This is a genomic window from Opitutus sp. sgz309028 (assembly GCF_059821195.1).
Map to the genome: position 1 here is coordinate 221,140 of NZ_JCAMRR010000004.1, position 113,243 is coordinate 334,382.

The following is a 113,243-nucleotide window of genomic DNA, read 5'->3' on the forward strand; positions in this document are numbered from 1 at the left end:
GCTGGCTCCGCGAGAATCATGGCGACACCTTCGGCTCCGGCTCCGCCACGCCCTCTCTCAACACTCAACCCTCAACTCTCAACTCCAGCCACGTCCTGCTCTCGCCGGGCCGCTCCATCGGCCTGCGCCTCGTGCCCGCCGTGCGCGATCTGCAGTTTGCCTGGGAAGAAACCGCGCAACAGAAGCTCGACGAACAAAAGGAAAAGATGCGCGAGAGCATCCGGGCCGCGCTCGCGAACTGGGCCCGCACCGTCGGTGAGGGCGCCGATTACACGGACAATCTGCCCGAGCAATGCCTGCATCCCGTTGGTCACTGGTTCGAGATTCCGAACCTGCTGAAAAACGGCACGCTCGCACGCCTGCTCGCCGCGCAGCCGCAGCTCCGCACGCTCGTCGCGCATAACATCGACACCCTCGGCGCTTCGCCCGATCCGCTGCTCCTCGGCTGGTTCCAGTCCACCGGCGCCGCGCTCGGCTGGGAAGTCATTCCGAAACGCATCGAGGACCATGGTGGCGGTCTCGCGCGCGTCGATGGACGCCTCCGCATCGTCGAGGGCCTCGCGCTCCCGCGCGAAGAGGACGAGTTCAACCTCAGCTACTACAACAGCAATACCTGCTGGATCGACATCGACCGGCTCCTGGCGGTCTTCGGACTCACGCGCGCCGATCTCAACGACGCGGAGAAAACCGCGACCGCCGTGCGCACGCTCGCCGCGCGGCTGCCGACGTATGTCACGTTGAAGGACGTGAAGAAGCGCTGGGGCCACGGCCAGGAGGACGTTTTCCCGGTCGCGCAATTTGAGAAACTCTGGGGCGACATGACCGCGCTTCCGGAATGCCCGAGCGTCTTCGCTGTCGTGCCGCGCCAACGCGGCCAGCAGTTGAAAGACCAGGCCCAGCTCGACGCCTGGCAACGCGACGGCTCCGCCGCCCACGTGGAGGCGATCGGTAGCTGGTGAGGATCGTCGTCCGTATTCCGGTAGGGACGCCTCTCCGAGGCGTCCGCGACGAGTGCGTTGGTTTATCGAAGCGGCCGGCTCGGAGAGCCGTCCCTACGCCGCAACGCACCAGCCGAAGGCTTTCACTCGCATTCGTCCGCTGCTCGCTCACCGTCTCCTTCCATGCCGCTCCCCGAGCGCAAATGGCTGCACCACACGCCACCCAGCTGGGCGGAAGACTCCACCTATTTCGTCACCGTCTGTTGCCAGGTGCGCGGCACGAATCAGCTCTGCCTCCCAGAGACGTCGCCCGCGCTGCTGGACGCCGCTCGTCATTACCACACACAGCTTCGCTGGCATGTGACGCTATGGCTCCTGATGCCTGACCATCTTCACGCGGTGGTTTCGTGCCCACGGGAGGAAGCACTCGAAAAAATTGTCGCCGCTTGGAAGCGTTTCACGAGCCGTTCCGCTGGCATCGTGTGGCAGAAAGGTTTCTTCGATCACCGGCTCCGCCACGACGAGAGCTTCGCAGAAAAGACACACTACATTCGCATGAACCCCGTGCGTAAAGGACTCATCGCCCACCCTGACGATTGGCCTCACATTTGGTCCCCCCGGTAGGGACGCCTCTCCGAGGCGTCCGCGACGGATACGTCTGGTTTTTCGAAGCGGACGGCTCGGAGAGCCGTCCCTACCGGCCCGCCTTTTTCCGACCCGCGCTTGTCCATCGCCCCTCGCGCTTAACGCATCCGCGCGATTTTTTGTTTGGCCCCGCGCCCGCTCGGGTCTTCAAAACCGCAAACATGGGCATGCGGTTTTGCATTCTCGGCAGCGGCAGTTCCGGCAATGCCGCGCTCCTCGTCACAGACGAAACGCGGGTGCTCGTCGACGCGGGTTTTTCCGCGCGTAAACTCAACACGCTCCTCGCCGCCGTCGGCGAATCGCTCGACCGGATCGACGCCGTGTTCCTCACCCACGAGCACAGCGATCACTCCGCCGGCATCGAGGGTTTGAAGAAATTTCCGCACATCCGCCTGTTCGCCAACGCCGCCACCGCCGCCGCCATCCAGCGCGGACTCGAGCACCGGCCGGACTGGCAGCTCTTCCAGACGGGCACGACGTTTCGCTTTCGCGATCTCGAGGTGCGCAGTTTCGCCGTGCCGCACGATGCGCAGGAACCGGTGGGCTTTCGTTTCAGCAGCGGCCACGAGGGCGATCTGTTCACGCCGCGCCGCGCGCTCACGTATCTGACCGATCTCGGTCACGCGCCGATGCACATCCGCGAACACATCCGCGGCTGCGGGGTCCTCGTCGTCGAGGCCAACCACTGTTCCGAATTGCTGAAGAACGACCCGAAACGTCCGTGGGCGCTCAAACAGCGCATCAGCGGCCGCCACGGCCACCTTTCCAACGCCGCCGCCTGCGCGCTCCTCGCCGAGGTCGCGTGCCCCGAATGGCGTCGCATTTACCTCACGCACCTGTCGCGCGACTGCAATTCACGCACCGCCGTCGAGAGCGCGTTCGCGCCGCTGCGCACGACGCTCGCACGCTGCGAGTTCGCGATCGTCGAGCAGGGCCAGAGCACGCCGCTTTACGAGATGCTCTGAACGCGGCGGGCAGGGACGCGTTTCACGCGTGGCCGTTCTTCAGACTGCGACGGTGCGCGATCGAATACATCAGGATCGCGCCGATGATTCCGAACGGAATCATGTAGTAGAAATAGTAGCCCCAGCCGTGCCGATCGAGCACGTAGCCGAGCACCTTCATGCCGAGCGCCGCGCCAAAATACTGAAACGCATCGATGCAACCCGACGCGAACGCCGCCATCTTGCGGCCGCCGATGTCCATCGCCGCCGCCGGACCGAGCAGCGAATGCGTCGAGTTCACCGTGAACGAAATCATCACGAAAAACGCGATGCCCCAGTTCACCGTCGTCACCTGCGTCGCCGCCAAAATCACAAGCAACTCGATCGCGTAGATGCCGCACGCCACCGGCGCCCGCCGCGAATGAAAGAAGCGGTCCGAGATCCAGCCGGACAAAAATGACCCGCACGACGCGACCAGCGGAATCATGTAACCGAGCCACTGAAACTTCGCTCCGGTCATCTCCAGATGATGCACCTCCTGGAAATAAACCGGAAACCACTGGTCGACCGCCTGCCGCACCGCGCCCGTGCACGCATACGCCGCCGCGATGATCCACACGACGGGGTTGGTGACGATCTGCTTGAACACGATCGCGATCTCGCCGCGCACATCGATCTCCGCGTGGTCCGCCTCGCCTTCGAACAGTTTCAAATAACCCGCCTCCTCCGGCGTGTCCTTCACCACCAGCGCAAACCCCACCGCCACCAGCGCCGCGATGATCGCCGGCACCCAGAACAGCCAGCGCCAGTGCTGCGGCGGGATGTGGATCAACCCGAAGATCGCGAAGCCCGCCAGCAGCAGCGGCAGCAGCTTGTTGGCCGCGAGCCGGCCGAGGTTGATCATGAAACCGAAGATGCCCGCAAACGTCCCGCGCTGTTTCTCGCTGAACCAGGCGCTGTTGATCTTGATGAAACCCGGAGCGCCAAACGACTGGATGTATCCATTAATCCCCCACAACAGCGTGAACAGCGACAGCATGCCCCAGAACGACGCCACGCCGAACAGCAGGTTGACAGCGATCGTGCCTGTCGCGCCGATCAGCATCGCTTTCTTCCCGCCGATCCGGTCCGTCAGCAAACCGTTGAGGATCTGCCCGCAGCCGTAGGCGACGAACTGCATCGACAGGATCGTGCTCATGTCCGACTTCGTGAAGCCGAACTCGTCCGCGATCGCCTTGTTCGCATAAGCGAAATTATATCGGCAGAAGTAGTAGCTCGTATACATGAGCCCGACGGTCGCCCAATTGATCCCGCGACGGCGCCGGAATCCCGGTGGATAACTCGAGACACTGCCGCCGGTCGGGCCGGCAACGTGGGCATTCATGGGCCGCGTGTTGTAGCCGAAACCGGCGACGCTGCACGGAAAAACCGGCCCGCCCATGCGACGGGACAGTTTTCCCGCGCTTGCCGGCCGGGCCGGTTTGCGGCACCACCGCCGTTCGCATGAACGTTGTTCAATCCTTCCGCCGCACGAAAATCGTCTTCACGCTCGGGCCGGCCACCGAGAGCGAGACCATGCTCGAACAGCTGATCCGCGGCGGCGCCGACATCGTCCGCCTCAACATGGCGCACGCGACGCACGACTGGACCCGCCAGACGGTCCGCCGCATCCGCGAGGTCAGCGCCCGGCTCGGCCGCGAAGTGGGCATCATGATGGACATCAAGGGCCCCGAGATCCGCACCGGCGACCTGGCCAACCCGATCCAGCTCAAGCCCGGCGAGATCTTCGACTTCACCGTCCAGCCCGGCACCGCCCGCGACTCCGCGCACGAGGTCCGCTCCGTCGACGTCAACTACCGCGACCTCGTCAACGATATCCAGATTGGCGATACCGTGCTGGTGGACAACGGCCTGATCCGCCTCGAGGTCCTCGAAAAGGACGCCGCCCACATCCGCTGCCGCGTCCTCATCCCCGGCCAGCTCAGCTCGCGCCGCCACATCAACCTGCCGGGCGTCCGCGTCAACCTGCCGTCGTTCACCGAGAAGGATCGCGCCGACACGCTCGTCGGCATCGAGGCGGGCATCGATTTCGTCGCGCTGTCGTTCGTCCGCGAGGCCCGCGACATCGCCGCGCTCCGTGGCTTCCTCCACGAGCACAATTCCAACGCCCGCATCATCGCCAAGATCGAGGACCAGTCCGCGATCACCAATCTCAACGACATCGTCGCCGCCGCCGACGCCCTCATGATCGCCCGCGGAGACCTCGGCATCGAATGCCCGTTCGAGGAACTGCCGGTCATCCAACGCCGCGCCGTCCGCGCCTGCATCGCCCAGGGCCGCCCCGTCATCGTCGCGACCCACATGCTCGAGTCCATGATCTCGCAGCCCGTGCCCACGCGCGCCGAGATCACCGATGTCGCCAACGCCGTCTACGAACGCGCCGACTGCGTGATGCTCTCCGGCGAGACCACCGTCGGCAAATACCCGCTCGAATGCGTCCAGATGCTCGACAAGATCTCGCGCCGCGTCGAAGCCGAGCAGGATCCCAACCGCATGGAGTCCGCCACGTTCGCGACCGAGAAGATGAAGCTGCTCAACTCGGCCGTCGTGCTCGCGAACCAGATCCCGCACTCCAAGATCGTCACTTTCACCCGTCACGGTTTCATGGCCACCGGCCTCGCCGCGCTCCGCCCCGACGCCGCGCCGATCTTCGCGTTCACCCCCTACACGGAACTCCTCCGTCAGCTGCGGATTCTCCGCGGCGTCGAACCGTTCCGTCTCGAGTTCGCCGAGGAGCCCAATCTCACGATCGAGAACGCCATCGCCCTGCTTCGTAGCGGCGGCTGGATCCAGCCCGGCGACAGACTCATCGTCGCCACCGATATCCTCGCGCAGGATCGTCTGATCGACGCCGTGCAGCTCCGCACCGTCCGCTGAGCCACGCGTCGCCGGCAACACCTTCTCCAGTAGCAGGACAGCGACGCAACAGCAGCGTCGCTGCTGCCTGCGTCCGGCCGGCCCGGCGCGCATAAATTGCTTTGAAACGGCGGCCAACCCGCATTTTTTGCCCCACATCATGCGCCGTCGTCTGCCCCTGCTCCTGACGCTGACCGCGTGGCTCCTCGCCACCGGCAGCCACTGGGACCTGGTGCAAACCTTCGGTTGGGGCCGCATGATCGCGACCTATTCGAAGACGATGCCGCTCGCGGAGGCGGTGCGACTCACCTTCACGCCGGAAAACATGTGCGGCGTCTGCTCCGCAGTCGCGACAGCGAAACAGCAGCAGTCCGACGCCACCGCCATTCCCGGCGGCAAGCTCGATGGGAAGGTCATCCTCGTTTTTGCACGCACGCCGGAAACCGTCGTGCCCGTCCCCAATCTGCTTTCGTGGTCGCTGAGCGACCTTCCGACCCCCGCTGCCTGGCGCGCCGCGCCGCCGGTGCCGCCGCCGCGCCCGCTCGCGGTCTGATCTGCCCCTGCTGCCGGCGAAGGTCGTTTGACCCGCCGTCCCTGTCCGCGCCCTGCGGCGCTCCCGCGCGTTCGCGCGTCTGCCACGCCGCCGCGTTTCCTCCCTTTTCCCTTCCGGCGCCTCGGGCGCCGCCCGTGCCCACTCGCACATGAACACCGTTTTTTCCCGTTCCTTCCTCCTTTCCACCGCCCTCGCGATCGCGCCGGCCGCGTTAGCCAGCGACGATCCCCTTCAACTCTCGCCGCTCGACGTCACCGCCGCGCGCGCCCAAAGCCTCACCGTCGCCACCGCGACGCAAGCGGCCGCCGAGCTCCGGTTGACGCCCGGAGCCGTCGAACTGGTCGACGCCGCACGCTTTCTGCGCGGCCGCGCCTCGACGCTCGCGGATACGTTTTTTCTTTCGCCCGGCGTCATCGCGCAGTCGCGGTTCGGTTCCGACGAGGCGCGGCTCTCGATTCGCGGCTCCGGACTCCAGCGCACGTTTCACGGCCGCGGCCTCCGCGTCCTGCAGGATGGCGTTCCCATCAACCTCGCCGACGGTTCCTTCGACATGCAGGCGATCGAGCCGCTCGCCGCGGCCCACGTCGGCGTCTGGCGCGGCGCCAACGCCCTCACATTCGGCGCGTCCACGCTCGGCGGCGCCATCGACTACGTGTCGCGCACCGGGCGGCTCGATCCGCCGTATTTCGCGCGCCTCGAACTCGGCGCATGGAACTACCTTCGCACCGGACTCGCGATCGGTGGTGTGCGCGGGGACCTCGACGCCTACGTGTCCTTCACGCGCGCGTCGCAGGACAGCTTCCGCGACCACGCCGAACAGGAAAACCAGCGGCTCTTCGCCAATTTCGGTCTCCGCCATGCCGCCACCGCGGAGACGCGTGTTTATCTGACTGCGGTCCGCACCGATTCCGAATTGCCGGGCAATCTCACGCGCGCGCAGCTGCGCACAGACCCCTCGCAAGCGAACCCCGCCAATCTCACGCTTAACCAGAAACGCAATTTCGACCTGCTCCGCCTCGCCACCAAAGCCACGGTGCGGACCGGCGACACGCGCTGGGATTTCTCCACGGCCTGGTCCTACAAGGACCTCGATCACCCGATCTTTCAGGTTGTCGATCAGCTCTCGAACGACCTTCTCCTCGGCGCCACCGCCATCCACGAAGGCGATTTCGGCGGTCGCGCGCATCGCCTGCGCGGTGGACTTTGGCTCAACCGCGGCCAGACCAACGCCGCGAATTTCGTGAACATCGCCGGACGCCGCGGCGCGCTGGTCACCGCCGCGACCCAAACCGCGACGAATCTCGAGGCATTCGTCGAAGATCAGATTTCGCTGGGCCGCGGCTTCACGCTCGTGCTCGGCGCCAGCGCCGCCGCCAATCGTCGCGCCAACGACCAGACCGTCGGCGCCACGCCGGACTACGCGCTCGATTACGAGCGTTTCATGCCGAAGCTCGGCCTGCGCTGGGACGCGCGCGAAGTGCAGGTTTACGCGAACGTTTCCGGCAGCTACGAGCCGCCGTCTTTCAGCGAGACACTCACGCTCAACACCGCGCGCGACGCGCAGACCGCGACCACGTTTGAACTCGGCACCCGCGGCACCCGCGGCCCGCTCCGCTGGGATCTTTCGCTCTACCGCGCCGCGCTCGAAAAGGAGTTGCTCACGATCGACGACGACAACAACCCGGCCACCGCCGCCGCGACGGTCAACGCCAACGACACGATTCACGAGGGCATCGAGCTCGCCGCAGCACTCGACCTGCTCGGCTCGGCGTGGACCAACGCGCATCCCGCGCACCGCCTGGTGCTCCGCGCCGCCTGGACCTATGGCCGCTTCCGGTTCGACGACGATCCGCGCTACGGCAACAACACGCTCGCGGGGCTTCCGCCGCACCTCGTCCGCGGCGAGCTTACCTGGGAGTTCTCCGACTGGTATGCCGGTCCAACGGTCGAGTGGTCTCCAGAAAAAACCTACATCGACTTCCGCAACACCTTCGCGGCCGATCCCTACGCGATCGCCGGTTTTCGTTTCGGCTACCGTCCGTCGCCCGGCTTCGCGTGGTTTGTCGAAGCGCGCAATCTCTTCGACCGCCGTTACGCCGCGACGACCGGCGTGATCGAAAACGCCGCCGGCACCGACCAGGCGCAATTCCTCCCCGGCGATGGCCGCGCCGTTTACGCCGGGATCGAGCTCCGCTGGTGATTCGCAGGCTTTCGCTCCGCCTCATTCTCGATTACGTTCCAAGCCATGAAACGGAAACTGCTGTCCCTGATCTCCGCGCTGAGCCTCCTGCCGCTCGCGCTCGTCGCCGGCGAAAACGCGAAGAACTGCGGCTGCGACTGCTGCAAGGGCAAGGACGTCTGCTGCTGCCACGCAGCGGACGCCGCCGACAAGGCCGAGCGGCATCCGCTGAAAGGCGTGATCGTCGACGTTCGTCCCGCGCAATCCGCCTTGCTGGTGAAACACGAGGACATCCCCGGCGTGATGCGGGCGATGACGATGCTCTTCAAAGTCGACGCCGCCACGCTCGCCGACGCGAAAAAAGGCCAGGCGATCACCGGCCAGCTCGTGCAACGTGACGACGAGTTCTGGCTGGAGGATGTGAAGCCCGCGAAGTGATCGCGCGCCGGGCGCGACGAAGCTCCGCCCGGCCTATAATCGTTTCGCGAGCATCGTCCGCAGCTTTTCCCGCGCGCGATAAAGCCGCGCCTCGACCGCTTTCGGCGTGCAGCCGAGCGTCGCTCCGATTTCGGCGTGGGAGAGCTGCTCATACTCAAAGAGCACGATCGCCTCGCGCAACTCCACCGGCAGCGCCGCGATCGCCTCGCGAACGGCCGCCCCGCGTTCGGCGCGCTCCACCGCCCGGCTTCCGATCTCCGCTCTGCGATCTTCCATCTCCGACGTTTCGCTCCACTCCTGCAGCGAGACTTCCGGCCGGCGGCGCCACCAGCGCAGCCGGTTGCGCGCGAGATTGACCGCGATCGCAAACAGCCACGGCCGGAACTCCGCGCCGTCCCGAAATTTTTCCCGCTGCTGCCAGACACGCACGAACGTCTCCTGCGCCAGCTCCTCCGACTCGCGCGTATTCAGGACGATGCGCGCGATGAGGCTTTTCACCGGCAGTTCCCAACGCTCCATCAGCGCGCTCAGCGCCGTGTCGTCCCCGGCCTGGACCCGCCGCATCCACGCGCGGTCCTCCGCGCCTTCGATGCTCCGCCGCGAAGAATCGTCTGCCGGCGAAGTCACGGATTTACCTGCACCGTCGGCGCCCCTTCGTGCGTGTAGTCCTTGATGCGCGGCAGCACGAGCGCGAGATAGCGCTGGCCCTGTTGCGGCGCCATGAGATGGGCCACTTTTTGAAAGTGCTCCGACATGGAGCCGACGCACACGGCTTCGAGCTCCGCGATTTCGTTCGCCGGCGCGTTCGTCCGCCGGGCCTTCATGATCGCGGCGCAGTGGCGGGCGCATTGCACGCCGTAGTTGTCATGCAGTTCCTTGATCTTGGCGAACTGCACGTCGGTCAGTTGAAATTCCGTCCGCAGCCACGCCATCGCATCGTGTTCGCGGGCCGCACGCCGCAGCGCGGGGTCGTCGTTCAGGCGATAGAACGCCGCATACGACGCGCCTGCCACGCCCAACACCACGAGAACGGTGATCCACAGGTTCTTCATCGCGTCACGGCATCGACATCTCGCGCGCATCCAGGCTCTGCACATACAGATCCGCGATCTCCGCCCGCTCCGCCGCCACCTGCGAGCGCGCCTGCTCACGTCCCGCCCAGCCTCCGAGCGCCAGCGCGACCAGCAACGCGCCGGTCACCATGGCGGCATGGCGCCGTGCATAATCCGTCCAGCTCGCGGGCACGCCAGCCGCTTCAATTCGTGCCCACACCGCCGCGCGAAACCCGGGGTTCCGCGCCGGCTGCACCCGCCAGTCGGCCAGCGCGCGCGACAGCGGTTCGTTCGATTCAGGCGATTTCATGGTTCTTCCTTTTCCGCTTATAACCCGAACGGCGCCCAAACCCGCGATAATTTTTACGCCGCACGATTTTGTCGATTTGCCGAGGGTCCGACCCCGCGCGCGGTGTAGTTTGAATAACTTCCCATGACTAGACTCCTTTTTGTTTTCGCGCTGCTGGCCGCGCCGGTCCTGGCGGCCGACTCCGCGCCAGTCCACGGCTTAGGCCAGGAGAAAGCCGCGTCCGTCTACCAATGCCCCATGCACCCCTGGATCAAATCCGACCATCCCGGCAAATGCACGGTGTGCGGTATGGACCTCGTCGCCGCGTCGACCCTCGCAACTCAACCGTCCGACACCGATGCGAGCACGATCTCGCTCAGCAGCTCCAGCGTCTCCGTCATCGGCGTGAAAACCTCCGTCGTCGCGCGCCAGCCGCTCAGCCGCTCGCTCCGCGTTTCCGGCCGTATCGAGGACGACGATACCCGACACCGCATCCTGTCCGCCCGCGTGCCGGGCCGCATCGAAAAACTCTTCATCAACTTCGTCGGCGCGCCCGTGGTCGCTGGGGCGCCGCTCGCGACCTTGTGGAGTCCCGACCTGCTCACCGCGCAGCGTGTGTTTGTGGAACGCGTCCGCGGCGGCGACATCGCCTTCAGCGCCTCCGAACAAGCCGCCGCCCGCGAACAACTGCAACAACTCGGGCTCACCGGCAGCGACATCGCCGAGTTGGAAAAAACGCTCCGGCCGTCGGCCACCTTCACCCTGCGCGCGCCCGTCGATGGTGTCGTCGTCGCGAAATCCGTTTACGAGGGCCAATACGTGCAGGTCAGCGATCGCTTGTTCGAGTTGGCGGACTTTTCGCAGATGTGGTTCGTGTTCGACGCTTATCCGCAAGACCTGCCATGGCTGCTCGTCGGACAGGCGGTGGAGCTCACCACCCGCGCCGTGCCGGGCGAAGTGATTTCGTCCACGATCGAGTTCATCGATCCGAATCTCGACGACCTGAAACAGACCGCGCGCGTGCGCGCCGTGCTGCCGAACCCGCATTACAGCGTCGCCGGCGAAGCGCATTTTCTCCCGCACCGCGTGCTCGCCGAAGGCCGGGTGTTGATCGAGACGCCCGCCGTCCTCGCCGCCCCACGCTCCGCCGTGCTCGACCCCGGTTCCGGCCCGGTCGCATATGTCGAAGTCGGCGAGGGCCGCTACGAACAGCGCCAGCTGAAACTCGGACGTCACGGCGACGCCCTCGTCGAGGTCCTTTCCGGTCTCCACGAAGGCGAGCGCGTGGTCACCGAAGGCAATCTGCTGATCGACGCCCAGGCGCAGTTGAACCGCGAGGCCGCCGGTCACGCGCACGCGATGTCCGCCGCGCCGGCGCACGCGGCTCCGGTCGCCGCCGCGGCGAGCAGCACGAGCGAGGATTCGATGGACGCGTTCACCCGGCTCGCCAACGTGGCGATCGATGCCGCCGACGCGCTCGCGAGCGACGACTATGCGCGCTACCAAAAAATCTTCCCCGAGCTCACCGGCGCCGCACAGGGCCTCGACCTCCCGAAACTCGAGCTCGGCTCGAGCCTGAAAACTGCGCGGCGCTCGTTCGAGCCGTGGAGCACCGCGGTCGCGGATTTGCTCAAGCCGCATCGCAGTCACCTCGGGTTGAAGATCTTTCAATGCCCGATGACGCCCGTCCTCGGCAAGGGCCGCTGGGTGCAGCGCAATTTGCCGCTCAAGAATCCGTTCTTCGGCTCCGCGATGCCCGATTGCGGCGACGAGATTCGCTAGCTGCGCCGCACCTCCTTCGCTCCCATGATTTCCGCGCTCATCCGCTGGTCGCTCGCCAACCGGTTTCTCGTCCTCTGCGGCACGGTGCTGCTGCTGGGCTGGGGCCTCGTCGCGCTGCGCCGCGTGCCCATCGACGCCATCCCCGACCTCAGCGAAAACCAAGTCATCGTCTTCGCCGACTGGGAAGGTCGCAGCCCGCAGGAAGTCGAGGACCAGGTCACGTATCCGCTCTCGGTGAACTTGCAGGGACTGGCCGGCGTCCGCACCGTGCGCGCAACGTCGATGTTCGGCTTTTCGCTGATCACGGTCATTTTCGACGACAGCATCGACAACTATTTCGCGCGCACGCGCGTGCTCGAACGGCTCAATTACCTGGGCAACGTGCTCCCGGCCGGCGTCACGCCACGGCTCGGCCCCGACGCCACCGGACTCGGCTGGGTTTACCAATACTACCTGAAGGACTCGTCCGGAAAACAGGATCTCGGCGCGCTGCGGGCGCTACAGGATTATTTCGTGCGCTATCAGCTCGCAGCCGTTCCGGGCGTCGCGGAGGTGGCGAGCATCGGCGGTTTCGTGCGCCAGTGGCAGGTCGAGGTCTCCTCGCTGCGCATGCGCACGCTCGGGGTGACGCTGCAGCAGGTCATGGACGCGATCGCGGCCAACAACCTGAACGTCGGCGGTCGCACCATCGAGGAGAACGGCCAGGAGTTCATCGTGCGCGGTCGCGGCCTCGTGCAATCCGCGGCGGATCTCGAGGCGATTGCGCTCACCGTGCGCGAGGGCACGCCGCTCTATCTGCGTGATGTTGCGCGGGTCCAGATCGGCGGCGAGTTTCGCCGCGGCGCGCTCGACGTCGACGGTCACGAGGTCGTGGGCGGCACGGTGGTGATGCGCTCCGGCGAAAACGCGTATCAGGTGATCAAGGACGTGAAGGCCAAGATCGCGCAGATCGCCGCTGGCCTGCCGCCGGGCGTGACGATCGAGCCGTTCTACGATCGGAGCGGACTGATCGATCGCGCCATCGACACGCTCAAGCACACGCTCTGGGAAGCGGTGATTCTCGTGACGATCATGCACGTGATCTTCCTGTTTCACTTTCGGAGCATCCTGATCGTCACGATCCCGCTGCCCGCTTCGATTCTGATCTCCTTCATCCTGATGAAGGAGTTCGGGATCCAGTCGCACATCATGTCGCTCACCGGCATCGCCATCGCGATCGGCGTGCTGGTCGACGCCGCAATCGTGATGACCGAAAACGTGATCCGCCATTGCGAGCTCGCGGAGAAAGCCGCCGGCGGCTCGCGGCTCACCAAGCAGGATTATTTCCGGATCACGCTCGAAGCCTCGCTGCAAGTCGGACGGCCGATCTTTTTCGCGATGGGGATCATCATCCTCGCCTTCGTGCCGATCTTCACGCTCACGGGTCAGGAGGGGAAATTGTTTCACCCGCTCGCCTGGACGAAGACCTTTGCGATGGCCGGCGCGACCCTGCTCGCGGTCACGCTCGTGCCGGTGCTCTGCACGTATCTCGTGCGCGGACCGTTTCACGCCGAGGACCGCAACCTCGTCATGCGCTTCCTCCTGCGGCTCTACGATCCCGTGCTCGACTGGGCGCTCGGCCATCGGAAAACCGTCCTCGCGCTCGCCGCCGCGCTGCTGGCGTTCTGCTCCCTCATCGCCTTCGGTTTGCCCGCGCGGCTCGTCTCTCAACTCTCAACCCTCAGCCCTCAACTCGCGGCGCATGCGCCGCGGGGCTTCGGCTCCGAGTTCATGCCCACGCTGCAGGAGGGTTCGCTGCTGTTCATGCCCGTGCTGCTGCCTAGCACGTCGCTGACGGAGATCAAGCGCATCATGGCGTGGCAGGATCAGGTGATGAAAGAGACGCCCGAGGTCGCCAGCGTCGCCGGCAAGCTCGGACGTTTCGACACCGCCACGGATCCCGCGCCGGTGGAGATGATCGAGACCACGATCATGTTGAAGCCGCCATCCGAATGGCGCGCCGGCATGACGAAGGAAAAACTCATCGCCGAGCTCACGATGAAGCTCACGCAAGTCCCCGGTTATGTCCCGGGTTTTCTCCAGCCGATCGAGAACCGGATTCTCATGCTGTCGACCGGCATCCGCGCGCAGCTCGGCGTGAAAATTTTCGGCGACAACCTCGACGCGCTCCAACGCAAGGCGCTCGAAATCGATCAGGTGGTCAACAAGATCCCGGGCGCGACCGGCGTCGCGCCGTCCCGCGTGCAGGGCAAACCCTACCTCGAAATCACCGTCGATCGCGCCGCGATGGCGCGCTACGGACTCAGCGCCGCCGATGTCCTCGCGGTCGCCGAAACCGGACTCGGCGGGAAGACCGTCACCACCTCAATTCAGGGCCGCGAACGCTGGCCCGTGCAGGTGCGGCTCGAACGCGCCGACCGCGAGGACCTCGAACGGCTCTCCGCGATTCCGGTGGCGACGCCGTACGGCACTTACATTCCGCTCGGCCAGGTGGCGACGATCTCGCGCGTGCTCGGGCCCAACGAAATCGCGTCGGAAAACGGGCGTCTTCGCGCCTTCGTGCAGGCCAACGTCACCGGCCGCGACCTCGGGTCGTTTGTCGACGACGTGCGCGAGCAGATCGAGCGTCAGGTCACGTTGGATCCTGGCATGACCATCGAGTATTCCGGCCAATACGAAAACCAGCTGCGCGCGCGCCAGACCCTGCAGCTGATCGTGCCGGCGGTGATCGCGATCATCTTTGTGATTCTCACGCTGACGTTCCGGTCCGCGGGCGAGGCGGCGCACGTGATCCTCGCGGTGCCGTTCGCGCTGACGGGCGGCGTGCTCTTGCAGTGGATCATGGGCTTCAATTTCAGCGTCGCCGTCTGGGTCGGCTACATCGCGCTGTTTGGCACCGCGATTCAGACCGGCGTCGTGATGGTCGTATATCTCGAGGAAGCGGTGAAAAAGGCGCTCGACGCGAAGCGTCGGAGGGCGGGATCTCCCGACCTCGCCATTGCCGCAGACACTGCATCGACCGAAGACAAAATCGATTCGATCCCGGCGGGGTCGGGAGACTCCGCCCTAGAACCGCTCCTCACGCGCGTGGAGTTGCTGGCAGCCGTGAAGGAAGGCGCGCGACTGCGGCTGCGGCCGAAAGTCATGACGGTCGCGACGACGGTCGCGGGCTTGCTGCCGATTTTCTGGAGCACACGGACAGGCACCGAGATCATGCAACCGCTCGCCGCGCCGGTCGTCGGCGGCATGCTTTCCTCGCTCGTGCACATCCTGATCGTCACGCCCGTGATCTTCGCCTGGCTGCGCGAACGGCATCTGGCGAAAGCGTGAGATGAGCCGGGTCCGTTGAATCCCGACGCAGGTGGAGCCCGACGGGACATCGGGCTTCACCTATTGCTGGAAGGCCTGCGTCTCAACCCAACGGACGGCGTGGCGGACGAGCGCCGTCGTGTCGGTGAGCTCCAGCTTCTCCTTGATGTGCCCGCGGTGCACGTCGACGGTCTTGGAGCTGAGGTTGAGCTGCTTCGCGATGTCGCGCGTGCTCTTGCCCTGACCGATGAGTTGAAACACCTCGAATTCGCGATCGGTCAGTTTCTCGATCGGCGAATTCGAGCCGCGCGGTTTTCGCCCCGAAAGGCTGTCGAGGATACGCGCGGACATCCGCGGACTCACATACACCTGGCCGTCGAGCACCTGCCTCAGTGCCACCAGCATCGCCTCGCCGCCGGCCTCTTTCATGATGTAGCCGCGCGCGCCGGCGCGGAGCACGCGTTCGGCGTAGATCATCTCGTCGTGCATCGAGACCACGAGAATCGGCAGCCCCGGATGCGAGGCTTGCAGGTCCTTGATGAATTCGATTCCGCTCCGGCCCGGCATGGTGATGTCAGTCAGCACCAGATCGACCGGGCCTTTCGCCAACTCCCGCAGCGCCGACGCCGGATCGCCCGCTTCGCCGCTTACCGTCAAGCCGGGCTGTTTGTCGATCAGGTGGGCGAGACCGGCGCGCATGAACGGATGATCGTCCACGATCAAGATGCGGCGACGGGCCGGAGGCGTCGGGGCGGCGACAGATTTCGAGTCCGCTGTTTTCGGGCGTTTCATGACTGGACAGGATCAGCGCGTGGCGGCGGGGTTCGCCTGCCGGATTTCCCGCGCGCCATCCTTCACGACGCAGCGCACGGTGACACCTTTTCCTGCTTTCGATTCCACGGCGAGTTCGCCGCCGATCATGGCCGCGCGATGTTGCATGACCTGCAAACCGAGGCCGCGGTTTTCCCCGTCGGCAAGGCCGCGGCCGTTATCGGCGATCGACAACTCGAGCGCGCCCCGGCGCCGGCCGAGGCGGATCACGATTTCCTTCGCGTCGCTGTGCTTCAGGGCATTGTTCACCGCCTCCTGCGCGATGCGGTAAAGATGTCCGGCAGTGACGGCGTCGTTGACCATGACCGGATCCGGCGCGTCGACGCGGCAGGTCAGTCGGCCGACGGCCGTGGTCCGCTCCGCGAGATCGAACAAGCTCGCCCACAGCGCCTCCGGCGCATCCTTCACCGGCACGAGTCCGCGCGCCATCGAACGCGTCTGCGCGATCGCCTCGCGCAGCAGTCCGCCGATCCGCTCGACCTGTTGTTTCAAATCCGGCTGACGCTCGGCGATGTCGGCCTTGAGCGACGCGCACATCATCTCGATCGCGGTCAATTGCTGGCCGAGCCCGTCGTGCAGGTCCTGCCCGATCCGGTGCTGCTCCCGCTCGCTGACTTCCAGGATTTCCTGCTGCAGCCGCTGGCGCGTGCGCTCGGCCTCCGCGAGCGCGCGGTCGCGCTCGATCGCGGTCAGCGCGCGTTTCACGACCGCCGGCAGCAGATCGAGCAGCGCGGTGTCTTTCATCACGTAGTCGAGCGCGCCCTCTTTCATCACCTCGACGGCGACTTTCTCGTCGCCCTGGCCGGTCACGACGATGAACGCCACCTTGAGGTGGTCCTTGCGCAGGCGTTTCAACAACTCCGGTCCGCCGACGTCGCTCAGTTTCAGATCGAGCAGCATCAGGTCCGGCGTCTCGCGCGCGAGTGTCTCCAGCGCCGCTGCCCCCGAGTTGGCGGTCGACACTGTGTAGCCTTCGCCCCGCAGCGTCTCCGCCATGAGGATCAACAGGCCCTCGTCGTCGTCGACGACGAGGATCTTCGCACCAGGGGTCGCTTTCGTCATGCGCGGACGTGGGACTGCGCTCGGGCCCGGTTCACGCGCTCTTCACCGGCGGGACCAGCAGGAGCGTCACGAACAATCCCAGCCGGCGGATCGCCTCCGCGAACTTGTCGTAATCGACGGGTTTTTGAATGTAGACGTTGCACCCGAGCTCGTGACAGCGCTCCACCTCGCGGACGTCGTCGGTGGTCGTGAGCATGATGACGGGAAGCCGGTGCAGCTCGGGGTCGCTTTTCAGCCGGCGCAGCACCTCGATGCCGTCCACCTTCGGCATGCGGATGTCCAATAAAACCAGATACGTCTGATTCGGCTGCGCGGCGCGTTCAGCGTTCGGCTTGAAGAAAAAATCGAGGACTGCCTGGCCGTCCCGGAAATGCTCGATGCGGTTGTCCAGTCCGGCGATCTCCAGATTGTGACGGATCAGGATCGCGTGTCCCTCGTCGTCTTCGACGATCAGAATAACAAGTTCGTTCTTCGTGGCCATGGTCAGCTGAGAATCAGCGCGGCGCCGGCGGCGGGCCGCGGGAAAGGTGTGCTCATGCAATGTTCCGTCCGGAAGCGGTTCAGCAACCGAATTCCGTGCGCCGGCTCAACTTGCCGGAAGGGTGACGTGGAAGGTCGAGCCGACGGCCTCCTCGCTCTCCACCCAGATGCGCCCGCGCTGCCGTTCCAGCACCCGCTGCGCGATGGTGAGCCCCAATCCTTCGCCCGCCGTCGCCTCCGGATTCAGTCTATGGAAAATCTCGAAGATCTTCGGCTGGTGGGCCGCCGGGATGCCGATGCCATTGTCGCGCACCGAATAATAGGCGGTCTGCCCCTTCACCTCGCCGGCGATCGTCACCTGCAGGCGCCGGTCGGACGCACGATACTTGAGCGCGTTGTCGAGCAGGTTGGCGAACACCTGGCTGATCTGGTCGTGATCGCCCACGCACGGCGGCAGGGCGGCGACGCGCACCTCGGCCTTCGCTTCGTTGAGCTGAAACTTCATCGCGGCAATGATTGCCGCCACCATCGCGTTCATGTCGACCGGCGCGATGTTGAGCGTCACGCGCCCGAGCCGCGAATAGCGCAGCAGCCCGGCGAGCAGCATCTCCATCTTCTGCACGCCGGCGTTGATGAAACGCAGCGATTGCGGGATCGTTTCCTCCATCGGCTGCTTCAGCGCCGCCACCGGCACGACGCCGTCCTCCGCCGCGGCCATCGTCACCTGCATCTTCTCGCAGGCGCGCTGCAACATGCGACCGAACCCCTGCACGTTGACCAGCGGCGACCGGAGATCGTGCGAGACGGTATAGACGATCGCCTCGAGCTCCTTGTTCTTCTCCGCCAGATCGCTGGCGAAACGCTCCAGCTCCGCCTCGTCGGCCTTGCGCTGGGTGATGTCCGTGCGGATCGCAACGTATTGCACCGGCCGCCCCTGATCGTCGAGGAACGGATAAATCGTCGTGTCGACCCAGTAATAGCTGCCGTCCTTCGCGCGATTCTTGATCTCGCCCTGCCACACGCGGCCGTGCGCGATCGTGCTCCAGAGGTCGCGGAAAAAGTCCTTGGAGTGATATCGCGAATTGATGACCCGGTGGTCCTGGCCCAGCAGTTCCTCGCGCGCGTATTTGGAAATCGCGCAGAACTTGTCGTTCACATACGTGATGCGCCCGCGCGCGTCGGTGATCGCCACGATCGAGTGCTCGTCGAGTGCCGCCTTCACGTCGCGCAGCTCCTTCAACGCCTTCAACAACTCCTCCTGCGAACCGGCCTGTTCGCGCTCGAACGACTTCAGGCGCGCAATCAGTTCTTCCTTCGAAAGGGCATCGTAGTCGACCGGGTTCACGCCGCGCGAATGTGCCGCGCCGCCCCGCCCGCGCAAGGCCGGAGCGGGGGCGCGTCGGCAGGAAAAGCGCAGGAATCGCCAAGATGCGCGGCGCGCGTCTCGCGCCATTATGATTTATTGTCAGCTGATCGCGTCGCGGAACTAAGAAAAATCCCTAGTGGGATACAGCCTCGGCTCCAATTACCGAAAAACCCGCCGTGCCGTAGAGTGGTTCCGTGCAAGCGACCACCCTTCCCTCCCCCGAGACCCTCCCGGCTCCGAGCGCCGCCCCCGGCGAAAACGAGCGCAGCGTGATTACCCACCTCCAGAAATCCGAACTGTTCCGCGACTACGTCAAAGCCTACGAGGCCACCACGGGATTGCCGCTGGCCCTTCGTCCCGCCGGCACCTTCAAGTCGCCCCTCCACGATTCCAAGCAGGTCAACCCGTTCTGCGCGTTGATGGCCGCCAACAGCGCCTCGTGCGCGGCATGCCTCCGCCTGCAACAGCGCATCGAGACGGACGCCGCCGCCGACACCGCCACCTTCCAGTGCTTCGCCGGCCTCGCCGAGTCCGCCTCGCCGATTCGCGTCGGCGAACAGGTCATCGGTCACCTGCAGACCGGCCAGGTCCTCTTCAGCCGGCCGACGCCGTCCGGCTTCAAGAAAATCACCCGCCAGCTCCAGGAGTGGGGCGCCACCGGCGTCGACCTGCGCAAGCTCGAGGCCGCCTACTTCGCCAGCCGCGTCGTCGCCCGCAAGCAATACGACTCGATGGTCCGCCTCCTCAGCGTCTTCGCCCAGCACCTCGCCACGCTCAGCAACCAGGTCATGGTCCAGGAGGCCGCCGCCGAGCTGCCCGCGATCACGCGCGCCCGCGCCTACATGGCCGAGCACCTGACTGAGGAGATCTCGCTCGGCGACGTCGCCCGCGCGGCCAACATGAGCGGTTTCTACTTCTGCAAGGTCTTCAAACGCGCCACCGGGCTGACGTTCACCGATTACCTCGCCCGCCTCCGCGTCGAAACGGTCAAGCAACGCCTGCTCAATCCGCACGTGCGGATCAGCGAGGCCGCCTACGAAGCCGGTTTCAACTCCCTCTCGCAATTCAACCGCGTGTTCCGGCGCATCGCCGGCGAAGCGCCGACCGCCTACCGGGACCGCCTCCACGGTCCGGCGACCGCGCGCAGCCAGAATCACCACGCCCTGGCGCACGCCGCCTGAGTCGATCTCCGCGCGCCGGCGAGCCGATCGCCGGCGCTTCTTTACGCCCGATCGAATCCGGGCATAGTGGCGCGCCATGCCGTCCTCCGCGCCATCTCCGCTCGCCGACTCCCTCCTCGCGCAGCGGCGCGCGTTTCACGCCTTCCTCACCGCCCGCCTGGGCGATCCGGTGGAGGCCGAGGACCTGCTCCAGACGAGCCTCGCTCGCGCTATCCAAACCTCGGATACGCTGCAGGACGAGGCAAAGGCCACCGCGTGGTTTTACCGCATCCTGCGACACACGCTGATCGACCACGTCCGCGGCCGCGATGCGGCCCGGCGCCGCGAGACCGCGTGGGCAAGCGAATCCGCCGCCCTCGCCGACGATGCCGCCGACACCGAGCGCCAGATCTGCCGCTGTTTCGAAGCGTTGTTGCCGACCTTGAAGCCGCGCCAAGCCGAGCTGCTCCGCGCCGTCGAGCTCGAGGGCCGGGGCGTTTCCGCCGTCGCCGCGTTGCTCGGCCTTTCCGCCAATCACGCCAGCGTCGAGCTTCACCGCGCCCGCGCGCAACTGCGGCAAAAGCTCGTGGCGTTCTGCGGCCCCTGCGCGGGCGAAGCCTGCCTTGACTGCGAGTGCGCCCCGCGTGAATCGGGCGCGTGACATGCCCTCCGCTGCTGCCGAGTTCCGGCCCAATGGTGCCGCAAAGGCGCGACAGCAGCCGTCAAGTTGTGTCCCGAGGACTTAGCGACTGGCAGTGGCACCCGCCATTTCCCGGCACGCTTCAGCACAGCGACGGCAGGCCTCTGCGCACCGCCGGCAATGATCGACCTCGTGCTTCGCGCATTCGGCGCCGCAGGTTTCGCAAATCTCGGCGCAAAGCGCGCACACGCGCTCCGCAAATTCGGAACCCCGCGCCATCTCGCGTTCGGCCAGCGCGCAAGCGTCTGCGCAGCTGCGATCGAGCAGGATGCAACGCGTCATCATCTTCACATTATCTTCGTGCAGGCACGCGGTCGCGCAGTGTTCGCACGCTTCCATGCACTCGTGGCAAGCTTTGATACAATCCTGGTAGCGTTCGTGGCTCATGACTCTTCCTTTTGTTAATGGCTTTCAGTGAACTTCTGCTCCTTTACGGATGGCAGAGTCTCGCACCGTAAACCGGGAGGTCCTCCCGGCGCCACGGGGCCGCCGGCCGAGGCGCGGATGGGGCGGGTGTCTCGGGGTTATTTCACCTCGGAGCGCATCAAACCCTTTCGCTGGCGTCGCTTTGGCTGTAAGGTCCGCACAACGTCTCCGTCAGCAGGGTTATGAAAGCACCTCCTCCCACCGACCCGGCAGAACATTCGAAATCCGCCGCTTCCTGCCACGCTCCGGCCGGCCACCAGGATGGCGGCCACGGGCATCACGGACATGGCGCACGCGCGGCCAACGGCGTGCCGGCGCCAGACGAACCCGTTTACATGGGGCTACCGCACGAGCGTTATCTGCGGCCGCGCTTCTGGATCGCGCTGGCGTGCACCGTGCCCGTGCTGGTCCTCGCGATGGGCGAGATGATCGCGCCGGATTTCTTTCACCGGTTCGACGCGCTCACGCTCGCCTGGACGCAGCTCGTGCTGACGACGCCGGTATTTTTCTGGGCCGGCGCGCCGCTCAACCGCCGCTGGTGGCGCTCGATCGTCACGCGCGACACCAACATGTTCACGCTGATCGTCACCGGCACCGGCGCGGCGTATTTCTTCAGCGTGCTCGCCGTGCTGCTCGGCGATCGCCTGCCGCCCGCGTTGCGCACCGATCACGGCGTGCCACTCTACTTCGAAGCGACCGCGTTCATCACCACCGTCGTGCTGCTCGGCCAGATTTTGGAACAACGCGCGCACGCCCGCACCGATGCCGCGATTCGTTCGCTCATGAATCTCGCGCCGAAGATCGCTCACCGCATCGTGGATGGCCGCGAGGAAGACGTGCCGCTCGAGGCCGTGGTCGTCGGCGACCGGCTCCGCGTTCGGCCCGGCGAAAACATTCCCGTCGACGGCACCATCGATGACGGCGCCAGCGAGGTGAACGAATCGATGCTCACCGGCGAGCCACTTCCCGTTTCCAAGCAAACCGGCGATCCCGTGAGCGCCGGCACCCTCAACACCAACGGCACGTTCATCCTGCGCGCCGAGCGCATCGGCCGCGACACGCTGCTCGCCCAAATCGTCCGGCTGGTCGAAGAAGCGCAGGAGAGCGAGGCGCCGATCGCGCGGCTCGCCGACCGCGTGTCCGCGTGGTTCACGCCCGCGGTGCTCGTGATCTCGGCGGTGACCTTTGCGCTGTGGTTTTTCGTCGGCCCCGAACCGCGCTTCCTCCACGCGCTGCTTAACGCCGTGGCGGTTCTCATCATCGCCTGTCCGTGCGCGCTCGGCCTCGCCACTCCGGTCTCGCTTGTGACCGGCATCGGTCGCGGCGCGCAAGCTGGCGTGCTGGTGAAGGACGCCGCCGCACTCGAGCGGCTCTCCGCCGCCAACACGCTCCTGATCGACAAGACCGGCACGCTCACCGAAGGAAAACCCGAAGTGGTCGAGGTTGTCCCGGCCGCAGGACTCGACGAAGCGCAACTTCTTGCCCTCGCCGCCGCCGCCGAGACGGCGAGCGAGCATCCGCTCGCGCGCGCCATCGTCGCCGCCGCTCACGCCCGCCAGCTGGAGATCCCGGGCGCCACCGGTTTTTCCGCCACGCCCGGCTTTGGCGTCCGGGCGACCGTCGGGAATCGCACGGTCGACGTCGGCCGCGCCGCGCCCGAAGCGCAGGCCCGGACCGCCGCGGCCGTCACTCTGGTGGCGATTAACCTCGATGGAAAACCGGCCGGCACGATCGCCCTGGCGGATCGCGTCAAAACCACGTCGCCCGCCGCGATCCGCGAACTCCAACGCCTCGGGTTGCACGTCGTGATGGTCACCGGCGATCGCGAGGAAACGGCGCGCGCGATCTCCACCGAACTGAAGCTCGACGGGTTTCACGCGTCCGTCACGCCGGCGCGCAAGCAGGAGCTGGTGCGCGAACACGCCGCCCGCGGCGAGCGGGTGGTCTTCGCCGGCGACGGCCTCAACGACGCGCCTGCGCTCGCCGCCGCCGACGTCGGCATTGCGATGGGCACGGGCACCGATGTGGCGATGCACAGTGCCGGCATCGTGCTGGTGAAGGGCGATCTCGGCGCGTTGGTGCGCGCTGTGCATCTCAGCCGGGCGACGCTGCGCAACATCCGCCAGAATCTTTTCTGGGCGTTTGCTTACAATTTCGCCGGTCTGCCGATCGCGGCCGGCGCGCTGTATCCATTTACTGGATGGCTGCTGAGCCCGATGCTCGCGAGCGCGGCGATGAGCCTCAGCTCGATCAGCGTCGTCACCAACGCGCTCCGGCTCCGCCGCGTGAAGCTGTAGCGAAGATCGCTAGGCGATCAGCGCGAGCCGGACTTCAAAGATCGCGCCACCGGCTGGCGCATTGCGCAAGGACACGCGGCCGCCGTGCGCCTCCACGATTGCGCGCACCACGCTCAGGCCGAGCCCCAGCCCGCGCTCGGAGCGGCTCCAGTCGCCGCGATAAAGCCGCTCCCACACCCGCGCCTGCTCCGGCTCCGGCACGCCCGGCCCGCTATCCTGCACGGTCAACACCGCTTCGGCGCCGTCCCGCGCGACACTCACGCCGACCCGGCCGCCCGTCGGCGTATATTTCACGGCATTGTCGATCAGGTTCGCGATCGCCTGCCGCAGGCGCGGCGCGTCCGCGTCGACCGGCACGGCGTCGCTCGTTTCGAGCGACAGTGCGATGCCCTTCGCTTCGGCCACGTCGGCGTAAAGCTCGACGGCATTCCGGGCGAGAACGGCCAGATCGTCGCGAGTTTTCGCCAGTTTCAGCATCCCTGCCTCGGCTTCCGAAATCTCCATCAACGCCCGCAGCAGCTGCAGCACGTCGTCCGCCTGCTCCACGCACTCCGCGAGAGCGTCCGCCTGCGGTCCCGCCCCGCCGGCGGTCTGCAGCGCCAGCTCCGCCGTGCCGCGCAACCGCGTGAGTGGCGTGCGCAGGTCGTGCGCGACATTGTCGAGCGCCTCGCGCATCGCTTTCAGCAGCGCCGCATTTTTATCGAGAACGGTATTGAAGGCGCGCACGAGCTCCGCGACGTCGTCGTGACGCCGCGGCGAGGGCACGCGCGCGTCGAGTTGTCCGGTCGCGATGATGCGCTGCGCCGTGGCGATCACATCACGCAACGGCCGCGTCGCCCGCCGTGCGGTCACCACGCCCGCCACAAAGCCCACGACCACGACGGCGCCACCGACCCATAGAAACGTTTTTCGCAGCGGCATGAGCAACACCGCGCGATTGTCGGTGCTGCGGCCGACCTGCAGCAGCCGTCCGTCCGGCAGCACGCGACCCGCGATCGTCAGATCCTGCTGTTCGTCGCGCGGCACGCGCACCGTGTAGGTCTGACGCTGCGTCCAGCCGCCCCAACCGTCGGGCACGGCGACCCGGCGGGCCTCGGCCTCGATCCAGTCGGGCGGGATCTTGCCCCAGATCGCATCGCCGCCGCGACCGACGAGCCGCATGAAAAGCGACCGCACATGCGGCGCCGCGCTGTCCTCGGCGACACGCTGCCGCAATCCATTCAGACCCGACGCCGCGTAGATGTCCGCGTATTGCTGCAACCGCAATTCGAGCGCTTCCGCCTCGCGCGTATCGAGCTGGCGCGCGAGCGTCCAATAAAGCAGCCCGAAAATCGCGCTAAACCCCGCGGTGAACAACAGCGCGAACCACACGCTCAGCCGCACCGCGAGCGAGCGTCGCCAGCGCTCGAGCGGTCCGATCATTCTCGTCGCGAAACGCGCTTCGCCGCGGCTCGTCTCGGGCCTGTTGTTCATCGCTCAGCCTTTCCGGAAAACATAACCGACGCCGCGGAGCGTCTCGATGCGGGTCTTGTCGGGATCGACCTTGCTGCGGAGCCGCGACATCAACACGTCGACGACATTGGTCTGCGGATCGAAACTGTAGTCCCAGACGTGCTCGAGAATCATCACCTTCGTCACCGGACGGCCGGCGTGGCGCAGCAGGTATTCGAGCAACGCGAACTCCCGCGGCTGCAGCTCGACCGATTGACCGCCGACGGTGACGGTGCGAGCGACCAGATCCATTGCCACATCGCGGGCCGAGAGCTTCGTGGCCTCCGGCGCACGCGTCGAACGCCGGATCAGCGCCTGCAAGCGCGCCGACAGTTCGGCAAACGCGAAGGGCTTCGTCAGGTAATCGTCGCCGCCCGCCTGCAAGCCTTTCACCCGATCCTCGACCGTCGCGCGGGCACTGAGAAACAACACGGGCACATCGCTGCGTTGGGATCGCAACCGGCGGACGAGGCTGAGTCCATCCAAGCCGGGCAGCATGATGTCGACGACGGCGGCGTCGTAAACGGTCGCGCTGGCGAGCGCGAGGCCGGTGTCGCCGTCGGCCGCGTGGTCCACGGCATAGCCTTCCTGCTTCAGGCCTTTCACCACGAAAGAGGCAATCTTGGCATCGTCTTCGACAACGAGGACTCGCATGAGAAAATCGGAAAAGAAACGGCGAACGCCAGGAAACGACGCGCCACCGGATCAAGCGTGCGGGGCGCGCTTCGTGCGTGCAAGCAGCTGAACACGCACCTACCGCGAAAACCAAAAGCTCCGGGCGACGGCCGCCCGGAGCTGTTACACACTACACACACAAGCACCCAGCTTGCGCTGGTAAGTCTAGTCTTTCGAGGCCGGCTCAGTTTTCGTCCGACGCCTCGGTTTCATCGACGATCACGTAGCGCGTGCCGCGCTGGCTCCACACGCGCAGGAGCGTCTTCTTGCTGTCAGGATTTTCCGTGAGCTTCACGGCGTCCTCGGCATTGCGGACCGGCTGCCGGTTGATCTCCTGGATCACGTCGCCGGGCTGCAGACCGGCCTGCGCGGAGGGCGAGTCGGGCTCGACTGCCGTGACGAGGGCGCCGCGCACCTTGGCCGGAATGTCGAACTCGCGCCGCGTTTGCGGATCGAGATCGGCCACGCCGACGCCGTTGAGCGTGCCGGTGTCTTCGTTGTCAGCTCCGCCAAAGTCGTCGTTGCCATCGTTGCGGGAGAGCCGGCGGTCGTTCGGCCGCGAGGCGATCGTGAGGTCGACCTTCTCCGACTTGCCGTCGCGAATCACCTCGGCAGCGACCTTCTCGCCCGGCGGCACGGTCGCGACGGTGAGCTTCAGATGACGCGCGTCGGTGACAGGTTTGCCGTTGAACGTCTTGATCACGTCGCCGCTTTTCAGGCCGGCCTTCTCAGCCGGGCTGCCGGGCACCACTTCGGCCACGAGCGCGCCCTTGCGATCCTTCAATTCGAAATGTTCCGCGAGCTCGGCGTTCACGTCCTGCACGCTCACGCCGAGGTAGCCGCGAACGACTTTACCCTTGGTCGCGAGCTGCTCCATGACGTTGCGCGCGAGGTTCGACGGCACGGCGAAACCGATGCCCTGGAATCCGCCGGAGCGGCTGAGGATCGCGGTATTGATGCCGATCAGGCGCCCTTCCGCGTCGACGAGCGCGCCACCGGAGTTGCCGGGATTGATGGCGGCATCCGTCTGGATGAAATCTTCGTAATCGAGGCCAAGCGTCGCGCGGCCCAGGCCGCTGACCATGCCGCTCGTCACCGTCTGGCCGATACCGAACGGATTGCCGACGGCGAGGACCTTGTCGCCGACTTCGACCTTCTCGCTGTCGGCGAACGTGATCGCGGGCAGTTCCTTCGCGTCGACCTTGATGACGGCGAGGTCCGTCTCCGGGTCGGTGCCCACAACCTTGGCGGTCAGTTCGCGGCCGTCGTTCAGCGTCACCTTGATGGTATCGGCACCGCGGACGACGTGGCTGTTGGTGAGAATAAACCCGTCGGCGCTCACGATCACGCCGGAGCCGAGCCCCTGCTGCGGCGGCTGGCGCATCGTGCCGCGATTGCCATACTGGCGGCCGAACTGGTCGCCGAAGAACTCACGAAACCCCGGCGCGTTGAAGAACGGCGGCAGTTCGTTGACCGGAACGGCCCGGGCCTTTTCGGACACGAGCACCTTCACCACGCTCGGCGAAACCTTCTTCACGATGGGCGCGTAACTCGCGCCGAGGGGCGAACTGGTGCTGGCGGAAATCGGCTTTTCGTCGACCTTGACGGACACGGACGGCTTGGCGTCGCCGGCCGAGGCCGACCAAGCGAGTCCGCCGGCGCCGAAAAGGGCGAGGGCGACCAAGGCCGCGCGACGGCGATTGTGCGGAGATTGAGCGTTCATAAGCAAAAATGGCGGTGAATGGGTTTCTGGAACGGCGCCACAATCGCACACGGTCCCTTCCGGGGACTTTCACGAACCTTACAAATTTGAAGGCTTTGCCGCGCGTGGAAGAGCTCAGGTTCCATGGGATGGATTCAACGTTCGGCTTTCCATCATTCCGATCCGCACTCGCCTCGGTTGGAAATTCACCCATGGTCATCGGGCATCCATGACGACCTTCCTCGGCATCGCCTTCGAAACCTTCGTCATCCTCGCCCTTGTGGCCGCCAACGGCTTTTTCGTCGCGGCCGAATTCGCCCTGGTGAAGGTCCGCACCAGCCAGCTCCGGCCCCTCGCGAAAACCGGCGGCATGCGCGTCAAGTTTGCGCTCCGGGCCACGCAGCACCTTGACGCCGCGCTTTCGGCGACGCAGCTGGGCATCACGCTCGCCAGCCTTGGGTTGGGCTGGGTCGGCGAGCCCTTTCTCGCCCACCGGCTCGAGCCACTGCTTTCGGACTACGGCGTAACGGATCCGACCGCCGTGAAATCGATTTCCTTCGCGGTCGCCTTCACGGTGATCACGTTTCTGCACATCATTTTCGGCGAGCTTGCCCCCAAGTCACTCGCCATTCAGCGCGCCAAGGACGTCTCGCTGTGGATCGCCGCGCCGTTGATGGGCTTCTACTATCTGTTTTTCCCGTTCATCTGGACGCTCAACGGCGCGGCCAACCAGTTCCTCCGCTGGGCGGGGCTCGGGCCTGCCGGCGAGGGCGAACATGCCTTCAGCGCCGACGAACTCGAATACGTTTTCAGCCACGCCCGCCACACGCATCCGGGCGACGCGCTCGTCAACAAGCTCATGGTGCAATCGCTGCGCGTTCGCGAAACCTTCGCGCAGCAGATCATGCTGCCGCGCGACCAGGTGACCGCACTCTGGCTCGATCGTCCGCTCAGCGAAAATCTCCGCATTGCGCAGACCAGCGGCTACAGCCGTTTCCCCGTTTGCCGCGGCACGCTCGACCACGTCGAAGGCCTGCTGCTCGTCCGCGAATGGCTCTGGCAAATCCAGGCGCTCGGCACCGACGCGCCGTTCGAGCCGCTGGTGCGCGACATCCTCACCTTCGAACTGAAGACGCCACTGCCGGTGATGCTGGAGCGTTTCCGGCTCGCTCGCAGCCATCTCGCCATCGTGGTCGACGCCGACAAGAAGCTCGCGGGCATCGTCACCTTCGAGGACGTGATCGAGGAAATCGTGGGCGACATTCGCGACGAGTTCGACATCGGCAGCGGTCCCGTTTTCGACCGTTCCGAACGCAGCATCGTCGTGAGCGGCGCGCTCACGCTGCGGGAGTTGCAGGCCGAAACCGGCTGGCCGCTCGAATGGCAGCCGCGCGAGACGGTCGCCCTCTGGTTCGTGCGCAGTCTCGGCCGCATGCCGCGGCGCAACGAAAACATCCTCGTCGGCGAATACCGTCTGACCGCGCTCGACGTCACCACCGAGCGCTTGCGCCGTGTGCGCGTCGATCGCGTCGAGGCGCCGGCCGCGGATTGAAGCGGCAAATGCGGGCGGGTCGACTACGCTGGCCGGCATGAACTGGCTCGCCTGGTCCCTCCTGTCCGCGTTTTTCGCGGCGCTGACCGCCATCCTCGCCAAGATTGGCGTCGCCGGCGTCGACTCGAACCTCGCCACCGCGATCCGCACGTCCGTGGTGCTGGTGTTCGCGTGGACGATTGTGCTGGTGACCAACGCCGGCGTCGGCCTCGGCACGTTGCCGGTGCGGACGTGGACGTTTCTCGGACTTTCCGGCCTCGCGACTGGGCTGTCGTGGCTGTGCTACTTCCGCGCGTTGCAGCTGGGCGATGCCTCGCAGGTTGCGCCCGTGGACAAGTTGAGCGTCGTTTTCGTCCTCGTGCTCGCGGCGCTTTTTCTGGGTGAAACGCTCACGCTGCGCACCGCGGTCGGCGGCCTGCTGATCGCCGCCGGTGCAGTCGTGCTCGCACTCAAGTGAGCCCCCGCGTCGGGCGGAGCATTTGCATTTCGCGCGCGCGTTCTCACGCTTCCTTTTCTCCGAACTTCAACGTCGCGAACTCGCTCCACGAAACATGATTCCCGTCACTGTCCTCACCGGCTTCCTCGGCGCCGGCAAGACCACGCTCCTCAATCGCATCCTCACCGAACAGCACGGCAAGAAGATCGCCGTCATCGAAAACGAGTTCGGTGAAGTCGGCGTGGACAACCAGCTCGTGATCTCCTCCGACGAGGAACTGTTCGAGATGAACAACGGCTGCATCTGCTGCACCGTGCGCGGCGACCTGATCCGGATCCTCGGCCGGCTGATGAAGCGCAAGGACCAGCTCGACGGCATTCTGATCGAGACCACCGGCATGGCCAATCCCGCGCCGGTCGCGCAGACGTTTTTCACCGACGACGAGATGCGCGCCAACTTCCGCCTCGACGCGATCGTCACCGTCGTCGACGCCAAGCACATCCTCCAGCACCTCGATGCCGAGGACGAAGCGAAGAAGCAGGTCGCGTTCGCCGACGTCATCCTGCTCAACAAGACCGACCTCGTCGCGCCGGCCGAACTCGACGCGCTCGAGCAGCGCATCCATCGCATCAACGCCGTCGCGAAAATCCACCGCACGACCAACTGCGATCTCCCGCTCGACCGCGTGCTCAACGTCGGCGGTTTTAACCTTTCGCGCGCCACCGAGCTCGATCCGCAATTCCTCGAAACAGAGTATCCCTTCGAGTGGGCCGGCGGCTACGAGCTGAAGGCCGGCACCTACGAACTGAGCATCGGGCATCACGATCATGACCACGGACACGATCACGACCACGAATGCGGGCCCGATTGCGGTCACGACCACAACGAGCTCGATGTCGTGGTGCTGCCGGTCAAGGCCCTCGCCGATCCCGATCTCAGCGCCGCGATCCACGCTGCGGTCGTCACCTTCTCCGACTGGGAAAAGATCACGCAGCCCGGCGGGGAGATCGTCCCCGGCGCCACCTTGCACCGGCTGAAACTCCACAACGAACACGGCGATTTCAAGATCACGATCCCCGCCGACGGTCGTTACCTGCTGTTCACCGGCCACGACGTGCCGACGCATCTGTATTCGCTTTCCGGCGACAAGAAGGACGGGCGCGAACTCGTGCGCTACGGCTGGGACCGCACCTTCCGCCACGAGCACTCGCACAACGAATCCGTCAGCTCCGTGGGCATCCGTTTCTCCGGCGATCTCGACGGCCAGAAGCTCAACGCCTGGATCGGCGAGCTCCTGCGCGTCAAAGGCGGCGACATCTACCGCTCGAAAGGCGTGCTCGCGGTCAAGGGCTCGAACAAGCGTCTCGTGTTTCAGGGCGTGCACATGCTCTTCGACGCGAAGTTCGATCGCGAATGGACGAAGGCGGAGCCGCGCCAGAACACCCTCGTGTTCATCGGCAAGAATCTCGATCGCAACGCACTCACCGAAGCGGCGAAGTTCTGCCTCGCTTAAGCCACTTCGGTTTTCGGAAGCGTTATTCGCGACCCTCGAGCCCGGCCGCCCGCCGGGCTTTTTGTTTTTGCGCTCGCTGCATTCGCGATTTGCCCCCGCGCGCTTCACCGGTATTTCGTGGCACGGTTATCGCCTTCGATCCCGCCCCATGATCGCACTCTCCCGATTTTTCTCCGCCGCGGCGCTCGCCGCGGTCCTGCTCAGTTTCCCCGCCGGCGTTTCCGCCGCTTCCTCTATGCACCGGATCATGCTCCTCACCGGACAGTCGAACCCCTTCCACGACTGGTCCAAAAGCGCCCCGCTCGTCAAAAAATACCTCGAGCAAACCGACCTGTTCTCGGTCGATGTCGTCACCACGCCGCCGCGCGGCGCGGACATGTCGGGCTTCAAGCCGGACTTCAAACCCTACGCCGCGGTCGTGGTCGTTTACGAAGGCGACGAATGGCCCGAGGAAACGAAGCAGGCATTCGTCGACTACATGAAAAACGGCGGCGGGCTCGTCAGCGTTCACGACGCCGACAACGCGTTTCCGTATTGGAAGGAATGGAACGAGATGATCGGCGTCGGCGGCTGGGGCTTCAAGAAGGACGGTCACATCGGCGCGCGCGACGCGTCCTGGGGACCGATGATCCGCTGGCGCGACGGCCAGGTGGTGCTCGACCGCACTACACCCGGAAATGCCGGCACCCATCCGCCCGCGCACGAGTTTCTCGTCACGGCCCGCGACGCCTCGCATCCGATTTTGCGCGACCTGCCCGCCCGGTGGCTGCAGGCAAAAGATGAAATTTACAGCATGCTCCGAGGACCGGCGCAAAACGTGACCGTGCTCGCGACCGCGTTTGCCGACCGGGCGAAATTTCCGAACGCCACCGGCGAACACGAGCCGATGCTGATGACGATCGCCTACGGGAAAGGCCGCGTGTTTCACACCACGCTCGGCCATGTGGGTCCGAACGACACCCCGCCGTATCCGTCGATCGGCAGCGTCGGCTTCATCGTCACGCTCCAGCGAGGCACCGAATGGGCCGCGACCGGCAAAGTCACGCTGCCGGTGCCGCCGGATTTTCCGACCGCGGAAAAGAGTTCGGTCCGCGACTAAGCCGCCGGTCTCGGCGCGCTCAATCCTCTTCCTGGTCGCCGGTCGGCCCGCCGTTGGCAGGCAGCGCCTCGGGCAGGAAGTAGAAATAAAGCATCAGCCACCAACTCCAGGTGCTGCGATAAAGCAGCGCCGGCAGCACCAGGCAGCCCGCGGCCGCGAGCACGATCGCGACGCTCCAGGGCACGACCTCGCTCACGGCCAGGATGATCGCCGGCAGCACAAAACCGAATACGCTCACGCCATAATTCAGCACCCACGGGCCGAGGAAAAAACCTTCCCCGCGGTCGAAACCCGTCCCGCAGACCGGACAACGCCGCCGGATCCGGAGCGATTTCGGCGGAAAGAGCGTGGGTTCGCCGCAGTTCGGACACCGATGCGAAAAACCGCGGGCAAGGATTTGCGCCTTCGTGACAGCCATGCGCCCACGTAATCGCCCCAGCGCGTCGCAGCAAGCCGGCTTCGGACTGGCCGATTACGGTTTCAGCTCGTCGCGCGCCGCTCAGAAGCTACGGTTAACGACTGCCTGACTGCGCGGCTCGCTGACTCCGAGCTTCGTGGACAGGCGTATCTCGTTTGTCCGGCGAACCGACTACATTCGCCAGACCGACCTACACCTACACACCATGTTAGCCGCCTGCATCGTCCTCCTCCTGCTCGTCGTGCTCGTCGCGACCGAATCCAACACCTCGCCGGGAAACCCGCACTGATCGGCGGCGTTTCCACGTTCGCGCCTTCCGAAACGAGCAGGGGCGCCCCCGCGTGCGGGGGCGCCCCTGGTGGTTTTCTAGCGATCGTCAGTTGGTGGCGAACTTCTCCGCTTCGTTGATCCGGACGGGCAGCACCACTTTCGTGGATACAGCCGTGCCGTTCTTCTCGGCGGGTTTGAAGCGCCACTTCTTGACCGCGTCCATGATCACGCGCGCCACCATGGCGTCCGGCGACGAGACGACGTGCATCTCGGTCGGTTTTCCGGTCGCATCCACGGTGAACGCGAGATTCACCTGCGAGCCGGCATATTCGGCACTGACGCTGGGCGTAACCACAGCGACGGGCACCGGCCCACCGGCGTTGCGGGCGGACGTCTCGAGGTAAGCCTGCTCCCCCGACTTGGCGGAAGCCGCCAGCGGCAGGAGCGCGCTCACGGAGATCAAGACGACGAGTTTGTTCACTGCATTCATGTTCATAAACTCCGCGGTAAGGCGGAGAGTTTGGTTTTCTCTCTGGTGGTTAAAACCCGCCGGTCGCGCTTCGAAAACGAAACGCCACCCGCGGGCCTTCTGCGCGCCGGCGCGAACCGGCGAGCAAAGCTGGGTTGGGATAACCGCCGTCGGCGCGCGACCCTCGTCCATCGCGACCGAAATCGGCACGCCCCGCCCTTCGTTCGGGTGCGGCGCGCGGAAATTCAAAGAACCTGGAGTTCTTCGAAAGCAAAGTGAGACCCATGCCTCACGCCGCCGAGTGAGCAGAAGCCATGCCGCCCCCGCAAGACCGGCACTGTGACAAATTGGCGAAGCGCCAGTAAGCGCTTCGCGGGCCGGCGCGTTAATGAAAAGCGCTCATGTTTCGTGCCCAAAATAAGCGCAGCCTCGGCTTGCACGCACCGGCGAACGCACTTTCGATTCCAGCGGTTTATCTGAAATTGTGACGAATCCCTCCTCTGCTACTGCCGCTCGCCCCGGCTTGATCAAACGTGCTGCGACCGCCTGCATGCAATGGTTCGACAGTGATTATACTCCCGGAGGTGCCGCCGCGATGCGCTCCGAAGAGGACAAGGTCGACTGGATCCGCTGCATTCCTTTCATCATTCTGCATCTCGGCTGCTTTGGCGTGATCTGGGTCGGCTGGAGCTGGTTCGCCGTCGGAGCCGCGGTCGCGCTTTATTTTCTGCGGATGTTCGCCGTGACCGGCATTTATCACCGCTACTTCTCGCACAAGACCTACAGCACCTCGCGTTTCGGCCAGCTCCTGCTCGCGATCTGGGGCGCCACGACGGTCCAGCGCGGCGGACTTTGGTGGGCTTATCATCACCGCCACCATCATCAGCACTCCGACGAACCGGAGGACGCGCATTCCCCGCACGTGCACGGCTTTCTGTGGTCGCACATCGGCTGGATCACGAGCCGCCGCAATTTTCCCACCGACTACTCGAAGGTGAAGGACCTCGCGAAATTCCCCGAGCTCGTCTGGCTGAACCGCTTCGACACCGTCGTGCCGATCCTCTTTGCGCTTGGGCTTTTCGGCATCGGCGCCCTCCTCGAGCGCTACGCCCCCGGCCTCGGCACCAGCGGCGCCCAGCTCCTCATCTGGGGCTTCTTCATCAGCACCACCGCGCTTTTCCACGGCACCGCCTGCATCAACTCGATGGCCCACCTCATGGGCAATCGCCGCTACAACACCAGCGACGATTCCCGCAACAGTTTCATTCTCGCGATCATCTGCCTCGGCGAGGGCTGGCACAACAACCACCACCGCTACCAGTCCTGCACGCGCAACGGCTTCTACTGGTGGGAAATCGATCCCACTTACTATGGCTTGAAGCTGCTGTCGTGGACGGGGCTGATCTGGGGTTTGAAAGCCGTGCCACAGTCGATTCTGGACGAGGGCATGCGCGCCGAACACGCCGCGTCGGTCGCGGCCGCACAGCGCGCCGCCACCGTGCACGATCATTCCGCGTTCAAGAAGGTCGTCCCCGCCGCCGCCGCCCTGGCGATGGCCACGGTCAATACCTCGAGCACCGTCGCGTCCCGCAAGGCCGAAGGCCCCGCAATTCGTCGCGACACCACCGAGCAGACCGCGCCCAATCCGTCGGCCAGCAACGATCAGCCGGCAGCCTGAGCCCGTCGCCCGCGCTTCGCTCTTTTCGGCGCCGTCCCGCAACGGCGCCTTTTTTGTGCCTGCGCGCGGCATTCCCGAGCTTTACCCGCGCGCTCCGTCGCGGAAACTGGACCCGTGTCCACCTCGATTCCTCCTTCGTCTTCGGAATCCGCTCCGGCCCCGCGCCGCACCTGGTCACGCCGCATTCGCGATCCGCTGGTCGCGCAGCTCACGCAGGGCATCACGCCCGAGAAACTCGCGCTCACCGTCGCCGTCGGCAGCGCGTTCGCGCTTTTTCCGATTCTCGGCACGACCACCCTGCTCTGCTTTTTGGTGGGTGTGCTGCTGCGTCTGAACCAACCGATCATCCAGTTGATCAACCAGGCGCTCTGGCCCGTGCACATTCCCGTGATCTATCTGTGCATCCGTTTCGGCGCGCGCCTGTTCAACGACACCAGCGTGCACCTGAGCCTTCGCGAAATGAACGCGCTGCTCTGGCACCAACCCACGCTCTTTTTCGAAAAGTTCGGCGGCGTGGCGCTTCACGCGATTGTGGCGTGGTCGCTGCTCGCACCGGTCTACATCGTGCTCATTTACCTGGGCGCGCTCCCGCTGATGCGCGGCATCGCGCGGCTGAAGGCGGAGGCCGCGGTCAAGGCCGCGCTGCCCAACCAGCACCCCGTTCCCTGACCCGTCCGCTCGCGCTCAGTAGTTTTGCCAAATCCCCGGGGTGATGAGTTCGACGAGAACTCCTTCCGGATCGCGAAAATACAGACTTCGTCCGCCGCGCTCCCACTCGGTCTCGCTTTCGATTTCGACCCCGCAGGCGCTCAGACGCGAGCGCCACGCCTCATAGGCGCCCGCGTCGATTCCAAAACCCACGTGCAGCGGCCCGGCGCCGTCGTGCGGAGGGATCAGGCCTTTCGGCGCCGGCATGGGCACCAGCGTCCCGCCGCGTTTGAACAACAACAGCACCTCGCCCGGACCGACATCGAAGGCCTGAAATCGCTCGCCGTCGCCTTTCATCGGCCGCAAGCCCAGGACGTCCCGATAGAACACGACCGCCCGCGGCAGGTCCTCCGCATACAACGCCGTCTCGACGATCCGGGTAATCCGTGGAACCGCGCCCGTTTTCATGCCACGCATTCAAGCACGCCTGACGCCCCTGCACCAGCCGCCGCCGATGATCTTCGCGACCCTGCTCCGCCTTCTCTCCCGTCTGTTCATTGCGTGCATCGTGTCCGTTTCCGGACTCGCGCGGGCCGCGAACGACTCGCCCCCGTCACTGCTCGCCGCGGCGCGGGTCGCGGAAAACCGCCTCGATCCCGCCGGCGCCCTCGATCTGCTGCTCGCCGCCGACCGCCTGCAGCCCGACAACGCCGCGATCCTGCAGCGGATCTCGCGACAGTATTCGGACCTCGTGATCGACGCTTCCGACGACATGGAGAAAAAACGCCTCGCGGCCCGCTCGCTCGATTACGCCCAACGCGCCGTCGCCCTGGCCCCCAACGATGCCGTCAACGTTCTCTCGCTCGCCATCGCCTACGGCAAACTGGGTCTGCTCTCGGACGTGCGCACGCGGATCGACTACTCGCGCCGAACGCACGACCTCGCCACGCGAGCGCTCGCCCTGGCGCCAAACTATGCCTACGCGCACCACGTGCTCGGCCACTGGCATTACGCGGTCGCAGCCCTCGGCCCCGGCCAGCGTTTCGTCGTCCGCGTCGTTTACGGCGGCCTGCCGCCCGCCTCGACGGCCGAAGCCGTCCGGCACCTGCGCCGCGCCACGGAACTCGAGCCCGGCGTGGCCGCGCATTTCGCCGAGCTTGGCTTCGCGCTCCAAGCTGACGGCCAGGCCGCCGCGGCGCGGACCGCCTGGGAACACGCTCTCACCCTCCCCGTTCGCGACAAATACGACCAGGACTGCCTCGCCCGCGTCCGCACGAGGCTCGACCGCCGGCCGTGAGCGCGTCAACGCGCGGCGGAATCGTTCGCTTGTGCGGCCCGCGCTGTCGCGATCATCTCCGCCTCCGCCCGGTGAAAACGCTCCAGGGCATCGGCCCGCCCCGCCTCCGCGTCGTCCGTCAACCGGCGGTAATTCGCGATTTTGGTCTCCACCAGGTTTAGCAGCACGTCGCGCCGGTGGGCGGTTTCCTTCCCGGCGGTCAGCGTCAACGCCCCCATTGCCCGCGCCCAATCCGTGTAGAAAGGGATCCCCGTTTCCTCGATCCAGCGGCGCACCGGCGCGGCGTCACCAGTTGCTCGATACGCTTCGAGCGTCGCGGTCTGCTCCTTCAGCATTTCGGTTTCGCGCGCCAGCGGGTCGTGAATCATGTCCTCCCACGCCAGCTCCTCCGTCACCACATAGTTGAACCGCGGCGCCGCCGCCACGCCGGACGCGATCAACACCGCCGCGACCGCCGCCCCGCCGAGGAATCGGCGCCCCGCCACCTGCGCCCGGCGCTCCCGGTCGACCGGCAACGCGAGACACGCGCCGAGCCCCACGCCCGTGACCAGGCCGCCGATGTGCGCCGCGTTGTCGATGCCCGGATGTGCGAGACCGAAGATCAAGTTGTATCCGGCAAACCACAACGTGCTTTTCAACAACGGCTGGAACACGCTGCGCGGCACCGCCCGCCGCTCGCGGAGGATGTAGCCGCCGAGCATGCCGTAGACGCCGAACACCGCCCCCGACGCGCCCGCGCTCCAGACCTTGTCGCCGTTCCAAAGAATCGTCGCCAGGCTGCCCGCGATGCCGCTGGCGAAATAAGCGAGCAGGAAACCCGCGCGCCCGAGCAGCTTCTCCACCAGCGCGCCGGATTGATAAAGCGCCCACATGTTGAACAACACGTGCAGCAGTCCGTAGTGCAGGAACATGCTCGTGACGAGCCGCCACCATTCGCCGTTGGTCGTCGCGGCACCCTGGTTCGCGCCGTAGCGCACGTAGAGGCGCATGTCCGCCGTCTCGAACCAACCTGCGCCCAGCCATCCCATCGCGACGAACACGATCAGGTTCACCGCGATGATCACGTGGGTCGGCGAATCGAGGAAGCCCGTTGCCGCCGGCACGCGGTTCAGTTTTTCCGCAAACGTCCGCTCGGCCACGAACTCCTCGTCATACCTCGCGGGCAGCCGGCCGGCGATCTCGCGCGCGGCCTCGGCGCTCGCCGCGAAAAACAAAAATGGCCGCCGCTTTCTGCCGGTCAGAATCTCGAACTGCACGGCGGGACCGGCGACGATCACGTTCGCCACCTGCTGGAGATCCACCGCGATCTCGACGGGACGCCCCAACATTCGCCGCTGCTTTCCGTGAAACACGAGGCGGCCCGCCGCCGGTTCGAGCACCAACGTGCCCGCGCCGCGCAGCTCCGCATTGTGCCGCGGACCCGCTTTCTCGTCGTAGTCGATTGGGTAGGTTTCGGACGACCCGGCCGGCGCTGCGTTCTCCATCGTCTCAGGACCGTGTCCGGACATTTCCCCATGGCAAGGGCGTCCCCGCCCGCGGAACGCCCCCCGGCCCGTTCGGTCTGTGACGCGCGGCGCAGGCATGCCGCTTTCGCCCTGAAAATCTGGAGGACTCGCCATGCTCAAATGGGCTATCATTTCCGCCATCATCGCTGTCGTCGCCGGCGCACTTGGTTTCGGCGCCGTCGCCGGCACCGCCGCCGCGATCGCGAAGTTCCTGTTCTTCCTCTTCCTCGTGCTGTTCGTCGTGTTCCTCATCTCGGCGATCTTCGTGGGGAAGAAGGTGAAATCCGCGCTCACGCCCGACTCGACGAAACGACCTTGAGCCGGCGATCGGGCTGGCCTTGCGCGAACGGGACGTGAAAGGGTGGACCGCAGTCCCCCTTTTCCACGACCCGTGCGCCTTTTTTGTTTTTCCGCCCTTCGACTCCTTTCGTTTGTTTTCGCGCTGACGTTCGCGTTTTCCGACCTGCCCGCCCGCACGCGCTACGACGCCGTGCGGATGTTCGGAGTCGATTATGTGGACGCGCGCGATGTCGCGCGGCGTTTCGGCATGACGCCGCGGTGGGTAAAAACCAACGAATCCCTGCGCCTCCAGAGCCAGTGGACGAAAATCGATTTTGCGAAGGACGCCGCCGACATCCGCATCAACGATCTCCGCATCTTCCTGAGCGAGCCCGTGGTCAGCGCGAACGGGACGCTGTATTTGTCGCGGCGTGACGCGCTGCAGGTGATCGAACCGATCCTCAGCCCGGCCAAGACCGGCGTGCCGCGGCTCAAGACCATTGTCATCGACGCCGGCCACGGAGGCTCCGATCCGGGCAACCAGAATCCGAAGCTGAAGCTCCAGGAGAAGCGGATGACCCTCGATGTCGCGCTGCGCCTCGAGCGGCTGCTGCGAGCGCGCGGCTATCGCGTCATCCAGACCCGCCAGAAGGACCGGTTCGTCGAATTCGACGATCGCACCCAGCTCATTCGCAAGACGGGCGCGGACCTTTTCATTAGCATTCATTTCAATGCCTTCCGGGACGCGGCGGTCGGCGGCACCGAAACCTACGTGATGACGCCACGCTACCAGCGCTCGAGTCCCCAGGCCGAGCAGTCGCGCTCGATGATGAACACGACGTATCAGGGAAATCGTTACGACGACTGGAACATCCTCCTGGGCTACCACCTGCACCGGGAGCTCGTGAACGAGCTCGAGCTGGCCGACCGTGGCCTGAAGCGTTTCCGCTACCGCGTGCTGCGCAACGCCACCTGTCCGGCCGTGCTCGTCGAGGCGGCGTTTTTGTCCAATCTGCAGGAGGGCCGGAAGGTGAGCACCGCGGCCTATCGGCAACGCATCGCCCAAGCCATCGCCGACGGTGTCATCGCCTACGCGCAGGCGTTGAAGCGTGCGAGTTCGTGAGCTCGCAGACTAGGCGCGCCGGGGCGCTTTCGCGGAAAACTTGCGCAGGTATTTCAGCGCGACTTCGAACTCGTGCGGCATCGGCGCGGTGAGCGTCACGGGCTCACGCGTCACCGGATGCTTCAGCGTCAGCTCGCTGGCGTGCAGCGCGAGGCGGCCGATCAGCGGCTTCTCCTCGGCACGGCCTTTGTAGCGCCGTTTCAAATCGGACAGCAGCAGCTTGATCTCTGGATCCCCGTAAAAGGGGTCGTTCAGGATCGGCGCGCCCGCGGCCGCGAGATGAACGCGGATCTGGTGGGTGCGCCCCGTCAGCGGCCGGCACTCGAGAAACACGAAGCGGCCGAACCGCTCGAGCACGCGAAACTCCGTCAGACAATCGCGCCCGCCGCGGCCCTTGAACACCCGCATGCGTCCGGGCTGCCGCTCGTCCTCGCCGAGCGCGACCTCGACCGCGAACGTGTCCGGCAGCGTGCCGTTGGCGTCGCGGATCGGCGCGAGCACCTTCATCGCTTTCTCCGCTGGCAGGACGACGGCGAAGGCGAGGTATTTCTTTTCGACGGTCTTGGATTGGAATTGCCCGCTGAGAAAATCCAGTGCCGGCTTCGTCTTCGCGCAAAGGATCAGGCCGCTGGTGTCGGCATCGAGCCGGTGCACGTTGGCTACGTGAGGGCCGAGTTTCGCATGCACGAGCCCCATCAGGTTTTCGCGCTGCTTGTCCCAGCGATCCGGCGCGACGAGCAAGCCGCTCGGCTTGTCGAAGGCGATCATCGCATCGTCTTGATAAAGGATCGGAGGCAGCGGCATGCCCGAACATGTCCGCCCCGCTCGCCGGCGCGCAACTTCGTTCCGCGTCCGAGGAAGCCTTGGCCCGCCGCCGGTCAAAACCGCGTAAGCTTCTCCGGGGCCGCAGGAATGCGCTTGCGGCCCACCCGGCACCCCGGCTCCTTTGGTTCATCCGCGCTCTCGCGATGCCGGTCCTGCCAAAATCCTTCATCGTCCTCGGAGCCGGTCTTCAAACCGCTCGCACCCGGCGACAACTGAGACGCCGACAGACGAGTGTGCCGGCGCAGTCGGCCGCGTTTCGTTCGCTCATCGCCCGGTTCGCCCGCACGGAATTCGGGCGCGATCACGGCCTCGAAGCGTCGCTCGATTACCCACGTTTTCGCGACCGCGTTCCCCTGCGCAGCTACGAGCAGTTTGCCCCGTATCTGGACCGCATGAAGCGCGGCGAGGCCGATGTCCTGTGGCCGGGACAGTGTTCGTTCTACGCGATCTCGTCGGGCACGACGGCGGAGCGCGCGAAGTGGCTGCCGATCACGGGCGAGATGCTCGCGCATTTCCGCGAGGCGGAACTCGCGTCGCTGTTTTTCTATACGGCGCGGGTCGGAAACGCGGGCGTGTTTCGCGGGCGGCATTTGTTTCTCGGCGGCGCCACGGCGTTGTCGCCCGTCCCGGCGGCCAAACCGTTTGCCGCCTTCAGCGGCGATCTCAGCGGGATCACCGCGCTCAGCCGGCCCGCGTGGGCCGAGCGCCATCTTTATGAGCCCGGTCCGGAGATCGCGCAGATGACCGACTGGACGCAAAAGATCCAGGCCATCGTCGATCGCACGCGTCGGCGCAACATCACGCTGCTCGCCGGCGTCCCGAGCTGGCTCCTGATGTTGGCCGACGCGCTTCGCGAGGCCGAGGCGAGGTCCGGACGCCGCATCGCTCACCTGCAAGAGCTGTGGCCGAATCTCGAATGCCTCGTCCACGGCGGCGTGCCGCTGGCCCCGTTTGCCGACGAGCTCCGCCGCGCGGTCGGACCCTCGGTGAATTTCCACGAGATTTTTCCGGCCGCGGCAGGCTTCATCGCCGCCCAGGATGCGGACGCCAGCGCGGGTTTGCGGCTGTTTGCCGACAAGGGGCTCTTCTTCGAGTTTCTGCCCTGCCGTGATTACGATCCGGCGCTACCGCCGAACCTGGGCGCGAAAGCGGTGCCGCTTGAACAGGTGCGCGTCGGCGAAGACTACGTTTTGTTGCTCACCACGCCGGCCGGTCTCTGCCGCTACGCGCTGGGTGATGTGGTTCGCTTCACGTCGGTCGAGCCGCCACGGCTGATCTACGTCGGGCGCACGAAGCTCCAGCTCAATGCCTTTGGCGAGCATGCGATCGAAAAGGAGCTCACCGACGCGCTCGTGGCCGTCTGCCAGCGGCATCACTGGACGATTACAAATTTCCACGTCGCCCCGCTGGCCGTGAACTCGCTCACCGGCCAGCAGCGTGGCCGGCACGAGTGGTGGATCGAACTCAAGCCCGGCACCGTCGAAACGCCCACCGGACCGCTGCTCGCGGGTCAGCTCGACACCGAGCTAATGGGCCGCAACGGCGACTACGCCACCAAGCGCAAAACCGGCGCGCTGGAAGCGCCGTTCGTGCGGCTCGTGATGCCCGGCTTCTTCGAGCACTGGCTGCGCCACCACGGCAAACTCGGCGGGCAGCACAAGATGCCGCGCTGCCGCAGCGATCGCGAAATCGCGGACGAGCTCAGCGCGATGGCGTGCTTCAACGCGGACTGATTCCGTCCGCCAGCCCGCGCCAGCCCGCGCGCTTACTCGAGGTATTTTTTCAACCGCTGCTCGAACTCGGCGGTTTCCTCGGCGCCGACTTTCCGATCGCGGATGACACCGTCGCGATCGATGATGAACGTGGTCGGGATCGCGTTGATGCCTTCGGCGCCGCCGAACGCGTCGACCACCGCGTCATCGGCCATGACGACCTGATAACCGACGGGAGTCTTCTGCATGAACTTCTTCACGACGCCCGGCCCGGCCTGGTCCACCGACATGCCGATGATCGCGAGTTTGTCGCCGTATTTCTTCTGCAGCTCGCCGTAGCCCGGAATCTCCATGCGGCACGGACCGCACCACGTCGCCCAGAAATCGACGACGACGACCTTGCCCTTGAACTGATCGGAGCTGACGACCTTGCCGTCGACATCCTTCAATTTCCACTCGGGCGCAGGCGTGCCGACGTTGGATGCGGCGCAGGCGGGCGCCACGAGCGCGGCGAGTACAGAGAAGAGGGCAAAGGTGCGACGGAGTGTTTTCATGAGATCGGATAAGTGGACGTAGGAGCGAGCCGCCGCGATTTTCTTCCCGGGATTCGACCGCGGTCCAACTTACGAGCTCGCGCTGTCCGGCAAATCGAGGCCCAGGATTTCGATGAACTTCTTCATCGCCGGCGTGAGCACGCGACCCTTGCGGTGGAGAATCGCGAGCGGGCGGGTGAAATCCTTCCCCTTGAAGTGAATCGCGGCGAGCGTGCCCTGCTGCACTTCCTGCAGCACGGTGGCCTGCGGCACGATCGCGACGCCGTGGTCGATCTCGACCGCGCGCTTCACCGTCTCGATGTTGTCGAACTCCATCACCGGCTCGATCTCGAGCTTGTTGTCGCGGAAGATCTGGTCGACGGCCTTGCGCGTCGGGATGTCGGGATCGAAACCGATGAAACGCTGCGTCGAGAGCTGCCTCAGCTCGAGCTCGCCGACTTTCGCGAGCGGGTGATTCGGATGCGCGATGAGCACCAAGTGGTCGTTGCGGAACGGCAACATCTCGATCTGGCGGTGCTTCACCGGAAAAGCGACGAGCCCGAAATCCACGGAGTTGTGGAGGATGTCCTCGTAGACGAGATTCGAGCGCCGATACTCGACGCGCACGTTGACCGACGGGAAATCGTGCAGGAATTTTTTGATATACGGCGGCAGCTCGTGGAGCCCGATCGAGTAGATCGTCGAGATGCGGATCGTGCCGCTGATCACCTTCTTCATCTCCTGCAACTCGCTCAGGAGCTTGTCGTAGGTGTGCAGGACTTCCTTGGCCGAATCGTAGACGCGCTGCCCCTCGCGCGTGAGCTGAAACTGCTTCTGGCTCCGATCGATCAGGAGCGTCTTGAAGTGCCGCTCCATCGCCCGCGCCTGCTGGCTCACCGCAGACTGAGTAATGCCATTGAGTTTGGCGGATTTCGAGAAACTCTTCGTCTCGACCAAGTCGGCGAAAATCTTGAAGTTTTCTATTTGCATGGTTCCAGGTGGCGCCCTGGCTCCATAAACATCGCTAATTTCGTCCTTCCAACAAGCATTTCTTCAATGCTGCTCTCCTATAACGATTTTTGTGCCCGCGCGCAGGCGGTGCTGAACGAGATCGCGGCGGCTTGCGTTTCCGCAGGACGAGACCCTGCCGAAGTCGAGTTGCTGGCCGTCACCAAAACGCATCCGGCCGAGGCCGCGGACTATGCGGCGCGTTTCGGGCTTCACGCCGTCGGTGAAAACCGCGTGCAGGAAGGCGTCGATAAGCGCGCGCAATGCCCGGCCGCCGGCCTCCGCTGGGAATTGATCGGCCATCTGCAATCCAACAAGGCCCGCCTGGCGGCGCAGCATTTCGATCGTATTCAGAGCGTCGATAGCGAGAAGCTGCTCAATCACCTCGACCGGGCTGCCGGCGAACTGGGGAAAACGCTGCCGATTCTTCTGCAGATCAACGCCGGCCGCGATCCCGCGAAGTTCGGCGCCGAGCTCGAGGAGGCGCCGCGCCTGGTCGAGCTCGCGCTCGCAAAACCGCACCTGCGCGTCGACGGATTCATGACCATCGCGCCGCTCTCGGACGATCCCGCCGTCGCGCAACGGACCTTCGCCGCCTTGCGCGAACTCCGCGACACGCTCGCGGCGAAAACCGGTGCGCCGTTGAAAGAACTGTCGATGGGAATGAGCGGAGATTTCGCTGCGGCGATCGCCGCCGGCAGCACGATCATTCGGGTCGGCACCGCCCTCTTCGGCAGCCGCGAAACGCCTCTCCAATAAGTTGCGAACTCCGGTTTCTCCCCTCGACGACGCAAACAATAAAATTGACGCGGACGGAAGTTTCCTGATTGCCGCATGGGGGATTCTTTTTAGCTCTCGGTGACGTGGAAACGGTCATTCTCAGTGAAGCTCGACGGGAGGCGCTTCTGAGTCTGCTCGACGATACGACGCCGCCGGTGCGCAAGGCCTTGTTGGCCCATTTCATCGATGTCGGCGCGCCCGCCGTGCAATTCTTGCAGGAAGTCTCTCACAGTTCGCATCGCGTGCTCGCCCGGCATGCCACCTGGTTCTTGGAAGAGATGCGGTTCAGCGACCCGGTCGCGGAGTTTCGCGGCTTCATCCGCTCGCTCAATTACGAGCTGGAGAGCGGCGCACTTCTCCTCAGCCGCACGGTTTCGCCCGCGCTCGACGTCGGCGCGTGCTGCGCGACGCTCGACGAGATCGCCCAGCGGTGCCGCGAGCTCATCACGCATCCCGCAACCGTCCGCGAACAGTGCCGCATCATCAATCGCGTGCTTTTCCACGAATGGGGCTTTCACGGCAACGTCGAGAACTACACCGATCCACTCAACAGCCTCATCGATCAGGTATTGACGCGTCGGAAGGGCATTCCGATTTCGCTCTGCACGGTGTATTTGCTGATCGCGGATCGTCTCGGGCTCGAGCTCGAGCCCGTCGGTCTGCCCGGCCACTTCATCGTCGGCTGCTACACCGAAGCGAAGCCATTCTTCATCGATCCTTTCGACCGCGGAATTTTCCTGGATACGGACGAAGTGTTCGCCCTGCTGCGCGCCAACAAGATCGTGCCGAAAACCACGGACCTGATGCCGACGCCCATCCGCGAGGTGCTGTGCCGCAGTTGCCGGAATCTGGTCAACCACTACAAGGCCGCCGGCGAAACCGAGCACGCGCGACTCTTCGCCAGTTTCGTCGAGGAGTTCGACTCCGCCTACGAGAAGAACGCCACGTGAGCCGGGTTTTCTGATTTCGGATTTTCGATTTTGCCCGGCGCGCCACGCGCCGCTTCACTCGAAAATCTGAAAGCGAAAACCGACAACTCCGGCGTCCTCACCCTGGCCGATCTCGAAACGTGGTCGTTCGACGGCACCCCGCTCGCCGTCCTCGGCCAGCCGATCAAGCACTCGATCAGCCCGGCGATGCACAACGCCGCGCTCGCCGCCATGGCGCAGCGCGACGCACGCTTCGCAACCTGGAAGTATTTTCGCTTCGAGATCGCCCCGACGGACCTTGGTCGCGCGCTGCCGCTCCTGCACGCGAAGCGTTTCCGCGGCATCAATCTCACCGTTCCTCACAAGGTCATCGCGGTCGACCACATCGCGGACATCTCGCCTGCAGCGAAACAGATCGGCGCGGTCAACACGCTGCTCTGGACCGAGGCCGGCTGGCAGGGCCACAACACCGACGGCTACGGTCTCGCCACCGGCACGCGTGAGGACCTGCACGTCGCGCTCTCGCGCACGCACATCGTCCTCCTCGGCGCCGGCGGGGCGGCCCGCGGTGCCGCGGTCGAATGTCTGCTCGCCGGCTGCGCGTCGCTCTCGATCGCCAACCGCACGCGCGAAAATCTCGACGCCCTGCTCGCGTCGCTGCGTCCGCTCGCCGGCACGATCCCGTTGCGGGGCTTCGCTCCCGGCGAACCACCACCGGACCTTCCCGCCGGCGCGCTGGTCGTGAATGCGACGAGTGCCGGCCTGCGCGACACGGATCCGGTACCCGTGAATTTGGACGCGCTGCCGACGCCCGCCGGCGTTTACGACATGATTTATAATCCGCCCGAAACGACGCTGCTGCGCGCCGCAAAAACGCTTGGGCTCCCCTGCGCCAACGGCCTTTCCATGCTCGTGCACCAAGGCGCGAAGGCCCTCGAGATCTGGAGCGGCACCCCCGCGGACGTGAACGCGCCGATCATGGCGGCCGCGGTGCGCACCGCGCTGGGACGCTGACCTGCGGTTTGCGACGGGTCGACTGCGCTCGGGGAGAAGCTTGCCAGCGCCGCGGCTCTCCGTGACCGTCGCCCCGCCGTCCGGCCAAACTCCCGCATGAGCGCCTTTCCCTTCGCCGAGCTGTCCGCCGCGCTGCCGTGGTTTTTCCCGACGATCGCGTTCGTCCTCGGCGCCTGCATCGGCAGTTTTCTCAACGTCGTGATTTATCGCGTGCCCGCGGGCCAGTCGATCGTGCGGCCCGGTTCGCATTGCGCCTGCGGCGCGCCCATCGCCTGGTCCGACAACATCCCGATCCTGAGCTGGTTTCTTCTGCGCGGACGGGCGCGCTGCTGCGGACGCCCGTATTCGTTCCGCTATCCGTTCGTCGAGCTGCTGACGGCGTTGCTGTTCCTCGCGTGCTGGCTGCTTTTCCCACCGGCGAAGGCGCTGTGCGGCATGGTGTTTCTCGGTATCCTGATTCCGGCTACGTTCATCGATCTCGACCATTTCATCATCCCCGACGCGTTCACGATCGGCGGCGCCGCGGCCGGCCTGCTGCTTTCGTTGCTGGTGCCGGCGCTGCATGACCAGCACAGCGGGATCTATCTGCTCGACAGTCTGCGCGCCGGCGTGATTTCGCTGCAGGGCGTGCTGGTAGGTTCGGGCCTCGTGCTCTGGATCGCGCTGCTTGCGGAGCTCCTACTGAAGAAGGAAGCGATGGGTTTCGGCGACGTGAAGTTCGTCGGCGCGATCGGGGCCTTCTGCGGCTGGCAGGGCGCTGTCTTCTCCGTTTTCGGCGGCGCGCTCGTCGGCACGCTCTGGTTCATCGTGGCGCTCCTGTGGCAGAAGATCGCTGGCTCGCCGGCGCCCGTCGCGCCCAAAGCCGAGACGCCCGAGGGCGAAGCCGCGCCGCTCGGTTTCGGGGTGCAGATGCCCTTCGGTCCGATGCTGGCGATCGCCGGGGCGATTCACTTTCTCTTTCTGCACGGATCGGTCGCCGCTTGGTTTGTGCAGTTTTCCGAGCTGCTCTAACGCCGCACTCTTGCAACGCGAGCTGCCCCGTCCAGCATCGTGGCGTGAACCCTATCAGCCGGCTCGTGGGTCTTCTGCTTCTCCTCGGCGGGCTGCCATCGCTGTTCGGACAGGTGGTCGTGATCACCGAATACAAAAAGAAGCCGCACATCGTGCGGCACGTGGTCCGCAACACGCCTTATATTGAGATCGACAAGAAGTTGATCGCCGCGCCGGCCAACCGCTTCGCCCTCCATGAAGTCCCGGAGTTCGTTCCGGTGCTGATCAGCGTGCGCAACCTCCGGGTCGGGACGCATGCGATCGAGCTCATGGAAACCGCGTCGCGCATCAACAACGAGTTCGAGCTCACCGCCGACTTCTCGTCCGCCTACGCTCTGAAACGGGTGTTTCTCGTGCTGGAGTTGCTCCTCGAGGACGGCACCAAGAGGCTTTTTCTCCAGGAAATCGGAACGCTCGGTCCGGATCGTCCGCGTTCCGTGCGCGTGCGTGCGCCGCTGAATTTCCCGCTGGGCGCGGGCGAGTATCGGCTGCACCTCTTCGTCAACGGCGGCGAGGCACTGCACTCGCAGCAGCCGTTCAATTACCGCGAAGCGATGCTCGACAAGATGATCGCCATGAGGATCAAGGACCGCGCCGACGGTCCGCCGGCACCTTTCATCGGCCCGCCTCCCGTTTATCCGAAATCCCTCGAGAAATCGAAGCCACACGGACGCACCGTCGTTCAGCTCCGCGTTCATGCGCGAGGAGCGGTGACGGACGCGCAAGTCATCGAAGCGTCGGATCCCGCGTTTGGCGAAGCCGCCGTCGAGGCGCTGCGCCAGTGGCGCTTTTACCCAAGGATCCAGGCGGGACGCGCGGTCGATGCGACCGTCAACGTCCCGCTCGATTTTGTGCCGCCGAGTTGAGCGGCGCGAATGCGACCGCTCGCGCCGGCTCCGTCGCTCAACCGATCAGCGCGGCGCCGTCGCCCGTCCGGGTGTGCAACACGTCGGGCTTTTCGCCGAAGCGTTTTTCATACGCGGACGCGACCCGGCGAGCTTGCGCCGCGTTGAACTTTTTCGAGGTCAACGCCATCACCGCGCCGCCGAAGCCGCCGCCGGTGAGACGCGCACCGTAGACATTCGGCGTCGCCACGAGCGTATCGACGAGGAAATCCAGCTCGGGCGTGCTGTTCTCGAAGAGCGATTGCGAACTGCGATGCGACGCCGTCAGCAGCTGGCCGACGGCCATCAGGTCGCCGCGTTTGAGGGCCTTGACCGTTTTGCCGACGCGCGCGATCTCCTCGATCACGTGACGCGCCCGCCGGTAAGCCTCGGGTTTCAGTTTCGCCTTCGCCGCTTCAAGTTGCTTCAGGGTTGCGTCCGCCAGCAACGGCACGCCGAGCGTCTTCGCCGCCGCCATGCACGCCTTGTGCCGCGCCGCATAAAGTCCGTCGACCAGCGCGTGCTTCGTGTGCGTGTTGAAAATCCAGAACTGTGCGCCGCCCGGTAGCGGCACGGTCGCGAACTTCGGTCCGCGGCAGTCGATCCACACCAGCCGGTCCTTCTTACCGAATCCGGATACGCCTTGGTCGAGGATGCCGCAGGGCACCCCGACGAAATGATTCTCCGCATATCGGCCGACCTTCACCACCGTCTCGCGCGGCGGCTGCTCGCCGGTGAGCGCGAGAAACGCGAGCGCTGACGCGAGTTCCAGGGCCGCGCTGCTGCTGAGGCCCGCGCCGAGCGGAAGGTCCGACGACACATAATAATCGAAACCCGCCGGGACCTTCAGCTGGAACCGCGGCAACGCCACGAGGACACCAAGCGGATAATTCAGCCAGCTGCGCGCGCCCGTCTGCCGCTTTGGCTTCTTCTCCACCGGCAGCGAGACGATCTTTCCGCCCAGCTGGCTGAAAAAGCGCCGCCGCTGGTCGGTTCGCGCGGCGATCGCGACGGTCACCGTCCGGTCGATTGCGGCGCCGAGCACCGTGCCGCCGTTGTAGTCGGTGTGATTGCCGATGAATTCGACGCGTCCGGGTGCACGCGCCACGAAATCGGGAGCCCGCCCGAAGACGGACGCGAACTCCCGGCGGATCTTGTTTGCTGGATTTGCCACAGAGAAATCACGCGGCGCCGCGCAGCGCCTGACCGGCTTTGAACCGAATCGTTTTCATTGCGCGGATCTTCATCGGCTGGCGGGTGTGCGGATTATAGCCGCGGCGCGCCGCGCGCGTGGTGACCGCAAACGCCCCGAAACCGACCAGCTGGACCTCCTTGTCGCGACGAAGTCCGCGTCCTACTCCCGCCAATACAGCGTCCACGGCCTTTTCCGCGGTCGCGAGCGATGTGCCTTCGCCCAGCAGCTTGCGCACTTCGACTACCAGCTCGGCTTTGTTCATGATCGCTTCGTCGTTGGGGAGGCTCGAACGAACGCCCGCTGTTCCCGGCGGTCAACCCGATTCAGGTCCGCGTCGAATCATCCCGGGCCGGGCCCGGCGTTTCGCCGTTGCGTCCTTTCACCACGATCTCGATCAGCTGCGCCAGCGCCGCCGTGCGCTCGATGTGGCGCTCCGCCGCGAGTTGATCGGCCCGCTTGAGCAGTTGCGCCGCCATGGTGCGCGCCTGCGCCGGCGGCGCACCGAGCCGTTCGCACAAGGTCGTGAGTTGATCGAGCTCGGTCATGGCCGATGTTCGGCGAGGATGACAGTCTCGGCGCCCGGCGCAAAACCCAGCGGTGCGTCGGCCGCGAGATTCAACAAGGTCATCAACGCGAGCCCGACAAACCCCTCCGCCGCGTCCACGGCGGAACGCAGCTCGCCGATCTTGCGTTCGCCTTGATACAGCGGGGCGGGTAACGCCGGAGCCGCTCCGCGACCTGTCACTCGCATCAGCCGTCGGCGAACCTGCCCCATCGATTTCAATCGCGCCATCACTTCCTGTCCGAGGTAACAGCCTTTTGTATACGAGATCGCGGCCGCCTCGAGACCACCCTCGTTCGGCAGATCGGCGGGACCGATGTCGCGCGGCACCGCCGGCACGCCCGCGTCGATCCGCCACCGTTCGAGTTCCGCAGCCGAGCACTCCGATGAGTCCGTCAAAAACGCAGCCAGCCGCTCCACCTCCGCCGCCGGAAAAACACACTCCCAGCTCTCGTCCTTCATGCGGCGCCCGCGAAACACGAATGCCCCCGCGAGACTTTCTTTCAAAACCGTCGCTCGCTCCCGCGCCTGCGGGCCGATGAGCGCGATCGCCGACCAAGCTTCCGTCTGATCCTCGATCACGACGTCGTCCGCGATCACATACGCTTCGAGCCGCTCGCGAATCACCAACGCTGACGATTCATAACTGCCGACCCAGAACTCCGAGTGGCCCGCGCCGCGCAGGATGAAGCTATCCGCCAAGACCCGCCCCTTGTGATTCAACCACAGCCCGTAAACGGCAGCGTCCGACTCCAGCCCACGCAAGTCGTTGCTAAACTGGCCTTGCAGAAAACTGTCCGCGTCTTCGCCTGAAATTCGCAGCCAAGCTGCCGGCTGCCAGCGCGAAAATGCCATCGTTTGCTGAAAAATCTGTTCACCTTTAATCATTCTGTATGGGCAATTTCCAAAAATGTCTGAAAGCTCGTGCGAGATTTATTTGACGGTGGGGCGTTAGCGGCTACTACTCAACTCATCAAATTTAACACTTCTCCCGCCTAGCGGGAGTTTTGGGGTAACTAAGAAAGCAAAGGCGGGCCGCTTAGGGGTAAGCGGCCCGCCACTTTTTTATCCGGATCCGAACGAACGGCCAGCGCTCGGCCTAGATTTTGCGAGAAACGAGTTCCTCGAGGACGTTTCGATCCGGCATCGAGTCGAATCGATTGCCTTGAAGCCAAGCTTGCAGGACGCACGCCGCGCCCGCCAAGCTGGCCGTTTTCATGCAGAGAACATCCGACATCAACGTCGTCGAGACCCGCGCCCTGCCGTCGCCCTCCGCCCTGCTGGCAGAACTGCCCAAAAGCGAAGCCCAGGCCGCTTTCATCGCCAAAGCCCGCAGCGAAATCCGCCGGCTGATTTTCACCGACGACAAACGTTTCCTGCTGATCGTTGGCCCTTGCTCGATCCACGATCTTGAGGCGGGCCGCGACTACGCTCGCCGACTCGCGGCCTTGGCCCGCGAGGTGTCCGACCGCATCATGGTCGTCATGCGCGTCTACTTCGAAAAGCCGCGCACCACCGTCGGCTGGAAGGGCCTCGTGATGGACCCGCACCTCGACGGCTCGCACGACATCGCCGCCGGCCTGCGGCTCGGCCGGAGCTTTCTGCGCGATGTCCTCGATCTCGGGCTTCCGACCGCGACGGAACTCCTCGACCCGATCACACCGCAATATGTCGCCGACCTGGTGTGCTGGGGCGCCATCGGCGCTCGCACGACGGAATCGCAAACTCACCGGCAAATGGCCTCCGGCCTCTCGATGCCACTCGGGTTCAAAAACGGCACCGACGGCTCGATCCAGACCGCCATCAACGCCATCAAGGCCGCCGGTCAGCCGCAGACGTTTCTCGGTATCAATGTCGACGGTGCGGCCTCCGCGATCGTCACACGGGGCAATCCCAACTGCCACGTTGTCCTCCGGGGCGGCACCGCCGGTCCCAACTACTCGCCCACGCACATCGCGCAGACCGAGGCGATTCTCGCCAAAGCCGGCCTGCCGAAGGCGATCCTCGTGGATTGCTCGCACGACAACTCGGCGAAAAAACCGGAGCTGCAGCCCGACGTCCTGCGCGCGCTGCTGGCCCAGATCACCGCCGGCAACACCTCCATCATGGGCGCCATGATCGAGAGCAATCTCGGCGTCGGCAACCAGCCGTTCCCCGTGCCCAAGGAACAGCTGCGCTACGGTGTCTCGATCACGGACGGCTGCATCGATTGGGCCACCACCGAGGCCCTGATTCGGGAGACCTACGCGTCGCTCGCGCCGCGATTTGCCTGATCGCGCGTCGTCGCCCTTATTCGACCTCGCAATTCGCCTAAATTGACGCGCGCCCCGCAGTTCCTGCGTGAATCGCCGCCGCCAACCATGGTTAACTGACCCGCTCTTATGAAAAATCCCATTCGCGTCGCTGTCACCGGAGCCGCCGGTCAAATCGGTTACTCCCTCCTCTTCCGTATCGCCTCCGGCGCAATGTTCGGTCCCGACCAGCCCGTCATTCTTCAGCTCATCGAAGCTCCTTTCGAGAAAGCCCTGAAGGCCCTCGAGGGCGTCGCGATGGAGCTCGACGATTGCGCATTTCCGCTCCTGCACGGCATCGTTCAGACGGACAAGCCCGAGATCGGCTTCAAGGACGCCAACTGGTGTCTCCTCATCGGCGCGAAGCCCCGCGGCCCGGGCATGGAGCGCGCCGATCTCCTGAAGGACAACGGCAAGATTTTCATCGGCCAGGGCCAGATCATCGATGCGGTCGCCGCGCCCGACGCGCGCGTGGCCGTCGTCGGCAATCCCGCCAACACCAATTGCATGATTGCCGCTTCGCAGGCCAAGCGCCTCCCGGCGGAAAACTTCACCGCGATGGTGCGCCTCGATCAAAACCGTGCGCAAACCCAGCTCGCGAAGAAGGCCGGCGTGCCGCTCACGGAAGTCCGCAACATTTTCATCTACGGCAATCACAGCCCGACGATGTTCCCCGCCTTCGCCCACGCGACGATCGGCGGCAAACCGGCGCCGCAGGTCATCAATGATCAAGCCTGGCTGCAGGGACCGTTCTGCGAAACGGTCGGCAAACGCGGCGCCGCCATCATCGCTGCGCGCGGTGCATCTTCCGCCGCCTCGGCCGCCAACGCCCTCGTCGATCACGTCCGCAGCCTCGTCACCCCGGGCGCCGTTCACTCGATCGCCGTGAAATCCAACGGCGCCTACGGCTTCGATCCCCATGTCTGGGCGGGCCTCCCCGTGCGCACCACCACGCCCGGCAGCTACGAGGTCATCACGTCCTACGAGATGGACGACTTCGCGAAATCGAAGATCGCGGCCACCAACAAGGAACTCGTCGACGAGCGCTCGTTCGTCGCCGACATGATCAAGTAACGGCCCGCAGCTCGACGACCGCTTTTTCTTTCGCGGCGCTCCACGGAGCGCCGCTTTTGTTTTATTCGATCAACCCCGCCAACTCCGGGCTGATCCCGAACGCGGCACGCACCTCGGCAAATGCCTCGATCAACTCGCCCGGCGCACCCGGTCGCGGGAAAACCATGTCGAGTGACATCCCGGTGCAGCGCACGTGCGCGTCGACGCCTTCGACGCGAATCTCGCACTCGCTGCAATCCGATGGGTAGTGCACGGACAGCCGCTGATCCTCTTCGAGCTCCTCGATCGCATCGATCACCGCCTCGACCTGGGCCCCGCGTTTCAACGCGAACGCGATCTCGGAAAAACGCGCCGCGAACACCGACGCCATCGCGTCCGAACGCGCGAGCCGCGCATCCCGCAACGCCCGCAAGGTCGTCGTAGTGGTGTAACGCTCCGGCGCCGCGACCTCGAGTTCGTAGGCGATCTCGACCGTGAAATCCTTGGCCGCGAGCACGGCGAGCGGACTGCCAAGCGAGAGCGAAAGGTTTTTTCGTTTGTAGCCGAAACCGGCGCGAACTGCCTGGAACAGCGTTTCCGCTTCGTCGGCAAGTTCAGCGGCGCAGATTTTTCCCAGAAACGCGTTCGTCACGTCATTGGCCGCGTCGGGGATCGTGTGGTGGCCCTTTTTGAAACCGGCGAGCGCCTTCACCAGCCCTCCGCCGCGTCCGACAAACGCAATTTCGCCGACGATCTTGGAAGGAATCTCATCCGCCATTCCGCCCCAGAAAACCGAGCCCCGCCTCCCGCGCGACTGTGAAATTCTCAGATCAGGAGGTCGCCAAAGATCGGAGCATAATAATTGCAATAAAATCGGGCCCTGCTCACCTGACGCCAAAGTAGCACTCTCGAATTCCATGCTCAACGCCCTCCGGCCGCTCACTTTGCTCCTGCTGTTATTCCTGACGCCGCCGCTCCATTCGCAATCAAGCTCGGGCGTCATTTCGTTGCCGGAGTTGTCCGTGCGATCCACGACCGGGTGGCAAATTGTGGAAGGCACGAACATGGATGCGCTGTGCGATCTGAAGACGGACGACGCGAACGCGTTCTTCGCCGATCTGGACGCCTTCATCGCCTTCGTGCGCGATTTCGCCCCCGAGGCCGCACTGCCGGTGGGCACCAAGGTGACCTTCTTTGTCACGAAGTCCGGTAAGGTAAAGAAGGCGTCCCTTGACCGCTCACTCCCGATCGTTGCGGCCACTGCCGAGCAACTTTGCATCATTCTGCAAACAGCCGAACTGGACTCCGATGTCCTGCATGCCTTGCGACGGGACGTCGTTCTCGCGTCGTTCGTGTTCCGGAGTCCGCGATGGCCGCTTTGGTTCGAAACCGGAATGGCTCAGACCTTGGCGATGGCCGAGATCACGTCCGACGAAACTCGGATCGGGAAGCCGCCAGATGCCCTGACCGCTCCTTACACGACACACGTCATCTCTTATGACGAGGTTCTCTCCACCACCGCTGAAAGTTCGTCCTGCAAAGACAGAGACTTCGTCAGCAAGCACAGCCGTCAATCCGCCGTGTTCATCCATCTCGCACTGTTCGGCAGACACGCGCCAGGCCGGGATGGGTTGTTGCATTTCCTTTCTCGGATCGCGGCGGGCGAATCTCACTCCGAGGCGCTGCGTGACGTCTTTGACATCAGTCCGGCCACACTCGAAGCCGCCTTTCGCGACGTGGTTCTCGCGGACTACCGACACGAGCGGCATACCTTTTTTCTGGGCAGAAGCTGGGGCGAATATCGCTCCAACCCTCAAATCGTGAGCCGACGCGCCCCATTCGGCATCCGTCCAATTCGACCAGCCAGATTGGAAGAGGTGCAACGTCGACTCGCTCTTTTGCGGCAAGCACAGCCCGCACCGCTTGCGTGCTTCGAGAGAAGATTCCCTGAGCCCGAGTAACGCGTCTCCCCCGAACGCCTGCCCTCACGCCCGCGCCAGGCGCCGGATCAGCACGACCAGCGCGACGAACGCGAGCACCGGCAGCCAGATCGGCGACAGGACCGCGAGGGCGACCAGCGCCGCCACCGCCAGAGCGGCTATCAGGCCCAAGCCCGCGCCTGCCAGGGCGACCACGCCCGCCAGCAGCACACCGCCCACCCACACCAGCAGAAACACCGGCACCAGCAGCACCGGGATGAATTTCACCACGAGCAGGCCGACGATCACCGCCAGCACGATTTTCCAGAAAGTGTTCATATCCCCAGAACCCTTCCGCGACGCAAAAGTTGCAGGCCACACCTGCACGCGCGCCGCACCCTCGCTCATAGGACCGCGTTCTGGCGGATGACGTTCGCATACCAGCGCGCACTCAACTTCGGCGTGCGCCGCTGCCGCGCGAAATCGTTGTGCACGATTCCAAAGCGCCGCCCGTAGCCGTCCTCCCACTCGTAATTGTCGATGAAGGACCACAGGAAATAGCCTTTCACCGGCGCGCCATCCGTCATCGCTTCGCGCAACGCCCGCAATCCCTGGCGAACGCATTCCAAGCGGTGCACATCCGGTAGTTCGCCGTCGCACTGCGCCGGCTCGTCATAGCCCGCGCCGTGCTCCGTCACGTAAATTGGGCGCGCCCCGTAACACTCGCAAAACAATCGCGGCCCCCAGTAAAGCACCTGCGGAATCAGATAATGCCAGTGACAATCCGTGCGCGGAAATCCGGCCGGAAACGCCACCTGCTCCGCCCGCCCGCGCCGGCCCGCGCTCACGTAATGACCCGTATAAAGATTCAAGCCCACGAAATCCGTGGGCGTCGAAATCAACGCGAGATCGCCGCGTTGCACCTTCGGCGCCGCCGCTCCCGCTGCGCGCAAATAGCTCGTCGCGTAGCGCCCGCGAAACACCGGTTCGAGCACCCGCGTGTTCTCAGTCACAAACGCCCGCTTCGCCGCGGCGATATTCTCCGGACGGCTGTCGATCGGCACGGTCACGATCGAGTTATCCGTCAACCCCACGCGCGCCCCGCGGCCGCCGTGTTCACGCACCGCGCGCACCGCGTGGCCATGACAGAGCAGCGCGTGATGATAGGTTTGATTCACGACGGCGTCGCCCTCGCGCGCGCCCGGTGCCTTCTGACCGTTGCCGTAGCCGAGCGTCGTGAAACAAAAGATCTCGTTCAACGTGATCCAGTTTTTCACCCGATCGCCAAACGCGCGCACGATCGTGTCCGCATACCGCGCAAACGCCTCCGCCACGCCACGCCCTCGCCAGCCGCCGGCCTCCTCGAGCGCCTGCGGCAAATCCCAGTGAAACATCGTCACCCACGGCGTGATCCCGTGCCGCTCGAGCGAATCGAACACCCGCCGGTAAAAATCCAAGCCCTTCTCGTTCACCGCACCCGTGCCGTCCGGCACGATCCGCGGCCACGCGAGCGAGAGCCGGTAATTTCGCAGCCCAAGTTCGCGCATCAGCGCGAAATCCTCGTCGAAGCGATGATAGTGATCGCAGCCGAGATCGAGCGTATCACCATTTCGGACACGCCCGGGCAAGCGGCTGAACATGTCCCACACCGACGCCCCTTTGCCGTCTTCGAATGCCGCCCCTTCAATTTGCGGCGCAGCGGCGGCGACACCCCAGACAAATTTTGATGGGAACCGAACGGGTTGCATGTGGAAAGAGCGCGCCACCGTGCGACGTGCTCGCGCCGAGACAACGACCGGCACACTCTATCGGTTGGGTGAGGCCCCCTGCGTCGCGAAGGCCCTGCCTCGGTCTCGCTCAAAACGCCTGCCGTCCGACAAACACCAACACCAGCACGCTGACGATCGCCACGAGCGCCGTCGCGATCAGCGCCCCACGGCCGTTGCGCCAGTAAACCGTGTCCTCGACCCGTACCGCCACTGTCGACGCTTCGCGGGCGTAGCGATAGGTCCGCTGCGCGAGGAACAGCTTCAACACCGCGCTCCCGAGCAGCAGGTAAAACTGCACGCGACCGCCGCCGGCCGCGCCGCCTTCGAGCGAACCCAGGATTTTCGCATCAATTAACAACACCGTGAGCACGCCGAGCATCGCGTAGATCGACGCCCGGCCGGCGAGCACCTGCACTTCGCGCGCCCCGGCGGTGAGCTCGGACGGATCGTCCGGCGTAATCGGCTCCGCGCGCTCGCCGGACGCGGTCGCCGGCGGCATCTTCAGGTTCTCCAGCGGAAAGGGCGCCTTCCACGCCGCCCACACCGACGGGACCGACGCGAACATCACGACGATGAAGAAGGTCGAAAACCCGAGCCACTCCGCGAGCGGGCCGGACGCCATCGTTGTCGGCACGAGCATGAAATTCATCAGCGCCGTCGCGAAGGCGTAGTGCGTCATCGTGCTCCGCCCGGGCGCGAGTTGTTGCATCATGTAAACCATGTTGCCGACAAATCCGAAACCGTAGCCGAACTTCTCGATGCTCACGAGCAGTGCGATGGTCGAGTAGTCGAGCCCGTGATGCGCCGCGCCGTAGTGGCTGAGATAAACGAAGGTGAAGTGCGGCACGTTGAGGCAGAGCCCGAGAAACGGCAGCGCGCGCTTCAGGCCGATCCGGCCGAGAAACATCCCGCCCAAAACGCCGCCGACGATGTTCGCGATCGTGCCCCACACCGCATCGATATTGGCCACCTGCCCCGCCGTAAGGCCGAGGCCTCCGGTCGCGACCGATGACTGCATGAAGAGCTTCCCCTCCACCAGCAGCAGCCCCTCGCCGAGCCGGTAGAGAAACACGAACGCGATCATCCCCCAGAACGCGCGCTTGTGGAAAAACGTCGTCGCGGTGCCGAGAAAATCCTGCACCACCTGGCGCGCGTTGTGCGGCCGGTGCGCGATCGTGCCGGTCGGCAGCGCCCACACGTGATACGCGGCGAAAAGCGCCATCGCGACCGCTGCCGTGATCCACACGCCCATCCACATCTTCACCGGCGTCCAACCCTGCGCGTTTGCGAGCGCCTCCATCCCGCTGATCAGCACGCCAGTCGCGAGCACCTTGCCGAGATTCCAGAACATGCTTTGGAAACCCGCGCTGTTGGCCTGCGCCTTCCGGTCGAGCGCCGTCAGATAAATGCCATCGCCGCAGATGTCCTGCGTCGACGACGCGAACGCCGCGACCCACAACAACGCGATCGTCACCTGAAAAAACGACGGCAGCGGCAGCGCCATCGCCACGCCGGCGAACAGCACCGCGATCAACGCCTCCATCGCCAGCACGAAGAATTTCTTCGTGCGATACATGTCGAGAAACGCCGCCCAGAGCGGCTTCAACGACCACGCCACGATGATGCTGCCGAGCGCCACCGTGTTCTGGCCGTCGCTCACGCCAAGCGATTTGAACATCGTCGAGGCGGTGCCGTTGACGACATTGAACGGGATGCCCATCGCGAGATACAGCGAAGGCACCCAGAAGACGGCGTGACGTGCGAACGAGCGGAGTTGAGTCATGGAGCGAAAAGGAAACGTGGCGTCCCCGCCCGGGCAGAGACAACAACTCCCGCCAGGCACTCACCTTCCGGCCGGCCTACCCCAGGACAACCTTGGCGGTGAGCCGCCTGACAGGAGAAAATGCCGCGCGCACCGCCGCTCATCGAGAGCGCGCGACGCGCGAAAACACCCGACAACGCTGCGGATGCGCGAATGACACACGAAGGGGCAAGGCCGCACACTGGGTCATCCCCGCTTTCGCGAGAATGACCCCGCAACTCCATCGTTAGAGTAGATGCCGCCGCCCCGCCGTCGCGGCCGGCGTTTTCCGGCGCGACGGCGGACGTGCGATCGACCCGCCGTGAATTCGGATTTTCCCTCGTAGCAGCAGCGTGCCTGGGCGGGTAAAACCCGATGAAGAGAGCCGGCAGAATCCGACTAAGTCGCGGCTTTACACTAAACGTTAGAGTGCGGCGCAATCTTGTGCGCACCGCAATTGAGCGGCGTTCTCTACCCACACGCCCTTCCCCCGCCAATGGAGTTCCCCACTTTTTGGAGCTTCCAACTTTCTGCCGTGGTCGACATCCGGTCGCGGGCGCAGCGCGGCCGGTTCGTCGGATGCCGCGCTCCGGTCCGGCCAGGGGCGGCGACTCGCGCCAGTCGCGGCCCGAGATCATGAATCGCTCACCCGAGCCAGCCGGTGCCCGCCGTCCGACGTTGAAAGATGTCGCCCGCGAATCCGGCTACCACATCACCACGATCTCGCTCGCGCTGCGCGATCACCCGAGCATTCCCGAAAACACCCGCGCGCGGATTCGCGCGATCGCCGATCGCATCGGTTATGAGCGCAACCCCGTGTTTCAAGCGCTCAGTCGTTTCCGGCAGCAAGGCACGGTCTGCGCGCCCGCGCCGCGGATCGGTTATCTGGAAAATTTCCGCTCCGGTTTCGCGCCGCCGCGGCCGCCCCATCTTGAAGCGATCTTTCAAGGCGCGCGCCGCCAGGCAGAGCTGCTCGGCTATCGCCTCGAGCCGCTCGCCGTCGGCGAGGACGATCACGATTCGCGCACGCTCACCAAATATCTCCGCGAAAACGAAATCACCGGACTCGTCATCGGCAGCTTCGTGCCGGGTTTCGCCGAGATCGCCCTCAACTGGGACGACTACGCTGTCGCCAAGATCCACTCGCGTCACACCGAGCCGGACGCGACGGTCATCGGCAACGACCAATTGCGGGAGGTGCGACTCGCGTTTCGCCGGCTCTCCGCGCTCGGCTACCAGCGGATCGGGCTCGCCGTCGGCCGCGCTGACGAGGATGCCTGCGGCCACCGCCACACCGCGGGCTATTTGATGGAGGAAGCATCGATCCCGCGCGACCGGCGCGTGCCGCCGCTGTTGTTTCCCTACAACGTCGACGAGCCCACGCTCGCCGGCATGATCGCCCGCTGGGTCCGCCGCAATCAGGTCGACGCCGTCCTTTGCAACTGGGCCACGCTCCTCACTCCGCTCGGCGCGGAAGGCCTCAAAATTCCCGACGACGTCGCCGTTGCCTGTCTCTGCGTCTGCGATTCCGACAGCCTTCTCGCCGGGATCCGGCCGCACCTGCACCTCGTGGGCGAACGCGCTGTATCCATTGTTGTGACACAGCTCAAATCGACCGAACGCGGACTGCCCGATTTCCCTTCGTCCATTTATGTCCAAAGCACCTGGCAAGACGGCCCCACTGCCCCCGACCGCCGCTAGCCCGACTGCCGAGCCGAAGCGCTACTACACGCTCGCCGACATCGCGGCGCAGGCCGGCGTGCATGTCACGACGGTGTCCCTCGCGTTGCGCGATCATCCCAGCATCCCGCCTGTCACGCGCGCACGAATCCGCGCCGTCGCGAAGGAGTTCGGCTATCAACGCGACCCGCTTCTCGACGCGTTGAACTTCCATCGCGCGCGGCGCACGCAGCAGACCCGATCGGTGAACTCCGCCTTCGTGGTGCACGCGGGCACGACGCGCCTGTTCGGCGGCAATCATTACCAGCCGCTCGTCTACGCGGGCGCCAAGGCTGCAGCCGAAGCTCACGGCCATGCGCTCGACATCTTTGTGGTCGGTCACGGCCATCTCGCGCCGGCGCGACTGAACACCATCCTCACCGCGCGCGGCGTCACGGGAGTGCTCTTGTCCACCTTTGAAATCGACATCGAACAACTCGACCTCGACTGGGCGCAGTTCTGCGCGGTGAAGATCGAGTGTCTGCACCTTACGCCGAATCTGGACGCGGTCTCCAACGACCAGCTGCAGGTGGCACGCCTCGCGATGCGCCGCCTGCGCAAACTCGGCTACCGGCGGATCGGTCTCGCCACCGCGCGGGAAGACCAGACGCGCCTCGGCGAATCCTTTGGCATGGGCGTGCTCATCGAGCAGGCGTCGCTGCCGGAAGCCGAGTGCGTGCCGCCGCTGATCTTCAGTCTCGCCGAGGTGCCGATGCTGCCGCGCCTGATTCCGGAATGGATGCACGAGCACAAGGTCGACGTCATCATTTCGAACTGGAACGAGCTGTTCGACGTGTTCGCGACCGCTGGTCTGCGGCTCCCGCAGGATGTCGCGTTCGCGTCGCTCGACGTCCCGCCCGGCCTGCCGCACGCCGCGGGAGTCGTGCAGAACCACCGCCTGGTCGGGCAGCGTGCGATGGAACAGCTCGCGATCATGACCGACGCCTATCAGCGCGGCGTGCCCGAGGCGCAGACGATCACTTACATTCCCGGGTACTGGCAGGATGGCACCACCGCTCCGCCGCGCGTCCGACGCGCCGGTGTGGAGTGGAACTGAGTGGCATCGGTAAAATCCCCGTATCCAAATTTCGGGTGCAATCCTTGTCTGGCGGGAGCCGTCGCGGCGCCGGCGCTCCCGCGGACCGTCATTAAACTCATAGAGTCGGCAACGCTTTGAGTTTCGCGCCCGGGCCGCGCTTAACCGAGACCCACCCCGCGGTCTCCTTCCCCGCGTCGCTCTGCCTCCCCTTTCGCATTCGCGTTCGACTTGCCTACCCCGAATGCCGGCTCGCGCCGGCGCACGCAGTAAAACGTCAGTCCTATGAACGATCCCACACAAAGACCTAACATCCATCGCCGCCCCGGACTTATTCGGGCCGGCTTTTTCCTGGCCCTCCCGGCGCTTGGCACCGCGGGATTTGCGCAGCAATCCGGCGCCGCCGCGCCGGCCGACGGCGAAGTCGTCACGCTCTCGCCGTTCAATGTCTCGACCGAGCGCGACTCCGGTTACCGGGCTTCGAACTCGATTGCGGGCACACGCACCAACACCCCGATCAAGGACATCCCGCTGAACATTCAGGTGTTCACGAAGGATTTCTACGACGATCTCCTGATCACCAACCAGGTCGACCTCGAGCGCTACAACGCCTCGCTCGTGAACGGCGGCGCGGACACCCGTTCGTCGAATCCGATTCAGCAGGCCTACAATGCGTTTCTGTTCCGCGGATTCGTCCAGAACTGGGGCTTGCGCGACGGCATCCGCCAATACGATCCCATCGACACGCAAGGCCTCGCGCGCGTCGAAGTCGTCAAGGGCCCCGCCGGTCCGCTCTATGGTTTGTCCTACGCCGGCGGCGTGATGAACAGCATCACCAAGCAGGTCGACTTCCGCGAAAACTTCACCTCGCTCCGCGCCTCCGTGCAGAACGAGGGCGAATACCGCGGCACGATTGACGCCAACTACACCGGCAACGTCGGCGGCGGAAAGTTCGGCGTGCGCTTCAACGGCGCCCATGCCGACACCAAGGACGAGCGCGCGCATTCCGACGGCACGGTACGCTACGCCCAGCTTAACCTCGAGTGGCAGCCGTTCCCCAATACGCAGCTGAAGTTCCTCATGGAGGACGGCTATCGCGAAAAGAACAACGGCCTCGGCTATTTCACGCGCGCCGAGCGCGATGCCGCCGGCAACGTCCTCGATAACGGCGCGTCCATCCCGCTGCAGATCGACCACCCGAACATTCCGTGGGAGTGGAATTGGTCCACCGGCACCAACCCGCGCTCGATCGATACGGAATTATATCGCGGCACGATCGATCACGCTTTCAACGATCAGCTGAGCGTCACCGCCTACTGGCAATACGGCAAGCGCCTCAACATCGACTCCAACGGCTGGGAAGCCAACGGTTCCGGCGGCGGCGCCGCCTGGGACACCAACGGCAACACCGGCTGGATCAATCCGGGCGCAGCCAACGAAATGATCCGCCTCGGTTATCACTACCGCGATTGGGGCAACCACATGCACGGCTACGGCGCCACCGGTATCTACAAGTTCGATATCGGCGAGATCCGCAACACCTTCACCATCGGCGGCGCGGCCTGGGGCGAGCGCTTCCTCACCCAGCGCTACGCGCAGCCCTCGACCACGACCAACGTTCTCATCTTCCCGGTCAGCGCCAACATCAACACCGAGAACGTCCCCACCATTCCGCCGAACGACTTCGTCGCCGACACCGGCAACGGCGGCTGGAATCGCGAGAACAACTCCAACGACTATTACTTCGCCGCCTGGCAGGGCTCGATGCTCCAAAACCGCCTCAAGCTCAACGCGGCGATCAATCACACGAACCTGAAGCTCGTCCAAACCTCCGGTGCCGGCGGTCCCGCCAACGTCACCGAGGTCTCGAAGAACTCGCCGATGGTCGGCGCGATGTTCGATGTCACCAAGGAGATTTCCATCTTCGCCGTGCACGCCACGTCGCTGTTCCCGTCCACCGACAAGAACAGTTTCAGCGTCCAGATGCCGCCCGAGATCGGCAAGAGTTACGAAGGCGGCGTCAAGGTCGAGCTCCTCGACGGCAAGATCAGCGGCACCATCAGCTATTACCAGATCCGCAAGGAGGGTGGCGGTCGCCAGATCTCGCCGGGCTTCAACCAGAACGTCCAGCGCTGGGACGCCATGTCGGACGCCGAGCGCGCCGCGAACTTCCCCGGCCAGACGCGCGAGACTCTCCTCGCGCAGGGCGACTTCTTCCCCGCCGGCGAGATTGAGTCCAAGGGCTACGAAGCCGACCTGATCTTCCAGCCCACCCGCGACTGGCAGATCATGCTCAGCTACGCCCACAACACCAACGAGGTCACCCAGTCCGCCGACGCTTCCCAGCTCGGCCGCGCCACGCAGGGCTCGATCAAGGACCAGGTCGCGCTGCTCACGAAGTATTCGTTTTCTCGCGACACCCTGAAGGGCGCCTACATCGGCACGGGTCTCCAATACGCCGGCAAGGCGCTGCAGGATTACAACGGCCCGGGCGGCGGCGCGCGCTACTACCCGAGCACGTTCTACGCGGAAATCTTCGCCGGCTACCGCTTCAAGTTCCTCGGCTACAGCTCGCTCATTCAGCTCAACGTGAAGAACCTCACCGAGCAGGAGCAGTTCGTCGGCTGGAAGGCCACCGGCTCCGCCAATGTCCGCTCCACGCAGCCCTACGAGGTGAAGACGCCGGTCATCTACAGCCTCACCGTCGGTCTCGATTTCTGAGTCGATCAGTCAGCAACGTTTCATCGGAGGGCGGGAGTACTCCCCGCCCTCCTTTTTTCTTTTGCGACGCCCCCTCGCACCGCCGCCTGCAGACGGACCTGCGTTTTTTGCTTCCGCCACCCTCTCGCTGCGCGAGACTCCGTCCACCCCCGCGACATGCCCCTGCCCTCCTCTCTTCGCGCGCGTCTTGAAGCCACCGTCGCCGGTGTCGTTTCGCTCTCGCTCTGGTTGTTGACCCGACATGTTTGGGCCGCGATTGCTGCGGCGGTCTTTTCGCTCCTGGCGATGCTTGCCTGGTTCCTCCCGCGCTGGCACGCCCCGGTGCATCGGCTGCTGCAACGCGGCGCGCGCGCCGTCGCGGTCGGTTTCTCCTGGTTCGTTCTCGCGCTCGTCTATTTCGGCGTGTTCACGCCGATTCGCTGCTGGCGCGCCCTCCGCGGTCACGCCGCGCTCGCGCTGGGACCCGACTCGACGCAGGCGACTTACCTCGCGGATCTCCCGCGCAGCGCGCCGCGTTTCGATCGTCAATTCTGACCGCCCACAATTCCGCCAGCCCGCCGATGCGCATCCTCGGTCTTAGCGCGTTCTATCACGACTCCGCGGCCGCGCTCGTCGAAGCGGGCCGCGTCGTCGCCGCCGCGCAGGAGGAGCGTTTCAGCCGCATCAAGCACGACGCGTCGTTCCCCCGCGGCGCGGCCGCTTTCTGTCTCGCGCAGGCCTCCGGCCCGATCGACGCGGTCGTTTATTACGAAAAGCCGCTCCTCAAGTTCGAGCGCATCCTCAGCACCGCCGCCGCGATGGCGCCGAGAGGCTTTCGCGCGTTTGCCGCGGCCATGCCAGACTGGCTGCAGCACAAGCTGTGGCTGCCGTCCGTGATCGCCGACGAACTTCGCGTCCTCGGCGCTCCGCCCACGCCGATCCATTTCGCCGGCCATCATCAATCGCACGCCGCCAGCGCCTTCTTCCCGTCGCCCTTCGACCGCGCCGCGATACTCACGCTCGACGGGGTCGGCGAGTGGACCACGACGGCGCTGGGCCGTGGCCACGGCGGCGGGATCGAACTTCTGCGCGAGCTGCGGTTTCCACACTCGCTGGGCCTGCTCTACTCCGCCTTCACGCACTACTGCGGTTTCCGCGTGAACTCCGGCGAATACAAGCTGATGGGCCTCGCGCCCTACGGCGAGCCGCGCTTCGTCCCGCTCATCCGCGAGCACCTGCTCGATCTGCGACCCGACGGGTCGTTTCGTCTCAACCTCGACTACTTCGGCTATTTGCGCGGCGACGCGATGACGGGGCCTCGTTTCGACGCGTTGTTCCGCCAGCCGCGCCGACCGCCGGAAGCGCCGCTGACCCAGCATTACTGCGACGTTGCGCGTTCAATTCAGGAGGTCGCCGAAGAAATCGTCCTGCGGCTGGCCCGCACGCTGCATGCCGACACGGGCGAGGAAAACCTCTGTCTGGCAGGCGGGGTGGCATTGAACTGCGTCGCCAACGCCCGGCTCGGACGCGAAGGGCCGTTCCGCCGGGTCTGGGTTCAGCCCGCCGCCGGAGACGCGGGCGGTGCGCTCGGGGCTGCCCTCGCGTATCATTTTTCTCAACACAACATCTCGCGTCCGGCGGATGGAATCCACGACGCGATGCACGGTGCGTTCCTCGGACCGGAGTTCTCTCCTGCAGAGATTTCCGCCACGCTCGCCGCGCGCGGACTGCCGGCAACCCCGCTCGCGGCGGAGACGCTCGTGGCACGGGTCGCCGAACGTCTCGCGGCCGGCGACGTAGTCGGCTTCTTTCACGGCCGGGCCGAGTTCGGCCCGCGGGCGCTCGGCGCGCGCTCGATCCTCGCCGATCCCCGTTCGGCGGACATGCAGCAAAGGCTTAATCTCAAGATCAAGTTCCGCGAATCGTTTCGCCCGTTCGCCCCGGTCGTGCTCGCGGAGCATGCCAGCGCGTGGTTCGACCTCGCCATCCCGTCGCCCTACATGCTTTTCACCGCTCCGGTCGCCGCCCCGCACCGAAAGACCAGCCACGCGCCAACCGATCGCACGGATCTCGCCGCCCGGTTGCGGGCGGAACGATCTTCGATCCCCGCCGTGACGCACGTCGACTCCTCCGCCCGGATTCAGACGGTCGACCGCGCCGAAAACCCCGCGCTGCATTCCGTCCTGAGTGCGTTTCATGCGCTCACAGGCTGCCCCGTGCTCGTCAACACCTCCTTCAACGTCCGTGGCGAACCGCCCGTGTGCCACCCCCGCGAGGCGCTGGAGGTTTTTTTCGCCACCGACATGGATGCGCTGGCGCTCGGCCCCTTTTTCCTCGAGAAACGCCTGCTCCCTTCCTCGGTGTTGCCCTCTTCCGGAGCTCGCGTGTTCGCGCCCGATTAACCTTCATCGCCGACCTTCGCATGCGCGCCTTTCGCAGCCTGCTCCGCCTCCTCCACGAGCTCTCCGAGTTCGCCCGGGAAAACAAGGCCTGGTGGATCGTCCCGACCGTCCTCCTGCTCCTGCTCGTGGGCTTGCTGGTCGTGTCCGTTTCGACGATCTCGCCCTTCATCTACTCGCTCTTCTAGACGTGGCCGCCCGCCCTCTCTCCCTGCCGCGCAAGCTCCTCTACGCCGCGATCCTCGCGCTGGCCGGCAGCCTGCTGGTCTTCGTCGTTCTCGAGGGCACGCTCCGCCTGATCGGCTATGGTTACTCGCCGCATTTCGCGCGGCGTGAAACGCTTCCGTCCGGCGAGACCCTCTGGCGCGACAACCGCTGGTGCACCGCGGCCTATTTTTCGCCGGCGCTCGTCCGCCGTCCACTGCCCTTTCGCCTCCCGGAAAAAAAAGCCGCCCGCAACTACCGCATTTTCGTGCTCGGCAGCTCCGCCGCGATGGGCGATCCGGAGCCGTCGTTCTCCTTTGGGCGCATCCTCGAGTCGATGCTCCAGGCGGCGTATCCGGAAATCCACTTCGAAGTTGTCAATGCCGCGATCACGGCGATCAATTCGCACGTGGTCCGCGACATCGCCGCCGACTGCGCGAAACTCGAACCCGATCTGTTCATCGTTTACGAGGGACACAACGAAGTCATCGGCCCGTTCGGTCCCGCCGGCGTCTTCGCCCCTTTTTTCCAAAGCGAGGTCGCGGTGCGAGCGCTCGCCGGCTTGAAGCGCACGCACACGGGCCAGCTGGTCGGCGAGCTCTCCCGCCGCGCGACCGGAAACGACAGCGCCGCACGGGAATGGGGCGGCATGCCGATGTTCCTCCGGCAACAGATCCCCGCCGACGACCCGCGGCTCGACGCGGTGCGCGAGCATTTCGCCGCCAATCTCCGCGCGATCGCCGAATCGGCCCGTGCCGCCGGCGCCCACACGCTGCTCTGCACCGTGCCGGTCAACCTGCGCGATTTCGCGCCATTCCTTTCACTCCACCGGCCGGATCTCACCGACGACGAGCGCGCACGCTGGGACGCACATTACGCCGCGGCGCAGGAGGCCGAACGCAATGGCGACCTCGCGGCCGCCGACGCTGACTATCGCGCGGCACTCGCCCTCGACGACGGCTACGCGGAGCTGCTGTTCCGCGCCGGCCGCCTCGCGCTCGCCCAGGGTCGCGATGACGATGCGCGCAGGTTGCTCTCGCGCGCGGTCGACCGCGACGCCTTGCGCTTCCGGACCGATTCGACCCTCAACGACACGATCCGCCACCTGCGGCGCACGCTGCCCGAGGGGACCGAGGTCATCGATCTCGTCGCCGCGCTCGAACGCGAAAGCCGCGCCGGCCTCGTCGGCGACGATCTTCTCTACGAGCATGTGCACCTCACCTTCCGGGGCGCCTACCAGGTCGCCCGCACACTCTTCACCCAGGTTTCGTCCGACCTCGCCCGGCGCCGGCTGATCGGCGACCGCATCCCCGAGCCGTTCGACTACGAGACCGCGCGTATTCGGCTCGCTTATACGGCCCACGAACAGGCGATGATCGCCCTCGAGCTCGTCAACCGCTTCCGCGTCGCGCCGTTCACCGGCCAGATCGACCACGCGATCAGGCTGGCCGCCTGGGAGCAGCGTGCCACGCGCGCGACCGACCTGCTCGGCCGAGCGGACGCGTTGCCGGCGCTGCGCGAGCTCTACCGTCGCGCCTTGGAGACCGCACCCGACGACTGGATCCTGGCGCGCAACGCCGGCGCGATGTTCGTCGCGCGACAGGCGCCGGCCGAGGCCGTGCCGCTGCTCGAGCGCGCGCGCGTGTGGATCGACGACGATGTCGACACCCTGGTGCCGCTGGGCTGGGCCTTGCGCGCGCTCGGTCGCACGGCGGAGGCCGACGCGGTTTTCGCGCGCGCCCGTGCACTCGAACCGCGCTACCCGAACCTGCCGCCGCAGTGACGCGATCGGCAGATCGGGAAAAACGAAATGGCTTTGGGGCCGGTAAGCCGGATTCTGTTCCACGCCTTGCGGCGCTTCGGTTGTCATTTCTCTCGGAGGCTCCTCGCGGAGACTCCGGCTCGCGACGATCGCTTTCGCGAGCGCCGCGCGCTGCAGCATACCCGTGACTATTGGACGGGCCGCCCAGTCACCTATTTTGCCTTGCACCGGATGGGGTTTTTCGTGCCGCCGGCATCGCTGCCGGCGCGGTGGGCTCTTACCCCACCTTTTCACCCTTACCCGTTCTGAAATCTCAAATTTGAAACCTGAAATCTCAAAGGGGCGGTTTGATTTTCTGTGACACTGTCCGTCACCGCGCTTTGAGACGCGGTGCCCGCACTTGCGGTGAAGCTCGTGCGGCATCCTGCCCTGTGGTGTCCGGACTTTCCTCTCCGAACTTTCTAAAACGGGCGCGGCGTTACCCGCGCCTTGGGATCAAAGAACTCGGAGCGACAACCAAGCCCCAATGCCAGGCCGCAAGTAAACGCCCCGCCTTCCGCTCCGCAAGCCTCGCGGTTCGCCGCGACTCGCGCTGTCCGGCGCCGTCCTACAAATCGCCGCGGTCGCGCAGCTTGCCCCGACGCCGCGGTCCGGGGTCCAGGCGCCGGTTTCAGGTAGCGGAAATAGCGCCGGGCAGCGACCTTGGGACACCGCTTCAACGTTCCGCAACCACACAACCCGGGCTCCGCCCTTCTCTCATGATTCGCTCACTCCTCCGGCTCCCTCGAGCTTTCGTCCTTCCCGTTGCGCTCGCGTCCCTGGTCCTGCCGACGCGCGCCCAGCTCATGATTCAAGGCAGCATCGAAGCGCGTTTTTCCGGCATCACGACGTCGGGCGGCGCGACCGCCACTCCGAAATACGCCGCCACTCCGCCAGGCTACGCGAGCGTCGGCGCCATCAATCAGAACGGCGCGAACGTGTTCTCGAGCGCGCTTTCCCTGAAGGCCGCGAAAAGCTCCGGCTCGGCCACGCTCGTCTACCGGCCTTCGAACGGCACGGCCAACCCGCTCAACGCGTTCTCCGGCATCCAGACCCTGGATACGTTCAGTCTGGGCAGCCTGCAGCTCGCCGGCAACTCGCTGCCGTCCAGCGGCACCGTGAGTTTCAATTTCACCCTGCAGTTTGCCTCGCTCCAGCTCTTCGACGGCGCCACGGCGCTGACCCCGGTGCTCAACGATGTCGCGATCCTCGATCTGCCGCTGAAGCTCTCGCTCCAATCCTCCGGCAGCGTGGCGAAGCTCGGCTTGGCGACGCCTTACGACGCGGCCACGATGTTCAACTCCAGCATCCTTCTCGGCAACGGCTACCGGCTCGATCTCGCTCCCGCGGCGACACTCGAGACGTTTTTCGACCGGCTCGCCGCGGGCACCTTCCGCACCACGCCCTCGGCGCCGTTTTCCTTCGGCACGATCGACGTCGTGCCCACCCTCATCAGTCCCGTGCCTGAACCGTCAACTTACGCCTGGGCCGGCACGGCCCTGCTCGCCGGCTCCATCGTAGTCGCCCGGCGTCGCCGGCGTCAAAATGCGGCGCCGGCTCCGCAACCGCCGGGCGCGCATTGACGAGGCGACCGCGCTGCGAAAGGGTTCAGCCCGACCCGCCGCGTGAACCCGCCTTCTCGTTTTCCCCGGGAAAATGTCCCGCCGCCCGCGGAGAATCCGCCGGGCGGAGCGACGGCGTTGCCGTGGGCCAGCGGAGCGAACCGCCGCAGTCGCCTCCGCTCCGCCGCGATTGTGGTTTCGCTCGTCGTCGCGATCGGCACGGTGGACTATCTCACGGGTTATTGGTTCTCGTTTCAATTGTTCTACCTGGTGCCGACGCTGCTCGCCGTCACCTGGTTCGGCTGGCAGGCGGGCGCCGCCGTCGCCGCGACCGCCGTGTCCGTCCGATTGGGCGGCGACATCGCCGCCGGGATCCTCACGCTGGTGCGGCCGCTGCCGGTGCTGTGGAACCGGCTCGCCGAACTCGTCGTGTTTCTCATCCTCATCTGGGCGTTTCACCGGCTGATCTCTCTTCAGCATACGCTCGAACGGCGGGTCCGGCAGCGCACGACCGCGTTGAACCAGGCGGTGGAGGCGCGCGACCAGCTGCAGAAGCAGATGATGGAAATCGGACGGCGGGAGCGCAGCGCCATCGGCCGGGACCTTCACGATGGGCTCGGCCAGCATCTCACCGCCACCGCCATGGCCGCGACAGTGCTCGAGCGGCGTCTGGCCACGGGCAATCACCCGCTCGCGCCGGATGCCCGCCGGGTCGTGCAACTCATCCAGGACAGCATCGCGCGCACCCGCGACATCGCCCGCGGGCTGCTGCTCGCTCGCGTCGAACCCCGCGATCTGGCCTTGGAGCTCGAGGAACTCGCAGCCCGCATCCGGCAGGAGCACCCGCTCGACTGCACCTTTTCCCAACGCGGCGACACCCCTCCCATCGACGTCGCGACCAGTTCCCACCTTTTCTATATCGCACAGGAGGCGGCGCGAAACACCGTGCGCCACGCACAGGCATCGCACCTGGCGATCTCCCTCGTCGCCGACGATACCCGCCTCGAACTCGCCATCGCGGACGATGGCGCCGGACTTCCGTCGGACCACAATCCCAGCGGCATGGGCTTGCGCATCATGAGCCACCGGAGCGAACTGATCGGCGCGGAATTTCAGCTGGTCACCGCTCCCGGGCGCGGCGTGTGCATCCGCTGTCTGCTGCCTCTCCCTTCCGCCTCCGTCTCTGCTCCATCGTGAACTTTCGCCGTTTCCGCGTCTTCATTGTCGACGATCATCCGCTCGTGCGCGAGTGGCTCGCGAACCTGTTGCGCGAGCAACCCGATTTCGAAATTGCGGGAGAGGCCGCCGACGCCCCCACCGGCCTCGCGGCCATCATCGCCAGCCGGCCGGACATCGCGATCGTCGATTTGTCGCTGAAGGACACCTCCGGCCTCGACCTCATCAAGGACATCGCCGCTCAACTCCCCGGCACGGCCATCATCGTGCTCTCGATGCACGAGGAGCTTTCCTATGCCGAACGGGCGCTGCGCGCGGGTGCGCGAGGCTACGTGACCAAGCGCGAATCGACCGACCGGATCGTCGAAGCCATCCGCGAGGTGCTGGCCGGCCGGATCTACGCCGCGCCGGAACTTCTCGCCAAAATCGCCGAGCGCTTCATCGGCACGCCGTCGCCGGTCACACGCAGCATCACGGAGATGTTGAGCGATCGGGAACTGGAGGTCTTTCGCCGGCTCGGCGAGGGTCTGCCCACGCGACGCATCGCGGAGGACATGCACGTCAGCATGAAAACCGTTCAAGCCTACTGCGCTCGCATCAAGGACAAGCTCCGTCTCGCCAACGGCGCCGAACTCGTGCGCGAGGCCGTGCGCTGGGCCGAGAAATACCACCGCGCCTGACCCTCGGCGACGGTGGGTTGCTTGCGGTTCTTCAACCGCGCCAGCGGGCGAGGCGACGCCGCCAGTCGACGCCGATCCGCTGCCAGGACCGATCGACGCGTTTGACGTCGATCAGCGTCACGTCGCCACACGCGGCCAGCGTATGGAAACCGTCGCGATGCGAGCTCGAAACCAGATCGCCGGTCAGCCGGAGCGGGCGGCGCGTCCACTGCACTTTTTTCGCTCCCAGCTCCTGAAACTCGAGCAACCGGATCGCGCCGCCATAGGTGCCGCCGCAGTCCTGCACCGGCAGGACGATGCGATCGTTTTCCACAAACGGCGTGCCGCCCGGCCGCGCGCCGCTGCGGTCGTCGATCACCGGATTCGCCGGATGCAGACGCCACGGACCGGTGAGCGTCTCCGCCCAAGCCAGATGCAACTCGCGTTGATCGCGCGCCGGTTTTCCGACCACGGTAAAAAACATCCACCAACGCCCTTCATGCCGCAGAACCGAGGCCTCCGCGGCCGGGATATCCCGGAGGAGCACCGTCTCCCGCTGCCAGCCGCGTGGAAATGCCGTGGCGCGATAAAGCGCGACCTCACCGGCCCGATGGCTCTCGGGAATCATGAACGTCTCGCCCCCGTCCTGGACGAGAAACGGATATGAGAGGTGAAACGGCTGCGCCAGCGCGGTGCCCGCGTCGCGCCAGCAGAGGTCGGCGGAGAACTCGTGGTGCTCGATCACCGCGTGCTTCGTGCGATAGTCGAACGCCTCGACGAACACGTGCAGCGCCTCATCCCGCCACACCGCAAACGGGTCCGCGAGATAACGCCAGCGGCCGGATTCCGGCAGCCAGACGATGCGCTCGCGCAGCGCTGCCAGTGCCGCCGGATCAGCCGCCTTCGCAATCGGCGCCGGCACGATGCCCACGTGCCAGAAATCCGAACTCGGCGCCCGTATCATGAGCCGACCGCCGCCAGCACCGGCATCGCTGCCGCCGGCGACATCGCCCGGCCGCTCACCTCGGAATAAAATTCCATCACTTCTCCCACGCGCCGGGAGGGATCGAACTCGCGCAAATCGTAATCGACCCGAGCGACGACCCCCGGTCGGTGCGCCTTCCACGCTGACGTGAGAGCGGCGGCGAGCGCCGGCACCGAGCCGGGCTCCACCTGCCGCACCGGATGTCTGCACAAAAATTCCGCCGGGCCTTCCGTCGCCGTGGCAATCATCGGCAGCCCCGCGCTCATCGCCTCGAGAATCGCCAGTCCGAACGACTCCTCGCGCGAGGGCGACACGAACAGATCCAGATCGCGGAGACACGCCGCGACGTCGCCGCGATGCCCCACCAACCAGACGCGTGGATCGTCTCCGACGAGACGCTGCAACGCGGCGCGTTGCGGACCTTCGCCGATAATCACCAGCGCCGCATCCGCGGGCGCCACGGCTTTGAACGCCGCGATCAGGACGTCCATGCCTTTGCTGCGATGCAGTCGTCCGACTGCGCCGACGAGCCAGCGGCTGGGTTTCAATCCCAGCTCCGCGCGCAAACCCGCGTGCGACGGCAGGTCGGTCGCGGCCGGAATCCAGTTGTAGATGACACGAACGCGGCCGGCATAACCGTCGAGCCCCTCCGTCTGGGCGCGGTTGACACAGATCACGCCATTGAGCCGCGCATGTTGGTGCGGTTTGTAGCCGACATGCAGCGTGGCCACGGTGCGGCGCTCACCGCCGAGCGAACCGAGCGCCTTGCAGGCCCCGCTCAGATGTCCGTGGCAAATGTCGGCGTCGAGACGATTGGCCAGCGTCCGGAGCCGTCGCGCGAGGAAGAACGGCGTGCGAAGTCCGTGAAACGTCACCGCCGGCCCCAGTGCCTGCCGCAGCGGCGAACCCGTCCGACCGGCCACGTGCACCTCATGGCCCAACGCGACCTGACGACGGGCAAGATCGATGCAGTAACGCTCGGCCCCGGCGATGCGGGACGAGAAGAGGACGTGGAGAATACGAGCGGGTGTCATGGCGCGCCGTCCGCGGCTCCCCGCGAGGGATTTGGCCGGGAATAGGCGCCGGCATGCTACCCGAGCCCGTCTCGCGCGTCTGTCGGACGCGGCCGATTTTTGCTGTCGGGCCAAGCCCGACACCTGAGACGGACGCCAGCCGTTTGCCCTGCGCTGACGCGTCGTTCGCTCCCCGAAAACCGGCGCAGCGGTCGGTTGGCTCCGTTCAGGCTTCGACGAATGCTGACGGGAGCCGCGCCGTTACGCGTCCCAGTAGACGATCCGCCCGCATTGGTCGCACGTGGCGAGTTGCAGGCCCGGCTCCGTGCTTTTGCCCCGGGCTTTCGATTCCACGTCGCTGGAGACCCGGAGGTGGCATCCGCCGCACTTGCCGCCGCGGATCGCCACCACGGCGGGCATGTTGCGTGACGCGATTCGATCGTAGATTCGCAGCGCCGGCTCGGCGACGGGCGTGCGCGCCTGCGTCAACTCCGCTTCGGCGCCCTTTAATTCCTCCGTGAGATTCGCGGTGCGCTCGCGCAGCACCTGGATGCGCGATTCGTGACCGGAAATGTTGGCTTTCAACACCGCCTCGGCTGCGGCGAATTTTTTCTTCGCCTCGTCGATCGCATACATCACCTCGAGCTCCTGCTCCTCGAGTTTCCCGATCGCGGTTTCCGTGTGCTCGATTTCCAGGCCGAGCGCCTGATACTCGTCGTTCTTCCGGACCTGCGACTGTTGCGTCTTGTATTTGGCCAGTTTCTCCTCGGCGGCCGCGATCTCGCCTTCGAGCCCCTTCTTCCGCGTCTCGAGGTTCTTCAACTCGGCCTTGGCCGTGTCGATGGCGGCTTTCTCGGCTCCGATTTTCTGCTCCACCAGCGCGACATCGCCCGGGACAGCCTTCAACTGCGCCTCCAGCGAACGCTTCCGGGTGTCCCGGTCCTGCAAAATCAACAGCTGTTCCAGCGTGGCGTTAAGCATCGTTGGGAGCCTGCCCCGCTGGGGGGACTGCGGTCAAACGAAACCTCCCGTTTAAAGCGAAAGAAAAGGGCAATTTACGTGAGTTTTTTTCCAAAAAAACCCTCGCGTCAAACGGCCCGGATCGGCAGGTTTTACCTTTCCCTTTTCCCTCTCAAAACACCCTTTCATGCCCGACGAATCCGTCTCCGAAAACACCGCCAAAAACCCGCAGATCGTCGAGAGTTACGACGCTTCGAAACTGAGCCAGCTCAAGGGTCTGGAGGCGGTTCGCAAGAAGCCCGGCATGTATATCGGCGGCACCGACGAGCGTGCGCTGCACCACTGCGTTTCCGAAGTGCTCGACAACTCCGTCGACGAGCATCTCGCCGGCCATTGCACCAAGATCGAGGTCGCCATCCACGTCGATGGCTCGATCAGCATCCGCGACAACGGCCGCGGCATCCCGGTCGACATCAACAAGGACTCCGGCCTGCCCGGCGTCGAGCTCGTGCTCACCACCCTCCACTCCGGCGGCAAATACGGCCAGGGCGGCTACAAGTTTTCCGGCGGCACCCACGGCGTCGGCGCGAAGTGCGTCAACGCCGTCTCCGAATGGTTCGAGGTCGAGGTCTCCCGCAACAGCCAGGTCCACCACATGAAGTTCGAGCGCGGCCAGACCGTGCGCAAACTCGAGGTCATCGGCAAAGCGAAGGGCACCGGCACGCTCATCACGTTCAAGCCCGACAAGGAGATCTTCCAGGAAACGACCGTCTTCAAATCCGACCGCATCGCCCAGCGCCTGCGCGAACTGGCCTTTCTTAACAGCGGCCTCGAGATCACGTTCATCGACGAGCGCCCCGCGACGCCGAAACCGGAAGTATTCTATTACAAGGACGGCATCGAGGAGTTCGTGAAACAGCTCAACCAGGGCAAAGAAACCCTGCACCCGAAGCCGATCGCGTTTCACAAGGAGACCACCCAGCAGCTCGAGGACAAATCCATCGAGGTGCACGTCGACGTCGTTCTCCAATACAACGACACCTACAACGACCAGGTCCTCTGCTACACCAACACGATTCACAATCCCGACGGCGGCACGCACTTGTCGGGTTTCCGCAGCGCCCTCACGCGCGCCATCAACCAGCACGCGAAGCAAAACAATCTCCTCAAGGACAAGGATCCGCAGATCACCGGCGATGATGTGCGCGAGGGTCTCGCCGCCGTCATCTCGATCAAGCACAGCGACCCGAAATTCGAGTCGCAGACCAAGGTGAAGCTGCTCTCGCCCGAAGTGGAGAGCATCGTCGGCTCCGTCGCCTACGAAGGCCTGATGTTCTACTTCAGCGCCAATCCGAACATCGCCAAGCGGATCATCGACAAATCCCTCAACGCCGCCCGCGCCCGCGAGGCCGCCCGCAAAGCCCGCGAAACCGTCCGCAAGGGCGCGCTCTCCGGCGGCGGCCTGCCCGGCAAGCTCGCCGACTGCTCCGAACGCGATCCTTCGCTCTGCGAGCTCTACATCGTCGAGGGCGACTCCGCCGGCGGCTCTGCCAAACAGGGCCGCGACCGTCGCTACCAGGCGATCCTTCCGCTTCGCGGCAAGGTCATCAACGTCGAGAAGGCCCGCATCGACAAGGTCCTCGCCAACGAGGAAATCCGCACCCTCATCACCGCCTTCGGCACCGGCATCGGCGACCACGAGGGCGAGGGCGCGTTCGACGCCGGCAAGGCTCGCTACCACAAGATCATCATCATGACGGACGCCGACGTCGACGGCTCCCACATCCGCACGCTGCTGCTGACGTTCCTTTACCGCCAGATGCGCGGCCTGCTCGAGCGCGGCTTCGTCTACATCGCCCAGCCGCCGCTGTATAAAATCAAGCGCAAGAAGCGCGAGCAATACGTCGACAACGACGAGCAGCTCAACCGCATCCTCCTCGAGCTCGGCTCCGAGGACGTGGTGCTCACGCGCCTCGCCGACAACCACGTCTTCGATCCCGCGCAAATCGACCGGATCGTCGAAAATCTCGCCGCGCTCGAAAAGCTCGGCAGCGGCGTCACCCGCTACGGCGCGGCGCTCGCCGAATACCTCGACGCCCACGATCCCGCAACGCACGCGCTGCCGCGCTACATCGCGCGCATCCGCGAAGGCAACAAGGAGAGCCACGAGTTCCTGCGCGACGAAGCCGCGCGCGCCGTCTTTGTCCAGGCCCACGGCCTCGACGCCGATGTTGCCGAGCAGACCGAACCCACCAACGGAGATGCCGGAGCGGCGAGTCCCAGCGAGCCGAAGGAGCCGAAAAAACCCGCCGGACCCGTCAAACGCATCACGCTGCACGAAATCTACGAGAGCACGGAAATGGCGAAGCTGTTGAAAGCGATCGCCGACACCGGCCTGGAGATCAATCGCTTCAGCGCCACCGAGGAGCCGCGTTACATCATCACCGAAAACCCCGGCCAGAAGAGCGAGAACAAGCTCGAGCTCCGCTCGCCGCTCGAAATCGTCACGCAGATTCGCGCCAACGGCCGCAAGGGCCTCTCGATCCAGCGCTACAAAGGTCTGGGCGAAATGAACCCGAAGCAGCTCTTCGAGACCACGATGGATCCGGAGAAGCGCCGTCTCCTCAAAGTCTCGATCAACGATGCCGCCAAGGCCGACGCGCTCTTCACGCTCCTGATGGGCGACGAAGTCCCGCCCCGCCGCCAGTTCATCGAAGACAACGCGCTCAACGTCCAGTATCTGGACGTTTGAGTCTTACTTAAGCGCGAAGACGCCAAGAGCCGCAAAGGTGCGCCAAGACATGGGCCGGGTTGTTGTTCCAGAACAGATCGAAAAGATCGCGCGCGACGCGATCGACGCTGCGCTCGCGGTTCACCGCGCGCTCGGCCCCGGTCTGCTCGAGAGCGCTTATCGCGAGTGCCTGAATCTCGAACTCACCGCTCGCGGTCATCACATCGAAAGCGAGCAACTCCTCCCCATCACTTATCGCGGACACGTTGTGTCCAACGCCTACCGTACCGACCTGCTCGTCGATCGACAGCTCCTCATTGAGCTGAAAGCCATCGAAGCGATCCAACCCGTGCACCGCGTTCAACTCACCACTTATCTTCGACTCAGCCGGCTGCCCCTCGGCCTGCTCATCAACTTCAACGTTCCTCTCCTGAAAGAGGGCCTGCATCGCGTTCTGAACCTCGATTTCCAAACCCCTCTTCGCGAATCTTCGCCCACTTCGCGTCTTCGCGCTTAATCCCCCATCGCGCTTAATCCCTCTCCATCTTCCGAAATGTACACAGCGAGCGAAAAACTCTCCACCGCCAACATCACCGACATCATGCAGACGGCCTACATCGATTACTCGATGTCGGTCATCATCAGTCGCGCGCTGCCCGATGCCCGCGACGGCCTGAAGCCGGTCCAGCGCCGCGTCCTCTACGCGATGTTGCGCGAAGGCCTGCTCCACAATCGCTCCTACGACAAATGCGCGGGCGTCGTCGGCGAAGTGCTCAAGAACTACCACCCGCACGGCGACTCCTCCGTTTACGACACGCTCGTCCGCATGGCCCAGAACTGGGTCATGCGTTACCCGCTCATCGATCCGCAGGGCAACTTCGGCTCCGTCGACGGCGATCCGCCCGCCGCGTATCGTTACACCGAGTGCCGTCTCAACGAGATCGCCGAGGACCTCCTCCAGGACATCGAAGAGGACACCGTCGACTTCGCGCCCAACTACAAGGAGTCGACCACCGAGCCGACCGTCCTGCCGTCCGCGCTGCCGAATCTGTTGATGAACGGCTCGACGGGTATCGCCGTCGGCATGACGACGAACATCCCGCCGCACAACCTCAGCGAGATCATCGACGCCACCTGTGTCATCATCGACCGGCCCAACGTCTCCGTCGACGAACTCTGCGGGATCATCCGGGGCCCCGATTTCCCCACCGGCGGCGTCATCGCCGGCCGCGAAGGCATCCTCAGCTACCTCAAAACCGGCAAGGGCATCGTCCGCACCCGCGGCAAGGCCCACACCGAGGAGCTGAAGAACGGCATGGAGCAGATCGTGATCACGGAGATTCCGTATAACGTGAACCGCGCCACGCTCGTCACGCGCATCGCCGATCTCGTTTCGCAAAAGGAAATCGACGGCATCCGCGACCTCCGCGACGAGTCCGACGAAAACACGCGCATCGTCGTCGAGTTGAAGCGCGGCGAGCAGGCGAAGGTCGTCATCAACCAGCTGTTCCAGAAGACCGCGCTCGAATCCTCCTTCGGCGTCACGCTCCTCGCGCTCGACAAGCGCCGGCCGAAGCAGATGAACATCAAGGAGCTCATCGAGTGCTACATCGAGCACCGCCGCGATGTCGTCACCCGCCGCACCAAATACCGCCTGCAACAGGCGCTCGACCGCGCGCACATCCTCGAGGGCTACATCATCGCCCTCGATAACCTCGACGACTTCGTCAAAATCATCCGCGCCTCGCAAAACCGCGAGGAAGCCAAGCAGCGGTTGATGGCCAAGTATCCGCTGACCGAGCGGCAGACCGACGCGATCCTCGAGCTGCGCCTCTACCAGCTCACCGGCCTCGAGCGCGACAAGATCGAAGCCGAATACCGCGAGCTCATGATCCTCATCGAGGAACTCCGCGGCATCCTCGAGTCCGAAGCGAAGCTCCTCGCGTTGATCAAGAAGGAGCTCGTGGAGATGAAGGAGAAATACGCCTCGCCGCGCCGCACCGAGATCGCCGCCGCCGCGGGCGAATTCCGCATGGAAGACGTGATCCCCAACGAAGGCTGCGTCATCACCGTCTCGCACCTCGGCTTCATCAAGCGCACGCCCGTCGCCGAATACCGCTCGCAGAAACGCGGCGGCAAGGGCGTCATCGGCGCCGAGACCTACGAGGAGGATTTCGTCGAGAACCTCTTCACCGCCTCGACGCACGACTACATTCTGTTCTTCACAAGCATCGGCCAGTGCCATGCGAAGAAGGTCTACGACGTCCCCGAGGGCACGCGCGCCTCGAAGGGCAAGTCCGTATCCTCTTTCCTGCGACTGGCCGACGGCGAGAAGATCGCGTCGATGCTGTGCGTGAAGGACTTCGCCGAGGATCGTTATCTCGTGATGGCGACGAAACGCGGCGTGATCAAAAAGAGCGCGCTCTCCGACTATGCCAACGCCACCCGCGAGGGCGGCCTCATCGGCATCAATCTCGCCGAGGGCGATTCCGTGATCGGCACCGTGCTGACCACCGGTGAAAACGAACTCATCCTCGTTTCACACCAAGGCCTCGCGGTGCGCTTCCGCGAACGCGACCCGGAAACCGGCCACGACCTCTTCCGCGCCACGGGGCGCGCGACTGCCGGCGTCACCGGCATGCGCTTCAAGCTCGAGAGCGACCACCTCGACGTGATCGAGGTCGTCGACCACGAAGCCAAGTTCCTGGTCGCGAGCGAAGCCGGTCTCGGCGTGCGCACGCGTTTCGAAGATTATCGCCTGATCAACCGCGGCGGCAGCGGCGTCTGGGCGATCGATCTCCCGGAAGACGGCTCCGTCAAACTCGCCGGCGCACTCAGCGTCCGCGACACCGACGAAGTGATGCTGCTCACGGCCAAGGGTCAGAGCATCCGCTGCCCGGTGAAAGACATCCGCGAAACCGGCCGCGGCGCGAAAGGCGTCCGCCTCGTCACGCTCGAGCCTGGCGACAAGCTCCTGAGCATCGCCCGGATCGTCGAGACCGAGGAGGAAACCGGCGGCGAAACGCCGCCCCCTTCCGCCTAACGGTGGAACCCGACGTCCTCGTCGGGTTGGTTCGAGGTTTCTGCTGTCGCCGTTCGTTCCGCGTTCAGCCCGATGAGAACATCGGGCACTACCTCGCCCATCAGCCTATTCGGCCCGCGCTTTCCGCGCGGGCCTTTTTTGTGTCCGGGCCGCATCCGGCTGCGATGCGTGTTTTCAGCCATCGTTGAATCCGGCGGAGGCGTTTGAACGTATCATCTATCGCCGGGAAATCCGGCCGCCTTCGATTTGTTGCCATGAAACGTCGCACCTTCCTCATTGCCTTCTGCTTTTCGCTCCTCGCCGCCGGGTCCGCTCTGTCCGCCGCCGGCCGCCCGGCCGAGTCGACTAACAACGCTCGCCGCACGCTCGTTGTCACGGTCGTCGAACCCGTCGACCGCCACCTCGGTAACGACGAGTTTTACCAGCGCGTGGACCGCGTCTTCACCGAAGTATTCGAAACGCGCCACTGGCCGGTCGCCATCCGAGTCGAACGCTTCGGCGCCAACCAGCCCGACTACGATCTCGAACTGCGCGTTTTTCTTCAGCCCATTCGCGAGGAAAGCCCCGGCGACCTTACCTTCCGTGCCTGGATGACCCTCCACGATCGCGGCACCAAACACGACCTCGGTGTCATCACTTATCGCCACTACCCTCGCCCCGGTCGTAACATGAGCGACGTGCTCGACGATGTCGTTCGGGGCGCAGCCGTCGAGGCGGCCAAAAAGATCGAAACGGCGATCTTCCCCGCCATCTCGAAATAATCGTCTCGCCCTCGTGTTTGCGCCGCCGACAACCCTCGATGTCCGCGCCGCCGAAGATGCCCGATTGATCGCCCGCGTCGCCGCGGGCGATCGGGCCGCCTTCCAGGAGCTCTACGCTCGCTACAGCAAACCGCTCTTCTCCATCGCGGTCCGGATGCTTCGCGACCCCGGCGCCGCGGAGGAGGCCTTGCAGGACGCCTTTCTCAAGCTCTGGCATCACGCCGGTTCTTTCGATCCGGACAAATCGCGGCCCTTCACCTGGGCCGTCACCGTCATCCGCCGCACCTGCATCGACCACCTGCGCAAAACCCGCCGGCTTCCCGTCGCCGAATCACTGTCCGAATCCGACACCGATCCCGATCTTCCCGCAGCCGAGAGCACCCGTAGCTCCGCCGAGCGCAACGACGACACCGCCCGGCTCCGCGACGCGCTCGCCACCCTCCCCGAACCTCAGCGCCGCGCACTCGACCTCGCCCTCTTCTCCGGCCTGACGCATCCACAGATCGCCGAGACCCTCCGCCAACCGCTCGGCACCGTGAAAACCTGGATCCGCCGCGGACTCCTCCAGCTTCGCGATACCTTCAACTCCACCGCGTCATGACTCCGCCCGTCGAAGAACTCGCTGCCCTCTATGTCCTCGACCAGCTCGAGCCGGCCGACCGCCAGGCCTTCGCCGCCCGCGTGGCCCGCGAACCCGGACTCGCCGCCCTCGTTCGCTCTCTCGAAATCACCCTGGAGCAGCGGATCCACGCTCTCCCGCAACACCCCCCGCCCGCGGCTCTCCTCTCCCGCATCGAATCCCGTCTTGACGCCCCTACTGAATGGAGTCGCCCGCCCCCACCGGCCGCCGCTGCCTTCCCGATCCGGCCCACCTTCACCCGCTGGGTTCTCCCCTCGGCGGCCGCCGTGGTCCTCGGCGCCGCGACTTTCTTTTTTCTCGACCGTCAGCGCCCCCCCTCTTCGTCCGTCGTCCTCATCGTCGGCCTCGATCCGCAACGAAACACAGTCACCAAAATTCCACTACAAAACCCCGCCCGCGACACCGACGCCCGCTTCGTCCAGCTCGCCTCGCTCGCCGAGCGCTTTTGGACCCGCCCCGACGATTTACCTCGAGTCCCGACTGCGCCGGCCGGCAGCCGTGCCTATGCGCTCTTCGATCCCACCACACACCAGGGGTTCATCGCCGTTCAACAGCTCCCCACCCAGCCGGCCGACAAACGCTACCATCTCTGGCTCGTCGACTCCGAGACCGGTCGCGCGATCGATGCCGGCAGCCTGCCCTCGGCCACAGCTCGCGGCCTCTATTTTTTCTCCCTCGACCCCGCCGGCGCTCCTGCTTCCGGGCCGGTCAACTTCCTTATCACCGCCGAAGACATCGCGTCGCCTCCACCCACCCGACCCCGCGGTGAACCCATCCTCGGCCGGAATCCGATCTGAAGCAGCGACCGGACGCCGCCGCGGCCCGAACACGATCTATTCTCCCAGGCGGGAGGCCCGGCGCCGCGCCTCCGCCGCAAGAGCGGCAGTTCGCTCATTCTAATGCGCGACCAATTCCTCTTCGTGCGGGTCCGCACTCCGCCCTTGCGCATCAAAGACCTCGGCGCATGTTCGGCACTCGCATGCCGCACACTTCCCCCTCGTCCCCCGACGTGGTGCACAGCGAATCGTTTTTGCATTCGCTCATGCGCCGGCAACTCCGCCTTTCGGTTGCCTGCGCCGCCGCGTTCCTGATCGCACTCCTCGGACTCCCGCTGCTGAACTATTTCGCGCCCGCATTGATGGCGACGCGCGTCGCCGGGTTTACGCTCACCTGGCTGATCGCGGGCGTGCTGTTCTTCCCGTTCGTCTGGATCATCTCGTATGTCTTCATCAAGCGCTCGATCGCGCTCGAGGAAGAGGAAGTGAAGTCCGCCCAACGCTAACCTCGCGCCCCCATGACTTCGCTTTCCGTCCTCGCTCAACTCTCAACCCTCAACCCTCAACTCTCCGCTCTGGGCTCTGGCCTTCCCCTCGCCTTCCTGAACGGCGTCGATCCGTGGATCTTCGCGTTTTCGTTCGTCACCGTCGTCGTGACGATCGGCATGGGTTTCTGGTCCGCCCGCAAGGCCAAGACCGCGAGCGACTTCTTCGTCGCCGGCCGCTCCGTCTCCGTCGGCTGGAACGCGTCCGCCATCTCCGGCGAGTATCTCTCCGCGGCTTCGTTCATGGGTATCGCCGGCATGGTGATGTCCTCCGGCTACGATGCGCTCTGGTATCCGGTGTGCTACGCGTGTGGATACCTGTTCCTGCTGCTGTTCATCGCGGGGCCGCTCCGTCGTTTCGGCGCCTACACGATTCCGGACTTCGCCGAAGGCCGCTACGATTCGCCGGTATTCCGCAAGATCGCCGTCTGCTTCGTCCTCTTCATCGGTTTCTTCTACACGATGCCACAGATGAAGGGCGCGGGCGTCACGCTCGCCTACATTTTCCCCGGCATGCCCTATTGGGGCGGCGTCGTGCTCGTCGGCGCGGTGATCACTTTCAACGTCGCGCTCGGCGGCATGAAGGGCATCACGCTGGTTCAGGCGTTCCAATATTGGATGAAGATGTTCGCCATCAGCGTGCCGGTCTTCGTGCTGATGTCGGTCTACGGTTTCTACAATCAGCAACTCAGCGCCAACGCCGCGGCCGGCGAAATTCCCGCCGCACAGGTGGCGCAGGCTGCGCCGAACGGAGTTTCCGGAGTCACGGCGGCCAACAGCCCGACGGGGACGTCGGACTCCATCATGCGGCAAGCACTTCCCGAGAAGGCTCCGGAGGACGAAAACTGGATCGCGCCCTTCGGCCCATTGACCACGAAGGCGGTCAACGCCGCCGCCACCGTGCTGCCAGTCGAGGAACGCGCCGCCTACATCGCCGAGCACCAGAAGCCGTATTCGCTGATTTACACGTATTCGCTGATCATCGCGCTCGTCTGCGGCACCGCCGGTCTGCCGCACATCCTCGTGCGCTTCTACACGAATCCCGACGGCGTGGCCGCAAAACGCACGACGATGTGGGTCATGATCCTCATCGGCGTGTTCTACGTTTTCCCGCCGATCTTCGGCGTGATCGGCCGCAACCTCCTGCCCGAACTCTACGCCGCCACCGGCGCCAAAGGCACCGACAAGGTCGTCCTCGAACTGCCGCGCATCATCAACGAGCGCTACGGCATCCTCGGCTCCATCCTCAGCGGCATCACCTGCGCCGGCGCCTTCGCCGCGTTCATGAGCACGTTTTCCGGCCTGCTCGTGTCGATGACCGGCGCGCTCGCTCACGACGTCTACGGCCGCATGCTCCGCCCGCACGCGCGGCCGGGTGAAAAGCTCCTCGCCTTCAAGTTCGCCGCCGTCCTCATCGGCGCCGTCGCGATCGTGCTCGGCTGCTTCGTCGAGTATCTGGAAATCAACTTCATGGTCGGCCAGGCCTTCGCGATCGCCGCCGCCAGCTATTTCCCGCTGTTGTTTATGAGTGTCTGGTGGCGGGGCATGACCATGAAAGGCGCCGCGACCGGCATGCTCACCGGCGGCCTCCTCGCCCTCGTCGCCGCGGCGCTGACGAACTTTTCCACGCTCGCGCTCGACAAGGGGCCGATGGGGAAAGTCTTCTCCGGCTTCGCCCCGCTCAACACCTTCTGGGCGCACCACCCGCTCCTGCGCATCCTCTGCGAGCAGCCCGCGATCTGGGCCGTGCCGCTCGCGATCACGTTGATGATCGTCGTCTCGAAGGCCACCGCGAAGGATGTGCCGGGAGACGTGCGCATGAAGATGCTCGTCCTGCACGCGCCGGAAAAACTCGGCCTGAAACAGGAATACATCGACGAACAGGCCGCCGCGACCGGCCATTGATCGACCGCCGAAGAGCGCGCCTGCTCACCGCGCGCTCATCGTCCGCCCGTCACTCGTTTTTCAACCCGCGCAGCATCAGGCTGCGCAGCGCTTCGGCGGGTTGTTTTCCTTCGAAAAGAATCGCGTGCGTTTCCGCGAGAATTGGCGCGTCGATGCCGCGCTGCAGACACAGTTCGTGAAACGACTGCGTGGTTTTATACCCTTCGACCACGCTCTTCCGGTCCTTCAGCAGCTCGCCGACCGCGCGTCCACGGCCGATCTGTTCGCCAAATTCGCGGTTCCGGCTCCACGCGCCGTGGCACGTGGCGACGAGATCGCCAAATCCGCTCAAGCCGTAAAACGTTTCCGCACGCGCGCCGAGTTTCACGCCCACGCGCACCATTTCCGCAAGCGCGCGCGTGAGCAGAGCCGCGCGGGTGTTGTCGCCCAGTTTCAGGCCGTCGGAACAACCCGCCGCGATCGCGTAAACATTCTTCAGGCAGCCCCCGAACTCCACGCCCGCGAGGTCGTCGCTTGTATAAACCCGCAACGTCGGCCCGCTGAGCGCCGCCTGCACTTCCTGCGCCGTCGAACCGACCTCCGCCACGGCCAGGACCATCGCCGCCGGCAGGCCGCGCGCAACCTCGGCCGCATTCGTGGGACCCGTGAGCGAGGCCGCGATTTCCGGCGAAAACGCTTCGGCGATCACCTGCGACGGACGCAGGTGCGTGCCGAGTTCGAGGCCTTTCGCGAGACTGATCACGAGGCGCGGCGCGGTCGCACCGAGCGCCTGTTTCACGCGCTGGCATGTTTCTCGCAACGCCTGCGACGGACACGCGAGCAGCACGACGTCGGCGCCCGCAAGCGCGGTCGCCAGATCGGACGCGATCGCGATTTTGTCGGCCAGCGGCAAGCCCGGCAGGTAATCGGCGTTCTCCCGCGCGGCGGCAATTTTCGCGGCCTGTTCGGAGCGTCGCGGCGCAAGCGTCACCGCATGCCCCAGCCGAGCCAGATGCACCGCAAACGCCGTCCCCCACGCGCCAGCTCCGACGACAACAAACGTCATGCGAGCGAGCTAACCACGAAACACACGAAATACACGAAAAAGTTCCTATCCCTGCCGGCCCTCAAAACGTGATCTGAAGTTCCGCGCATTCCGTGCTCCGCAGGCGGGTTCGAGTTTCGTGTCTTTCGTGTTTTTCGTGGTTCTGATTCCTACTTCAGAAACGCCGGGATCTTTTCGCCGGCGATCATCTGTTCGAAGGTTTCGCGGGCGTTGACCAGTTCGAAGCTGCTGCCGCGGACGAGCACTTCGGCCGCCATCGCGCGCGTGTTGTAGCGGTTCGCCATCGCAAAACCATACGCACCCGCGCTCATGAACGCGATCAGCTCGCCCTCGCCGACTTCCTGGAGCTGACGATCCTTGGCGAAACAATCGCCGCTCTCGCAGATCGGCCCGACCACGTCGGCCACCAGCGCGCGGCGTGACGAGTCGCGGTGCACCGGCACGATTTCGTGATAGCTCTCATACATCGCCGGTCGCACGAGATCGTTCATCGCCGCGTCGACGATGAGGAAGTTCTTGTTCGCTCCGCGCTTCAAATGTTCGACGCGGGACAACAGCACGCCGGCGTTGCCGACCATGAAACGGCCGTGCTCCAGCAGGATCTTCAGGCCGAGCGGCGCAAGCAGCGGCGTGAGCGCCTCGCCGTAAGTCTCCGGCGTGAGCGGACGCTGCTCCGGCGGCAGCGCGTCCCACCAGGCCTGCTGGCCGCTGGCGAGCGCATCCTTGTAAACGATGCCCATGCCGCCGCCGATCGAGTAGTAGCTGATCCCGTAGGTCGCCTTCAGCTCCGCCACGAACGGCACGAGCTTCTTCACCGCCTCGACGAACGGTCCGACCGAGGTGAGCTGCGAGCCGATGTGCATCTGCACGCCCTTGATCGCGATGTTCTTCAACTTCGACGCCGCCTCGTAGGCCGCCGCCGCGTGGCGCAGCGGAATGCCGAACTTGTTGTCGCTCTTGCCCGTCGTGATCTTCGCGTGCGTCTGCGCGTCGACATCCGGATTTACGCGGATCGCGATCGGCGCCTTCAGGCCGAGCGTGCCGGCGACGTGATTGATTCGCGCCAACTCGGGTTCGCTTTCCACGTGAAACGCGAAGATCTCGTTTTCGAGCGCCAGCTTGATCTCGGCCTCGGTCTTGCCGACGCCCGCGAAGACGCTGCTCCGCACATTACCGCCCGCGGCGATGACGCGCCGGATCTCGCCGCCGCTCACCAGATCGAAACCCGCGCCAAGGTTCGAGAACAGGCGCAGGAGCGCGAGATTCGAATTGGCCTTCATCGCAAAGCAGATCTGCACGTCCAGCCCCGAAAGACTTTGCTGCAGCCGCGCGAAATTATCCTGAATGGTCGACGCGCTGTAGACGTAGGTCGGAGTGCCGTAGAGCTTGGCGATCGCCGCCAGATCGACGGATTCGCAGTGAAGGTCCGAGCCGGAGTAGCGGAAGTGGTGCATGGAAGAGCGGGAAAAAGAGGTGAAAGACGCAAACTAGCGAGATTTCCATTGAAGAAACGAACCGAATTTTCCGATGTGGGACTTAATCCCCATCGTGCTGCGTTTTTTACTCAATTTCCGCCCCCGTACTTCGCTCCGTTTTGGTTGGTCGCGCGATGCGCGGAGCCCGCACCGGAACACGAACTTCGCCAGCTTCCTCGCGGACAACAATCGTCGTCGTCACGACATCGATCTGCACGATGCCGCGCTGCGCGCCCGTCGGATCGTGCGGAACCTGCTCACGCTGCTGCTCGTGGGCGGCGCGGCGTGGGTCGCAGTCGAGAGCGCGAAAGCGTTGTCGGTGTTCTGACCGGCGTTCGCTGCTGCGCTGGACGAAGCTTCCGCGGCTCAGCCGCAGCCTTGCAGTTTAGGGGGCGCCTTGCCATCGGTGATCGCGTTGCCCATGAAATCCGTCTTCTCCCGCCTCCTCACCCTCGCCCTGGTTTCGTTTTTCGTCGCGGGATGCGGCGGAGGCTACAAGCCGACGGGCATGACGGCGACGATCGTGGATTTCCGGCCGACCGAGGCGCGGATGCTGGAGAGCAGCGGCGTGCTCACGCTCCGCTTCACCAATGAAACCATCTCGCCGCTCGGTTTCTCCGGCTCTTCGCACAAGCTCTACCTCAACGGCAGCTACGTCGGCAAAGCGGTCAACAACCAGCCTTTCGGCGTGCCTCCGCTCTCGAGCATCACGCACGACGTGACGGTGAATTTCGAGAACCTCGCGCTCATCCGCCAGCTGGCGGAAATGGGTCAGTCCCAAACCGCCGCCTATCGTTTGGACAGCGTGTTGTTTCAGACCGTCTACGAGGACAAATACGAGCTGAAGACGCAGTCACAAGGCTCGCTGGACCTCCGGAAACTCAGCGCGGCGACGCAGTAAGCTGCATCTTCCGTAAACGGGAAGCGGCCCCCGCCTGCCCCGGCCGTTCGTCGCTATGAAAAACGAACGACCGCGGAGCAAACAGGGACCGCCTTCCAGTGCGGTCAGCGGCTAATCAGGCCGCCAGCCGGAAGACCGAGTGTCGGGAACGCTTGCCCGCCGGTGGGGCGTTCAACGCCGCCGACAAACGCACATCGCGGGCGCGTCGACCGGAATAATCCGCCACGAGCATCGCGGCAAAACCTGTGCAAATGACCAGCGAACCGGACAATTCGAAACTCAGCGGCGCAAAGACAAACGCGATGACCGCGGTCAGAAAGGCGAGAATGGGAAGTGCTTTCATGGATTGTGTTGGCTTGTTCTGAAAACACCGCACCTCGCGAAAAGTTACAGCGTGACGACCAAACTCCAAAGTCCGGCCACAAAAAAGGCCGCCGGTTTGCGGCGGCCCGAAGATTGCACGTTCGGCGAAAGGTCAGGCCCCGCCGCCGGAGACGGCCGTCTCCGGTTTGAAAGTGGCGCGGAAGCTCGCCTTCAGATAATCGCGATTCAGTCGCGCGATGAAGTCGTGCGAGATCAGCTTCGGACACGCGGCGCTGCACTCATATTGATTCGTGCAGCTGCCGAATCCGAGCTCGTCCATCGTATTGACCATCGCCAGCACGCGGCGATCGCGCTCCGCCTGACCCTGCGGCAGGAGTCCGAGATGGGAAACCTTCGCGGCGACGAACAACATCGCGCTGGCGTTCTTGCAGGCTGCGACGCACGCGCCGCACTGGATGCACGCCGCCGCATCCATCGCCAGATCCGCATCGCCCTTCGGAATCGGAATCGAATTCGCATCCGGCGCCGCGCCCGTGCGCACGCTGATGAAGCCTCCCGCCATCTGGATTTTGTCGAATGAGCTGCGATCGACGACCAAGTCCTTCACCAGCGGAAACGCTTTCGCGCGGAACGGCTCGACGACGATGATATCGCCGTCCTTGAAGCTGCGCATGTAGGTCTGGCAGGTCGCGATGCCTTCGCCCGGACCGTGCGGCTTGCCGTTGATCGTGAGCGAGCAGGTGCCGCAGATACCCTCGCGGCAGTCGTGCGCAAACGCGATCGGCTCCTCGCCCTGACGGGTCAGCGTGTCGTTCACCACGTCGAGCATTTCGAGGAACGACATGTTCGGATTCAGGTTCGTCGCCGGATAATCGACGAACTTGCCGGGTGCATTGCGATCCGCCTGCCGCCAGACGCGAACCGTCACGTTGATGGTTTTTTGGGAAGTGGCTGCGACCATGGTCGGAAAGGGTTTGAGCGCTGGGGCGGTTCTCGAAACAGGTTCTTATTTGTAGTTACGCACCGACATCTTCACGAACTCGTAATTGAGCGGCTCGGTGTTGCGCAGCGGCGCCTTGCCGTCGCCCTGAAACTCCCAGGCGGCGACGTGCGAGAACTTCTCGTCGTCGCGTTTGCATTCGCCGTCCGGATACTGGTATTCCTCGCGGAAGTGGCCGCCGCAGCTCTCCTCGCGCGTGAGCGCGTCGAGGCACATCAGTTCGCCCAACTCGAGGAAATCGGCGACGCGGCCCGCCTGCTCGAGCGACTGGTTGAGCGTCGCTTCGGAGCCGGGCACGCGGACATTCGCCCAGAACTCCTCGCGGATCTTCGGGATTTCCTGCAGCGCCTTCTTCAACGACCCGGCCGTGCGCGCCATGCCGCAGCCTTCCCACATCGCGTGACCGAGGCGTTTGTGGAAATGACTGACCGGCTCCTTGCCGTTGATGCCGAGCAGGCGCTTCGTGAGGCCGGTGACGTTCTGCTCCGCCGCCTTGAATTCCGCGGCTTCGGCGGACGGCCGCGAGCCGGGTTTCTGCGTGGCGAGGTAGTCGCCGATCGTATACGGGATCACGAAATACCCGTCCGCGAGGCCCTGCATCAGGGCGGAAGCGCCGAGACGGTTCGCGCCGTGGTCCGAGTAGTTTGCCTCGCCGAGCACGAACAGACCCGGGACGTTCGACATCAGGTTATAGTCCACCCACAAGCCGCCCATCGTGTAGTGCACGGCCGGATAGATCCGCATCGGCACCTGGTAGGCGTTCTCGTTGGTGATCTCGTGGTAGATGTCGAAAAGATTGCCGTAGCGCTCGCGCACGCCGGCCTCGCTCAGGCGCTTGATCGCGTCCGAGAAATCCAGATACACGCCCAGGCCGCTCTCGCCGACGCCGCGGCCCTCGTCGCACACACGTTTCGCAGCGCGCGAGGCGATGTCGCGCGGGGCAAGATTGCCGAAGCTCGGATAAATCCGCTCGAGATAGTAGTCGCGATCCGCCTCCGGAATCGAATTCGGATCCTTGCGACGGTCCTCCGCTTTTTTCGGCACCCAGATGCGGCCGTCGTTGCGCAGCGACTCCGACATCAGCGTGAGCTTCGACTGGTAGTCGCCGGTAACCGGGATGCAGGTCGGGTGAATCTGCGTGAAGCACGGATTCGCGAAACACGCGCCGCGCTTGTAAGCGCGCCAGATCGCGGTCGCGTTGGACTGCCGGGCGTAGGTCGAGAGATTGAAGACGTTGCCGTAGCCGCCCGTCGCAAGCACGACCGCATCGGCCGCGTGGCGCGAGACCTCGCCGGTGATGAGGTTGCGGACGATGATGCCCTTCGCCTGGCCGTCGACCACCACGAGATCGAGCATCTCGCTGTTGGGGAAAAGCTGCACGCCGCCCTCGCCGACGGTGCGCATCAGCGCGGAGTAGGCGCCAAGCAGGAGCTGCTGGCCGGTCTGGCCGCGCGCGTAGAATGTGCGCGACACCTGCGCGCCGCCAAACGAGCGGTTCGCCAGCAGGCCGCCGTATTCGCGGGCAAACGGCACACCCTGCGCGACGCACTGGTCGATGATGTTGACGGACACCTCTGCGAGCCGGTGGACGTTGGCCTCGCGGGAGCGATAGTCGCCGCCCTTGATCGTGTCGTAGAAAAGCCGATACACGCTGTCGCCGTCGTTCTGGTAGTTCTTCGCGGCGTTGATGCCGCCCTGCGCGGCGATCGAGTGGGCGCGGCGCGGGCTGTCGTGATAGACGAAGCACTTCACCTTGTAGCCCAGCTCGGCGAGCGTCGCGGCCGCGGAGGAGCCGGCGAGTCCGGCGCCGACGACGATCACCTCGTATTTCCGCTTGTTGGCGGGATTGACGAGCTTGATCTCGGCCTTGTGCTTGCGCCACTTGTCGGCGAGCGGACCGGACGGGATGCGAGAATCGAGTGTAGCCATGGGGCGGAAGGTTTAGCGGTGAGCGGCGGCGGCGGGGTGCGACGCGGTGAGCGGAAGCTTGCCGAGCAGCGCGGCGCCGGGGATCGCGAGATTGCCGAGGAAGTATGCGAGCGCGAAGAGCACGCAGAGCTTGCGGAGAGCGCCCGACCAGCGGCCGCTGCGCAGGCCGAGCGTTTGGAACATGCTGTCCGTGCCATGCAGGAGGTGCGCGCTCAGCAGACCGACGGCCAGAATGTAGAACAGCGAGACGATGACGTTCTGAAAACCGAGCACCACCATCGCATAGACGTTGTGCACGTGCGCGCCGGCGGCCACGACCGGGAAGCCCGCGATGTGATACTCGCTCTGCATCGTGTATTCGGGCAGCGCCGTCTTGAACGTGCTCGCCCCGGCGACGCCGAGCGTGAAATGCGCGAGATGATACACGATGAACGCCAGGACCACGTAGCCGGTCCACCGCATCGTGCGCGACGTAAGCGTGGCGCGGATCGTGTGTTTCACGCTGTAGGGCACGTTGCGCGCCGCGTGATTCTCGAGCGTCAGCACCGTGGCCGCCCAGATATGGACGCCCACCGCAATCAGCAGGCCGATGCGCGCAACCCACAGCAAGGGTCCGAGCGACTGCAGAAAATGGGCGTAGCCGTTGAGCTTATCGGGGCCGGAAAACACCTGCAGGTTGCCGACCAGATGCCCGATCACGAACCCGATCAGGATCAAGCCCGTGAGCGCCATGAGGATTTTACGACCGATGGTGGAACGGATGAAGTTCATCGCGAAAGTCGGGGTTGGGGAAAGCGAGCGACGTGTGGGTGGCTAACTTCAGCAGCCGGCGCCCGCTTGTAAAGGAGCAGGCTGTTGCGAGGGAGCTTATTAGGCTCACTAACCTGCGGGAGAAGCGGGCGGACGCGCGATGATCGTGCCGCCGCAAAATCCTATCAGCCCAACGCGGGCCGCTACTTCGCCAACGGCTTCAGCAACGCGAATTTCCCGCTGGCCGCCGGTGCGAGCACGCGGCGCCGAAATGCACTCACGCGCACGCCTTCGCCCAGCAGATTCGCGATCGCCTGCTCCGTGCCCGCCGGCGCCACGTCATCGGCCACGTAGTGGAAATCCCACCGCGCGTCCGAGGTCTGCACGAGCGAGTAGTGCCAGCACGCGAATGCTTTCGGCAGCGCCGCGTCGATGTCGGTCGGCGACACGAGCGAACCATCCGGGCGGAAATACAAATTGCTCTCGCGCCCCAGCAGACGAAACCCGGTCGGGAATTTCTGCACGATGTCGCCCGTGTGATAACGCAGCAGCGGCATCGCCTCGCGGTCGCGCGTCGTCACATAGATCTGATACACGTCGGGCAGATTCGCGCGCCACGGCACAAGTTCGATGAACGCATTCGCGTCGATCACGCGCGAGTTGTCCTTGAACGCCTCGCCGACGAACAGATAGCCCGCTTCGGTCGAGCCATAGAGATCGACCTGCGGCGCGGGAAACACTTCCGCGATCCGCGCGCCGTGCAGCGCGCTGGCTTTGCCGTAAGTCAGGATGACCGCGCGGATGCTCGGCACCTTGACACCGCGCTTTTTCGCCGCGCGCGCCAGCAGCGAAAGATACACCGGCTCGCCCTCGAGCACTTCGGGTTTCGTCGCCTGCAGCTCGAAAACGATGCGATCCCACTCCGCCTCAGGAAACGCGAACGGATCGCTCGAAAGATTCAGATAAACCGTGCCGTCGAAATAGCGGTGCGGAAACGGATGGTCCTCGTAGGGACAAAGATTGCTCGAACAGCCTACCGGCGCGAGGACGCACTTCCGATACGGGCGGCCGACAAACTCGCGCAGGATCGGCGACGCGAGATATGCGCGCTCCGTCTGCGCATTCCACCAGCCGTCCTCCATGATCACGGTCATCGGCGACTGCGTGGTGCCGCCCGTGCTTTCGTATTCGAACTGCTTCGTCTGCAGCCCGCGCTCGATCACGCGATAATCCTCGAAAAACGCCTGATGCCCGCGTTCGACGATCTCCTTTTTCGACAGCGCCGGAATCTCGCGATAACACGACCACTGCAGCGGCTCCGCGTGCAGCGGAAAGCGTTGCGAGTAGAGCGGGCTGCGCTCGTAGATCCGGCGAATCTCGTGCTCCAGCGGGGCCGGCAGATACTCGCCGGACGCTGAACCCAGGGACTCGGCGGCATTGGCAAACGTGGGAGGCGTCATGAAACGTGTGAGCGGCTCATTAAGCGCGCGCCGCCCGTGAAGTCAAACGACCGGCGCCCGCGTCAGCGTCATGTCGACGACGCTTTCAACTGTCGCCACACCGGCTCGAACAACAGCAGCGCGTTCAACACGAGGCCATGCGTGATTCCTCCCGTGTGGGCGAGCGCCAGCACTTCCTCCACGGGCATCGCGAGCACCTGGATTTCCTCGTCGGCGTCCCACGCGAGCGGCGCGGTTTGCTCCGCACGTTCCACCAAAACGAAATGGCAGCGATTACTCTGCATCGCGGGATTCGGATGCACGCTGCCCAACAGCCGTGCCGGCGCGCCCACATAACCTGTCTCTTCACGCAGCTCGCGCACGCCCGCGATCAACGGCTCCTCGCCCGCCTCCATCACGCCGCCGGGGATCTCGAGCGAGAATTCATTCGTGCCATAACGAAACTGCCGCACGAGCACGAGGCGGTGGTCGGGCGTGAGCGCGATCACGTTCACCCAGTCAGGCGGATCGATGACGATGAAATCCCGCTCCGTGCCGCGCACCGGATGACGATACTTCGTGGTGCGCACATCGAAGATGCGCGTGCGGGTGACGGAGGTGTGACCGAGCGGTTCCCAGCGCGACGGTTCGGAATGCGAGGACGAATTCATGCGGCGAGATCCTGCGGATCAGACGCAGGCGTCCGCAGAACGCGAATCGAATTCGCGCAAAGGCACGCCAGCGCGCACGCTTAAAAACAAAAACCTCCCGGCGAAATACCGGGAGGTCGGAGAACGCCAAAGCGTTCGCGAAATTATTTCTTCGGCAGCTTGATCTTCTGACCCGCGTGAAGGGCGTTCCAATTCACGCCGGGATTCACCGCGAGCAGATCCGCGAGCGAGATGCCTTGCGCGCGCGCGATCTTAGAACCGGTGTCGCCGCTTTTGACGACGTATTCGTCCGGGCCCGCGACCGCCGGCTCTTTCGAACCGCCCTTGCTCGCGGCGACGGCCGGCTGCTTCTTCTGCGCGTCCTCGAGCTTCGTGAGCGAGGCGTGAATATTGCCCAGATCGGCGGCGACGGTGTTGAACGCGTCCTGCGTCGTGCGCGACAGCGAATTTACATCGCGCGCGGATTTGTCGACGGACGCCTGGATCCCTCCGACCTGCGACTCGAGACTGTCGATCTTGCCCACCTTTTCCTCGTGAGTCGCGACCGCCTTTTGCAGGCTCGAGGCCTTGATCGCGGCATAGCCGCCGACCAAAAGGGAAAGCACGCCGACCACGACACCCGCCACGGGCAGCATGCTATTGTTTTCACGCGAAATGGTATCCATAGAAAAAAGGTGAGTGGCGCAGGACTAGCCGAACGACGGGTTGACGCAAGATTAGATTATTAACAACACCCCGCCGTTCGCCTATGAAAACGGCTGCAACTTGCGTCGCGACAAGCGGCCCCGACATCGGCGGTCCGCCGGCCGACCGACGCCGCCTCGGCGAGGCCGGTCCCGACCGCATCAGCCGCCGATCGTCTCGCCGCCCATCACCGGCAGCACGATGCCGGTGATATAGGACGAGTCCGCATCGGACGCGAGAAACACATAGGCCGGAGCCAGCTCTTCCGGTTGCGCCGGACGGCCGATCGGTGCCTGCGTGCCGAACTTCGACACCTTTTCCGGCGAGGTGCCCGCGTCCGAAGGATTGAGCGGCGTCCACACCGGCCCCGGCGCTATCGCATTCACCCGAATGCCGCGCTCCAGCAAATCCACCGCAAGCGTTTTGGTGAGGGCATTGATCGCGCCCTTGGTCGACGAATAGTCCGGCAGGCTGCCGGAGCCGAGCAGGCCGGTTTCGGAGCTCGTCACGATGATCGCTGCGCCGGCCTTGAGGTGCGGCAACGCCGCGCGGACGAGCCGGAAATACGCGTAGACATTGGTCTTGAACGTCCGGTCGAACTCCTCGTCGTCGACGTATTCGGGCTTCGCCTTGCGCGCTTGATGCGCGGCGTTGGACACCAGGATATCGAGCCGACCGAATTCGTTGACCGTCTTTTCCACCACCTCGCGGCAGGCGGCGAGCTCGCTCAAGTCGGCCGGAAGGAGGAGGCATTTGCGGCCCACGGATTCGACCGCGCGACGCGTTTCCTCCGCGTCGGATTGTTCGACGGGGAGATAGCTGATCGCCACATCCGCGCCCTCGCGCGCGTAGAGGTAGGCGACAGCGCGACCGATGCCGGAATCGCCGCCGGTGATCAGCGCCACCTTGCCCTCGAGTTTGCCAGCCGGCCGGTAGTTCGGCGCCCGCCAGCGCGGTTGCGGGTCGAGCTCGCTCTCCAGGCCGGGAGCGTCCTGGTGCTGCGGCGGAAACGGCGGCTTGGGTTCGTTTTTGATTTGGGGCTGGTCCGAAGGACGCTCGCTGGAAACCGGGGAGGAGGATGTCTTTCGCATGGCTGCTCGAGGATGAAAACGGGTGAGACCGCCGACGCGTCGACGCCGACTGCTGAGTCACTCCTCATCGTCGCGACCGAAACAGGCCGGTTCCGCGCCCAACCGGGCCAAGCACCCCAAACGCCCCAGAGGAAAACTCCCGCATTTCCCCTCTGTAGAATGGTCGGGGCGGAGAGATTCGAACTCTCGACCTCCTGCTCCCAAAGCAGGCGCTCTACCAGGCTAAGCTACACCCCGAAACGTGAGGCGAGATGGGACCTTCAAACTGTTCCTGTCAATCGCCGGCGGCACTTCGAGGCCCCACCGCTGCCGGGCGAAATGAGTAACGCCACATATATACAAATAGCTTGAAGACATTATTGCCTATGATTTACAGATCGGTCGCTTTCTTTCTTCCCCCGAAAATATGAACTCCCCACGCGCCGTGCTGCGTTGGCCATTCCCGCCCAGGCCATTTGGTCTGGCTGCCGTCCTGATAACTGCCGTTTTCGTCGTTACACCTCAGGTTTCCGACGCGCAGACCACAATCACGCTGCACTACCAACAGTCATTCGACTCTCTCGGCTCCGGTTTACCCTCGGGCTGGGACGTTTGGACGGACTCGACTGCCAGCAATGGAGCAGCCGCCGCCTTCAGCAGGACGCTATCCGCCAACAACGCGGCGTTCTCCCCCGACACCGCGTTTCGGAATGTGCCGGGAGCCTCACAAGTTTGGTCGGCCGCGCGTTCCACGGGCGAGGATCGCGCGCTCGGCTGGCGGGCTGGGAGCGCTGTCACTCGAGACGGCTCCATCACCTTCACGCTTTCCAACAGCGAAGGTTACATGTTTTCCGATCTGCACTTCGACATCTTCACCGTCAACAGCAGTGGCACAACTGCGCCTCTCGAGCTGTTCTATCGCATTGGCGAAGACAATCCGTTCACCGCGTTTTCGCCGGCACTCACGTATACATCGAATACCGCGCAGAATCCGCTTATCGTCACGACGCTGTCGCTCTCCGCCGAACAGCTGGCGCTGCTCAACGATCGGTCCGAACGTATCACGTTCAGCTTTCGCAATACCTACGGCTCTGGAGCGAGGGAGTTCAACAGCATCGCCATCGACAATTTCTCCTACACCACCAGCGCCATTCCCGAGCCGTCCACCTATGCGATTGCTTGCGGCGGACTCGTATTGATCTGCGCCGCCGTGCGTCGGATACGAATCCGACGTCACTAGGCGGCGCCCGGACCGCCGCGCCTTAACGCCCCGGCAGCTTGATCGCCGGCGATTGGTCGGCGTTCGCGTCGGCCGCGGGGGCCGGGGCCTCCGCCGACGGCACGCTCGCCCGCAGCTGCATCGCGCGCTGCGTCCACGGACTCGCCGGATCCAGCTGCATCACCTGATCCGAATAGGTTTTCACGTCCGCCGCGTTGTGTCGCTCGGCCGCAAGGCTCGTCAAATGGTAGGCCGCCTCAAGGCGATACGCCTTCGGCTCCTTCTCGTCCGCGGCGAGCGCCTTCAAAGCCGCTTCGCCTTCGCTTTCGCGGCCGCCCTGCAGTTTCGCCATCGCCGCGCCCAAACGCGCGCGCGACGCCAGCGGACCGTTTTTCAAAACGCCCGATGCCTGCTCGTAAGCCGTGACCGCCTCGCCGTATCGGCCGACCGCATACGCCTCATCCGCCAATTGGAGCTGCGCCACGCCCGCGAGGGTGTGCTGGGGATGCTCGCCAATGAAGGTCCGCAACTGTGCCGGCGTCGTCGCCGCGGCGTAAGCCTGCTCCACGCCTTTTTCCCGCTGCGCCGCCAGATAGTCCCAGCCTTCCTTCGCCACGATCGCCAGCAGGATCACAACCAGCACGCCGTAAACCGCTTTGTTGTTTTTTTCCCAGAAAATCCGCACGCGATCCTCAAAGCTCGGCGCAACGTAGTTCTCGTCGACCGGGACGAGATTGCGATCGTCGCCGGCGGGCTTGGGAGAGGAGGGCGTGGACGGGGTCGACATGACGGGAGAAACGATTGGTAAACCGCCGACCGAAACAGATCGGGCCCGACGCGTAAAGGCGGGAGTTGCGACGTCCCGCAAAGCGCCACGCTCAGGGCAACAACAGCACCTTGCCGGTGGTGCGCCGGCCCTCCAGCGCGCGATGCGCCTCCGCCGCTTGAGCGAGCGGGAAGCTCGCCCCGATCCGCACGCGCAACGATCCGTCAGCCAACGCCTCGAACAAGGCATTCGCCCGCGTCAGCAGTTCGTCCCGCGTCTGCAAATAATGCCCCAGCGTCGGCCGCGTCAGGAACAGCGAGCCTTTCTCCGACAGCACCAGCGGCGAAAACGGCGGCACCGCACCGCTCGCATTGCCAAACGACGCCAGCAAGCCGCGCGGCCGCAGGCTGTTCAAGCTGCCCTCGAAAGTGTCGCGCCCCACACCGTCATAAACCACGTCCACGCCCCGGCCGTCGGTGAACCGCCGCGCCGCCGCCGCAAAGTCCTCGCGCGTGTAAACGACGACTTCATCCGCGCCCGCCTCGCGCGCTAGCGTCGCCTTCTCGTCCGAACCGACCGTCGCGAGCACCCGCGCACCCGCACGTTTCGCCAGTTGCACCAGCAGCAGCCCCACCCCGCCCGCCGCCGCATGCACCAGCGCCGTGTCGCCGCGCTGCAGCGGAAACGTGCCCGCCGTCAGATACTGCGCCGTCAAACCCTGCAGCAGCAGCGCCGCCGCCGTTTCCGTCGAGACGCTCTCCGGCAAACGCACCAGCTTCGCCGCCGGCACGATCGCTTGCTCCGCGTAGGCACCGTTCACATTGACGCTGCCGACCCGGTCGCCAATCGCGACGTCCGTCACCCCGGGGCCGAGCGCGATCACCGTGCCCGCCGCTTCCTGCCCGAGCACATGCGGCAGCGGCACCCGGTAGAGACCGCTGCGTTTATACGTATCGATAAAATTGAGACCGATCGCCTCGACCTTGATCCGGACCTCGGCGGGCCCGGGGGGCGCAACTTCGACCTCTTCGAACCGCAACACCTCCGGACCGCCAATTTGATGAACGCGAACCGCTTTCATCCGCCGACCATGATGCGGGTTCGGAACGTCGTCAAACGACCGCCTGCGGCTGCCTCAATCGAATACGACGGTCTTGTTGCCGTAGGCCAGCACGCGGGCATCGAGATGCCACCGCACCGCTTGCGCGAGCACGCGTTTCTCGAGATCGCGACCGAGCCGGACCAGATCGTCCACGCCCTGCCGGTGCGTCACCCGCGTCACGTCCTGATGAATGATCGGACCTTCGTCCAGATCGCGGGTCGCGTAATGCGCCGTCGCGCCGATCAACTTCACCCCGCGCGCGTGCGCCTGATGATACGGCCGCCCGCCGGCAAACGCCGGCAGAAACGAGTGGTGAATGTTGATCACCGGCTTCGTGAACGCCTCGAGAAACTCCGCCGACAGCACCTGCATGTAGCGCGCCAGCACCACGAGGTCCGCGTTCAACTCGCCCAGCAGCGCCAGTTGCCGCGCCTCGGCTTCGGCCTTGGTCGCACTCGTCAGCGGCACGTGATGAAACGGCAGGCCATAGCCGCGCGCCGCGTCGCTGAGATCCGCGTGATTGGAAATCACCGCCACGAGTTCGCCCGCAAATTCGCCCGCACGCCAGCGCAACGCCAGGTCATGGAAGCAGTGGTCCGCCTTCGAGACGAACACGACGACGCGCGGCCGTTGCAGCGAGGACGACATCCGCGCCTGCATGCCGAGCGAGGCCGCGAACGCGCGAAACTCCGCCATTTCCATCTTCAGACAGGAAGCGCCCGCGGCATCCGTCGCTGCCGGCACCCACTCGATTCGCTGGAAAAACACGCCGGCCTCCATGTCGCGGTGCTGGTCGGCGTGCAGGATGTTGCCGCCGCGCTCGAAGATCCAGCCGGCCGTGCGCGCCACGAGGCCCGGCTGGTCCGGGCCGTGCAAGAGAGCGACAACGGTTTCGGGCGTGGCCATGCGAGCGGACGCGGCTTACAACACGTTCACGTTGCCGCGATACTGCTGGATCGGCTTCACGCCGAGCGGCTTCCCCTTCAGCGCCTCGATGCCCATCACCGCCGCCTGCGCGCCGGTAATGGTGGTCATGATACACACGTTGTGCGCGTAGGCCGCGGCGCGGATGGCATTCTCGTCGCGGCGCGGGATCATGCCGCTGGGCGTGTTGATCACCATCTGGATCTGGCCGTTCTTGATCATGTCGACCGCCGTCGGACGACCTTCGTTGATCTTCGAGAGGCGCTTCACGTTGAGGCCGCTGTCGGTCAGCATCTGCGCGGTGCCGCTCGTCGAATACAGCGAGAAGCCGAGCGCTTCGAGCCGGCGCGCAATGTCGACCGCGCGCTGCTTGTCGGCGTCTTTCACGGACAGGAACACGTTGCCCTTGGTCGGCAGGCCCGGCTTGGCCGCGGCCTGCGCCTTGGCGAACGCGATGCCGAGATCGGCGTCGACGCCCATGACCTCGCCGGTCGAGCGCATTTCGGGTCCGAGCGCGATTGTCGCGCCGGGGAAACGCACAAACGGAAACACTGCTTCCTTCACGCACCAGTGCTTCGGCGTCTGTTCGCGGGTGAAACCGAGATCCTTCAGCTTCGCGCCGGTCATCACCTTCGCGGCGAGCTTCGCCAGCGGCACGCCGATCGCCTTCGCGACGAACGGCACGGTGCGCGACGCACGGGGGTTCACCTCGAGGACGTAGAGCTGGTTGTCCTTGATCGCGAACTGCACGTTCATCAGGCCGATGACCTTCAACTCGCGCGCGAGCGCGTAGGTGGCGCGGCGGACGACGTCGAGCATCGGCTGGCCGAGCGTGTGCGGCGGCATGACCATGGCGGCGTCGCCGGAGTGCACGCCCGCGAATTCGATGTGCTCGAGCATGCCGCCGATGACCGTCGTCTCACCGTCGCTGATACAATCGACGTCGAGCTCGATCGCGTCCTCGAGGAACTTGTCGATCAGCACCGGCTTGTCGGGCATGACGTCGAACGCCTGCCGGACCACGCCGCGGAACTCCTCCTCGCTGTAAACGATGAACATGCCGCGGCCGCCGAGCACGAACGAGGGCCGGAGCAGGACCGGGAAACCGATCTCCTTCGCCGAGTTCAGCGCATCGGTCTCGTTCATCGCCGTGCGGTGCGCCGGCGACTTGAGTTCCAGCGTGTCGAGAATCGCGGAGAATAGCTTCCGGTCCTCCGCGGCATCGATGCTTTCCGGCGAGGTGCCGATGATGTTGACGCCGTTTTTCTTCAGCGCACTGGCGAGGTTGAGCGGCGTCTGGCCGCCGAACTGCACGATCGCGCCTTCGCATTTCTCCTGCTGGTAGATTTCCAGCACGTCCTCGAGCGTCAGCGGTTCAAAATAGAGACGGTCGCTGGTGTCGTAGTCCGTCGAAACCGTTTCCGGATTCGAGTTCACCATCACGGTTTCATAACCGATTTCGCGCAGCGCGAAGCTGGCGTGCACGCAGCAATAGTCGAACTCGATGCCCTGGCCGATGCGGTTGGGACCGCCGCCGAGGATCATGATTTTCTTCTTCTTCGACGCCAGCACCTCGTTCTCGTCGCCGTAGCTGGAATAGTAATACGGCGTGAACGCCTCGAACTCGGCCGCGCAGGTGTCGACGAGACGATAGGTCGTGCCGACGCCGCGCTTCTTCCGCTCCTTGCGCATCGTCGCGAGATCCGTTTTCAGCACATGGGCGAGCTGCACGTCGGAAAACCCGAATTGCTTCGCGCGTCGCAGCAGCGGCGTCGGCAGCGTCGCGAGCGTTTCCTTCGCGAGCGCCTGCTCCATGTCGAAGATCTCGCGCAACTGGTGCAGGAACCACGGATCGATCTTGGTGAGTTCGAAAATCCGCTCGATCGAATAGCCGGCGCGAAACGCGTGACGGATGTAGAAGATGCGCTCCGCATTCGGCGTGCCGAGCTTCGCGTTGATCTCCTTCTCCTCGAGCACGTCGTCGCCGCCGTGCTTGCCGCCGCCGCCGAAACCGCGCGCGCCGATTTCGAGGGAACGCAGGCACTTCTGCATCGATTCCTTGAAGGTCCGGCCGATCGCCATCGCTTCGCCGACCGATTTCATCGCCGACGTGAGCGACGAGTCCGCGTCCGGGAATTTTTCAAACGTGAACCGCGGGATCTTCGTCACCACGTAATCGATCGTGGGCTCGAAGCTCGCCGGCGTGAGCCGCGTGATGTCGTTGCGCAGCTCGTCGAGCGTGTAGCCGACGGCGAGTTTCGCGGCGATCTTCGCGATCGGAAAACCGGTCGCCTTCGACGCGAGCGCGGACGAGCGCGACACGCGCGGGTTCATCTCGATCACGACCATGCGGCCGGTCACGGGATCGACCGAAAACTGGATGTTCGAACCGCCGGTCTCGACGCCGATCTCGCGGATGACCGCGAAGGACGCGTCGCGCATGACCTGGTATTCCTTGTCGGACAACGTCATCGCCGGCGCGACCGTGATCGAGTCGCCGGTGTGCACGCCCATCGGATCAAAGTTCTCGATCGAGCAGATCACGACGCACTGGTCCTTGTGATCGCGCATCACCTCCATCTCGTATTCCTTCCAGCCGAGCAGACACTCTTCGACGAGCACCTCGTGCACCGGCGACAGATCGAGACCGTTGGCGCAAATCCGATCGAATTCCTCCTTGTTGTAAGCGATGCCACCGCCGCTGCCGCCGAGCGTGAAGGAGGGACGGATGATGAGCGGAAACATCGCCAGCTCCTCGGCCGCCTGGCGCGCTTCTTCCATCGTGCGCACGGTGCGCGACCGCGCGACATCCAGGCCGATCTTCAGCATGGCCTGCTTGAACAATTCGCGATCCTCGCCCTTCGCAATCGCGGCGGGCTTGGCGCCGATCATCTCGACGCCGTATTTCTCCAAAATCCCCGCCTTGTTGAGCTCCATCGCGAGGTTCAGCGCCGTCTGCCCGCCGAGCGTCGGCAGGAGCGCGGATGGACGTTCGGCCGCGATGATCTTTTCTAGGATCTCGACGTTAAGCGGCTCGATGTAAGTCACATCCGCGAACTCGAGATCGGTCATGATCGTGGCCGGATTCGAGTTCACGAGGATCACACGGTAACCCTCCTCCCGCAGCGCCTTGCACGCTTGCGTGCCGGAGTAGTCAAACTCGCAAGCCTGCCCGATGACGATGGGGCCGGCGCCGATGATCAGGATGGACTTCAGGTCGGAGCGTTTGGGCATGTGCGTAGATTTTGCCGAGAGTTGAGCGCGCAGCACCGCGCGGCAAGTGGGAAACGCGCCGCCGCGTTCGCGAACCCTCGCCGCCGAACGAAAACCGCTCGCGGCTCAACCCGACGTCAGCCCAACACCGCGCCTTCGACGCCCAGCACTTTCGCGGCCGCCGCCTTGTCGCCGCGACACGCGTGCAGGACCATTTCGCGATACTGTTTTTCCTGACCGGCCAGGTATTCGGCGAGCGACGGCCAGTTTTTCAGCTCACGCAACCGCAACGGCAGCTGCTGCGAGGTGACGATCCGCGTCTCGGTCGTCGCCGCGATCTTGGAAACGAGTTGAAACAGCTCCGTCAGGTTGCCCGGCCAGTGATAAGCCGTCATCACCGCGAGAGCATCGTCCGTGAACTCGATCAGATTCGCGTCGAAATGCGGACTCGTAGCCTTCCCCAGAAAGCTCTTCACGAGCAGCGGGATGTCCTCCGTGCGATCGCGCAGCGCCGGCATCTGCACGGGCAGCGAAGCGACGCGATAAAACAGCTCGTCGTGAAACTTGCCCTCGTCCGTCAGCAGCTCGAGATCCTCGGTCGTCGTGCACACGAGCCGGAAGCCGTGCGCGGTGTTGCGGAGCACGCTCACGAGGTCCTTCTGGATCGGCGGCGTGAGACACTGCAAATGCTGGAGAAACAGCGTGCCGCCCTTCGCCTGGCGGACCCACGCGCCGCCTTCGCCATTTTCGCCAATCAAGCCGTCGCGGAAACTCGCCTCGGAGCTCAGGGAGCAGTCGATGCGCACCATTTGCGCCTCCGGCGCACCGGTCGCGGCGTGCAAGATCTCCGCGACCGCAACCTTGCCGGTGCCGTTCTCGCCCATCAGGAGCACCGGCGTGCGCACGGCGGCGAGCTTGCGCACCTGCTGCACGAGTTTGCGCACGGGAGCGCTTTGCCCGATCAGGCGGCTCTCGATATCGCCGGCGTTCACGCCGGGCGCCAGGTTCACGGCCGCGCGTTCGCTCTGGAATTGCTTGAACTCGATCCCGCGCCGCAGCGTCGCGATCAATTCGTCCACGCGAAACGGCTTCTGGAGGTAATCGAACGCGCCGAATTTCAACGCCTGCACCGCGCTTTCCGTGCTGGCGTAGGCGGTCATGATGATGACGATCGCTGTCGGCTCGTAGAGCTTCAGCTGCTTCAGCAACGTGATGCCGTCCATCGGCTTCATGTCGATGTCGGCCAGGACCAGATCGAACTTCTCGGCCTTGTAACGCGCGAGCGCCTTTTCCCCGTCCGTGGCGAACGCCGTGCTGAAGCCGGTCGGTTGAATGACCGCCTCGAGCATCTCGTGGATCGAGAGCAGATCGTCGACGATGAGGACGGAAGGCATGAAGAAGAAACAGCGTTCCGGGCCCAATAAGGGAAGTCAACCGGCGGCGAGCAATCCGTTACTGCAATCCACCCGCCACCGCGCCGAGTTGGAAAATCGGCAGGAACATCGCCATCACGATGCCACCTACGACCACACCCAAAAACACGATCAGCATCGGCTCGATGAGCGAGGTCAGCGCCGCCACGGTCGCTTCGCACTCCACGTCGTAGAAATCGGAGATCTTCGTCATCATGCCGTCGACGTTGCCCGTCGATTCGCCCGCCTTCACCATGTGTTTCATCATCGGCGGGAAAAACGGATTCACCGCCAGCACTTCCGAGACTTGCCCACCCTGGCTTACGTGACGGGAAATCTCCACGCAGGCGTCTTCGATCTGCACCTTGCCGCTCGCCGCCGAGACGATCTCAAGCGTCCGCAGGATCGGCACGCCCGAGCGAATCAAGGTCGCATAGGTGCGGCAGAAGCGCGACAACGCGATCTTGTGCACGAGGTTGCCGAAAATGGGGGCCCGCACGAGGAACCGATCCTTCTGCCGCCGGCCGGCCGGGGTCTTGGTGTATTTGCCGAGCACGTAAAACGCCGCATACGCCCCAATGCCGATCGCCCACCAATAGGCTTTCATGAAGTCCGACAGATCGATCAGGAACTGCGTCGGCGCGGGCAGCTTGGCGCCGAAGTCCGCGAACATCGCCGCAAAAACCGGAATCACGAAAATCAGCAGGACGTTCACCAACGCGATCGCCAGGCCGATGACCGCGATCGGATACGTCATCGCCGACTTCACCTTCTTCGTCAGCTTGACCGTCGACTCGAAATAACTCGCGACTTTTCCCAGGATCTCCGCCAGCCCGCCGCTCGCCTCGCCGGCCTCGACCATCGAGATGAACAGATTCGGGAACGACTTCGGGAATTTCTTCACCGCTGACGAAAACGAATTGCCCGAAGAGATGTCCGCGCGCACGTCACGGATCACGATGCGGAAAATCGGGTCCTCCGTCTGATCCTGTAGTGCCTCCAGGCATTGCACCAGCGGCAGGCCGGCCGTCAGCAACGACGCCAGCTGCTGCGTGAAGATCGCCAGCTCGCCCAGCGGCAGCTTGTAGGTCTTGGCTTTTTTCTCGAGCGCCTTCTGCTTCGCCAGCGCCTGCGCGGCACGCACGTTGGTGGTTTTCTTGGCGGTATCCGCCCGGGTCACCGCCCCCGGACCAGACGATGCCGACGAGAGTAAAGCCATGCTGGTGACGCAAACCGACGTCGGACAGTGCAGCAACTTCAATTACGTTCACAATCGGTAAAAACACCGATGCGCGCCACCGCCGAACACAGGCTTGACCGCGCTCCGCTCCGGCCAACACTTCCGCTTCTTCGCGCGGGTGTAGTTTAGTGGCAAAACTCCTCTCTTCCAAAGAGGTATCGTCGGTTCGATTCCGTCCACCCGCTCCATCGTCGCGCCGCGGCATGAATCTCATCCTTTTCGAGCCGGCGGAAATCGCGCTCCCGCTGCCGCGCACCGATCGCCGCGCGATTCACCTGCTCGACGTGCTGCATCGCCAACCCGGCGACACCTTCGACGCCGGCCTGATCGACGGGCCCCGCGGTAAAGGCACACTCGTCCGCATCGACGCCGACGTCCTCGAACTCGCATTTGCCTGGACCTCGCAACCCGCCGCGCCGGAGCCGATCGTCGTGATCGTCGGACTCCCACGGCCGCAAACGGCCCGCGACATCCTGCGCGACGCGACGACCCTCGGCGTCGGCGAGCTGCATTTTGTCCGCACCGCACGCTCCGATCCCAACTACGCCACGAGCCGGCTCTGGACCACCGACGAATGGCGGCGGCACGTGGTCGCCGGCGCCGAACAAGCCTTCGACACCCGGCTGCCGGCGGTCACACACGATCGCACGCTCGCCGCCGCGCTTGCAGAAATCGCCGCCGGCACACACGGGCTCGCGCTCGACAATTACGAAGCCTCACAACCGCTCGGCCGGCTGCGCGCGCTCGCGGCCCCCATTTGCGTCGCGCTCGGTCCGGAGCGCGGCTGGGCCGACGCCGATCGCGAGCTGCTCCGGCAACACGCGTTCGAGTTCGTTCACCTCGGCTCGCGGGTCCTCCGCGCGGAAACCGCGCTTGTCGCCACCCTCACGCTCGTCCGGGCGCAACTCGGGCTGCTCTGAATCGCAGCGGGCGCCGGTCGCTCAACCTTTCACGAAAAAACTCACCGTCGGCTGACGCGCGCCTTTGCCGAGCCGCTTCAAACACGTCCAGCCGGCCGGCTTCAGCTCAATTTCGCCCGGCGCTTCGAACACCACCACCGCGTCCGGTTTTTCCGCCACTACGTCTGCGAGTCGGGCGAACAACGGCGCCGCGATCTCCGCAATGATTTCGTAAGGCGGATCGACGAATACTAGGTCCGGCACCGGTCCCTCGCCGAGCGGCACCGCGAGCGCGTCCATTTGCAGCACGGCGAGGTTGCCGGCGTCCCGTCGCAGGCTTTTGCACACCGCCGCGATATTCTGCCGAACGCACACGGCCGCCTTCGCGTTTTTCTCCACGAATACGCCGCTCGTAGCGCCGCGGCTCACCGCCTCGAGTCCATACGCGCCGCTGCCGGCAAACAGATCCAGAAAATGCGCGCCGACCACCCGCGCACCGAGACTCGAAAACACCGCCTGGCGCATGCCGTCCGTGGCAGGCCGCACCGCGTCGCCTTTCGGCGCGAGCAGCGGGATTCCGCGCGCGCCGCCGCCGCTTATGCGCACGATGACGTCCCCCGCGTGAGTTGCGCCACCGCTGTTTCCGCCTTCATAACCATGCGCCGCGCATGTCACTGCCGATCTCCGATCACTTCAACGGGAAAACTTTCTTCAACCCGCGCCACGAGAATCGCACCTGGCGCGACGTCCTGCGCTGGCGCCGGACCAGCCGGCCGACCCCGTGGCCGATGTTCGTGCCGTTGACCGCCACGCCGGGGCCGCATGCACCGAAGCACGACGAATGGGTCGTCACCTGGATCGGACACGCGACCTTTCTCGTGCAAACGCGCGAAGGAAATTTTCTCACCGACCCGCAATTCTCGGAACGCTGCGGCCCGTTCGGCCGACTGGGACCGCGCCGCGTGCAGCCGCCAGCGCTCGCGATCGCCGATCTGCCGCGAATCGATTTCATCCTGTTGACGCATGATCACTACGATCACTGCGACCTTCACTCGCTGCGTCAGCTCGCCCGGCGTTTCGCGCCCCAAGTGATCGCGCCGTTGGCCTACCGGCGCTTGCTCGCGCGCGCCAATCTGCACCACGTGGTCGAGCTCGACTGGTGGCAAACGCACACGCCGGCACCTGGACTCGAGATCGCGCTCACGCCCGCCCGCCACTGGAGCAACCGGCTCTCCGGCACGCGCAACGCCCGCCTGTGGGGCGGCTTTTTTGTCCGGCATTCGGACCGCGCCTGGTGGTTCGCCGGCGACACCGGTTACGATCCGCAGCTGTTTCACGACATCCGCCAGCGACTGGGCGCGCCCGCGCTCGCGATGATTCCGATCGGCGCCTATGAGCCGCGCTGGTTCATGGCCGCGCAACACTGCAATCCGGCCGAGGCGGTGCAGATTCATCGCGACGTCGCCGCGAGCACCAGTTTCGCGATGCACTGGGGATCATGGCAACTGACCGACGAAGGCCGCGACGAACCCGTGCGGGCGCTGACGGAAGCGTGTGACGCAGCGGGTGTTTCCGCCGATCGATTCCGCGTGCTTCAGCCCGGCGAAACGACAGTCGTTTGAACGGCATGGTGCGCCCGGGCGCATCGGTGAACTCGACGGAACCCGCCGCACGCGCGCCGGTTCAACATAGCATTTGCGCATGCCTCGAAAACTCATACGTATGGCCGCTTAGCATCGCCGCGCGGGCGGTTGCCGACTCCTCCTCCCGCCTGATGGGCGTCGTTGTGCCTGGATGCTAGACTACACTATGCACCCTCTCCGCTTCCTCGCTGTCCTCGCCGGCTTCGCCGCGGCGGTGCCGGCGCGCGTCTGCGCCGAGGAGAACGTCTGGCCCGTGCGCGTCGCGCAGACCGACGATGCCGGCCGCGTGGTTTCCTGGCAGGCCGCGGGACCGCTGATTTTCCAGCAGCCGGCGGAACGCGGCGGCACGGTGAGCGGATTCCGTCCGCTGTTCGCCGAATGGCAGGACGACCTCGGCCAGCTGCGGGAGCGCAATGTCCTGTATCCGGTTTTCATCTACCGCACCGACGGCGACAGCTATCGCTGGAGCGTCTTTCAACTGATCAACCGTTCCGGCAACGTCGCCGCAAAGACGACCCCCACCACGCCGGTTTATGAAACCTTCGATCTGTGGCCGTTCTGGTTTTCCCGCGACACCGGCGATCCGCAAGGATCCTATCGCGCGCTGTTTCCGATCGCCGGCACGATCAAGGACCGCTTCGGCTACGACCGGCTGAAGTTCACGCTCTTCCCATTTTACCTTCGCTCCGAAAAGAAAGGCACTGTGGCGACGAGCACGCCGTGGCCCTTTCTGAAGATCACCCGCGGCCGGCAGGAAGGCTTTGCCCTGTGGCCGCTCTACGGACGACTCGAGCAGCCGGGCGTTTTCGAGCGCCGCTTTTATCTCTGGCCGCTGGCCTGGAACAACACGATCCAGCCACGTGACGCCGACGGCGCTCCCGTGGCCAACGGGACGCCCCGTCGCGAGGTCGGCGTGCTGCCGTTCTACACTCGCGAGACGGCGCCGGGCTTCGACAACGCGAACTTCCTCTGGCCGTTTTTCGGCTACACGGACCGCACGCAGCCGAACGTGTATCATGAAACCCGTTACTTCTGGCCGTTTCTCGTGCGCGGCGAGGGCGAGAATCGCGACGTGCGGCGCTTCGGTCCGTTTTACACGCACTCGGTCGTCAAAGGTGTCGAGAAGACGTGGTATCTCTGGCCGATCTATCGCGAGCGGCGCGAACAGATCGGCGCGATCGACCAGACGCAGCGCCAGGTGCTCTACTTTCTCTATCGCTCGACCGAGCAGCGCAGCCTGACGTCGCCGTCCGCCGCGCCGGCCGAGAAACAGCACCTCTGGCCGCTCTTCAGTTCCTGGGACAACGGGGCCGGCCGCCAGCAGCTGCAGTTTCCCAGCCCGCTCGCCGTTTTCTTCCCCGACAATGAACGCGTGCGCGCCTCTTGGTCGCCACTGTTTGCCCTTTACCGCTTCGATCAACGGGCCCCGGACGACAAACGCCACGAGCTGCTCTGGGGCCTCTTCAGCCACCGCGTGCGGCCCGGAGAGCGCGAGTTTCACGTTGGCCCGCTGTTCAGCATGAAGGAGCGCGCGGATGAGAAGCGCTTCACGATCGGCAACGGCCTGATCGCCTGGCAGCGCGGCGCGCCCGGCACGCGCTGGCGGTTCTTCTGGTTCGATTTCCCCGGCAGATCCCACACCCTTCCCGCGACCTCGCGCTGACATGAACCAACTGACCGCCATTCTGGAAGGCATCGGCAGCACGATGCTCCTGCTCGTGCGCAGCCTCTCGCACGTTGGGACGCTCCCGCGCCAGCGGGCGCGTTTCATCGAGCAGTGCTTCATGATTGGATACACCACGCTGCCGATCGTGGCCATCCTCAGCTTCTTCATCGGCAGCGTGCTCGCGCTGCAGGCCGGCTATTCGATGCAGAACGTCGGCGCGAAGCAGTTCATCGGTTCCCTCGTCGGCCTGTCGATGGCCCGCGAACTTGGCCCGGTGATGGTCGCGATCCTGCTCGCCGGCCGGGTCGGTTCCGCCATCGCCGCCGAGCTCGCCTCGATGAAGGTTTACCAGGAGGTCGACGCGCTCGTGACGATGAACATCCCGCCCGAGCGCATGCTGGTGCTGCCGCGCCTCGCCGCCGCGCTCGTCATGGTGCCGGTCCTCGCGATCATCGCCAACCTCGTCGGCTGGTTCGGCGGCGCGATCGTGGCCAAATACGTTTCGTTCATCTCGATCGACCCGCCCGCATATTTCTCCGCGCTGCGGCGCTACACCGAGTTCAAGGACGTGATGAACGGCCTCATCAAAACGGAGGTCTTCGGCTTCGTCGTGGTGCTCGTCTGCTGCAACATCGGCCTCAACACCCGCGGCGGTCCGCGCGAGATCGGGGCGTCCGTCACGCGCGCGGTTGTCACCTCCCTGATCCTGATTCTGGTGCTCGATTACTTCGTCACGAAGGCGCTCCTCTGACCATGCCCGACTCCGCCTCCACTCCCACGCGCAATCCGTTCACGCAGACGGAGACGCCCGCCGTTGGCGTCAAGATCGAGGGCCTCTCCAAGAGCTTCGGCCGCCATCAGGTCCTCAAGGACATCACGTTCTCGGTCGCGCCCGGCGAGATCTTCGTGCTCATGGGCCCGAGCGGTTCGGGCAAGAGCGTGCTGTTGAAACACATCGTCGGCCTCGAAACGCCCTCCGCCGGCCGGGTCTTCGTCGACACCTTCGACGCCACCTCGGAGGAGACGCGCGAGCGCGTGCGCATGGCCCTCGTGTTTCAAGCCGGTGCGCTGTTCAACTCCCTCAGCGTCTACGACAACCTCGCGCTCTACCCGCGCGAGCACCAGCTCGCCGACGAAGCCGGCATTCGCGAGAAAGTCATGCGCGCGCTGCAGATCCTCTCGCTGGAAAACGCGGCGTCCAAGTTCCCCGCCGAACTCTCCGGCGGCATGAAGAAACGCGTCGCCATCGCCCGCGCCCTCGTGATGGAGCCGCAGCTGATGCTCTACGACGAACCGACGAGCGAGCTCGATCCCGTGATGAGCGCGACGATCAGCGAGATCATCGCCACGCTGAAGGACGAGTTTCACGTCACCTCGATCGTCGTCTCGCACGATCGCGACCTCGCGCTCAGCATCGCCGACCGTGTCGGCATCCTCATGGGCGGCGAACTGATCTATGTCGGACCGCCTGCCGGCCTGCGCGATCCGCAGGACCCGCGCATCGCCGATTTCCTGAACCCGCGGATCGATATCAAAAACCCGCGTTTCAAGAAGCTGGAAACCTGACCGCCCCTTTTTCCCCAATCACCGGAGACACACCATGAACAACGCACAGCAAACCGCCCGCGTCGGCCTCTTCTTTCTCCTCGGCCTCGCCCTCACCTGGGTCACGTTCGAGACGCTCAGCGGAGGCAAACTCTTCCGCGAAGACGGCTACACCCTCGTCGCCGGCTTCGAGAGCCTGAAGGAACTCAAAAACGGCGACGAAGTGCGCATGGCCGGCGTGAAGATCGGCGTCGTCGAACGCACGCGCCTCAACGCCGAGAAACGCCGCGCCGAAGCCCTCCTGCGCATCAACGCCAACGCCTCGATCCCGAACGACGCCACCGCCTCGATCTCGATGTCCGGCCTGATCGGCACCAACTACATCGCCGTCGACCTCGGCTCGGCCGGCGCGGCGCCGCTGCAACCCGGCGACGAAATCAAAACCCGCGCGAGCGCCGACCTGAACAGCATCATGGCCGACATCGGCAGCCTGGGCGAGAAACTCGAAAGCTCGCTCAGCGCATTCGGCAGCGCGATGGGAGGCGACGGCAAGGAGCCGGGCCTGTTCCAGAAGCTCGACCGTCTCGTCACCGAGAACCACGAGAAAGTCACCGCCACGATGACCAATCTCCAGGAAATCACCTCCAAGGTGAATCAGGGCGAGGGCACGATCGGCCGGCTCGTCAACGATCCCGCGCTCTACAACGAACTCGTCACCACCGTGCAGGACATCAAGGGCGCTGCCGCCGGCGCGAAGGATTTTATGGCCAACGCCCAGGGCATCATCGACCAAGTCAAGAGCGGCAAGGGCACGCTCGGCGCGTTGATCTACGACGAAGCCGCGGGCAACGACTTGAAGGCGAC

104 protein-coding genes, 2 tRNA genes, 1 other RNA gene and 1 pseudogene (2 of these 108 only partly in view) are annotated in these 113,243 nt (G+C 64.9%); 59 read left to right on the forward strand and 49 right to left on the reverse strand.

Going from position 1 to position 113,243, the window contains the following annotated elements:
* The 3 genes from AC6RV7_RS16540 to AC6RV7_RS16550 all read left to right on the forward strand — a co-directional run.
* On the forward strand, positions 1-959 hold the 3' end of the coding sequence (locus tag AC6RV7_RS16540; protein WP_500095135.1) for a UTP--glucose-1-phosphate uridylyltransferase. The gene continues 2,485 nt to the left of window position 1, outside the view; the window shows 959 of its 3,444 coding nt (coding positions 2,486-3,444); its start codon lies off the left edge, out of view; the stop codon is at positions 957-959.
* Between the two features lie 162 nt (positions 960-1,121).
* Positions 1,122-1,562 (forward strand): REP-associated tyrosine transposase, encoded by a 441-nt coding sequence (locus AC6RV7_RS16545; RefSeq protein ID WP_500095136.1) that lies wholly within the window; start codon positions 1,122-1,124, stop codon positions 1,560-1,562.
* Between the two features lie 182 nt (positions 1,563-1,744).
* Positions 1,745-2,548: an MBL fold metallo-hydrolase gene (locus tag AC6RV7_RS16550; RefSeq protein WP_500095137.1), complete on the forward strand. Its 804-nt coding sequence runs from the start codon at positions 1,745-1,747 to the stop codon at positions 2,546-2,548.
* Between the two features lie 22 nt (positions 2,549-2,570).
* Here AC6RV7_RS16550 and AC6RV7_RS16555 read toward each other — a convergent pair whose 3' ends face one another.
* Positions 2,571-3,911 (reverse strand): MFS transporter, encoded by a 1,341-nt coding sequence (locus AC6RV7_RS16555; RefSeq protein WP_500095138.1) that lies wholly within the window; start codon positions 3,909-3,911, stop codon positions 2,571-2,573.
* A 119-nt stretch (positions 3,912-4,030) separates the two neighbouring features.
* Here AC6RV7_RS16555 and pyk point away from each other — a divergent pair, with 119 nt between their 5' ends.
* From pyk to AC6RV7_RS16575, 4 genes are all read left to right on the forward strand, one after another.
* Entirely contained in the window at positions 4,031-5,464 is a 1,434-nt protein-coding gene (gene pyk / locus AC6RV7_RS16560; protein ID WP_500095139.1) for a pyruvate kinase, read from the forward strand.
* Positions 5,465-5,603: 139 nt separating this feature from the next.
* The gene (locus AC6RV7_RS16565) at positions 5,604-5,996 is read left to right on the forward strand and encodes a hypothetical protein (RefSeq protein ID WP_500095141.1); all 393 of its coding nucleotides are present in this window, start codon (positions 5,604-5,606) and stop codon (positions 5,994-5,996) included.
* Positions 5,997-6,144: 148 nt separating this feature from the next.
* Complete coding sequence (locus AC6RV7_RS16570; RefSeq protein WP_500095142.1) at positions 6,145-8,196, forward strand: TonB-dependent receptor family protein; 2,052 nt, start codon at positions 6,145-6,147, stop codon at positions 8,194-8,196.
* Positions 8,197-8,241: 45 nt separating this feature from the next.
* Positions 8,242-8,613 carry a copper-binding protein gene (locus AC6RV7_RS16575; RefSeq protein ID WP_500095143.1) on the forward strand — a complete coding sequence of 124 codons (372 nt, stop codon included), beginning with the start codon at positions 8,242-8,244 and terminating at the stop codon, positions 8,611-8,613.
* A 33-nt stretch (positions 8,614-8,646) separates the two neighbouring features.
* Here the strand turns inward: AC6RV7_RS16575 and AC6RV7_RS16580 are convergent, their stop codons facing one another.
* The 3 genes from AC6RV7_RS16580 to AC6RV7_RS16590 are packed head-to-tail and all read right to left on the reverse strand — an operon-like array spanning position 8,647 to position 9,975.
* The gene (locus tag AC6RV7_RS16580) at positions 8,647-9,240 is read right to left on the reverse strand and encodes an RNA polymerase sigma factor (RefSeq protein WP_500095144.1); all 594 of its coding nucleotides are present in this window, start codon (positions 9,238-9,240) and stop codon (positions 8,647-8,649) included.
* Positions 9,237-9,665 (reverse strand): hypothetical protein, encoded by a 429-nt coding sequence (locus tag AC6RV7_RS16585; RefSeq protein WP_500095145.1) that lies wholly within the window; start codon positions 9,663-9,665, stop codon positions 9,237-9,239. The genes AC6RV7_RS16580 and AC6RV7_RS16585 overlap by 4 nt, the downstream gene beginning before the upstream one ends.
* 4 nt (positions 9,666-9,669) lie before the next feature.
* Positions 9,670-9,975 carry a hypothetical protein gene (locus tag AC6RV7_RS16590; RefSeq protein ID WP_500095146.1) on the reverse strand — a complete coding sequence of 102 codons (306 nt, stop codon included), beginning with the start codon at positions 9,973-9,975 and terminating at the stop codon, positions 9,670-9,672.
* A gap of 123 nt (positions 9,976-10,098) precedes the next feature.
* Between AC6RV7_RS16590 and AC6RV7_RS16595 the strand changes: the two genes are divergently transcribed.
* A complete protein-coding gene (locus AC6RV7_RS16595) occupies positions 10,099-11,736 on the forward strand; it encodes an efflux RND transporter periplasmic adaptor subunit (protein ID WP_500095147.1) in 1,638 nt (545 codons plus the stop codon).
* Positions 11,737-11,760: 24 nt separating this feature from the next.
* Positions 11,761-15,066, forward strand: coding sequence for an efflux RND transporter permease subunit (locus AC6RV7_RS16600; protein WP_500095148.1), 3,306 nt, complete (start codon positions 11,761-11,763; stop codon positions 15,064-15,066).
* Between the two features lie 60 nt (positions 15,067-15,126).
* Here AC6RV7_RS16600 and AC6RV7_RS16605 read toward each other — a convergent pair whose 3' ends face one another.
* From AC6RV7_RS16605 to AC6RV7_RS16620, 4 genes are all read right to left on the reverse strand, one after another.
* Positions 15,127-15,837 (reverse strand): response regulator transcription factor, encoded by a 711-nt coding sequence (locus AC6RV7_RS16605; RefSeq protein WP_500095149.1) that lies wholly within the window; start codon positions 15,835-15,837, stop codon positions 15,127-15,129.
* Positions 15,838-15,849: 12 nt separating this feature from the next.
* On the reverse strand, positions 15,850-16,938 hold the full coding sequence (locus AC6RV7_RS16610) for a sensor histidine kinase (protein ID WP_500095150.1): 1,089 nt from the start codon (positions 16,936-16,938) through the stop codon (positions 15,850-15,852).
* A gap of 31 nt (positions 16,939-16,969) precedes the next feature.
* Positions 16,970-17,419, reverse strand: coding sequence for a response regulator (locus AC6RV7_RS16615; protein ID WP_500095151.1), 450 nt, complete (start codon positions 17,417-17,419; stop codon positions 16,970-16,972).
* Positions 17,420-17,524: 105 nt separating this feature from the next.
* Positions 17,525-18,763 (reverse strand): sensor histidine kinase, encoded by a 1,239-nt coding sequence (locus AC6RV7_RS16620; RefSeq protein ID WP_500095153.1) that lies wholly within the window; start codon positions 18,761-18,763, stop codon positions 17,525-17,527.
* Between the two features lie 215 nt (positions 18,764-18,978).
* Between AC6RV7_RS16620 and AC6RV7_RS16625 the strand changes: the two genes are divergently transcribed.
* The gene (locus AC6RV7_RS16625; RefSeq protein ID WP_500095154.1) at positions 18,979-19,965 is read left to right on the forward strand and encodes a PocR ligand-binding domain-containing protein; all 987 of its coding nucleotides are present in this window, start codon (positions 18,979-18,981) and stop codon (positions 19,963-19,965) included.
* A gap of 76 nt (positions 19,966-20,041) precedes the next feature.
* Entirely contained in the window at positions 20,042-20,605 is a 564-nt protein-coding gene (locus AC6RV7_RS16630; protein WP_500095155.1) for an RNA polymerase sigma factor, read from the forward strand.
* 81 nt (positions 20,606-20,686) lie between these two features.
* On the opposite strand, the gene AC6RV7_RS16635 is transcribed toward AC6RV7_RS16630, so the two are convergent.
* Positions 20,687-21,031: a four-helix bundle copper-binding protein gene (locus tag AC6RV7_RS16635; RefSeq protein WP_500095156.1), complete on the reverse strand. Its 345-nt coding sequence runs from the start codon at positions 21,029-21,031 to the stop codon at positions 20,687-20,689.
* Positions 21,032-21,252: 221 nt separating this feature from the next.
* Here AC6RV7_RS16635 and AC6RV7_RS16640 point away from each other — a divergent pair, with 221 nt between their 5' ends.
* Positions 21,253-23,367 carry a copper-translocating P-type ATPase gene (locus AC6RV7_RS16640; protein WP_500095157.1) on the forward strand — a complete coding sequence of 705 codons (2,115 nt, stop codon included), beginning with the start codon at positions 21,253-21,255 and terminating at the stop codon, positions 23,365-23,367.
* Positions 23,368-23,376: 9 nt separating this feature from the next.
* Here AC6RV7_RS16640 and AC6RV7_RS16645 read toward each other — a convergent pair whose 3' ends face one another.
* The 3 genes from AC6RV7_RS16645 to AC6RV7_RS16655 form a co-directional block, all read right to left on the reverse strand.
* Positions 23,377-24,840 carry a sensor histidine kinase gene (locus tag AC6RV7_RS16645; protein ID WP_500095158.1) on the reverse strand — a complete coding sequence of 488 codons (1,464 nt, stop codon included), beginning with the start codon at positions 24,838-24,840 and terminating at the stop codon, positions 23,377-23,379.
* 3 nt (positions 24,841-24,843) lie between these two features.
* A complete protein-coding gene (locus tag AC6RV7_RS16650; protein ID WP_500095159.1) occupies positions 24,844-25,512 on the reverse strand; it encodes a response regulator transcription factor in 669 nt (222 codons plus the stop codon).
* 205 nt (positions 25,513-25,717) lie between these two features.
* Complete coding sequence (locus tag AC6RV7_RS16655; RefSeq protein ID WP_500095160.1) at positions 25,718-27,256, reverse strand: DegQ family serine endoprotease; 1,539 nt, start codon at positions 27,254-27,256, stop codon at positions 25,718-25,720.
* A 208-nt stretch (positions 27,257-27,464) separates the two neighbouring features.
* On the opposite strand from AC6RV7_RS16655, the gene AC6RV7_RS16660 reads away from it, so the two are divergent.
* The 4 genes from AC6RV7_RS16660 (at position 27,465) to AC6RV7_RS16675 (ending at position 31,835) form a co-directional block, all read left to right on the forward strand.
* Complete coding sequence (locus AC6RV7_RS16660; RefSeq protein ID WP_500095161.1) at positions 27,465-28,787, forward strand: hemolysin family protein; 1,323 nt, start codon at positions 27,465-27,467, stop codon at positions 28,785-28,787.
* Positions 28,788-28,824: 37 nt separating this feature from the next.
* The gene (locus AC6RV7_RS16665; protein WP_500095162.1) at positions 28,825-29,244 is read left to right on the forward strand and encodes an EamA family transporter; all 420 of its coding nucleotides are present in this window, start codon (positions 28,825-28,827) and stop codon (positions 29,242-29,244) included.
* A 94-nt stretch (positions 29,245-29,338) separates the two neighbouring features.
* Positions 29,339-30,736: a CobW family GTP-binding protein gene (locus AC6RV7_RS16670; protein WP_500095163.1), complete on the forward strand. Its 1,398-nt coding sequence runs from the start codon at positions 29,339-29,341 to the stop codon at positions 30,734-30,736.
* Between the two features lie 148 nt (positions 30,737-30,884).
* Positions 30,885-31,835, forward strand: coding sequence for a ThuA domain-containing protein (locus AC6RV7_RS16675; RefSeq protein ID WP_500095164.1), 951 nt, complete (start codon positions 30,885-30,887; stop codon positions 31,833-31,835).
* Positions 31,836-31,854: 19 nt separating this feature from the next.
* On the opposite strand, the gene AC6RV7_RS16680 is transcribed toward AC6RV7_RS16675, so the two are convergent.
* Complete coding sequence (locus tag AC6RV7_RS16680) at positions 31,855-32,253, reverse strand: DUF983 domain-containing protein (protein WP_500095165.1); 399 nt, start codon at positions 32,251-32,253, stop codon at positions 31,855-31,857.
* Positions 32,254-32,389: 136 nt separating this feature from the next.
* Between AC6RV7_RS16680 and AC6RV7_RS16685 the strand changes: the two genes are divergently transcribed.
* Positions 32,390-32,542, forward strand: coding sequence for a hypothetical protein (locus AC6RV7_RS16685; RefSeq protein ID WP_500095166.1), 153 nt, complete (start codon positions 32,390-32,392; stop codon positions 32,540-32,542).
* An 87-nt stretch (positions 32,543-32,629) separates the two neighbouring features.
* On the opposite strand, the gene AC6RV7_RS16690 is transcribed toward AC6RV7_RS16685, so the two are convergent.
* Positions 32,630-33,013 (reverse strand): energy transducer TonB, encoded by a 384-nt coding sequence (locus tag AC6RV7_RS16690; protein ID WP_500095167.1) that lies wholly within the window; start codon positions 33,011-33,013, stop codon positions 32,630-32,632.
* 529 nt (positions 33,014-33,542) lie between these two features.
* On the opposite strand from AC6RV7_RS16690, the pseudogene AC6RV7_RS16695 reads away from it, so the two are divergent.
* Both AC6RV7_RS16695 and AC6RV7_RS16700 read left to right on the forward strand, forming a co-directional pair.
* Positions 33,543-34,451, forward strand: a pseudogene (locus tag AC6RV7_RS16695) (acyl-CoA desaturase); the annotation flags it as partial.
* A gap of 333 nt (positions 34,452-34,784) precedes the next feature.
* Complete coding sequence (locus AC6RV7_RS16700; protein ID WP_500095168.1) at positions 34,785-35,339, forward strand: DUF2062 domain-containing protein; 555 nt, start codon at positions 34,785-34,787, stop codon at positions 35,337-35,339.
* Positions 35,340-35,354: 15 nt separating this feature from the next.
* Here AC6RV7_RS16700 and AC6RV7_RS16705 read toward each other — a convergent pair whose 3' ends face one another.
* Complete coding sequence (locus tag AC6RV7_RS16705; protein ID WP_500095169.1) at positions 35,355-35,786, reverse strand: VOC family protein; 432 nt, start codon at positions 35,784-35,786, stop codon at positions 35,355-35,357.
* Between AC6RV7_RS16705 and AC6RV7_RS16710 the strand changes: the two genes are divergently transcribed.
* The gene (locus tag AC6RV7_RS16710) at positions 35,785-36,615 is read left to right on the forward strand and encodes a hypothetical protein (protein ID WP_500095170.1); all 831 of its coding nucleotides are present in this window, start codon (positions 35,785-35,787) and stop codon (positions 36,613-36,615) included. The genes AC6RV7_RS16705 and AC6RV7_RS16710 overlap by 2 nt on opposite strands.
* Positions 36,616-36,620: 5 nt before the next feature.
* Here the strand turns inward: AC6RV7_RS16710 and AC6RV7_RS16715 are convergent, their stop codons facing one another.
* Positions 36,621-38,123: a rhomboid family intramembrane serine protease gene (locus AC6RV7_RS16715; protein WP_500095171.1), complete on the reverse strand. Its 1,503-nt coding sequence runs from the start codon at positions 38,121-38,123 to the stop codon at positions 36,621-36,623.
* 109 nt (positions 38,124-38,232) lie between these two features.
* On the opposite strand from AC6RV7_RS16715, the gene AC6RV7_RS16720 reads away from it, so the two are divergent.
* Positions 38,233-38,439 (forward strand): DUF1328 family protein, encoded by a 207-nt coding sequence (locus AC6RV7_RS16720; protein WP_500095172.1) that lies wholly within the window; start codon positions 38,233-38,235, stop codon positions 38,437-38,439.
* 72 nt (positions 38,440-38,511) lie between these two features.
* Positions 38,512-39,522, forward strand: a complete 1,011-nt coding sequence (locus AC6RV7_RS16725) for an N-acetylmuramoyl-L-alanine amidase family protein (RefSeq protein WP_500095173.1) — start codon at positions 38,512-38,514, stop codon at positions 39,520-39,522.
* Positions 39,523-39,531: 9 nt separating this feature from the next.
* Here AC6RV7_RS16725 and AC6RV7_RS16730 read toward each other — a convergent pair whose 3' ends face one another.
* Positions 39,532-40,326, reverse strand: a complete 795-nt coding sequence (locus AC6RV7_RS16730; protein WP_500095174.1) for an RluA family pseudouridine synthase — start codon at positions 40,324-40,326, stop codon at positions 39,532-39,534.
* A gap of 164 nt (positions 40,327-40,490) precedes the next feature.
* On the opposite strand from AC6RV7_RS16730, the gene AC6RV7_RS16735 reads away from it, so the two are divergent.
* The gene (locus AC6RV7_RS16735; RefSeq protein WP_500095175.1) at positions 40,491-42,080 is read left to right on the forward strand and encodes a GH3 family acyl-acid amido synthetase; all 1,590 of its coding nucleotides are present in this window, start codon (positions 40,491-40,493) and stop codon (positions 42,078-42,080) included.
* Positions 42,081-42,112: 32 nt separating this feature from the next.
* On the opposite strand, the gene AC6RV7_RS16740 is transcribed toward AC6RV7_RS16735, so the two are convergent.
* Entirely contained in the window at positions 42,113-42,613 is a 501-nt protein-coding gene (locus AC6RV7_RS16740) for a TlpA family protein disulfide reductase (protein ID WP_500095176.1), read from the reverse strand.
* A 69-nt stretch (positions 42,614-42,682) separates the two neighbouring features.
* The gene (locus tag AC6RV7_RS16745; RefSeq protein WP_500095177.1) at positions 42,683-43,582 is read right to left on the reverse strand and encodes a LysR family transcriptional regulator; all 900 of its coding nucleotides are present in this window, start codon (positions 43,580-43,582) and stop codon (positions 42,683-42,685) included.
* 66 nt (positions 43,583-43,648) lie between these two features.
* Here AC6RV7_RS16745 and AC6RV7_RS16750 point away from each other — a divergent pair, with 66 nt between their 5' ends.
* The 5 genes from AC6RV7_RS16750 (at position 43,649) to AC6RV7_RS16770 (ending at position 48,239) form a co-directional block, all read left to right on the forward strand.
* Positions 43,649-44,359 carry a YggS family pyridoxal phosphate-dependent enzyme gene (locus tag AC6RV7_RS16750; protein WP_500095178.1) on the forward strand — a complete coding sequence of 237 codons (711 nt, stop codon included), beginning with the start codon at positions 43,649-43,651 and terminating at the stop codon, positions 44,357-44,359.
* A gap of 104 nt (positions 44,360-44,463) precedes the next feature.
* The gene (locus AC6RV7_RS16755) at positions 44,464-45,330 is read left to right on the forward strand and encodes a transglutaminase-like domain-containing protein (RefSeq protein WP_500095179.1); all 867 of its coding nucleotides are present in this window, start codon (positions 44,464-44,466) and stop codon (positions 45,328-45,330) included.
* Positions 45,331-45,360: 30 nt separating this feature from the next.
* Positions 45,361-46,323 (forward strand): shikimate dehydrogenase family protein, encoded by a 963-nt coding sequence (locus AC6RV7_RS16760; protein ID WP_500095180.1) that lies wholly within the window; start codon positions 45,361-45,363, stop codon positions 46,321-46,323.
* A gap of 96 nt (positions 46,324-46,419) precedes the next feature.
* A complete protein-coding gene (locus AC6RV7_RS16765; RefSeq protein WP_500095181.1) occupies positions 46,420-47,334 on the forward strand; it encodes a prepilin peptidase in 915 nt (304 codons plus the stop codon).
* Between the two features lie 65 nt (positions 47,335-47,399).
* Positions 47,400-48,239 (forward strand): energy transducer TonB, encoded by an 840-nt coding sequence (locus tag AC6RV7_RS16770; protein ID WP_500095182.1) that lies wholly within the window; start codon positions 47,400-47,402, stop codon positions 48,237-48,239.
* Positions 48,240-48,276: 37 nt separating this feature from the next.
* On the opposite strand, the gene galK is transcribed toward AC6RV7_RS16770, so the two are convergent.
* The 4 genes from galK to ygfZ form a co-directional block, all read right to left on the reverse strand.
* Complete coding sequence (galK, locus tag AC6RV7_RS16775) at positions 48,277-49,431, reverse strand: galactokinase (RefSeq protein ID WP_500095183.1); 1,155 nt, start codon at positions 49,429-49,431, stop codon at positions 48,277-48,279.
* Positions 49,432-49,438: 7 nt separating this feature from the next.
* Positions 49,439-49,714, reverse strand: a complete 276-nt coding sequence (locus tag AC6RV7_RS16780; RefSeq protein WP_500095184.1) for an HU family DNA-binding protein — start codon at positions 49,712-49,714, stop codon at positions 49,439-49,441.
* Positions 49,715-49,775: 61 nt separating this feature from the next.
* The gene (locus AC6RV7_RS16785) at positions 49,776-49,997 is read right to left on the reverse strand and encodes a hypothetical protein (RefSeq protein ID WP_500095185.1); all 222 of its coding nucleotides are present in this window, start codon (positions 49,995-49,997) and stop codon (positions 49,776-49,778) included.
* On the reverse strand, positions 49,994-50,902 hold the full coding sequence (gene ygfZ / locus AC6RV7_RS16790) for a CAF17-like 4Fe-4S cluster assembly/insertion protein YgfZ (protein WP_500095186.1): 909 nt from the start codon (positions 50,900-50,902) through the stop codon (positions 49,994-49,996). Before ygfZ ends, AC6RV7_RS16785 begins: the two co-directional genes overlap by 4 nt.
* Before the next feature lie 329 nt (positions 50,903-51,231).
* On the opposite strand from ygfZ, the gene AC6RV7_RS16795 reads away from it, so the two are divergent.
* Complete coding sequence (locus AC6RV7_RS16795) at positions 51,232-52,287, forward strand: 3-deoxy-7-phosphoheptulonate synthase (protein ID WP_500095187.1); 1,056 nt, start codon at positions 51,232-51,234, stop codon at positions 52,285-52,287.
* A gap of 108 nt (positions 52,288-52,395) precedes the next feature.
* Complete coding sequence (locus tag AC6RV7_RS16800; RefSeq protein WP_500095188.1) at positions 52,396-53,379, forward strand: malate dehydrogenase; 984 nt, start codon at positions 52,396-52,398, stop codon at positions 53,377-53,379.
* Positions 53,380-53,440: 61 nt separating this feature from the next.
* On the opposite strand, the gene AC6RV7_RS16805 is transcribed toward AC6RV7_RS16800, so the two are convergent.
* A complete protein-coding gene (locus tag AC6RV7_RS16805; RefSeq protein WP_500095189.1) occupies positions 53,441-54,136 on the reverse strand; it encodes a hypothetical protein in 696 nt (231 codons plus the stop codon).
* A gap of 139 nt (positions 54,137-54,275) precedes the next feature.
* Here AC6RV7_RS16805 and AC6RV7_RS16810 point away from each other — a divergent pair, with 139 nt between their 5' ends.
* Positions 54,276-55,319, forward strand: coding sequence for a hypothetical protein (locus AC6RV7_RS16810; protein WP_500095190.1), 1,044 nt, complete (start codon positions 54,276-54,278; stop codon positions 55,317-55,319).
* Between the two features lie 24 nt (positions 55,320-55,343).
* On the opposite strand, the gene AC6RV7_RS16815 is transcribed toward AC6RV7_RS16810, so the two are convergent.
* The 3 genes from AC6RV7_RS16815 to AC6RV7_RS16825 form a co-directional block, all read right to left on the reverse strand.
* Positions 55,344-55,616, reverse strand: a complete 273-nt coding sequence (locus tag AC6RV7_RS16815) for a hypothetical protein (RefSeq protein WP_500095191.1) — start codon at positions 55,614-55,616, stop codon at positions 55,344-55,346.
* Between the two features lie 65 nt (positions 55,617-55,681).
* On the reverse strand, positions 55,682-57,025 hold the full coding sequence (locus AC6RV7_RS16820) for a GH1 family beta-glucosidase (RefSeq protein WP_500095192.1): 1,344 nt from the start codon (positions 57,023-57,025) through the stop codon (positions 55,682-55,684).
* A 109-nt stretch (positions 57,026-57,134) separates the two neighbouring features.
* Positions 57,135-58,829 carry an MFS transporter gene (locus AC6RV7_RS16825; protein WP_500095193.1) on the reverse strand — a complete coding sequence of 565 codons (1,695 nt, stop codon included), beginning with the start codon at positions 58,827-58,829 and terminating at the stop codon, positions 57,135-57,137.
* A gap of 654 nt (positions 58,830-59,483) precedes the next feature.
* Between AC6RV7_RS16825 and AC6RV7_RS16830 the strand changes: the two genes are divergently transcribed.
* From AC6RV7_RS16830 to AC6RV7_RS16860, 7 genes are all read left to right on the forward strand, one after another.
* Positions 59,484-60,548 (forward strand): LacI family DNA-binding transcriptional regulator, encoded by a 1,065-nt coding sequence (locus AC6RV7_RS16830; RefSeq protein ID WP_500095194.1) that lies wholly within the window; start codon positions 59,484-59,486, stop codon positions 60,546-60,548.
* Positions 60,499-61,623: a LacI family DNA-binding transcriptional regulator gene (locus tag AC6RV7_RS16835; protein WP_500095195.1), complete on the forward strand. Its 1,125-nt coding sequence runs from the start codon at positions 60,499-60,501 to the stop codon at positions 61,621-61,623. Before AC6RV7_RS16830 ends, AC6RV7_RS16835 begins: the two co-directional genes overlap by 50 nt.
* 264 nt (positions 61,624-61,887) lie before the next feature.
* A complete protein-coding gene (locus tag AC6RV7_RS16840; RefSeq protein WP_500095196.1) occupies positions 61,888-64,323 on the forward strand; it encodes a TonB-dependent siderophore receptor in 2,436 nt (811 codons plus the stop codon).
* 156 nt (positions 64,324-64,479) lie between these two features.
* Entirely contained in the window at positions 64,480-64,857 is a 378-nt protein-coding gene (locus AC6RV7_RS16845) for a hypothetical protein (protein WP_500095197.1), read from the forward strand.
* 26 nt (positions 64,858-64,883) lie between these two features.
* Positions 64,884-66,704, forward strand: coding sequence for a carbamoyltransferase family protein (locus AC6RV7_RS16850; RefSeq protein WP_500095198.1), 1,821 nt, complete (start codon positions 64,884-64,886; stop codon positions 66,702-66,704).
* A gap of 20 nt (positions 66,705-66,724) precedes the next feature.
* Positions 66,725-66,889 (forward strand): DUF5989 family protein, encoded by a 165-nt coding sequence (locus tag AC6RV7_RS16855; protein WP_500095199.1) that lies wholly within the window; start codon positions 66,725-66,727, stop codon positions 66,887-66,889.
* 2 nt (positions 66,890-66,891) lie between these two features.
* Positions 66,892-68,688: a hypothetical protein gene (locus tag AC6RV7_RS16860; protein WP_500095200.1), complete on the forward strand. Its 1,797-nt coding sequence runs from the start codon at positions 66,892-66,894 to the stop codon at positions 68,686-68,688.
* Between the two features lie 31 nt (positions 68,689-68,719).
* On the opposite strand, the gene rnpB is transcribed toward AC6RV7_RS16860, so the two are convergent.
* An RNA gene (gene rnpB / locus AC6RV7_RS16865) (RNase P RNA component class A) lies at positions 68,720-69,151 on the reverse strand.
* A gap of 274 nt (positions 69,152-69,425) precedes the next feature.
* Here rnpB and AC6RV7_RS16870 point away from each other — a divergent pair.
* Genes AC6RV7_RS16870 through AC6RV7_RS16880 form a run of 3 tightly spaced genes read left to right on the forward strand, consistent with a single transcriptional unit; the run spans position 69,426 to position 72,124 of the window.
* On the forward strand, positions 69,426-70,289 hold the full coding sequence (locus tag AC6RV7_RS16870; RefSeq protein WP_500095201.1) for a hypothetical protein: 864 nt from the start codon (positions 69,426-69,428) through the stop codon (positions 70,287-70,289).
* A 42-nt stretch (positions 70,290-70,331) separates the two neighbouring features.
* Positions 70,332-71,465 (forward strand): sensor histidine kinase, encoded by a 1,134-nt coding sequence (locus AC6RV7_RS16875; RefSeq protein WP_500095202.1) that lies wholly within the window; start codon positions 70,332-70,334, stop codon positions 71,463-71,465.
* Entirely contained in the window at positions 71,462-72,124 is a 663-nt protein-coding gene (locus tag AC6RV7_RS16880) for a response regulator (RefSeq protein ID WP_500095203.1), read from the forward strand. Before AC6RV7_RS16875 ends, AC6RV7_RS16880 begins: the two co-directional genes overlap by 4 nt.
* Positions 72,125-72,155: 31 nt before the next feature.
* Here the strand turns inward: AC6RV7_RS16880 and AC6RV7_RS16885 are convergent, their stop codons facing one another.
* The 3 genes from AC6RV7_RS16885 to AC6RV7_RS16895 form a co-directional block, all read right to left on the reverse strand.
* A complete protein-coding gene (locus AC6RV7_RS16885) occupies positions 72,156-73,067 on the reverse strand; it encodes a glucosamine inositolphosphorylceramide transferase family protein (protein WP_500095204.1) in 912 nt (303 codons plus the stop codon).
* The gene (locus AC6RV7_RS16890) at positions 73,064-74,122 is read right to left on the reverse strand and encodes a glycosyltransferase (RefSeq protein WP_500095205.1); all 1,059 of its coding nucleotides are present in this window, start codon (positions 74,120-74,122) and stop codon (positions 73,064-73,066) included. The genes AC6RV7_RS16885 and AC6RV7_RS16890 overlap by 4 nt, the downstream gene beginning before the upstream one ends.
* Before the next feature lie 240 nt (positions 74,123-74,362).
* The gene (locus AC6RV7_RS16895) at positions 74,363-75,082 is read right to left on the reverse strand and encodes a zinc ribbon domain-containing protein (RefSeq protein WP_500095206.1); all 720 of its coding nucleotides are present in this window, start codon (positions 75,080-75,082) and stop codon (positions 74,363-74,365) included.
* 166 nt (positions 75,083-75,248) lie between these two features.
* On the opposite strand from AC6RV7_RS16895, the gene gyrB reads away from it, so the two are divergent.
* From gyrB to AC6RV7_RS16935, 8 genes are all read left to right on the forward strand, one after another.
* On the forward strand, positions 75,249-77,813 hold the full coding sequence (gyrB, locus tag AC6RV7_RS16900; RefSeq protein WP_500095207.1) for a DNA topoisomerase (ATP-hydrolyzing) subunit B: 2,565 nt from the start codon (positions 75,249-75,251) through the stop codon (positions 77,811-77,813).
* Between the two features lie 49 nt (positions 77,814-77,862).
* A complete protein-coding gene (locus AC6RV7_RS16905) occupies positions 77,863-78,309 on the forward strand; it encodes a GxxExxY protein (RefSeq protein ID WP_500095208.1) in 447 nt (148 codons plus the stop codon).
* A gap of 36 nt (positions 78,310-78,345) precedes the next feature.
* Complete coding sequence (gene gyrA, locus AC6RV7_RS16910) at positions 78,346-80,835, forward strand: DNA gyrase subunit A (RefSeq protein ID WP_500095209.1); 2,490 nt, start codon at positions 78,346-78,348, stop codon at positions 80,833-80,835.
* A gap of 254 nt (positions 80,836-81,089) precedes the next feature.
* Positions 81,090-81,596, forward strand: coding sequence for a hypothetical protein (locus tag AC6RV7_RS16915; protein ID WP_500095211.1), 507 nt, complete (start codon positions 81,090-81,092; stop codon positions 81,594-81,596).
* A gap of 13 nt (positions 81,597-81,609) precedes the next feature.
* The gene (locus tag AC6RV7_RS16920) at positions 81,610-82,197 is read left to right on the forward strand and encodes an RNA polymerase sigma factor (RefSeq protein WP_500095212.1); all 588 of its coding nucleotides are present in this window, start codon (positions 81,610-81,612) and stop codon (positions 82,195-82,197) included.
* Positions 82,194-83,033 (forward strand): anti-sigma factor domain-containing protein, encoded by an 840-nt coding sequence (locus AC6RV7_RS16925; protein ID WP_500095213.1) that lies wholly within the window; start codon positions 82,194-82,196, stop codon positions 83,031-83,033. Before AC6RV7_RS16920 ends, AC6RV7_RS16925 begins: the two co-directional genes overlap by 4 nt.
* 182 nt (positions 83,034-83,215) lie before the next feature.
* Entirely contained in the window at positions 83,216-83,518 is a 303-nt protein-coding gene (locus AC6RV7_RS16930) for a DUF485 domain-containing protein (protein WP_500095214.1), read from the forward strand.
* Between the two features lie 12 nt (positions 83,519-83,530).
* The gene (locus AC6RV7_RS16935) at positions 83,531-85,462 is read left to right on the forward strand and encodes a solute symporter family protein (protein ID WP_500095215.1); all 1,932 of its coding nucleotides are present in this window, start codon (positions 83,531-83,533) and stop codon (positions 85,460-85,462) included.
* Positions 85,463-85,511: 49 nt separating this feature from the next.
* On the opposite strand, the gene AC6RV7_RS16940 is transcribed toward AC6RV7_RS16935, so the two are convergent.
* Both AC6RV7_RS16940 and lysA read right to left on the reverse strand, forming a co-directional pair.
* Positions 85,512-86,507: an NAD(P)H-dependent glycerol-3-phosphate dehydrogenase gene (locus AC6RV7_RS16940; protein WP_500095216.1), complete on the reverse strand. Its 996-nt coding sequence runs from the start codon at positions 86,505-86,507 to the stop codon at positions 85,512-85,514.
* Between the two features lie 149 nt (positions 86,508-86,656).
* A complete protein-coding gene (lysA, locus tag AC6RV7_RS16945; RefSeq protein ID WP_500095217.1) occupies positions 86,657-87,961 on the reverse strand; it encodes a diaminopimelate decarboxylase in 1,305 nt (434 codons plus the stop codon).
* A gap of 73 nt (positions 87,962-88,034) precedes the next feature.
* Here lysA and AC6RV7_RS16950 point away from each other — a divergent pair, with 73 nt between their 5' ends.
* Both AC6RV7_RS16950 and AC6RV7_RS16955 read left to right on the forward strand, forming a co-directional pair.
* The gene (locus AC6RV7_RS16950; RefSeq protein WP_500095218.1) at positions 88,035-88,310 is read left to right on the forward strand and encodes a hypothetical protein; all 276 of its coding nucleotides are present in this window, start codon (positions 88,035-88,037) and stop codon (positions 88,308-88,310) included.
* A 93-nt stretch (positions 88,311-88,403) separates the two neighbouring features.
* Positions 88,404-88,883, forward strand: a complete 480-nt coding sequence (locus tag AC6RV7_RS16955) for an LEA/WHy family protein (protein ID WP_500095219.1) — start codon at positions 88,404-88,406, stop codon at positions 88,881-88,883.
* Between the two features lie 115 nt (positions 88,884-88,998).
* On the opposite strand, the gene AC6RV7_RS16960 is transcribed toward AC6RV7_RS16955, so the two are convergent.
* The 9 genes from AC6RV7_RS16960 to AC6RV7_RS17000 all read right to left on the reverse strand — a co-directional run bounded on the left by AC6RV7_RS16960 (position 88,999) and on the right by AC6RV7_RS17000 (position 97,008).
* Positions 88,999-89,226, reverse strand: a complete 228-nt coding sequence (locus AC6RV7_RS16960; RefSeq protein ID WP_500095220.1) for a hypothetical protein — start codon at positions 89,224-89,226, stop codon at positions 88,999-89,001.
* Between the two features lie 132 nt (positions 89,227-89,358).
* Positions 89,359-90,141 (reverse strand): succinate dehydrogenase/fumarate reductase iron-sulfur subunit, encoded by a 783-nt coding sequence (locus tag AC6RV7_RS16965; protein WP_500095658.1) that lies wholly within the window; start codon positions 90,139-90,141, stop codon positions 89,359-89,361.
* A gap of 72 nt (positions 90,142-90,213) precedes the next feature.
* Positions 90,214-92,136: a fumarate reductase/succinate dehydrogenase flavoprotein subunit gene (locus AC6RV7_RS16970; protein WP_500095221.1), complete on the reverse strand. Its 1,923-nt coding sequence runs from the start codon at positions 92,134-92,136 to the stop codon at positions 90,214-90,216.
* A 12-nt stretch (positions 92,137-92,148) separates the two neighbouring features.
* Entirely contained in the window at positions 92,149-92,907 is a 759-nt protein-coding gene (locus AC6RV7_RS16975) for a succinate dehydrogenase cytochrome b subunit (protein WP_500095222.1), read from the reverse strand.
* Positions 92,908-93,089: 182 nt separating this feature from the next.
* Entirely contained in the window at positions 93,090-94,346 is a 1,257-nt protein-coding gene (locus tag AC6RV7_RS16980; RefSeq protein WP_500095223.1) for a CoF synthetase, read from the reverse strand.
* A 68-nt stretch (positions 94,347-94,414) separates the two neighbouring features.
* Positions 94,415-94,996 carry an NUDIX hydrolase gene (locus AC6RV7_RS16985; protein WP_500095224.1) on the reverse strand — a complete coding sequence of 194 codons (582 nt, stop codon included), beginning with the start codon at positions 94,994-94,996 and terminating at the stop codon, positions 94,415-94,417.
* A gap of 143 nt (positions 94,997-95,139) precedes the next feature.
* Entirely contained in the window at positions 95,140-95,661 is a 522-nt protein-coding gene (locus AC6RV7_RS16990) for a LysM peptidoglycan-binding domain-containing protein (protein WP_500095225.1), read from the reverse strand.
* A 180-nt stretch (positions 95,662-95,841) separates the two neighbouring features.
* Entirely contained in the window at positions 95,842-96,771 is a 930-nt protein-coding gene (locus AC6RV7_RS16995; protein WP_500095226.1) for an SDR family oxidoreductase, read from the reverse strand.
* A gap of 160 nt (positions 96,772-96,931) precedes the next feature.
* Positions 96,932-97,008, reverse strand: a tRNA-Pro gene (locus AC6RV7_RS17000).
* A 169-nt stretch (positions 97,009-97,177) separates the two neighbouring features.
* On the opposite strand from AC6RV7_RS17000, the gene AC6RV7_RS17005 reads away from it, so the two are divergent.
* Positions 97,178-97,990, forward strand: a complete 813-nt coding sequence (locus AC6RV7_RS17005) for a hypothetical protein (protein ID WP_500095227.1) — start codon at positions 97,178-97,180, stop codon at positions 97,988-97,990.
* Positions 97,991-98,012: 22 nt separating this feature from the next.
* Here the strand turns inward: AC6RV7_RS17005 and AC6RV7_RS17010 are convergent, their stop codons facing one another.
* From AC6RV7_RS17010 to AC6RV7_RS17035, 6 genes are all read right to left on the reverse strand, one after another.
* Entirely contained in the window at positions 98,013-98,756 is a 744-nt protein-coding gene (locus AC6RV7_RS17010) for a tetratricopeptide repeat protein (protein ID WP_500095228.1), read from the reverse strand.
* 91 nt (positions 98,757-98,847) lie between these two features.
* Positions 98,848-99,816, reverse strand: a complete 969-nt coding sequence (locus tag AC6RV7_RS17015; RefSeq protein WP_500095229.1) for a quinone oxidoreductase family protein — start codon at positions 99,814-99,816, stop codon at positions 98,848-98,850.
* A gap of 54 nt (positions 99,817-99,870) precedes the next feature.
* Positions 99,871-100,743: a formyltetrahydrofolate deformylase gene (gene purU, locus AC6RV7_RS17020; protein ID WP_500095230.1), complete on the reverse strand. Its 873-nt coding sequence runs from the start codon at positions 100,741-100,743 to the stop codon at positions 99,871-99,873.
* A 15-nt stretch (positions 100,744-100,758) separates the two neighbouring features.
* On the reverse strand, positions 100,759-103,995 hold the full coding sequence (gene carB, locus AC6RV7_RS17025) for a carbamoyl-phosphate synthase large subunit (RefSeq protein WP_500095231.1): 3,237 nt from the start codon (positions 103,993-103,995) through the stop codon (positions 100,759-100,761).
* 116 nt (positions 103,996-104,111) lie between these two features.
* Positions 104,112-105,368 (reverse strand): sigma-54-dependent transcriptional regulator, encoded by a 1,257-nt coding sequence (locus tag AC6RV7_RS17030; RefSeq protein WP_500095232.1) that lies wholly within the window; start codon positions 105,366-105,368, stop codon positions 104,112-104,114.
* Between the two features lie 58 nt (positions 105,369-105,426).
* Positions 105,427-106,605 carry a type II secretion system F family protein gene (locus tag AC6RV7_RS17035; protein WP_500095233.1) on the reverse strand — a complete coding sequence of 393 codons (1,179 nt, stop codon included), beginning with the start codon at positions 106,603-106,605 and terminating at the stop codon, positions 105,427-105,429.
* Between the two features lie 135 nt (positions 106,606-106,740).
* Between AC6RV7_RS17035 and AC6RV7_RS17040 the strand changes: the two genes are divergently transcribed.
* A tRNA-Gly gene (locus AC6RV7_RS17040) sits at positions 106,741-106,814 on the forward strand.
* 15 nt (positions 106,815-106,829) lie between these two features.
* Positions 106,830-107,546, forward strand: a complete 717-nt coding sequence (locus tag AC6RV7_RS17045; RefSeq protein ID WP_500095234.1) for an RsmE family RNA methyltransferase — start codon at positions 106,830-106,832, stop codon at positions 107,544-107,546.
* 21 nt (positions 107,547-107,567) lie between these two features.
* Here the strand turns inward: AC6RV7_RS17045 and AC6RV7_RS17050 are convergent, their stop codons facing one another.
* Positions 107,568-108,131, reverse strand: a complete 564-nt coding sequence (locus AC6RV7_RS17050; protein WP_500095235.1) for an RsmD family RNA methyltransferase — start codon at positions 108,129-108,131, stop codon at positions 107,568-107,570.
* A 62-nt stretch (positions 108,132-108,193) separates the two neighbouring features.
* Between AC6RV7_RS17050 and AC6RV7_RS17055 the strand changes: the two genes are divergently transcribed.
* From AC6RV7_RS17055 to AC6RV7_RS17075, 5 genes are all read left to right on the forward strand, one after another.
* Positions 108,194-109,147 carry an MBL fold metallo-hydrolase gene (locus AC6RV7_RS17055; protein WP_500095236.1) on the forward strand — a complete coding sequence of 318 codons (954 nt, stop codon included), beginning with the start codon at positions 108,194-108,196 and terminating at the stop codon, positions 109,145-109,147.
* 187 nt (positions 109,148-109,334) lie between these two features.
* Positions 109,335-110,831 carry a hypothetical protein gene (locus tag AC6RV7_RS17060; RefSeq protein ID WP_500095237.1) on the forward strand — a complete coding sequence of 499 codons (1,497 nt, stop codon included), beginning with the start codon at positions 109,335-109,337 and terminating at the stop codon, positions 110,829-110,831.
* A 1-nt stretch (position 110,832) separates the two neighbouring features.
* On the forward strand, positions 110,833-111,585 hold the full coding sequence (locus AC6RV7_RS17065) for an MlaE family ABC transporter permease (RefSeq protein ID WP_500095238.1): 753 nt from the start codon (positions 110,833-110,835) through the stop codon (positions 111,583-111,585).
* Positions 111,586-111,587: 2 nt separating this feature from the next.
* On the forward strand, positions 111,588-112,400 hold the full coding sequence (locus AC6RV7_RS17070; protein WP_500095239.1) for an ABC transporter ATP-binding protein: 813 nt from the start codon (positions 111,588-111,590) through the stop codon (positions 112,398-112,400).
* Positions 112,401-112,434: 34 nt separating this feature from the next.
* Positions 112,435-113,243, forward strand: partial view of an MlaD family protein gene (locus AC6RV7_RS17075; protein WP_500095240.1) — the 5' portion only. 190 nt of this gene lie beyond the right edge of the window; the window shows 809 of its 999 coding nt (coding positions 1-809); the start codon lies at positions 112,435-112,437; its stop codon lies off the right edge, out of view.

Coding starts and splice junctions, on each gene's coding strand:
- AC6RV7_RS16600 (WP_500095148.1), top strand. CDS start 11,761: ATGATTTCCGCGCTCATCCGCTGGTCGCTCGCCAACCGGTTTCTCGTC.
- AC6RV7_RS16805 (WP_500095189.1), bottom strand. CDS start 54,136: ATGGCGGATGAGATTCCTTCCAAGATCGTCGGCGAAATTGCGTTTGTC.
- AC6RV7_RS16930 (WP_500095214.1), top strand. CDS start 83,216: ATGCCGCACACTTCCCCCTCGTCCCCCGACGTGGTGCACAGCGAATCG.
- AC6RV7_RS16740 (WP_500095176.1), bottom strand. CDS start 42,613: ATGAAAACACTCCGTCGCACCTTTGCCCTCTTCTCTGTACTCGCCGCG.
- AC6RV7_RS17065 (WP_500095238.1), top strand. CDS start 110,833: ATGAACCAACTGACCGCCATTCTGGAAGGCATCGGCAGCACGATGCTC.
- AC6RV7_RS16605 (WP_500095149.1), bottom strand. CDS start 15,837: ATGAAACGCCCGAAAACAGCGGACTCGAAATCTGTCGCCGCCCCGACG.
- AC6RV7_RS17055 (WP_500095236.1), top strand. CDS start 108,194: ATGTCACTGCCGATCTCCGATCACTTCAACGGGAAAACTTTCTTCAAC.
- AC6RV7_RS16660 (WP_500095161.1), top strand. CDS start 27,465: ATGACGACCTTCCTCGGCATCGCCTTCGAAACCTTCGTCATCCTCGCC.
- AC6RV7_RS16640 (WP_500095157.1), top strand. CDS start 21,253: ATGAAAGCACCTCCTCCCACCGACCCGGCAGAACATTCGAAATCCGCC.
- ygfZ (WP_500095186.1), bottom strand. CDS start 50,902: ATGATTAAAGGTGAACAGATTTTTCAGCAAACGATGGCATTTTCGCGC.
- AC6RV7_RS16895 (WP_500095206.1), bottom strand. CDS start 75,082: ATGCTTAACGCCACGCTGGAACAGCTGTTGATTTTGCAGGACCGGGAC.
- AC6RV7_RS16835 (WP_500095195.1), top strand. CDS start 60,499: ATGTCCAAAGCACCTGGCAAGACGGCCCCACTGCCCCCGACCGCCGCT.
- AC6RV7_RS16710 (WP_500095170.1), top strand. CDS start 35,785: ATGCCACGCATTCAAGCACGCCTGACGCCCCTGCACCAGCCGCCGCCG.
- AC6RV7_RS16705 (WP_500095169.1), bottom strand. CDS start 35,786: ATGAAAACGGGCGCGGTTCCACGGATTACCCGGATCGTCGAGACGGCG.
- AC6RV7_RS17070 (WP_500095239.1), top strand. CDS start 111,588: ATGCCCGACTCCGCCTCCACTCCCACGCGCAATCCGTTCACGCAGACG.
- AC6RV7_RS17030 (WP_500095232.1), bottom strand. CDS start 105,368: ATGCCTTCCGTCCTCATCGTCGACGATCTGCTCTCGATCCACGAGATG.
- AC6RV7_RS16850 (WP_500095198.1), top strand. CDS start 64,884: ATGCGCATCCTCGGTCTTAGCGCGTTCTATCACGACTCCGCGGCCGCG.
- AC6RV7_RS16995 (WP_500095226.1), bottom strand. CDS start 96,771: ATGCGAAAGACATCCTCCTCCCCGGTTTCCAGCGAGCGTCCTTCGGAC.
- AC6RV7_RS16975 (WP_500095222.1), bottom strand. CDS start 92,907: ATGAACTTCATCCGTTCCACCATCGGTCGTAAAATCCTCATGGCGCTC.
- AC6RV7_RS16780 (WP_500095184.1), bottom strand. CDS start 49,714: ATGAACAAAGCCGAGCTGGTAGTCGAAGTGCGCAAGCTGCTGGGCGAA.
- carB (WP_500095231.1), bottom strand. CDS start 103,995: ATGCCCAAACGCTCCGACCTGAAGTCCATCCTGATCATCGGCGCCGGC.
- AC6RV7_RS16985 (WP_500095224.1), bottom strand. CDS start 94,996: ATGAATTCGTCCTCGCATTCCGAACCGTCGCGCTGGGAACCGCTCGGT.
- AC6RV7_RS16845 (WP_500095197.1), top strand. CDS start 64,480: ATGCCCCTGCCCTCCTCTCTTCGCGCGCGTCTTGAAGCCACCGTCGCC.
- AC6RV7_RS16810 (WP_500095190.1), top strand. CDS start 54,276: ATGCTCAACGCCCTCCGGCCGCTCACTTTGCTCCTGCTGTTATTCCTG.
- AC6RV7_RS16715 (WP_500095171.1), bottom strand. CDS start 38,123: ATGTCCGGACACGGTCCTGAGACGATGGAGAACGCAGCGCCGGCCGGG.
- AC6RV7_RS16550 (WP_500095137.1), top strand. CDS start 1,745: ATGGGCATGCGGTTTTGCATTCTCGGCAGCGGCAGTTCCGGCAATGCC.
- AC6RV7_RS16745 (WP_500095177.1), bottom strand. CDS start 43,582: ATGCAAATAGAAAACTTCAAGATTTTCGCCGACTTGGTCGAGACGAAG.
- AC6RV7_RS17005 (WP_500095227.1), top strand. CDS start 97,178: ATGAACTCCCCACGCGCCGTGCTGCGTTGGCCATTCCCGCCCAGGCCA.
- AC6RV7_RS16935 (WP_500095215.1), top strand. CDS start 83,531: ATGACTTCGCTTTCCGTCCTCGCTCAACTCTCAACCCTCAACCCTCAA.
- AC6RV7_RS16960 (WP_500095220.1), bottom strand. CDS start 89,226: ATGAAAGCACTTCCCATTCTCGCCTTTCTGACCGCGGTCATCGCGTTT.
- AC6RV7_RS16970 (WP_500095221.1), bottom strand. CDS start 92,136: ATGGCTACACTCGATTCTCGCATCCCGTCCGGTCCGCTCGCCGACAAG.
- AC6RV7_RS16670 (WP_500095163.1), top strand. CDS start 29,339: ATGATTCCCGTCACTGTCCTCACCGGCTTCCTCGGCGCCGGCAAGACC.
- AC6RV7_RS17035 (WP_500095233.1), bottom strand. CDS start 106,605: ATGGCTTTACTCTCGTCGGCATCGTCTGGTCCGGGGGCGGTGACCCGG.
- AC6RV7_RS16765 (WP_500095181.1), top strand. CDS start 46,420: ATGAGCGCCTTTCCCTTCGCCGAGCTGTCCGCCGCGCTGCCGTGGTTT.
- AC6RV7_RS16720 (WP_500095172.1), top strand. CDS start 38,233: ATGCTCAAATGGGCTATCATTTCCGCCATCATCGCTGTCGTCGCCGGC.
- AC6RV7_RS16615 (WP_500095151.1), bottom strand. CDS start 17,419: ATGGCCACGAAGAACGAACTTGTTATTCTGATCGTCGAAGACGACGAG.
- AC6RV7_RS16885 (WP_500095204.1), bottom strand. CDS start 73,067: ATGATACGGGCGCCGAGTTCGGATTTCTGGCACGTGGGCATCGTGCCG.
- AC6RV7_RS17045 (WP_500095234.1), top strand. CDS start 106,830: ATGAATCTCATCCTTTTCGAGCCGGCGGAAATCGCGCTCCCGCTGCCG.
- AC6RV7_RS16555 (WP_500095138.1), bottom strand. CDS start 3,911: ATGAATGCCCACGTTGCCGGCCCGACCGGCGGCAGTGTCTCGAGTTAT.
- lysA (WP_500095217.1), bottom strand. CDS start 87,961: ATGCACCACTTCCGCTACTCCGGCTCGGACCTTCACTGCGAATCCGTC.
- AC6RV7_RS16800 (WP_500095188.1), top strand. CDS start 52,396: ATGAAAAATCCCATTCGCGTCGCTGTCACCGGAGCCGCCGGTCAAATC.
- AC6RV7_RS16585 (WP_500095145.1), bottom strand. CDS start 9,665: ATGAAGAACCTGTGGATCACCGTTCTCGTGGTGTTGGGCGTGGCAGGC.
- gyrA (WP_500095209.1), top strand. CDS start 78,346: ATGTACACAGCGAGCGAAAAACTCTCCACCGCCAACATCACCGACATC.
- AC6RV7_RS16915 (WP_500095211.1), top strand. CDS start 81,090: ATGAAACGTCGCACCTTCCTCATTGCCTTCTGCTTTTCGCTCCTCGCC.
- AC6RV7_RS16565 (WP_500095141.1), top strand. CDS start 5,604: ATGCGCCGTCGTCTGCCCCTGCTCCTGACGCTGACCGCGTGGCTCCTC.
- AC6RV7_RS16590 (WP_500095146.1), bottom strand. CDS start 9,975: ATGAAATCGCCTGAATCGAACGAACCGCTGTCGCGCGCGCTGGCCGAC.
- AC6RV7_RS16575 (WP_500095143.1), top strand. CDS start 8,242: ATGAAACGGAAACTGCTGTCCCTGATCTCCGCGCTGAGCCTCCTGCCG.
- AC6RV7_RS16955 (WP_500095219.1), top strand. CDS start 88,404: ATGAAATCCGTCTTCTCCCGCCTCCTCACCCTCGCCCTGGTTTCGTTT.
- AC6RV7_RS16795 (WP_500095187.1), top strand. CDS start 51,232: ATGCAGAGAACATCCGACATCAACGTCGTCGAGACCCGCGCCCTGCCG.
- AC6RV7_RS16665 (WP_500095162.1), top strand. CDS start 28,825: ATGAACTGGCTCGCCTGGTCCCTCCTGTCCGCGTTTTTCGCGGCGCTG.
- AC6RV7_RS16570 (WP_500095142.1), top strand. CDS start 6,145: ATGAACACCGTTTTTTCCCGTTCCTTCCTCCTTTCCACCGCCCTCGCG.
- AC6RV7_RS16830 (WP_500095194.1), top strand. CDS start 59,484: ATGAATCGCTCACCCGAGCCAGCCGGTGCCCGCCGTCCGACGTTGAAA.
- AC6RV7_RS16840 (WP_500095196.1), top strand. CDS start 61,888: ATGAACGATCCCACACAAAGACCTAACATCCATCGCCGCCCCGGACTT.
- AC6RV7_RS16595 (WP_500095147.1), top strand. CDS start 10,099: ATGACTAGACTCCTTTTTGTTTTCGCGCTGCTGGCCGCGCCGGTCCTG.
- AC6RV7_RS16730 (WP_500095174.1), bottom strand. CDS start 40,326: ATGCCGCTGCCTCCGATCCTTTATCAAGACGATGCGATGATCGCCTTC.
- AC6RV7_RS16630 (WP_500095155.1), top strand. CDS start 20,042: ATGCCGTCCTCCGCGCCATCTCCGCTCGCCGACTCCCTCCTCGCGCAG.
- AC6RV7_RS16990 (WP_500095225.1), bottom strand. CDS start 95,661: ATGGATACCATTTCGCGTGAAAACAATAGCATGCTGCCCGTGGCGGGT.
- AC6RV7_RS16645 (WP_500095158.1), bottom strand. CDS start 24,840: ATGAACAACAGGCCCGAGACGAGCCGCGGCGAAGCGCGTTTCGCGACG.
- AC6RV7_RS16675 (WP_500095164.1), top strand. CDS start 30,885: ATGATCGCACTCTCCCGATTTTTCTCCGCCGCGGCGCTCGCCGCGGTC.
- AC6RV7_RS16925 (WP_500095213.1), top strand. CDS start 82,194: ATGACTCCGCCCGTCGAAGAACTCGCTGCCCTCTATGTCCTCGACCAG.
- AC6RV7_RS17015 (WP_500095229.1), bottom strand. CDS start 99,816: ATGAAAGCGGTTCGCGTTCATCAAATTGGCGGTCCGGAGGTGTTGCGG.
- AC6RV7_RS16545 (WP_500095136.1), top strand. CDS start 1,122: ATGCCGCTCCCCGAGCGCAAATGGCTGCACCACACGCCACCCAGCTGG.
- AC6RV7_RS16940 (WP_500095216.1), bottom strand. CDS start 86,507: ATGACGTTTGTTGTCGTCGGAGCTGGCGCGTGGGGGACGGCGTTTGCG.
- AC6RV7_RS16635 (WP_500095156.1), bottom strand. CDS start 21,031: ATGAGCCACGAACGCTACCAGGATTGTATCAAAGCTTGCCACGAGTGC.
- AC6RV7_RS16690 (WP_500095167.1), bottom strand. CDS start 33,013: ATGAATGCAGTGAACAAACTCGTCGTCTTGATCTCCGTGAGCGCGCTC.
- AC6RV7_RS16815 (WP_500095191.1), bottom strand. CDS start 55,616: ATGAACACTTTCTGGAAAATCGTGCTGGCGGTGATCGTCGGCCTGCTC.
- AC6RV7_RS16655 (WP_500095160.1), bottom strand. CDS start 27,256: ATGAACGCTCAATCTCCGCACAATCGCCGTCGCGCGGCCTTGGTCGCC.
- AC6RV7_RS16785 (WP_500095185.1), bottom strand. CDS start 49,997: ATGACCGAGCTCGATCAACTCACGACCTTGTGCGAACGGCTCGGTGCG.
- AC6RV7_RS17010 (WP_500095228.1), bottom strand. CDS start 98,756: ATGTCGACCCCGTCCACGCCCTCCTCTCCCAAGCCCGCCGGCGACGAT.
- AC6RV7_RS16750 (WP_500095178.1), top strand. CDS start 43,649: ATGCTGCTCTCCTATAACGATTTTTGTGCCCGCGCGCAGGCGGTGCTG.
- gyrB (WP_500095207.1), top strand. CDS start 75,249: ATGCCCGACGAATCCGTCTCCGAAAACACCGCCAAAAACCCGCAGATC.
- pyk (WP_500095139.1), top strand. CDS start 4,031: ATGAACGTTGTTCAATCCTTCCGCCGCACGAAAATCGTCTTCACGCTC.
- AC6RV7_RS16905 (WP_500095208.1), top strand. CDS start 77,863: ATGGGCCGGGTTGTTGTTCCAGAACAGATCGAAAAGATCGCGCGCGAC.
- AC6RV7_RS16680 (WP_500095165.1), bottom strand. CDS start 32,253: ATGGCTGTCACGAAGGCGCAAATCCTTGCCCGCGGTTTTTCGCATCGG.
- AC6RV7_RS16855 (WP_500095199.1), top strand. CDS start 66,725: ATGCGCGCCTTTCGCAGCCTGCTCCGCCTCCTCCACGAGCTCTCCGAG.
- AC6RV7_RS16825 (WP_500095193.1), bottom strand. CDS start 58,829: ATGACTCAACTCCGCTCGTTCGCACGTCACGCCGTCTTCTGGGTGCCT.
- AC6RV7_RS16950 (WP_500095218.1), top strand. CDS start 88,035: ATGTGGGACTTAATCCCCATCGTGCTGCGTTTTTTACTCAATTTCCGC.
- AC6RV7_RS16610 (WP_500095150.1), bottom strand. CDS start 16,938: ATGACGAAAGCGACCCCTGGTGCGAAGATCCTCGTCGTCGACGACGAC.
- purU (WP_500095230.1), bottom strand. CDS start 100,743: ATGGCCACGCCCGAAACCGTTGTCGCTCTCTTGCACGGCCCGGACCAG.
- AC6RV7_RS16980 (WP_500095223.1), bottom strand. CDS start 94,346: ATGACGCCTCCCACGTTTGCCAATGCCGCCGAGTCCCTGGGTTCAGCG.
- AC6RV7_RS16820 (WP_500095192.1), bottom strand. CDS start 57,025: ATGCAACCCGTTCGGTTCCCATCAAAATTTGTCTGGGGTGTCGCCGCC.
- AC6RV7_RS16890 (WP_500095205.1), bottom strand. CDS start 74,122: ATGACACCCGCTCGTATTCTCCACGTCCTCTTCTCGTCCCGCATCGCC.
- AC6RV7_RS16735 (WP_500095175.1), top strand. CDS start 40,491: ATGCCGGTCCTGCCAAAATCCTTCATCGTCCTCGGAGCCGGTCTTCAA.
- AC6RV7_RS17060 (WP_500095237.1), top strand. CDS start 109,335: ATGCACCCTCTCCGCTTCCTCGCTGTCCTCGCCGGCTTCGCCGCGGCG.
- AC6RV7_RS16650 (WP_500095159.1), bottom strand. CDS start 25,512: ATGCGAGTCCTCGTTGTCGAAGACGATGCCAAGATTGCCTCTTTCGTG.
- AC6RV7_RS16870 (WP_500095201.1), top strand. CDS start 69,426: ATGATTCGCTCACTCCTCCGGCTCCCTCGAGCTTTCGTCCTTCCCGTT.